Origin of the sequence: Haloechinothrix aidingensis (genome assembly GCF_013450155.1) — a bacterium.
Taxonomy (GTDB): Bacteria; Actinomycetota; Actinomycetes; order Mycobacteriales; family Pseudonocardiaceae; genus Haloechinothrix; species Haloechinothrix aidingensis.
The window spans coordinates 115,344-230,686 of sequence record NZ_JACCKD010000009.1 but is presented as its reverse complement, the minus strand read 5'-3'; the positions used below and the strand labels follow the sequence as shown (position 1 = coordinate 230,686).

Annotated in this window: 97 protein-coding genes (2 of these 97 cut by a window edge); 45 read left to right on the top strand and 52 right to left on the bottom strand. The window is 70.4% G+C overall.

The genetic code is table 11. The features are described 5' to 3' along the window. The 6 genes in view from H0B56_RS21385 to H0B56_RS21360 are tightly spaced (at most 30 nt apart) and all read left to right on the top strand, a layout consistent with a single transcriptional unit that may run on beyond the window. Positions 1-223: the final stretch of a BMP family lipoprotein gene (locus H0B56_RS21385; RefSeq protein WP_180894887.1), read on the top strand. 869 nt of this gene lie to the left of the window's left edge; only the last 223 of its 1,092 coding nucleotides appear in the window; its start codon lies off the left edge, out of view; the stop codon is at positions 221-223. A 19-nt stretch (positions 224-242) separates the two neighbouring features. Continuing rightward, entirely contained in the window at positions 243-1,826 is a 1,584-nt protein-coding gene (locus H0B56_RS21380) for an ATP-binding cassette domain-containing protein (protein ID WP_180894886.1), read from the top strand. Further along, positions 1,823-3,070, top strand: a complete 1,248-nt coding sequence (locus H0B56_RS21375) for an ABC transporter permease (RefSeq protein WP_219632994.1) — start codon at positions 1,823-1,825, stop codon at positions 3,068-3,070. Before H0B56_RS21380 ends, H0B56_RS21375 begins: the two co-directional genes overlap by 4 nt. After that, the gene (locus H0B56_RS21370) at positions 3,067-4,347 is read left to right on the top strand and encodes an ABC transporter permease (protein WP_219632993.1); all 1,281 of its coding nucleotides are present in this window, start codon (positions 3,067-3,069) and stop codon (positions 4,345-4,347) included. The genes H0B56_RS21375 and H0B56_RS21370 overlap by 4 nt, the downstream gene beginning before the upstream one ends. Positions 4,348-4,377: 30 nt before the next feature. Beyond that, positions 4,378-4,767: a cytidine deaminase gene (locus H0B56_RS21365; RefSeq protein WP_425484568.1), complete on the top strand. Its 390-nt coding sequence runs from the start codon at positions 4,378-4,380 to the stop codon at positions 4,765-4,767. A gap of 12 nt (positions 4,768-4,779) precedes the next feature. Then, positions 4,780-6,075 (top strand): thymidine phosphorylase, encoded by a 1,296-nt coding sequence (locus H0B56_RS21360; protein WP_180894885.1) that lies wholly within the window; start codon positions 4,780-4,782, stop codon positions 6,073-6,075. A 20-nt stretch (positions 6,076-6,095) separates the two neighbouring features. Here H0B56_RS21360 and H0B56_RS21355 read toward each other — a convergent pair whose 3' ends face one another. From H0B56_RS21355 to H0B56_RS21345, 3 genes are all read right to left on the bottom strand, one after another. After that, positions 6,096-6,422, bottom strand: coding sequence for a hypothetical protein (locus tag H0B56_RS21355; protein ID WP_180894884.1), 327 nt, complete (start codon positions 6,420-6,422; stop codon positions 6,096-6,098). 240 nt (positions 6,423-6,662) lie between these two features. Continuing rightward, the gene (locus tag H0B56_RS21350) at positions 6,663-7,787 is read right to left on the bottom strand and encodes a PA containing protein (protein ID WP_246361386.1); all 1,125 of its coding nucleotides are present in this window, start codon (positions 7,785-7,787) and stop codon (positions 6,663-6,665) included. A 337-nt stretch (positions 7,788-8,124) separates the two neighbouring features. Next, complete coding sequence (locus tag H0B56_RS21345) at positions 8,125-9,354, bottom strand: primosomal protein (RefSeq protein WP_180894883.1); 1,230 nt, start codon at positions 9,352-9,354, stop codon at positions 8,125-8,127. 112 nt (positions 9,355-9,466) lie between these two features. Here H0B56_RS21345 and H0B56_RS21340 point away from each other — a divergent pair, with 112 nt between their 5' ends. Next, positions 9,467-12,010: a DEAD/DEAH box helicase gene (locus H0B56_RS21340; RefSeq protein WP_180894882.1), complete on the top strand. Its 2,544-nt coding sequence runs from the start codon at positions 9,467-9,469 to the stop codon at positions 12,008-12,010. A gap of 66 nt (positions 12,011-12,076) precedes the next feature. Here the strand turns inward: H0B56_RS21340 and H0B56_RS21335 are convergent, their stop codons facing one another. Beyond that, entirely contained in the window at positions 12,077-13,444 is a 1,368-nt protein-coding gene (locus H0B56_RS21335; protein ID WP_180894881.1) for a GntP family permease, read from the bottom strand. A gap of 100 nt (positions 13,445-13,544) precedes the next feature. Beyond that, positions 13,545-14,036, bottom strand: coding sequence for a gluconokinase (locus H0B56_RS21330; RefSeq protein WP_246361412.1), 492 nt, complete (start codon positions 14,034-14,036; stop codon positions 13,545-13,547). Between the two features lie 180 nt (positions 14,037-14,216). Here H0B56_RS21330 and H0B56_RS21325 point away from each other — a divergent pair, with 180 nt between their 5' ends. After that, the gene (locus H0B56_RS21325) at positions 14,217-14,939 is read left to right on the top strand and encodes an FCD domain-containing protein (RefSeq protein WP_180894879.1); all 723 of its coding nucleotides are present in this window, start codon (positions 14,217-14,219) and stop codon (positions 14,937-14,939) included. Between the two features lie 68 nt (positions 14,940-15,007). Here H0B56_RS21325 and H0B56_RS21320 read toward each other — a convergent pair whose 3' ends face one another. The 3 genes from H0B56_RS21320 to deoC are packed head-to-tail and all read right to left on the bottom strand — an operon-like array spanning position 15,008 to position 18,300. Further along, positions 15,008-15,880: an aldehyde dehydrogenase family protein gene (locus H0B56_RS21320; RefSeq protein WP_180894878.1), complete on the bottom strand. Its 873-nt coding sequence runs from the start codon at positions 15,878-15,880 to the stop codon at positions 15,008-15,010. Further along, positions 15,873-17,336 (bottom strand): aldehyde dehydrogenase family protein, encoded by a 1,464-nt coding sequence (locus H0B56_RS21315; RefSeq protein WP_180894877.1) that lies wholly within the window; start codon positions 17,334-17,336, stop codon positions 15,873-15,875. Before H0B56_RS21315 ends, H0B56_RS21320 begins: the two co-directional genes overlap by 8 nt. A 4-nt stretch (positions 17,337-17,340) precedes the next feature. Next, positions 17,341-18,300, bottom strand: coding sequence for a deoxyribose-phosphate aldolase (gene deoC / locus H0B56_RS21310; RefSeq protein ID WP_180894876.1), 960 nt, complete (start codon positions 18,298-18,300; stop codon positions 17,341-17,343). Between the two features lie 247 nt (positions 18,301-18,547). On the opposite strand from deoC, the gene H0B56_RS21305 reads away from it, so the two are divergent. The 3 genes from H0B56_RS21305 to pgfA all read left to right on the top strand — a co-directional run bounded on the left by H0B56_RS21305 (position 18,548) and on the right by pgfA (position 22,000). After that, entirely contained in the window at positions 18,548-19,363 is an 816-nt protein-coding gene (locus H0B56_RS21305) for a glycosyltransferase (RefSeq protein ID WP_180894875.1), read from the top strand. A gap of 1 nt (position 19,364) precedes the next feature. Further along, positions 19,365-20,798, top strand: a complete 1,434-nt coding sequence (locus tag H0B56_RS21300) for a glycosyltransferase family 4 protein (RefSeq protein WP_180894874.1) — start codon at positions 19,365-19,367, stop codon at positions 20,796-20,798. Positions 20,799-20,926: 128 nt separating this feature from the next. After that, complete coding sequence (pgfA, locus tag H0B56_RS21295) at positions 20,927-22,000, top strand: cell envelope lipid trafficking protein PgfA (RefSeq protein ID WP_180894873.1); 1,074 nt, start codon at positions 20,927-20,929, stop codon at positions 21,998-22,000. 25 nt (positions 22,001-22,025) lie between these two features. Here pgfA and H0B56_RS21290 read toward each other — a convergent pair whose 3' ends face one another. The 4 genes from H0B56_RS21290 to H0B56_RS21275 all read right to left on the bottom strand — a co-directional run bounded on the left by H0B56_RS21290 (position 22,026) and on the right by H0B56_RS21275 (position 25,743). Next, complete coding sequence (locus tag H0B56_RS21290; protein ID WP_180894872.1) at positions 22,026-22,721, bottom strand: class I SAM-dependent methyltransferase; 696 nt, start codon at positions 22,719-22,721, stop codon at positions 22,026-22,028. Positions 22,722-22,803: 82 nt separating this feature from the next. Next, a complete protein-coding gene (locus tag H0B56_RS21285; protein ID WP_180894871.1) occupies positions 22,804-23,865 on the bottom strand; it encodes a hypothetical protein in 1,062 nt (353 codons plus the stop codon). A gap of 18 nt (positions 23,866-23,883) precedes the next feature. Next, positions 23,884-24,048, bottom strand: a complete 165-nt coding sequence (locus H0B56_RS21280; RefSeq protein WP_180894870.1) for a hypothetical protein — start codon at positions 24,046-24,048, stop codon at positions 23,884-23,886. Positions 24,049-24,084: 36 nt separating this feature from the next. Continuing rightward, positions 24,085-25,743: an MmpA family trehalose lipid delivery protein gene (locus tag H0B56_RS21275; protein ID WP_180894869.1), complete on the bottom strand. Its 1,659-nt coding sequence runs from the start codon at positions 25,741-25,743 to the stop codon at positions 24,085-24,087. Positions 25,744-25,859: 116 nt separating this feature from the next. Here H0B56_RS21275 and H0B56_RS21270 point away from each other — a divergent pair, with 116 nt between their 5' ends. Next, on the top strand, positions 25,860-27,137 hold the full coding sequence (locus tag H0B56_RS21270) for a lipopolysaccharide biosynthesis protein (protein ID WP_180894868.1): 1,278 nt from the start codon (positions 25,860-25,862) through the stop codon (positions 27,135-27,137). Here H0B56_RS21270 and H0B56_RS21265 read toward each other — a convergent pair. Genes H0B56_RS21265 through H0B56_RS21255 form a run of 3 tightly spaced genes read right to left on the bottom strand, consistent with a single transcriptional unit; the run spans position 27,134 to position 34,676 of the window. Beyond that, complete coding sequence (locus tag H0B56_RS21265; protein ID WP_343063992.1) at positions 27,134-31,204, bottom strand: alpha-(1->3)-arabinofuranosyltransferase domain-containing protein; 4,071 nt, start codon at positions 31,202-31,204, stop codon at positions 27,134-27,136. The genes H0B56_RS21270 and H0B56_RS21265 overlap by 4 nt on opposite strands. Then, on the bottom strand, positions 31,205-32,974 hold the full coding sequence (locus H0B56_RS21260) for a hypothetical protein (RefSeq protein ID WP_180894867.1): 1,770 nt from the start codon (positions 32,972-32,974) through the stop codon (positions 31,205-31,207). It abuts the gene before it with no gap. A 7-nt stretch (positions 32,975-32,981) separates the two neighbouring features. Further along, positions 32,982-34,676 (bottom strand): substrate-binding and VWA domain-containing protein, encoded by a 1,695-nt coding sequence (locus tag H0B56_RS21255; protein WP_180894866.1) that lies wholly within the window; start codon positions 34,674-34,676, stop codon positions 32,982-32,984. Positions 34,677-34,904: 228 nt separating this feature from the next. Between H0B56_RS21255 and upp the strand changes: the two genes are divergently transcribed. Further along, positions 34,905-35,528 carry a uracil phosphoribosyltransferase gene (gene upp / locus H0B56_RS21250; RefSeq protein WP_180894865.1) on the top strand — a complete coding sequence of 208 codons (624 nt, stop codon included), beginning with the start codon at positions 34,905-34,907 and terminating at the stop codon, positions 35,526-35,528. A gap of 84 nt (positions 35,529-35,612) precedes the next feature. Here the strand turns inward: upp and hisS are convergent, their stop codons facing one another. The 8 genes from hisS to H0B56_RS21210 all read right to left on the bottom strand — a co-directional run bounded on the left by hisS (position 35,613) and on the right by H0B56_RS21210 (position 46,178). Then, positions 35,613-36,911 carry a histidine--tRNA ligase gene (hisS, locus tag H0B56_RS21245; RefSeq protein ID WP_180894864.1) on the bottom strand — a complete coding sequence of 433 codons (1,299 nt, stop codon included), beginning with the start codon at positions 36,909-36,911 and terminating at the stop codon, positions 35,613-35,615. A 194-nt stretch (positions 36,912-37,105) separates the two neighbouring features. After that, complete coding sequence (locus H0B56_RS21240; RefSeq protein WP_180894863.1) at positions 37,106-38,707, bottom strand: MFS transporter; 1,602 nt, start codon at positions 38,705-38,707, stop codon at positions 37,106-37,108. After that, positions 38,704-39,414, bottom strand: a complete 711-nt coding sequence (locus tag H0B56_RS21235; RefSeq protein ID WP_180894862.1) for an LppX_LprAFG lipoprotein — start codon at positions 39,412-39,414, stop codon at positions 38,704-38,706. Before H0B56_RS21235 ends, H0B56_RS21240 begins: the two co-directional genes overlap by 4 nt. 21 nt (positions 39,415-39,435) lie before the next feature. Next, the gene (locus H0B56_RS21230) at positions 39,436-39,888 is read right to left on the bottom strand and encodes a flavodoxin family protein (protein WP_180894861.1); all 453 of its coding nucleotides are present in this window, start codon (positions 39,886-39,888) and stop codon (positions 39,436-39,438) included. A 90-nt stretch (positions 39,889-39,978) separates the two neighbouring features. Then, a complete protein-coding gene (locus tag H0B56_RS21225; RefSeq protein ID WP_180894952.1) occupies positions 39,979-41,661 on the bottom strand; it encodes a phospho-sugar mutase in 1,683 nt (560 codons plus the stop codon). Continuing rightward, complete coding sequence (locus H0B56_RS21220) at positions 41,661-42,458, bottom strand: purine-nucleoside phosphorylase (RefSeq protein WP_180894860.1); 798 nt, start codon at positions 42,456-42,458, stop codon at positions 41,661-41,663. Before H0B56_RS21220 ends, H0B56_RS21225 begins: the two co-directional genes overlap by 1 nt. Positions 42,459-42,546: 88 nt before the next feature. Next, the gene (locus tag H0B56_RS21215; protein WP_180894859.1) at positions 42,547-44,265 is read right to left on the bottom strand and encodes a substrate-binding domain-containing protein; all 1,719 of its coding nucleotides are present in this window, start codon (positions 44,263-44,265) and stop codon (positions 42,547-42,549) included. 149 nt (positions 44,266-44,414) lie between these two features. Further along, positions 44,415-46,178: a protein kinase domain-containing protein gene (locus H0B56_RS21210; protein WP_180894858.1), complete on the bottom strand. Its 1,764-nt coding sequence runs from the start codon at positions 46,176-46,178 to the stop codon at positions 44,415-44,417. Between the two features lie 137 nt (positions 46,179-46,315). Between H0B56_RS21210 and H0B56_RS21205 the strand changes: the two genes are divergently transcribed. The 6 genes from H0B56_RS21205 (at position 46,316) to H0B56_RS21180 (ending at position 54,671) form a co-directional block, all read left to right on the top strand. After that, on the top strand, positions 46,316-48,220 hold the full coding sequence (locus H0B56_RS21205) for a methylmalonyl-CoA mutase family protein (protein ID WP_180894857.1): 1,905 nt from the start codon (positions 46,316-46,318) through the stop codon (positions 48,218-48,220). Continuing rightward, positions 48,217-50,445 (top strand): methylmalonyl-CoA mutase, encoded by a 2,229-nt coding sequence (gene scpA / locus H0B56_RS21200; protein WP_180894856.1) that lies wholly within the window; start codon positions 48,217-48,219, stop codon positions 50,443-50,445. The genes H0B56_RS21205 and scpA overlap by 4 nt, the downstream gene beginning before the upstream one ends. Positions 50,446-50,546: 101 nt before the next feature. Beyond that, the gene (meaB, locus tag H0B56_RS21195; RefSeq protein WP_180894855.1) at positions 50,547-51,557 is read left to right on the top strand and encodes a methylmalonyl Co-A mutase-associated GTPase MeaB; all 1,011 of its coding nucleotides are present in this window, start codon (positions 50,547-50,549) and stop codon (positions 51,555-51,557) included. Between the two features lie 140 nt (positions 51,558-51,697). Then, a complete protein-coding gene (locus H0B56_RS21190; protein WP_180894854.1) occupies positions 51,698-52,099 on the top strand; it encodes a hypothetical protein in 402 nt (133 codons plus the stop codon). Positions 52,100-52,323: 224 nt separating this feature from the next. Continuing rightward, complete coding sequence (locus H0B56_RS21185; protein ID WP_180894853.1) at positions 52,324-53,616, top strand: amidohydrolase; 1,293 nt, start codon at positions 52,324-52,326, stop codon at positions 53,614-53,616. 158 nt (positions 53,617-53,774) lie between these two features. Beyond that, positions 53,775-54,671, top strand: a complete 897-nt coding sequence (locus H0B56_RS21180; RefSeq protein ID WP_343063991.1) for a DUF559 domain-containing protein — start codon at positions 53,775-53,777, stop codon at positions 54,669-54,671. Positions 54,672-54,735: 64 nt separating this feature from the next. Here H0B56_RS21180 and H0B56_RS21175 read toward each other — a convergent pair whose 3' ends face one another. Beyond that, positions 54,736-55,188 (bottom strand): gamma-glutamylcyclotransferase family protein, encoded by a 453-nt coding sequence (locus H0B56_RS21175; protein WP_089300223.1) that lies wholly within the window; start codon positions 55,186-55,188, stop codon positions 54,736-54,738. A gap of 140 nt (positions 55,189-55,328) precedes the next feature. Between H0B56_RS21175 and H0B56_RS21170 the strand changes: the two genes are divergently transcribed. Together H0B56_RS21170 and H0B56_RS21165 are read left to right on the top strand one after the other, a co-directional pair. Then, positions 55,329-56,732 carry an NAD(P)H-quinone dehydrogenase gene (locus H0B56_RS21170; protein WP_180894852.1) on the top strand — a complete coding sequence of 468 codons (1,404 nt, stop codon included), beginning with the start codon at positions 55,329-55,331 and terminating at the stop codon, positions 56,730-56,732. A 176-nt stretch (positions 56,733-56,908) separates the two neighbouring features. Next, entirely contained in the window at positions 56,909-58,663 is a 1,755-nt protein-coding gene (locus H0B56_RS21165) for a glycerol-3-phosphate dehydrogenase/oxidase (RefSeq protein WP_343063990.1), read from the top strand. Positions 58,664-58,685: 22 nt separating this feature from the next. On the opposite strand, the gene H0B56_RS21160 is transcribed toward H0B56_RS21165, so the two are convergent. The 3 genes from H0B56_RS21160 to H0B56_RS21150 form a co-directional block, all read right to left on the bottom strand. Next, on the bottom strand, positions 58,686-59,231 hold the full coding sequence (locus H0B56_RS21160) for a GNAT family N-acetyltransferase (protein WP_180894851.1): 546 nt from the start codon (positions 59,229-59,231) through the stop codon (positions 58,686-58,688). Positions 59,232-59,274: 43 nt separating this feature from the next. Then, on the bottom strand, positions 59,275-59,703 hold the full coding sequence (locus H0B56_RS21155; protein WP_180894850.1) for a DUF1707 domain-containing protein: 429 nt from the start codon (positions 59,701-59,703) through the stop codon (positions 59,275-59,277). An 83-nt stretch (positions 59,704-59,786) separates the two neighbouring features. Next, the gene (locus H0B56_RS21150; RefSeq protein WP_180894849.1) at positions 59,787-61,586 is read right to left on the bottom strand and encodes an ATP-binding protein; all 1,800 of its coding nucleotides are present in this window, start codon (positions 61,584-61,586) and stop codon (positions 59,787-59,789) included. A 350-nt stretch (positions 61,587-61,936) separates the two neighbouring features. Between H0B56_RS21150 and H0B56_RS21145 the strand changes: the two genes are divergently transcribed. After that, positions 61,937-62,350 (top strand): hypothetical protein, encoded by a 414-nt coding sequence (locus tag H0B56_RS21145; RefSeq protein WP_180894848.1) that lies wholly within the window; start codon positions 61,937-61,939, stop codon positions 62,348-62,350. Positions 62,351-62,459: 109 nt separating this feature from the next. Here the strand turns inward: H0B56_RS21145 and H0B56_RS21140 are convergent, their stop codons facing one another. The 8 genes from H0B56_RS21140 to H0B56_RS21105 form a co-directional block, all read right to left on the bottom strand. Further along, a complete protein-coding gene (locus H0B56_RS21140; protein ID WP_180894847.1) occupies positions 62,460-63,437 on the bottom strand; it encodes a hypothetical protein in 978 nt (325 codons plus the stop codon). Beyond that, positions 63,424-64,671: a WXG100 family type VII secretion target gene (locus H0B56_RS21135; protein ID WP_180894846.1), complete on the bottom strand. Its 1,248-nt coding sequence runs from the start codon at positions 64,669-64,671 to the stop codon at positions 63,424-63,426. Before H0B56_RS21135 ends, H0B56_RS21140 begins: the two co-directional genes overlap by 14 nt. Next, complete coding sequence (locus H0B56_RS21130; protein ID WP_180894845.1) at positions 64,671-64,961, bottom strand: hypothetical protein; 291 nt, start codon at positions 64,959-64,961, stop codon at positions 64,671-64,673. Before H0B56_RS21130 ends, H0B56_RS21135 begins: the two co-directional genes overlap by 1 nt. Continuing rightward, positions 64,958-65,278, bottom strand: coding sequence for an SAV_915 family protein (locus H0B56_RS21125; protein WP_245818556.1), 321 nt, complete (start codon positions 65,276-65,278; stop codon positions 64,958-64,960). The genes H0B56_RS21130 and H0B56_RS21125 overlap by 4 nt, the downstream gene beginning before the upstream one ends. A 107-nt stretch (positions 65,279-65,385) precedes the next feature. Beyond that, the gene (locus H0B56_RS21120) at positions 65,386-66,018 is read right to left on the bottom strand and encodes a Maf family nucleotide pyrophosphatase (protein WP_180894844.1); all 633 of its coding nucleotides are present in this window, start codon (positions 66,016-66,018) and stop codon (positions 65,386-65,388) included. Between the two features lie 28 nt (positions 66,019-66,046). After that, positions 66,047-66,562 (bottom strand): DinB family protein, encoded by a 516-nt coding sequence (locus tag H0B56_RS21115; protein ID WP_180894843.1) that lies wholly within the window; start codon positions 66,560-66,562, stop codon positions 66,047-66,049. A 129-nt stretch (positions 66,563-66,691) separates the two neighbouring features. Beyond that, the gene (locus H0B56_RS21110) at positions 66,692-66,937 is read right to left on the bottom strand and encodes an acyl-CoA carboxylase subunit epsilon (RefSeq protein WP_180894842.1); all 246 of its coding nucleotides are present in this window, start codon (positions 66,935-66,937) and stop codon (positions 66,692-66,694) included. Positions 66,938-66,959: 22 nt separating this feature from the next. Then, positions 66,960-68,609: an acyl-CoA carboxylase subunit beta gene (locus H0B56_RS21105; protein WP_180894841.1), complete on the bottom strand. Its 1,650-nt coding sequence runs from the start codon at positions 68,607-68,609 to the stop codon at positions 66,960-66,962. 81 nt (positions 68,610-68,690) lie between these two features. On the opposite strand from H0B56_RS21105, the gene H0B56_RS21100 reads away from it, so the two are divergent. The 7 genes from H0B56_RS21100 to H0B56_RS21070 all read left to right on the top strand — a co-directional run bounded on the left by H0B56_RS21100 (position 68,691) and on the right by H0B56_RS21070 (position 74,605). Then, on the top strand, positions 68,691-69,536 hold the full coding sequence (locus H0B56_RS21100) for a biotin--[acetyl-CoA-carboxylase] ligase (RefSeq protein ID WP_180894840.1): 846 nt from the start codon (positions 68,691-68,693) through the stop codon (positions 69,534-69,536). A gap of 181 nt (positions 69,537-69,717) precedes the next feature. After that, the gene (locus H0B56_RS21095) at positions 69,718-70,236 is read left to right on the top strand and encodes a PH domain-containing protein (protein ID WP_180894839.1); all 519 of its coding nucleotides are present in this window, start codon (positions 69,718-69,720) and stop codon (positions 70,234-70,236) included. A 48-nt stretch (positions 70,237-70,284) separates the two neighbouring features. Further along, complete coding sequence (locus H0B56_RS21090) at positions 70,285-71,226, top strand: hydroxymethylglutaryl-CoA lyase (protein WP_180894838.1); 942 nt, start codon at positions 70,285-70,287, stop codon at positions 71,224-71,226. Between the two features lie 121 nt (positions 71,227-71,347). Then, on the top strand, positions 71,348-71,857 hold the full coding sequence (locus tag H0B56_RS22640; protein ID WP_219632989.1) for a YbaB/EbfC family nucleoid-associated protein: 510 nt from the start codon (positions 71,348-71,350) through the stop codon (positions 71,855-71,857). After that, on the top strand, positions 71,854-72,183 hold the full coding sequence (locus H0B56_RS21080) for a WXG100 family type VII secretion target (RefSeq protein ID WP_180894837.1): 330 nt from the start codon (positions 71,854-71,856) through the stop codon (positions 72,181-72,183). The genes H0B56_RS22640 and H0B56_RS21080 overlap by 4 nt, the downstream gene beginning before the upstream one ends. 11 nt (positions 72,184-72,194) lie before the next feature. Continuing rightward, positions 72,195-74,294 (top strand): TNT domain-containing protein, encoded by a 2,100-nt coding sequence (locus H0B56_RS23350; RefSeq protein ID WP_180894836.1) that lies wholly within the window; start codon positions 72,195-72,197, stop codon positions 74,292-74,294. Beyond that, complete coding sequence (locus H0B56_RS21070) at positions 74,291-74,605, top strand: hypothetical protein (RefSeq protein WP_180894835.1); 315 nt, start codon at positions 74,291-74,293, stop codon at positions 74,603-74,605. Before H0B56_RS23350 ends, H0B56_RS21070 begins: the two co-directional genes overlap by 4 nt. A 79-nt stretch (positions 74,606-74,684) precedes the next feature. Here H0B56_RS21070 and hisN read toward each other — a convergent pair whose 3' ends face one another. Beyond that, on the bottom strand, positions 74,685-75,449 hold the full coding sequence (hisN, locus tag H0B56_RS21065) for a histidinol-phosphatase (RefSeq protein ID WP_180894949.1): 765 nt from the start codon (positions 75,447-75,449) through the stop codon (positions 74,685-74,687). Positions 75,450-75,527: 78 nt separating this feature from the next. Between hisN and H0B56_RS21060 the strand changes: the two genes are divergently transcribed. Both H0B56_RS21060 and H0B56_RS21055 read left to right on the top strand, forming a co-directional pair. After that, a complete protein-coding gene (locus H0B56_RS21060) occupies positions 75,528-76,238 on the top strand; it encodes a response regulator (protein WP_180894834.1) in 711 nt (236 codons plus the stop codon). Between the two features lie 9 nt (positions 76,239-76,247). Then, on the top strand, positions 76,248-77,531 hold the full coding sequence (locus H0B56_RS21055) for an ATP-binding protein (protein WP_180894833.1): 1,284 nt from the start codon (positions 76,248-76,250) through the stop codon (positions 77,529-77,531). Between the two features lie 33 nt (positions 77,532-77,564). Here the strand turns inward: H0B56_RS21055 and H0B56_RS21050 are convergent, their stop codons facing one another. Together H0B56_RS21050 and H0B56_RS23345 are read right to left on the bottom strand one after the other, a co-directional pair. Next, positions 77,565-78,110, bottom strand: coding sequence for a GtrA family protein (locus tag H0B56_RS21050; protein WP_180894832.1), 546 nt, complete (start codon positions 78,108-78,110; stop codon positions 77,565-77,567). A gap of 33 nt (positions 78,111-78,143) precedes the next feature. After that, positions 78,144-80,540, bottom strand: coding sequence for a sigma-70 family RNA polymerase sigma factor (locus H0B56_RS23345; RefSeq protein ID WP_180894831.1), 2,397 nt, complete (start codon positions 80,538-80,540; stop codon positions 78,144-78,146). A 287-nt stretch (positions 80,541-80,827) separates the two neighbouring features. Here H0B56_RS23345 and H0B56_RS21040 point away from each other — a divergent pair, with 287 nt between their 5' ends. The 3 genes from H0B56_RS21040 (at position 80,828) to H0B56_RS21030 (ending at position 85,322) form a co-directional block, all read left to right on the top strand. After that, complete coding sequence (locus H0B56_RS21040; RefSeq protein WP_425484566.1) at positions 80,828-81,706, top strand: GGDEF domain-containing protein; 879 nt, start codon at positions 80,828-80,830, stop codon at positions 81,704-81,706. A 476-nt stretch (positions 81,707-82,182) separates the two neighbouring features. Further along, positions 82,183-84,339 (top strand): glycosyl hydrolase family 18 protein, encoded by a 2,157-nt coding sequence (locus H0B56_RS21035; RefSeq protein ID WP_180894830.1) that lies wholly within the window; start codon positions 82,183-82,185, stop codon positions 84,337-84,339. Between the two features lie 179 nt (positions 84,340-84,518). Beyond that, on the top strand, positions 84,519-85,322 hold the full coding sequence (locus H0B56_RS21030; RefSeq protein WP_180894829.1) for a lytic polysaccharide monooxygenase: 804 nt from the start codon (positions 84,519-84,521) through the stop codon (positions 85,320-85,322). 29 nt (positions 85,323-85,351) lie between these two features. On the opposite strand, the gene H0B56_RS21025 is transcribed toward H0B56_RS21030, so the two are convergent. The 4 genes from H0B56_RS21025 to H0B56_RS21010 are packed head-to-tail and all read right to left on the bottom strand — an operon-like array spanning position 85,352 to position 89,917. Beyond that, entirely contained in the window at positions 85,352-86,803 is a 1,452-nt protein-coding gene (locus H0B56_RS21025) for a glycoside hydrolase family 3 protein (RefSeq protein ID WP_180894828.1), read from the bottom strand. Next, the gene (locus tag H0B56_RS21020) at positions 86,800-87,651 is read right to left on the bottom strand and encodes a carbohydrate ABC transporter permease (protein WP_180894827.1); all 852 of its coding nucleotides are present in this window, start codon (positions 87,649-87,651) and stop codon (positions 86,800-86,802) included. The genes H0B56_RS21025 and H0B56_RS21020 overlap by 4 nt, the downstream gene beginning before the upstream one ends. Beyond that, a complete protein-coding gene (locus H0B56_RS23090; protein ID WP_219632988.1) occupies positions 87,648-88,646 on the bottom strand; it encodes a carbohydrate ABC transporter permease in 999 nt (332 codons plus the stop codon). Before H0B56_RS23090 ends, H0B56_RS21020 begins: the two co-directional genes overlap by 4 nt. Continuing rightward, the gene (locus H0B56_RS21010) at positions 88,643-89,917 is read right to left on the bottom strand and encodes an extracellular solute-binding protein (protein ID WP_180894826.1); all 1,275 of its coding nucleotides are present in this window, start codon (positions 89,915-89,917) and stop codon (positions 88,643-88,645) included. The genes H0B56_RS23090 and H0B56_RS21010 overlap by 4 nt, the downstream gene beginning before the upstream one ends. 137 nt (positions 89,918-90,054) lie before the next feature. On the opposite strand from H0B56_RS21010, the gene H0B56_RS21005 reads away from it, so the two are divergent. The 5 genes from H0B56_RS21005 to H0B56_RS20985 all read left to right on the top strand — a co-directional run bounded on the left by H0B56_RS21005 (position 90,055) and on the right by H0B56_RS20985 (position 95,521). After that, positions 90,055-91,245, top strand: a complete 1,191-nt coding sequence (locus tag H0B56_RS21005; protein WP_180894825.1) for an ROK family transcriptional regulator — start codon at positions 90,055-90,057, stop codon at positions 91,243-91,245. A gap of 308 nt (positions 91,246-91,553) precedes the next feature. Continuing rightward, positions 91,554-92,741 (top strand): 5-(carboxyamino)imidazole ribonucleotide synthase, encoded by a 1,188-nt coding sequence (locus H0B56_RS21000; RefSeq protein WP_180894824.1) that lies wholly within the window; start codon positions 91,554-91,556, stop codon positions 92,739-92,741. Between the two features lie 160 nt (positions 92,742-92,901). Beyond that, positions 92,902-93,417, top strand: a complete 516-nt coding sequence (gene purE / locus H0B56_RS20995) for a 5-(carboxyamino)imidazole ribonucleotide mutase (RefSeq protein ID WP_180894946.1) — start codon at positions 92,902-92,904, stop codon at positions 93,415-93,417. Between the two features lie 321 nt (positions 93,418-93,738). Beyond that, positions 93,739-94,878: an acyl-CoA dehydrogenase family protein gene (locus H0B56_RS20990; protein ID WP_343063997.1), complete on the top strand. Its 1,140-nt coding sequence runs from the start codon at positions 93,739-93,741 to the stop codon at positions 94,876-94,878. Positions 94,879-95,053: 175 nt separating this feature from the next. Further along, positions 95,054-95,521 carry a DoxX family protein gene (locus H0B56_RS20985; protein ID WP_180894822.1) on the top strand — a complete coding sequence of 156 codons (468 nt, stop codon included), beginning with the start codon at positions 95,054-95,056 and terminating at the stop codon, positions 95,519-95,521. A 4-nt stretch (positions 95,522-95,525) separates the two neighbouring features. Here H0B56_RS20985 and H0B56_RS20980 read toward each other — a convergent pair whose 3' ends face one another. From H0B56_RS20980 to H0B56_RS20970, 3 genes are all read right to left on the bottom strand, one after another. Next, positions 95,526-96,248: a TIGR03089 family protein gene (locus tag H0B56_RS20980; RefSeq protein ID WP_180894821.1), complete on the bottom strand. Its 723-nt coding sequence runs from the start codon at positions 96,246-96,248 to the stop codon at positions 95,526-95,528. Positions 96,249-96,300: 52 nt separating this feature from the next. After that, a complete protein-coding gene (locus H0B56_RS20975) occupies positions 96,301-99,522 on the bottom strand; it encodes a UvrD-helicase domain-containing protein (protein WP_180894820.1) in 3,222 nt (1,073 codons plus the stop codon). A gap of 78 nt (positions 99,523-99,600) precedes the next feature. Beyond that, a complete protein-coding gene (locus H0B56_RS20970) occupies positions 99,601-100,815 on the bottom strand; it encodes an LCP family protein (protein ID WP_180894819.1) in 1,215 nt (404 codons plus the stop codon). A 184-nt stretch (positions 100,816-100,999) separates the two neighbouring features. Between H0B56_RS20970 and rfbB the strand changes: the two genes are divergently transcribed. Both rfbB and rfbD read left to right on the top strand, forming a co-directional pair. After that, positions 101,000-102,031, top strand: a complete 1,032-nt coding sequence (rfbB, locus tag H0B56_RS20965; RefSeq protein ID WP_180894818.1) for a dTDP-glucose 4,6-dehydratase — start codon at positions 101,000-101,002, stop codon at positions 102,029-102,031. Beyond that, positions 102,028-102,951 carry a dTDP-4-dehydrorhamnose reductase gene (gene rfbD / locus H0B56_RS20960; RefSeq protein WP_180894817.1) on the top strand — a complete coding sequence of 308 codons (924 nt, stop codon included), beginning with the start codon at positions 102,028-102,030 and terminating at the stop codon, positions 102,949-102,951. The genes rfbB and rfbD overlap by 4 nt, the downstream gene beginning before the upstream one ends. A gap of 52 nt (positions 102,952-103,003) precedes the next feature. Here the strand turns inward: rfbD and H0B56_RS20955 are convergent, their stop codons facing one another. From H0B56_RS20955 to H0B56_RS20945, 3 genes are all read right to left on the bottom strand, one after another. Beyond that, positions 103,004-104,086 (bottom strand): glycosyltransferase family 4 protein, encoded by a 1,083-nt coding sequence (locus H0B56_RS20955; RefSeq protein WP_180894816.1) that lies wholly within the window; start codon positions 104,084-104,086, stop codon positions 103,004-103,006. Then, positions 104,079-106,667, bottom strand: coding sequence for a glycosyltransferase (locus tag H0B56_RS20950; protein WP_343063988.1), 2,589 nt, complete (start codon positions 106,665-106,667; stop codon positions 104,079-104,081). The genes H0B56_RS20955 and H0B56_RS20950 overlap by 8 nt, the downstream gene beginning before the upstream one ends. Positions 106,668-106,778: 111 nt before the next feature. After that, complete coding sequence (locus H0B56_RS20945) at positions 106,779-107,738, bottom strand: glycosyltransferase family 2 protein (RefSeq protein ID WP_343063987.1); 960 nt, start codon at positions 107,736-107,738, stop codon at positions 106,779-106,781. Positions 107,739-107,757: 19 nt separating this feature from the next. Between H0B56_RS20945 and H0B56_RS20940 the strand changes: the two genes are divergently transcribed. From H0B56_RS20940 to H0B56_RS20930, 3 genes are all read left to right on the top strand, one after another. Continuing rightward, positions 107,758-108,918 carry a glycosyltransferase gene (locus tag H0B56_RS20940; RefSeq protein WP_180894815.1) on the top strand — a complete coding sequence of 387 codons (1,161 nt, stop codon included), beginning with the start codon at positions 107,758-107,760 and terminating at the stop codon, positions 108,916-108,918. 104 nt (positions 108,919-109,022) lie between these two features. Then, a complete protein-coding gene (locus H0B56_RS20935; protein WP_180894814.1) occupies positions 109,023-110,162 on the top strand; it encodes a glycosyltransferase in 1,140 nt (379 codons plus the stop codon). A gap of 5 nt (positions 110,163-110,167) precedes the next feature. Next, a complete protein-coding gene (locus tag H0B56_RS20930) occupies positions 110,168-111,082 on the top strand; it encodes a glycosyltransferase family 2 protein (RefSeq protein ID WP_343063986.1) in 915 nt (304 codons plus the stop codon). 6 nt (positions 111,083-111,088) lie between these two features. Here H0B56_RS20930 and H0B56_RS20925 read toward each other — a convergent pair whose 3' ends face one another. Next, positions 111,089-111,565: a hypothetical protein gene (locus H0B56_RS20925; RefSeq protein WP_246361385.1), complete on the bottom strand. Its 477-nt coding sequence runs from the start codon at positions 111,563-111,565 to the stop codon at positions 111,089-111,091. Positions 111,566-111,736: 171 nt separating this feature from the next. On the opposite strand from H0B56_RS20925, the gene manB reads away from it, so the two are divergent. Further along, positions 111,737-112,822 (top strand): mannose-1-phosphate guanylyltransferase, encoded by a 1,086-nt coding sequence (gene manB / locus H0B56_RS20920; RefSeq protein WP_180894813.1) that lies wholly within the window; start codon positions 111,737-111,739, stop codon positions 112,820-112,822. A 39-nt stretch (positions 112,823-112,861) separates the two neighbouring features. On the opposite strand, the gene H0B56_RS20915 is transcribed toward manB, so the two are convergent. The 3 genes in view from H0B56_RS20915 to cofD are tightly spaced (at most 26 nt apart) and all read right to left on the bottom strand, a layout consistent with a single transcriptional unit that may run on beyond the window. Continuing rightward, on the bottom strand, positions 112,862-113,365 hold the full coding sequence (locus H0B56_RS20915; RefSeq protein WP_180894941.1) for an NUDIX hydrolase: 504 nt from the start codon (positions 113,363-113,365) through the stop codon (positions 112,862-112,864). Between the two features lie 26 nt (positions 113,366-113,391). After that, positions 113,392-114,852 carry a coenzyme F420-0:L-glutamate ligase gene (locus H0B56_RS20910; RefSeq protein ID WP_281373710.1) on the bottom strand — a complete coding sequence of 487 codons (1,461 nt, stop codon included), beginning with the start codon at positions 114,850-114,852 and terminating at the stop codon, positions 113,392-113,394. Then, on the bottom strand, positions 114,845-115,343 hold the final stretch of the coding sequence (gene cofD / locus H0B56_RS20905) for a 2-phospho-L-lactate transferase (protein ID WP_180894811.1). The gene runs 503 nt beyond the window's last position; 499 of the gene's 1,002 nt are visible here — the last part of the coding sequence; the start codon falls outside the window, past its right edge; its stop codon occupies positions 114,845-114,847. Before cofD ends, H0B56_RS20910 begins: the two co-directional genes overlap by 8 nt.

The following is a 115,343-nucleotide window of genomic DNA, read 5'->3' as shown; positions in this document are numbered from 1 at the left end:
CAAGGGGATGGACACGGCGGTGCAGGAAGCCGTCGAGGCGACAGCCGACGGTGAGTTCTCCCCGGAGCCGTTCGTCGGGACGCTGGACAACGAGGGTGTATCCATCGCGCCGTACCACGACTTCTCCGATGAGATCGACGAGGAGCTCGCCGACGAGGTCGCCGAGCTCGAGCAGCAGATCATCGACGGGGATCTCGAGGTGCAGTCCGACGCCGCGTTCTGACCCCCGATAAGGGCTGCCGGTGAAACTCGAGCTCCGCGGCATCACCAAGCGCTTCGGTTCGCTTGTCGCCAACGACGACATCAGCCTCACCGTCGAACCCGGTGAGGTGCACTGCCTCCTCGGGGAGAACGGTGCTGGCAAGTCCACGTTGATGAACGTGCTCTACGGGCTCAGCGCGGCCGATGCCGGTGAGATCGTTGTCGACGACGAGCCGGTCGCGTTCTCCGGGCCCGCGGACGCGATGGCAGCGGGGATCGGCATGGTGCACCAGCACTTCATGCTCGTCCCGGTGTTCACCGTCGCGGAGAACGTGATGCTCGGTGCCGAGCCGACGCGTGGCGCCGGTCTGCTCGATGTCGAGGCGACCCGGGCGCGGATCCGGGAGATCTCCGAGCAGTACGGCTTCGACGTCGACCCGGATGCCGTTGTCGAACACCTGCCCGTCGGCGTGCAGCAGCGAGTGGAGATCATCAAGGCGCTGGTGCGCGACGCGCGCGTGCTCATCCTCGACGAGCCGACCGCGGTGCTGACCCCGCAGGAGACCGACGAGCTGATGGGCATCATGCGGCAGCTGACCGCGGACGGCACGTCCATCGTGTTCATCACGCACAAGCTCCGGGAGGTCAGGGCGATCGCCGACCGCATCACGGTGATGCGGCTGGGACGCGTCGTCGGCCAGGCACACCCCGAGTCGACCGAGAGCGAGCTGGCCTCGCTGATGGTCGGCCGCCCGGTCAGCCTGGTGGTCGATGCCGGTACCTCCGACCCGGCAGAGGTCGTGCTCGCGGTGCGCGGGCTCACCGTGGTCGACGATCGGGACCAGCTGGTCGTCGACGACGTCTCGTTCGACGTGCGCGCCGGCGAGATACTGGTCGTCGCGGGGGTGCAGGGCAACGGCCAGACGGAGCTGACAGAGGCACTGCTCGGGCTGGGCGGCAGGGTGCGCGGCTCGGTCCGGTTGGCCGGTACGGAGCTGCTCGGCCGCTCGGTGCGCGAGGTGCTGCGCGCCGGGGTGGGGTTCGTCCCCGAGGACCGCAGGACCGACGGGCTGGTCGGCCAGTTCACGGTCGCCGAGAACCTCGTTCTCGACCTGTACGACCGCTCGCCGTTCGCGAGGGGGCCGATGCTCAGGCACGCCCGGATCAGGAGCAACGCAGCCGAGCGGGTCGGCGAGTTCGACATCCGTGCCGGCAGTATCGACACCCTGGCCAGCACGCTGTCCGGGGGTAACCAGCAGAAGGTCGTGCTGGCACGGGAGCTGTCCCGGCCGTTGAAGCTGCTGGTGGCGACCCAACCCACGCGCGGGCTGGACGTGGGGTCGATCGAGTTCGTGCACCGGCGCATCATCGCCGAGCGGGACAACCGGACGCCGGTGCTGATCGTGTCGACCGAGCTGGACGAGGCCAGCGCGCTCGCCGACCGGATCCTGGTGATGTACCGCGGGTCGGTGGTCGGCATCGTGCCCGGCGACACCGAGCGCGATGTCCTCGGCCTGATGACCGCGGGGTACGCACCCGAGCAGGCCTTCGAGCGAGCCGCGGCGCACCCCACGCGTACCGGGCATCCGGAGTACGGCGGTGACGGGGACGAGGGGGAGCCGTGAGCGAGCAGGAGCGCGGCACGACCGCGACGCCGGGCGGCGAGCAGCCCCCGCAGGAGCCGTCGGTATCCCACCGGCTGTGGCGCGAGCTGACCACCGGAAACGCGATGCTGACAGTGCTGTCGGTTGTACTGGCGCTCGCGATCGGCGGGTTATTGATCATCCTGTCCGACCCCAGGGTGCAGCAGGCCGCCGGGTACTTCGCCGACCGGCCGTCGGACACCTTCGCCACCGCGTGGCAGTCGGTGAGTTCGGCGTACGCGGCGATGTTCCGGGGCTCGCTCGTCGACTTCGGCGAGTACTCCGTGGTCCGTGCCGTACGGCCGCTCGCCGCGACGCTGACCAATGCCACACCGCTGATCGCCGCGGGGCTCGCGGTGGCGATCGCGTTCCGGACCGGGCTGCTCAACATCGGCGCGGAGGGGCAGATCATCCTCGGTGCCATCGGTGCCGGCTACATCGGGTTCACCATGGACCTCCCGGTCGTGGTGCACCTCGTGGTCGCCGTGCTCGGTGGTGTTCTCGCAGGTGCCGTCTGGGGTGGTATAGCCGGGTTCCTCAAGGCACGTACCGGTGCCCACGAGGTGATCGTGACGATCATGCTCAACTACATCGCCCGGTTCCTGCTCGCCTACCTGCTGACCATCGCCGCGTTCCGGAGGGCGGGCAGGTCGGATCCGATCAGCCCCTATGTCGCCGAGTCGGCCCAGCTACCGCGCTTGTTCGAAGGTGCCCGGCTGCACCTGGGGTTCCTGCTGGCGCTGCTGGCCGCCGCGGTCGTGTGGTGGCTGCTCACCCGCAGCACCATCGGTTTCCGGCTGCGTGCCGTCGGGTTCAACCCGCACGCGGCGACCACCGCGGGAATGTCCGTCGCGCGCTCGTACACGCTTGCCATGTGCATCGCAGGCGGATTGGCCGGGCTGGCAGGCGCGAGCCAGGTGCTGGGGACCGAACGGTTCCTCTCCTCGGGGATCTCGGGTGGACTGGGGTTCGACGCCATCACCGTGGCGCTGCTCGGGCGCGCGAACCCCTGGGGCACCGTGGCCGCAGGCCTGCTGTTCGGGGCGCTTCGCGCGGGTGCTGTGACCATGCAGGCGGAGACGGGAACGCCGATCGACATCGTGCTCGTCGTGCAGTCGCTCATCGTGCTGTTCATCGCCGCACCCCCGCTGGTGCGGGCCATCTTCCGGATCAGGGTTCGCTCGCGCGGGCTCGGCGCGCCGGAAGCGAAGGGGTGGGAAGCGTGAGCACACGAGAGACCGGCGACACGGGCTCGCGAGCCGAGCGGGTACTGCGCCGCCGCTGGCGAGCGCCGGTGATGTTCACGGTTCTCGGGCTGGGCGCGCTTGTGCTGTTCGGCCTGCTCGCCCCGGGGGGCGAGCGCAGCACCTTCGGGATCTCCACGGCGGGCGACATCGTGGAGATCGATCCGCTCGGTGTGCCGTCCAGGCAGGCGGCGATCCTGCTCGCGCTGCTGTGCCTGGCTGTCGCGGGATACGCGTTCCTGCTCACCGCCCGCGCGGAGCCCGTACCGCTGTGGCTGTCGGTGCTGTTCGGAACGGCATTCGTGCTGTCCTTTCTGACCTGGGCTGTCGCGGGGGAGACGATCTCGCTGACCGGTGCGCTGCAGGGCTCGCTCGCGCTGTCCGTACCGCTGATCTTCGGAGCGCTGTGCGGGATGCTCGGGGAGCGGACCGGCGTGATCAATATCGCGATCGAGGGGCAGCTCCTCGCGGGCGCCTTCCTGTCCGGGGTCGTGGCGTCCCTGCTCGGCAACCTGTGGGTCGGCCTGATCGCGGCCCCCCTGGCCGGGTTGCTCGTGGCCTACCTGCTCGCGGTGTTCTCGATCAGGTACCTGGTCAACCAGATCATCGTCGGGGTGGTGCTCAACGTCCTGGTGCTGGGGCTGACGAACTTCCTGTACGGCAGGCTGCTCAGCCCGCAGGCCGGGACGTGGAACTCACCTGGCCGCTTCCCCCGCTGGAAGATCCCGGTGCTCGGCGACATTCCCGTGATCGGGCCGGTGCTGTTCGACCAGACCGTCATCGTGTACTGCATGTACCTCGCGGTGATCGTGGTGCACGTCGCGCTGTTCCACACCCGCTGGGGACTGCGCGTGCGGGCCGTCGGGGAGCACCCCGAGGCCGCCGACACCGCGGGTATCGCGGTCAACGCGGTCCGGTTCCGCAACGTGCTCATCGGCGGCGCGGTCGCGGGCTTCGGGGGTGCCTACTTCACTCTCGGGGCGATCGGGGTGTTCAGCAGGGAGATGACCGCCGGAGCCGGTTTCATCGCGCTCGCCGCGATGATCCTCGGCCGGTGGAAGCCGATGGGGGCGGTCTTCGCGGCACTGCTGTTCGGTTTCGCCAACAACCTGCAGAGCGTGCTCGGGATCATCGGCTCGCCGATTCCCAGCGAGTTCATGCTCATGGCACCGTACGTGCTGACGATCTTCGCGGTGGCGGGGCTGGTGGGCCGGATCCGCCCGCCTGCCGCGAACGGCCAGCCGTACATCAAGTCGTGACGGCCCGGCTGATGGATACGGAGGTGTAGCGTGTCGGCGGTGGACCCGGTTCCGATCGACTGGACGGAGCTGCGTGCCGAGGCGACCGCGGTTGCGCGGAACGCGTACTGCCCGTACTCGGGCCTGCGGGTCGGTGCGGCCGGCCTGACCGAGGACGGCCGTCTGGTGCGCGGGTGCAATGTGGAGAACGCATCTTACGGCCTGACGTTGTGTGCCGAGTGCGTGCTCGCGGGCCAGCTCCACCTGTCCGGCGGTGGCACGCTCCGCGCGGTCGCCTGCCGCAGCGGTACGGGGGAGCTGCTGCTGCCGTGCGGGCGATGCCGGCAGGTACTCCTCGAGTTCGGCGGGGACGGCTGTCTCGTCGATGCCGGGGACGGACCGGCGCCGCTGTCCGCCCTCCTGCCAGAGGCGTTCCGCTGACGAGGTGTGCACATGGGACAGGAACCGTTCGCCGCGGTCGACGTCATCCGCGCCAAGCGGGATGCCGAGCCGCTCAGCGATGCCCAGATCGACTGGATCGTCGACGCGTACACCCGCGGGGTGGTCGCCGAGGAGCAGATGGCCGCGCTCGCCATGGCCGTGTGCCTGCGCGGGATGGACGAGCGGGAGACCGCCCGGCTGACCGCGGCGATGATCTCCTCTGGCGAGCGGCTCGAGCTGCGCTCGGAACGGCCCACTGTGGACAAGCACTCCACGGGCGGGGTGGGCGACAAGATCACGCTCGTGCTCGCGCCGCTGGTGGCCGCCTGCGGGGCGGCAGTACCCCAGCTCTCCGGCCGGGGCCTCGGGCACACCGGCGGTACGCTCGACAAGCTGGAGTCGATCCCCGGCTGGCAAGCCGATATGTCGACGTCGCGAATCGCCGGCCAGCTGGCCGAGGTCGGTGCCGTGGTCGCGGCGGCGACCGAGGGCATCGCCCCTGCCGACCGCAAGCTGTACGCGTTGCGGGACGTGACGGGGACGGTGGAGTCCGTGCCGCTCATCGCGAGCTCGATCATGAGTAAGAAGATCGCCGAAGGCGCGGCGGGCCTGCTGCTCGACGTCAAGGTCGGGTCGGGTGCGTTCATGAAGACGCGCCCCCAGGCCGCCGAGCTCGCGGATGCGCTGGTGCGGATCGGGCGGGCACACGGCGTGCGCACCACGGCGGTGCTGTCCGACATGTCGACCCCGCTGGGGCGTGCGGTCGGCAACGCCGTCGAGGTCGCCGAAGCCGTGGACGTGTTGCGCGGCGGCGGGCCGCCGGACGTCGCCGAGCTGACCGTCGTGCTGGCCAGGGAGATGCTGTCGCTGGCAGGCATCGACGGCCCGGACGCACCCGACCCGGCAGCCGTGCTGTCCTCCGGTGCGGCCCACGCGGTGTGGCAGGACATGATCCGTGCGCAGGGCGGTGACCCGGACGCCGAGCTGCCGCGCGCGCGGGAAGTACACCTGGTCGAAGCCGAACGCAGTGGGGTCGTCGCGGAGCTGGACGCGTTCGCGGTGGGGGTAGCCGCCTGGCGGCTCGGCGCCGGGCGCGCCAGGCGCGAGGATCCGGTCGCGCACGCCGCCGGCGTCCGCTGCCTCGCGCGGCGCGGGGAGCGCGTGCAGCGGGGTCAGCCGATACTGGAGCTGCATACCGACAACCCGGAGTCGCTACCGTCCGCGCTGGACGCGCTGGCAGGCGCGGTGAGCGTCGGTGCTGCCGAGCCCGACCGTCAGCCGCTCGTGCTCGACATCCGCCGCGGCTGACCGGGGCTGCTCGCCGGGCGTTACTCGCTCTTGCCTCGAACGGTCCGCAGCTCGGGCCGCTCGCACGGGCACCTGTCCTCGGGGATGGGCACGGCGATGATGGTCGGCCCACCCCGCAAGCCCGTCGCGATCTGTTCCTTCGAGCCGACCAGCTGCTTCCACAGCTCCGACTCGTCGGACAGCTCCATGTCCGGGTTACCCGCAGCCTCGCGGAGCTGGGTCGCCAGCCAGTTGATGACCTCCGCACTGCCGTCCAGGGCGCTGTGGAAGTTGGCACGCTGCGGTTCGGCCTGCGACATCCGGGCGTCGTCGATATGGGCGTGGTAGTGGGTCTGCTTCCTCGCCATCGTCCGTCCCTCGTCCTGGTTCGCCGCCGTGGCGGTCCGGTAGGTCCGTGCGCCCGCGTCACCGTGCCGGGCTGTCCGGTCACGCGCGGTGCTACCCGGAACACGGTACTACCCCGGTACGGTCCCGTATACGCGTGCACAGCTCCCCGCTTTCCGGCGCCCTACGCACGAGAGCCCCGCGTCGCGGGGCTCTCGCTGATGGTGTCTTCGCGCCGCAGTGCGGCAGGGCTGCGGGTTCTCTCAGCCCTCGCCGGAGGACTCGGCCGCCGGCGTCTCTTCCTTCTTCGTGCCGTTGCGCGCGCGGTTGGAGCCGCCGTTGCGGGACCGCCGCGTCTGCCGCGGCGCGGGTGGCGGTTGCACGCTCTGCTGCGCAGGCTGCCCACCGCCGAGCATCAGCTCGGCGAAGGTGGCCATCGCCTCGTCGAGCTGCCCGCCGATCCGCCGCTCGGACTCCTCGTTGCTCTTGCGCACCAGCGAGCCGAGCGAGTCGGAGTCGGGCCGCTCGGAGATCGCGCCCTCCACGGTCGCGAGCCTGGCCTTCAAGGTGCCGTCCAGGTCCCCGACACGGGTGGCGAGGTCGTCCTCGACCTTGCTGATCCGGTTGGTCACCTCGTCGATCCTGCCGGAGACCTCGTTGAGCTTCTCGGTGATGGCGTCGATGCGCTCGCCCGCGTCGATCGCACTCGTCGCTTCGAGGATGTCGGAGTTGATCGACTTGGCCGTGGAGCTCAGCTGCTCCTTCGTCGAGGTGTCGATCTCGTCGATGCGCTGCCGGAACTCGGCGTCGGTGGTATCCATCCGCTCCCGGAGCGCGGACTCGGCGGCCTCGATACGCTCGCGCACCGGGCCGTGTACCGCGTTGGGCACCGACTCCAGCTTGCTGTCCTGCTTGTCCAGGTGGACGTCCAGCTCATCGAGCCTGCGGTGGATGTTCTGCAGCTTGTCCTCGAGGCCGTCCATGCGCCCGGCGACGCCCTCGAACTTGCCGGCGACGCCATCCAGGCGGCCGTCGAGCTGCGCGAAGGGCTTGGCCAGCTTGTCGACGATGCCTTCGACGGCCCTGCTGACCGAGGCGATGGCCTTGTCCTGGGCCTCGAGGCGGGACATGGTCTCGTCGAGCCGCTCGGCCAGCACGCTGACCTCGGTGCGATCCGGCAACTCGGACAGTCGCTTACGAATGGCACCGATCGACTCGACCGGGGCGATCCGGGCATAGATGTCGTCAAGGGCGTCAAAGATCTGTTGTTGCTCGCTCTCCCGCACCTCCGCGGCGCGCACGAGCATGTTGCGCATCCTGTCGAAGGAGGGGGCGAAGTTCGATTCCTGCGTCACGGCTTTGACCTTCGTCGGCACGGGCAGTGTCATGTTCCTGCGTAGGGCTTATGCACGAGGACTGCGGACAGTCTCGCGGTCTCGTTCCCCGCCCCAGCGAGCAGTACCGCTCATTCCAGACGCTGAAGCGGCCCCGCCAGCTGGAAGCGAACAACCCTCGGGGGATGGGTGTGAGCTTATCCATACGACAGGCGCGTCTTGTAACGCCCCCGCGGATTCCCCGCTACCCCAGGTCAGCCGGATGGCGCAACGTGGAATCTCGTCAGCAACCATATGGTGTGAACCTGGAGTAGACGGTGAGGGTTATACGTCCGTTTCACTTCGCCGTCGTCGGTCCGGCGGCGCTGACGGCGAGTGTAGTCCTTCGCGATCAGTGCGGGCTCAAACGGTCTTCGAAGGAGTTGACCAGCTTGCGCCATTCGGCGACCTCCTCGTCGAACGGCGGGCTCGGCTTCAATCGAGTCGGGTCCGGGTTGACGATGAACGACACCAGCCACCCCAGGCGCTGGGTGGCGGCCAGCGCATCGTTCGCGCTGTCGTCGCCTGCCCAGTCCGCCACATCGGTGAGCAGCTCCACCGCGAGGTCGAGCTGAACCGGGTCAACGTACTCGATCCCGTCGGCGATGTCGGCGTCCAGGCCGGCAAGCACGTAGGTGTTCTCCTCGGTGGCCTCGACTTCGAGATCACCCGTCGTGGCCTTGGTGACGACCTGGTCCCAGGTCGCGACGTCGGCGAGGTCGTTGGTGCCGAGCTCGTTCGGGTTGGCGAGCTGGCGCGCCAGCAGGCGTTCCGAGCGAAACACCTGGATCTCCCCGTCCGAGCCGAGGAAGATCGGTTCGTCGTCCAGGTAGCAGCGCAACGTGACGTACTCGTCGGTGCCGGTGACTATCTTGATCGGGTCGATACCGACCTGGGTCCAGAAGTCGGAGGCTTCCTCGCCCGACTCGCCGGAGTACGTGCCGTCGGCGCTGACGCCCGCGCCCGCCTCGGCCGACTCCTCGTGGAAGGCGGCGAGTTCCTCGGCGGTCTCGTCCAGCGTGGCCTCGTCGACGGTGGGCACGGTCACCAGCTGGTCGATGGCGTCGAGCACGGTGTCCCACTTCTCGGAGACGGCCCCGACCAGGTCGTTCCACAGGCGGGTGCCCTCCCGCCCTCCCGCGGGAAACTTGCCTTGTTCGAGCAGGCTGAATCCCTCGTGGGCGTCGAGGACGTCGTGCACGTCGTCCAGCTCGCAGACATCGGCGATGGAACGCACCATGCTGACCACCTCGGCGAGCTCGCCGAGCGTCCAGGAGTCCGGCTCCTCGGCCACCAGCTCGGGGACCCCGACGAGGTCGTAGGAGTGCTCGTCATCCGGGATCAGCTCGGGGACGTGCAGCTGCGGCACCGAGTGCCAGGCCGGGTGGTCGACAAGGTCGTGCTGCTCGGCCGTGCGGATGAACGCGGCGAGGTGCGCGGAATCGGGGAAGCCGTACAGATCGTCCTCGTCGCCGAGGAACGCCTCCCATTCCTCACCGTCCTCGCGCCAGCGAGGAGCCCACAGGGTAACGAGATCACCCTGGGGGAGCCCAAGCTCGATCGGGACGATGTCGGTTGCCATTACATCCTCCGATGCTGGTTACGCGCTCTGGCGTGGATGTGCTCCGCGTGCGCAGCCTACGGGGTTCGGCTCGGCGACGCGATCGACCCTACCTGGGTAGGCTCGACGGGACATGACTGCAACCAGCACCTCCCTGCGCGAGAAGATCCCTTCCGACCCTGACCCGGACGCCCTGTACGACGCGTTCTCCACCTGGGCGCTCGAGCAGGGGTACACGCTCTACCCAGCGCAGGAGGAGGCGCTGATCGAGATCGTGTCCGGGTCCAACGTGATCTTGTCCACGCCCACGGGCTCGGGCAAGAGCCTGGTGGCCACGGCCGCGCACTTCGTCGCGCTGGCGCACGGGCGGCGCACGTACTACACGGCGCCGATCAAGGCGCTGGTCTCGGAGAAGTTCTTCGCCCTCGTCGATGCGTTCGGTCCGGACGCGGTCGGCATGATGACCGGCGACTCCGCGGTCAACCCCGCAGCGCCGATCGTCTGCTGCACCTCCGAGATCCTCGCGAACATCGCGCTACGCGAGGGTGAGCGGGCCGACATCGGCCAGGTGGTGGCCGACGAGTTCCACTTCTACTCCGAACCGGACAGGGGATGGGCATGGCAGGTACCGCTGCTCGAGCTGACCGGAGCGCAGTTCCTGCTGATGTCGGCCACACTCGGCGATGTCTCGTCCTTCTGCACCGACCTCACCCGCCGGACGGGCAGGACGACCACGCCGGTGACCTCGGCACAGCGCCCGGTTCCGCTGACCTACAGGTACGCGATGACTCCCCTGCACGAGACCGTCGACGAGCTGTTGCACGGTGGGCAGGCCCCGGTCTACGTGGTGCATTTCTCCCAGGCCGCAGCCGCCGAACGCGCGCAGTCGCTGACGAGTATCAACGTATGCACCAAGGCGGAGAAGGCGGCGATCGCCGAGCACATCGGGGGATTCCGGTTCACGGCCGGTTTCGGCAAGACGCTCTCGCGGCTCGTGCGGCACGGTATCGGCGTGCACCACGCCGGTATGCTGCCGCGCTATCGCAGGCTCGTCGAGCAGCTCGCCCAGGCCGGCCTGCTGAAGGTGATCTGCGGCACCGACACTCTTGGTGTGGGGATCAACGTGCCCATCAGGACGGTGGTGTTCACCGCACTGACCAAGTTCGACGGTGTGCGGCAGCGGCACCTGAAGGCGCGGGAGTTCCATCAGATCGCGGGCAGGGCGGGCCGGGCCGGGTTCGACACCGACGGCTACGTCGTGGTGCAGGCGCCCGAGCACGTCATCGAGAACGCCAAGGCGCTGGCCAAGGCAGGTGATGACGCGAAGAAGAGGCGTAAGGTCGTGCGCAAGAAGGCGCCGGAGGGGTTCGTCAACTGGACCGAGTCCACGTTCGAACGGCTGACCCAGTCCGAGCCCGAGCCGCTGGTGTCGAGCTTCACGGTGAGTCACGCGATGCTGCTCAACGTCATCGCTCGGCCCGGTAGGGCGTTCACGGCGATGCGTCGCCTGCTCGAGGACAACCACGAGCCGCGGCACCTGCAGCGCAAGCACATCCTGCGCGCGATCGCGATCTATCGCGCGCTGCGTGCCGCCGGGGTGGTCGAGGAGCTCGACGAGCCCGACGAGTACGGGCGGACCGTGCGCCTGACCGTGGACCTGCAGTTCGACTTCGCGCTCAACCAGCCCTTGTCGCCGTTCGCGCTGGCCGCGATCGAGTTGCTGGACCGTCAGTCGGCGAGCTACCCGCTCGACGTGGTCTCCCTCGTGGAGTCCACCGTGGAGGACCCGCGCCCGGTGCTGGCCCAGCAGCGGTTCCTGGCCCGTAACGAGGCGATCGCCGAGATGAAGGCGGAGGGCATCGAGTACAACGAGCGCATGGAGCTGCTCGAGGACATCGATCACCCGAAGCCGCTCGAGGAGCTGATCGAGGCGGCGTTCGAGACCTACCGGCGCGGGCACCCGTGGGTCGCCGACAACGAACCGTCACCGAAGTCTGTGGTCCGTGACATGTACGAACGGGCGATGAACTTCACCGAGTACGTACGTTTCTACGGGATCGCGCGCTCGGAAGGTCTGTTGCTGCGATACCTGTCCGATGTGTATGACGCGCTGCGGCACACGGTGCCGGACGAGGCCAAGACCGAGGAGCTGGGCGATCTGATCGAGTGGCTCGGCGAGCTGGTCCGCCAGGTCGACTCCAGCCTGCTCGACGAGTGGGAGCAACTCCGCGACCCGGATCTGACCGCCGGTGGTGCCGCGGACAGGGCATCCGGTGATCAGGTGCGTCCACCGAGCACCCCGAGCGCTGTCACCGGGAACGAACGGGCGTTCCGGGTTCTGGTGCGCAACGAGCTGTTCCGGCGAGTGGAGCTGGCCGCTCGCCGGAACTACGACGCGCTCGGCGAGCTCGACGCCGAGTCCGGATGGGACTCGCAGGCATGGGAGCACGCGCTCGAGGAGTACTTCGCGGAGTACGACACGATCGGTACGGGCGCCGACGCGCGCGGACCTGCCTTCTTCCAGGTCGAGACCGGACCCGGCCGGTGGCGCGTCCGGCAGACGCTGGACGACCCAGGCGGTAACCGGGACTGGGCGATCACCGCCGAGGTCGATCTCGCCGCGTCGGACGAGGCCGGGCACGCGGTGGTCCGCGTTCTCGACGTGGGTGAGCTCTAGGGAATGGCCGGCCCCGCGCACCCGCCGCGCGGGGCCGGCCCGTCGCCGCGCGGCGGGTGCGTCACGCTAGGCCACCGCGTAGATCCCGGACGCGATCGCGAAACCCATCAGCCCGATCGTGGTCTGCATGACCGTCCACGTCTTGAGGGTCGTCTTGACGTCCATCTCCATGAACCGGCCGACGAGCCAGAACCCCGAGTCGTTCACGTGGCTCGCGGTGACCGAGCCCGCGGCGAGGGCGAGCACGATCGCGGCGAGCTCGACACCGTTGAACGCGCCGGACTGCACCACAGGCTGAACCAGCCCCGCGGCGGTGATCAGGGCGACGGTCGCCGATCCCTGCGCGATGCGCAGCGCGGTAGCGATGACGTATGCGGCGACGATCACGGGAAGGCCGATACCGTCCAGCGCGTCGGAGAGGGCGTCGCCGATGCCGCTCGCCCTGAGCACCGCGCCGAACATCCCACCAGCCCCGGTGATGAGGATGATCGCGCACACCGGGCCGAGCGCCGAGTCGAGCAGCCGTTCGATGAGGTCCTTGCCACGACCGCGGCGGGTACCCAGCACGTACGAGGCGACGAAGACGGTGATCAGCAGAGCGACCGGTGTCGCGCCGAGCGTGCGGGCCACGTCGTATCCGGCGGCCTGCTCGTCCAGCCATCCGGCGGCACGGGCCGTGTCCAGACCGGTGTTGGCGAAGATCAGCACAAGGGGAAGCAGCAGGATGCCGACTACCGTGGCCGGGCGTGGCGGGTTCGGATCGTGCTCGGCCTGCGGGCCACCGAGGATCTCCGGCACGGGAAGGACGATGCGCTTGCCGACCCAGAGGCCGTACAGGTAGCTGGTGACCAGCCAGGTGGGGATCGCGACGACCAGTGCCAGCACGAGCACGAGCCCGACATCCGCGCCGAGCAGCTCGGTGGAGGCGACCGGGCCGGGGTGCGGCGGGGCGAAGATGTGCATCACCGAGAACGCGCCGGCCACCGGCAGGCCGTAGCGGAGGACGCCGCCGCCGACGCGCCGCGCGACGGTGAACACGATCGGCAGCATGACCACGAGCCCGGCATCGAAGAAGATGGGGAACCCGAACAGCAGCGAGGCCGTCCCCAGTGCCAGCGGTGCGCGATGCTCGCCGAACCGGGACACCAAGGCGTCGGCCAGTGCCTGCGCACCGCCGCTGACCTCGACGAGCCTGCCGAGCATCGCGCCGAGCCCCACGAGCAGGGCCACGGCCCCGAGCGTCTCGCCGAACCCGCCCGTTACGGTGTCGATGACCTCGCCCGCCGGGATCCGCGCGGCGAAGGCCGTGGCGATGCTCACCGCGATCAGAGCGAGGAACGCGTGCACACGTAGCTTGATGATCAGGAAGAGGAGCACGGCGATGGCTCCCGCCGCGATACCGAGGAGGGGGCCCGTTCCGAGTGTCTGGGTCATGAGAAGCTCCGTTGCTTGTCCGGGACGGCAGGGGGCGAGTAATGGTCGGGGCGAGCCGTGCGCGGTGGGTGGTCCGGCATGCACCGGCCTGCCCCGCGGGTCAGGTCTGTGGCCCGATGGCGAGCGTTGCCAGGGCCGTGTGGACGATCCGCTCGGGCGTCGCGGTCGAGTCGACCGTGATCCCGTCCTCGTCGGGGGCCAGCGGTTCCAGGTCCGCCAGCTGGGACCGCAACAACTCCGGCGGCATGAAATGGCCGGTGCGGTGCAGCAGCCGTTCGGAGACCGTGGCCGTGTCCCCTGTGAGGTGGACGAAGCGCACCCTCGCCCGCGCCCTGCGGAGGAGATCGCGGTACGAGCGTTTGAGAGCCGAGCAGGTCAGCACCAGGTTCTGTCCGGTACCGGCCTGCTCGTCGATCCGGCCGCGGATGGCACGGAGCCACGGAATGCGGTCCGCGTCGGTCAGCGGTGTGCCCGCGGTCATCTTGCGGATGTTGTTCTCGGGGTGGAACTGATCGGCCTCGGCCATGGTCCAGCCGAGCTCCCCGGCGAGCAGGCGGGCGACGGTGCTCTTGCCGACCCCGGAGACCCCCATCACCACGATGACCGTCGGGGCGCTCGATCCGGCGTGTGACACGGTGCCTTCCCTCACATGTTGCGTGGGTGTGCGCTCATCCGTAGCCGTGTACGGATCAATTCGTAGTACCATTGGCGCTAAAACATAGCACCATTACGTCACCCGGGGAAGGGGTGCGAAGCGAGATATCCTCGGCTGGTGAGCTCAGGCAGCCCGAAGGACGAGGTCAGCAGCGGCGCGCTGCACAGCACCGTGCTGGATACGATCGGTAGGCAGATCGTCTCCGGAACGCTCGCCGAGGGGCACGTGCTGCGTCTGGAACAGGTACAGCAGCAAGCGGGTGTATCCCGCACGGTGGCCCGCGAGACGGTGCGCGTGCTGGAGTCGATGGGACTGGTGCGCTCGCGCCGCAGGGTGGGCATCATCGTGCAGCCACGCTCGTCGTGGAACGTCTTCGACCCGTTGGTGATCTGGTGGCGGCTGGCCGGGCCCGGCAGGGACATCCAGCTGCGCTCGCTGACGGAGCTGCGCATCGCCGTGGAGCCGCTCGCGGCGGCGGCCGCGGCGAGCAACGCCTCGGCGCAGGATCGCGAGCGGCTGGTCCGCCTCGCCACCTCGATGCGTGGCCACGGGGAAGCAGGCGAGCTCGAGGAGTTCCTCGAGCTCGACATCGAGTTCCACACGCTGATGCTGACCTCGAGCGGCAACGAGATGTTCGCCGCGCTCACCGACGTCGTCGCCGTGGTGCTGCGCGGCAGGACCACGCTGGGACTCATGCCGCGGCACCCGGTCGCCGAGGCACTGGACCTGCACGAGGAGGTGGCTCACGCGGTCGCGGCGCGGCGTGCTGCCGACGCGGAGACTGCCATGCGCGAGCTGCTCGGCGAGGTGCGGGACGCTGTCGTACCGCACGGCGTGTGACCTGCCGGCCGCGAGCGCCGGAAGGCCTGCCCGGGTCCGCGCGCCTGCGGCTTCGCGCGGGCCGGGAGCTACGTGCCGACGGGGTGCCAGACCGTCTTGTACTCGAGGCAGCCGCGCAGGCGGTCGATGCCGGGGGTGACGGTCCAGTCCGGCTCGGTGGCCGGCACGCGCAGGACCCGTTTCACGGAACCGGCCGCTGACCGCTCGAGGGCACCCCGCTGCTCGGCGGGTACCCCGGTGAGGTCCAGCGCGTTGACGTCGGCGTGCGAGGCCAGATGCGGGGCGAGCTCGTCGGCGCTGCCGGTCAGGATGTTGGCGGCACCCGCGGGTACATCGGAGGTCTCCAGGATCTCGGCGAGGGTGATCGCGGGGACGGGCCGGTCGGTGCTGGCGACGACGACGGCCGTGCAGCCGGTTGCCAGCACCGGGGCCAGCACGCTGACCAGCCCGAGCAGCGAGGACTCCTGTGGCGCGAGCGTGCCGACCACACCGGTCGGCTCGACGACGGTGAACGAGAAGTAGGGGCCCGCGACCGGGTTCGCGGAGCCGAGTACCGGCGTGAGCTTGTCCGTCCAGCCCGCGTACCAGACCCACCTGTCGATCGCGGTGTCCACGATGGATCGAGCTGTGTCCTCCGGCGTCCCCTCACCCCTCGCGACCGCCTCGGCGAGTTGCTCCCGCCTGCCCTCGGCCACCTCGGCGACGCGGTAGAGCACCTGCCCCCTGTTGTACGCGGAGGCGGCCGACCAGCCGGGGAAAGCCTTGCGTGCGGCGGAGACGGCGTCCCGCAGGTCCTTGCGCGAAGCCTGCGCGACGTTGGCGAGGAACCGCCCCCTGGCATCGCCCGCCGCGTACGAACGGCCCGACTCGGAACGCGGGAACGCACCGCCGATGTAGAGCTTGTGCGTCTTGGCGACGGGCAGGCGTGCGTCTTCAGACATCGAGGTAAGCCTCCAGGCCGGCACGGCCGCCTTCCCGGCCGAATCCGGACTCCTTGTAGCCGCCGAAGGACGCCGTAGGGTCGAACCGGTTGAACGTGTTCGCCCACACCACGCCCGCGCGCACCTGCTCGGCCGCCCACAGGATGCGGGAGCCCTTCTCGGTCCAGATGCCCGCGGAGAGGCCGTACGGCGTGTTGTTCGCCTTGCGCACCGCCTCTTCCGGGGTGCGGAACGTCAGCACGGACAGGACGGGTCCGAAGACCTCCTCCCTGGCGATACGCATGGACTGGTGCACTCCGGAGAACACGGTCGGCGCGAAGAACAGACCCTTGTCCGGTAGCGCACACGGGCTGGTCCATCGCTGGGCGCCCTCGGATTCACCGGAGGCGACCAGCTCGCGGATCTTGGCGAGCTGTTCGGGCGAGTTGATCGCGCCGAGATCGGTGTTCTTGTCGAGGGGATCACCCACGCGCAGCGTGGTGATGCGGCCACGCAGCCGCTCGAGCACGGCCTCGGCGACCGACTCCTGCACGAGGAGTCGCGAGCCCGCGCAGCACACGTGCCCCTGGTTGAAGAAGACCCCGTTCACGATGCCCTCGACGGCCTGGTCCAGCGGGGCGTCGTCGAAGACGATGTTCGCGGCCTTGCCGCCGAGCTCCAGCGTTAGCTTCGTCGGCGTGCCGGCCAGCCTGCTCTGGATGAGCTTGCCGACCTCGGTCGACCCGGTGAAGGCCACCTTGTCGACACCGGGGTGGGCGACAAGGGTGGAGCCGGTGTCGCCCCCGCCGGGAAGGATGTTGACGACGCCGGGGGGTAGCTGGGCCTGCTGGCAGATCTCGGCGAAGGCCAGCGCCGTGAGCGGGGTGGTCTCGGCCGGTTTGAGCACCACGGTATTGCCGGTCGCCAGCGCGGGCGCGATCTTCCACGCGAGCATGAGCAGGGGGAAGTTCCACGGGATGACCTGGCCCGCGACACCGAGTGGCCGGGGCAGCGGACCGAACCCCGCGTAGTCCAGCTTGTCCGCCCACCCCGCGTGGTGGAAGAAGTGCGCCGCGACCGCGGGAAGGTCGGCGTCCCGGGACTCCTTGATCGGCTTACCGTTGTCCAGGGTCTCGAGTACGGCAAGCTCCCGGGAACGCTCCTGGATCAGCCGCGCGATGCGGAACAGGTACTTGGCTCGTTCGGTGCCCGGCATCGTCGACCAGGTCCGCTCGAACGCCGCACGCGCCGCGGTCACCGCCGTGCCGACGTCGGCGTCCGCCGCTGTGCCGACCTCCGCGAGCGTTTCCCCGGTCGCGGGGTTGCTCGTTTTCAGCGGCTCACCGGTGCCGTCGACGAACGCGCCGTCGATGAACGGGCGGTAGTGCGCCCGGAGGTTCGCGAGCTCCGCGCGCTCTGGGGCGGGGTCGTAGTCCCACGCGCCCGTGCCGGGTGCGTTCTCCGCTGTGTCCGCCATATCGTCAGCTCACCGCAATGTAGTCGGGCCCGCTGTAGTGGCCGTCCAGTTGTGTCCGCCGTTGCATGAGCAGGTCGTCGAGCAGGCTGGACGCGCCGAAGCGGAACAGTGCCGGGGTCAGCCATCGCTCACCGGCGACCTCCCGCACGGCCACCAGGTAGCGGATCGCGTCCTTGGTCGTGCGGATCCCGCCCGCGGGCTTGACGCCGCGTGCCACGCCGGTCACCGCCTGCCAGTCCCGCACAGCCTGCAACAGTACGTGCGTGACGGGAAGGGTCGCCGCGGGCGAGACCTTGCCGGTCGACGTCTTCACGAAGTCCGCGCCGGAGAGCAGGGCGAGCCAGCTCGCCCTGCGGATGTTGTCGTAGGTGGCCAGCTCACCGGTCTCCAGGATCACTTTCAGGTGCGCGCTCCCGCAGGCCTGTTTGACCGCGACGATCTCGTCGGCGACGTCGCCGTACCGGCCGCTCAGGAACGCCCCGCGGTCGATCACCATGTCGATCTCGGCCGCACCCGCGGCCACGGCCATTCCCACCTCGGCGAGCTTGACCTCCCTGCTCGAGCGTCCGGAGGGGAATGCGGTGGCCACGCTGGCCACCGCGACCCCGCTCCCGGACAGTGCCGTGGCGGCGGTCCCGGCGAGGTCGGGGTAGACGCATACCGCCGCGACGGGAGGAACCCCGGGGCGGTCCGGGTCGGGGCGCCGCGCCCTCGCGCACAACGCGTGCACCGTGCCCGCGGTGTCGGCTCCCTCCAGCGTGGTCAGGTCCACCATGCCGATCGCGGTGTCGATGGCGCGCAGCTTCGCCGATTTCTTGATGCTGCGCGTGGCCAGGTCGGCCGCGCGCTGCTCGAGGCCCACCCGATCAACCCCGGGCAGGCCGTGCAGGAACCGGCGCAGACGCGCCTCGTCACGGGTGGCGTCCTCCGGATCGAAGGGCACGTCCGCTGCGGTGTGCGGCATGCCCCGAGTCTAGTACGGCACCCGGCCCCGCCGGTCTCGAACGCCGTCGCCGCTGAGCTCGGCAGTCACCGCGGCCGCATCGCGGGACGGGCGGCGCGCCGTGTCTCGCCCATTCAGCTCAACCCGGATCGGACAGAAAGCGTGTTTTGTTTGTCCCGGTCACCTTCACCTATTAGTGTGAAAGCGCCGTGTGCGACGTGAGTCACATTCGGGTTTCGATCCGCGTTTCGGCTACTGGGAGGGACCTGTGCCAGCGATCTCGCCACCGGCGCTATCGATCATCGTCCCCGTCTACAACGAGCAGGGACGGCTGCCCGCTACGCTCGACGGTCTGTCCGAAGTGCTCAGCGACCTGTCATGGACCGCCGAGGTGGTCGTCGTCGACAACGGCAGCACCGACCGCAGCGCCGACATCGTACGCGCGCACCCGTCCGGACCGGTTCCGATCCACCTGATGTCCTGCGCGACCCGCGGCAAGGGGGCTGCGGTCCGGGCGGGGGTGCTGGCCACCACCAGCCGCTACGTCGGGTTCTGTGACGCAGACCTGGCGACCGACCTCGCCGCGCTGTCCCCGGCGCTCGCGCAGCTCGGCGCGGGAGTCAACGTGGTCGTCGGTTCACGGGCCCATCCCGAGTCGGACGTGCAGGCGCGTCACAACGTGGCGCGCAGGACAGGGGCGTCGCTGTTCCGGTGGTCGACGCGGCAGCTCGTGCCGGGTATCGCCGACACGCAGTGCGGGTTCAAGTTCTTCGACAGGGCGACGGCCGACGCCGCGTTCCGGCCGCTGCGCACGCTCGGCTTCGCCTTCGACGTCGAGGTGCTCGCGCGCACCCAGCGATCCGGAGCCGTGATCGCGGAGATCCCGGTGGCCTGGACCGATGTGGCCGGCTCGACGTTCGACCCGCTGCACGACGGCTGGCAGACCTTCGCCGCGCTCGCCGGCATCCGCGCGACCCTCGCGAACGAGCAGACCGGGACACGGGCACAGCGCGCGGCGAGGTCGCAGGCGTTCCTCGACATGCCTGCCGGCGATGTCGCGCGAGGTGCGTTGCGGGGTGTCTGACATGGGGGCGAACTCCACCGGAACCGGACAGGTGCCACCGCTGAGCGGGGTCGGGATCGCGTTGCTCAACTGGCGTGATCGCGGGCACGAGCACGCGGGTGGCGCCGAGGAGTACGCGGCGCGCATCGCGGCGGCGCTCGCCGGTGCGGGAGCGGACGTCACGTTCGTCACGGCCCGCGGCGCCGGGCAGTCCCGGCACGGCACCGACGGGGTGCCGGTGGTGCGACGCGGTGGTCGCTGGACCGTGTACCCCGCGGTCCTTACCTGGCTGTTCCGTCACCGCAGGGAAATCGATGTGGTGATCGACTGCCAGAACGGCATCCCGTTCTTCAGCCCGCTCGTGACGCGTCCCGGCACCAGGGTCGTACAGGTGGTGCATCACGTTCACGCGGACCAGTTCCGGGTGCACTTCCCACCGTGGCTCGCGCGCATCGGCGCCTGGCTGGAGGGTCGCGCGGCACGCTACGTGTACCGCAAGGCCGTCACGGTGGCCGTGTCGCCATCGACCGTCCGCGCCATGCGAGCACGGCTGGGATGGTCCGGCTCGGTGTTCGTCGTCCCGAACGGCATGGACCGTCCCCTGCAGTACGAGGTGTCGCGGTCGGAGGAACCGTCCCTGGTCTGCCTCGGCAGGCTGGTCACGCACAAGCGGGTCGGCGAGCTCATCGAACCGGTGCTCGCGCTGCGGCAGCGCTGGCCGGACCTGCGCCTGCACGTGGTGGGGCGCGGCCCGCTGGAGCAGGAGCTGCGTGCCGCGACGGCGGACCTGGACGGAGCCGTCGTCGTGCACGGATACCTCGATGACGAGGCCAAGTCCCGGTTGCTGCAGTCATGCTGGCTCAACGTCACGCTCTCCGACGGCGAGGGCTGGGGGCTGGCCGCGGTCGAAGCGGCGACCCACGGGTTGCCCACGGTGTGCCGGGACGTCGACGGCCTGTGCGACTCGGTGCGCCACGGCGAGACCGGCTGGCTGCTCACTGACGGCGACGACCTCGTCTCGGTACTCGACCAGCTGCTCGGCAAGCTCCGCGATCCTGCAGCCGCGGATGCCGTCGCACGGGCGTGCCGGCAGTGGGCGGGCCACTTCGACTGGGCCACATCCGGCCGCCGCTTCACCTCGCTGGTATCCGGCCTGTTGCACACCGGTGTGGCCTCGGGCTGGCGGCAGGGTCAGCACGAAGCCCTCGTCGCGGAGTTCCGGCCGCCTGCCGACGAGCAGCGGCTCAAGTGGGCGGTGGCCCGGGTGGGGGTCGGAGCCACCTTCGGCATCACCGGCGAGAGCGGATGGCTGCTCGCCGAGCAGCACGCGGCGGGCGACCTGGTCACCGTGCTGCACGAGGCAGGGGCCACCGACGTCGCCGTCCGTCCCGCGGAGGACATCGAACGGCTGCTCGGCCGGGCACGGCGCACACCGATGGAGGTGCGCCGTGCGTGAAGGCGCCGCCCCAGGGAGGAGCCGCTCCGTTCCGGCGTGCCACTGGCGTGGCTCCGCGACACGCCGTGTACCGCTCACTGCGATCGCGCGTCCGCCGAGGCCGGGATCCGAATTCCAAGGAGGATGAGTTGCGACGTGCACTGTCCTACGTCCTGCTCGGGCTGGGTGTTTTCGCGCTGGCTCTCGGCCTGTTGCTGCGTTTCTACACCTATCCCCAGCTGGCGAAGGTACCGCTGGATCCGGACAGGACGACCGTGGCCGAGGGTGACGACATCACGGCCATGGTGTTCGTCGATACCGGTGACCGCGACGTCCCGGAGATCAGGGACGGCCTCAGCCTCACATCGACCACGTACGTCAGCGGGGACCTGAGGGCCCCGGAGGTCCGCGAGGGCGGGGATGTCGCGGTGTGGAGCGAGGCGACGCGCGTGCTGGCGGACAACGCGCCCGACGTCCAGCCGGTATCCGGCAGCATCCGTAAGCTGTGCCTCGACCGGCACACCGGGCAGGCGCGCGTGCCGTGCGAGGACCAGTACATCAGGGTGGAGCACGACCGGGACCCGGCGGAGCGGGCCGACGACATCATCGAGGGCGAGCGTGATCGTGTCCAGCAGCCCGGCTACAACTTCAAGCTCCCGTTCGGCACCGAGCAGCGCACCTACCCGTGGTACGTGCTGGAGATCCGGGACACCGTCGACCTGGGTTTCGAGGCCGAGGACACCGTGAAGGGGCTCGACGTGTACCGGTTCTCGTACCAGGTCGAGCCGACCGTTGTGGAGAGCGACATGACCGTGCCGGGCCGGCTCGTCGACGACGAGGACGAGGATACGGTCGAGGTGGACCGCTACTTCGAGGCTGAACGCACCATGTGGATCGACCCGGTGACGGGGGCGGTCATCGCGCTGGAGCAGTCGGTGAAGCAGGAGCTCGTGCGGGACGGCCAGGACTACGGTGCGGGAACCACCGTGTTCGACGGCACCCTGGCGCTGAACGACGAGACGGTCGAGACCCACGTCGCCGAGGCCGAGCAGAACGGGTCGAAGCTGTGGTTCCTGACCACGCTGCCGACCATACTGTGGGTCGCCGGGACCGTCCTGATCGTCGTCGCCGGTCTCCTGTTGCTCGGGCGTGCGCGCGAGGACGACCAGCCGCGAGGCAGGCAAGGGCGGTCCCGTGCGAGCCACAGCGCGCGGGTCGGCTGACACGAGCCGGTGCGGCCGAGCCCGCTCACCGTTTCCGGAGCACCAGAGCCAGGTTCCAGGAGGCGATTTCCCGCACCAGCGGAATGCGGACGATCCAGGTCGCCCACCACGGATGGTAGCGCGGTAGTGCGTGTACCAGCGTGACTTCTTCACAATTGCGGGCCCACCGAAGTGCCGGTCCGACGCCGACCGGAAAGAGGCTTTCGCCGAAACGGTTCTTCGGTTCGGCGCCGTGCCGCCGCAGGTAGCGATTCCTTGCGTAGTGGCCACCGAGGAAATGCCATGGTGACGTCTCGTGCCCGCCCCAGGGGGACCACCACGGCGTGAACGACACGAACACCGTGCCGCCCCGTTTGGTCACCCGCACCATCTCCGCCAGCATCCTCCAGGGCCGATCGACGTGCTCGAGCACGTTCGAGGAGAAGCAGATGTCCACCGATCCGGTGCTGACCGGCAAGTCCGTACCGCTTGCGAGGATCATCCGCTCGTCACGCGTGCCCCGCGCGGACAGCTCGCGCCTGTCGCGATCGAGCCCGAGGTAGGTAGCTCCCGCCGCGCTGAACGCCTCCGAGAAGTACCCGGGACCGCCACCGACGTCGAGCACCGTGGCTCCGGCGAGCGGGGCGTACGAGGCAACCTGCCGTGCCGAGTCGTCCGCGAGAATGCGGTAGAACCGGTCGCGGTCGGACTGTTCCCCGCGGAAGGCGCGGAACAGCCGCATGGTGCGGCCTATCGTCGATTTTCCTTGCTGCATGACACTCGAATCTCGCTGTCTCCGGCGGAACCGTTGTGATTATGTCGTATCAGCCGTGCGGCTGGACAGGTAATTGCCGAAACAGTTCCGACAGGATATCCCGCGCGGTGTCCTCGCCGAGATGCCTGTGGCGTGCCCGGATCGTGACCGTGGTGGTGTCGCCGACCGTGGCGGCACCGAACGCGACGCCCGAACGCCCGCCCGCGATCGGGAAGAACGCCAGCTCCGAGACCGTGCCCCCCGCGTCAACGGCACCCAGGTTGGAGACCAGGTAGGTGGCACCGACCCGGTCGGCGAGCGCCCCGCGCAACCACCGGACCACCCTGCCGGTCAACGCGGTCCCCGCAGGCGGTGCCGGCTCCGGGCCGTGCGCGGTGAGCGTGGACGTGACGGTCGAGCTGTCCGTCGTGGACGCGATGGGCAGCAGGAAGTACGCGCTCTCGTCCCGCGGTTCGGGCCGGTCACCCCCGCTGCGGGAGACACCGACCGCGGCGACGATGCGGTCGTGCCCCGCGCGCCGTGCGGCATGGCGAGCGACGGCCCGGCCCGCGGCGACGACGAGGTCAGCGGTGCTCAGCTTCATCACGCGGGCGCGCAGGGTGACGAGCAGGTCCCCGGGCCTGTCGCATCCCGTCGGCACTGTCCGCGCAGGCGGGTGCCGGAACGCGCCGGAGATCCGCCGCAGCGCGGCGGCACCGAAGGAACGGCGGGGCAGGCGGGGCCCGATACCGGACGCGCTGCTCGAGACCGGGTGGCCGATCGCGCTGCCGAGCAGCGCGAGGAGACCGAGGCCGTCTACGGCACTGTGGTGCGCGGCAAGCACCATCGTCGATCGCTCCGGGGTCAGGGCCACCCTGACGAGGGGGTCACCCCGGACGTAGGGCCGCGTCGCGAACGACTCCCGCAGCTCGGCCAGCTCCGCGCCGTCCACAGTGGTGACAGCAGGAGCGGGACCGAGGTGCGGGTACTCGGCGGAGGTGGCCGCGAGGCGCCTGGCAACCTGCCGCGCCCCGACCGCCTCCCGCAGGCGTGCCTGCACCAGCACGCTCCACGACACGGTCGTGTCGCCGGCATGGGGGATCATGCCCTGTGCCGTGTCCGCGGCAGGCACGTCCCCGTCCCGTGCCGGTCAGCGGTTGCCGTAACGGACGTCGTTCGGATCGTTCGCCACCGGCGGGTTGGAGAAGTCGACAGCCTCGTCGGGCCCGCTGACGGCGGACAGCCCGAAACCGACACCGGTTGCGAGTAGGAGTCCGGTGAGTACGGACGCGATGACACCCACGAGCTTGCCCACGTGAATACTCCTCGCCTTCGCGGTTGCGCGGACAATCTACCGTCTGGGCAGCACGAGCCACAATAGGGTGAGGGCGATCGCGACGACGGCGCTGCCGGCGGCGACGTACACCGGTGCCGCGGGAGGTGTGAGACCGTCCGGTCCGGTGAAGTCACTACCGTCACCCGGCACGCGGTACAGGCTCAGCCATCGGCCGCGGTGCTCGGGGTGGAGCCGGTCGAGGTCTGCGCCGTCGACCCGCCCCGGGGTGCCGTGCTCGGCAAGGACCCAGCCGATACCGATATCGGCGAGGGCCCCGGCGTCGGCGCCGTCCTCGACGACCGCGCGAGCAGCCGCGGCGCGCGGATCCTCGCCCTCGATCGTCGTCCCGCTCACGGTGACCCGGTCGTCGATGACCGTCGTCCGAGGCAGGTACCTCGGTGCCGGGTCGTGTACCGGGCGGTGGTCGTTCCACGCGAAGCTCCGGAACGCTCGCATCGGCACGGTGAGCACGTCGCCACGGCGGTCATCCTCGGCGAGGTGCTCGGCGACCGCCTGCCAGTCGGCCGGGTACTGTACCGGCTCCAGCCGTCCCGCCGCGCCCCATGCCAGATCCGGCAGCATGACGACGGGAGCGGCAGCGGCGCAGGCGAGCACGGCGATGCGCGCGCCGCGCGTGCGGAGGTACCGTGCTCCGGCCTCGACGGCCAGCGCGAAGCCGAGTGCCAGCGGCAGGGCCCAGAGCGCGACCCACTTCTGCCCGTCACGCAACAGGCCGGCTCCCGGCACGCCTGCCACGAGCCAGCGCAGTACCGCCTGCCCGACGGGCAGCGCGCCGAGTACCGCGAGCAGCACCCCGGAAGCGCCGAGCAGGAGCAACGAGCGCGCCGGGGCGGCGCCCCAGCGCGCGGCGAGTGTGCGCTGGCCGAGCAGGGCGAGCACCACGAGGGCGAGCACCAGCACGGGCACCAGCACGGCCGTGCGGCTGGCCGGCACGACGTCGGCGTTCCAGAACCCGCCGAGCCCGAGCACGCTGACCACGGCACCTGCCCAGTTCTCACCGCGGGCGGCGAAGGCCTCGACGGCCGCCGGGTCCGAGAGTGCGCTCCCGGGACGCAGCACGGCGGGCGCCAGCCACGGCGCGTTCAGCAGCACGGCGAACGCGCCGACCGCCGGTGCCCGCCGGTACCCGGCGGCGACCAGTGCGGTCAGCGTCGCGATGAGCCCGCCTGCAGGCGTCAGCACGGCGGGTACGCAGGCGAGTACCAGCTTCGGGATCGCTCGCGGCTCGCCGCGCCGCGCCGCGAGCCCGAACCGGACGATCCACGGCAGGCACGCGTACGCGAGAAGGTACGGCCAGTGCCCCATGACGAGGCGCTCCGCGATGTACGGGGTCCAGCCGTACCCGACGGCGGCGATCACCCTGATCACTGTGGACGACGTCGGCACCAGCCTGCCCGCGCCGAGCGGGCCCGCTACGAGCGCGCCGAGCAGGATGAGTTTCTGCAGCACGTCACCGGGCACGATCGTGGTCGCCAGCGCGAGAACGGCGTCGGCCGGAACGGAGCGCGGCAGGCTGGAGCCGATACCCACGCTGTCGGGCAGCAGTGGTTGCCGCGGGGTGAAGACCATGTCGTAGGTCAGCACGTAGCCGCGCCGCAACAGGGGAGCGAGTATCGCCAGTGCCACGGCGAGCGACACCGCGGGCACCGTCATTCGGCGCAGCAGGTCTACGCCGAATGACCTCCATTCGGTCACGTGGCTTGCCTCCGTCGGTGTCGCGATTACAGTTTCACGGGACTACCTCCGATATACAACCGAGGTCCATCCCCATGACGCGAGCTGATGCGGCGACTCGTGGCTCGGGCAGGAGTGCCCAGCTCGACACCGTGATCGTCGCGATCGCCTTCGGGATCAGCAACCTCGGCGCCTACCTGCTCAACGTCATCGCGCCCCGGTTGCTCACGCCGCCCGAGTGGGGCGAGTTCGGGGCGCTGCTCGCGATCGTGGTCGTGGGTGCGGTGGCCGCGCTCGGCGTGCAGACCGTGGCGGCGTTGCGGGTGGCCGCGCTGCGCGCCGAGCGGCAAGCCGCCGGAGGGCTGGACCGCTCCGACACGGGCCCGCTGGTCTCGCTCGCCCTCACCACCGCGGCGGTCGTCACCGGTGTCGTCGTGCTGGCGACACCGGTGCTGGTGACGTTGTTGCATTTCGGTTCACCGTGGCCGACGCTGTGCGTCGCGTTCGCGCTCGCGCTGATCACATGCAACGGGCTCTTCCTCGGCATCCTGCAGGGCTCGCAGCGGTTCGGCGCCCTGGCGCGCCTGATCGCGATCGACGGCCTCGGCCGCACCGGCTCGGCGCTGATCGGGCTGCTGCTGTTCCGCACACCCGCCGGAGCGCTGGCGATGATGGTGGTCGGAACCCTCCTCGTCGTGCTGACCGGGTGGCTGATGTGCGGGCGACCGCTGCCTGCCAGGCACGACAGGAGCGATCTCGGCGAGGTCTTCCACACCGCGCAGGCGCTGCTCGGTCTGGTGCTGCTCGTCAACCTCGACCTGATGCTCGCCCGCCACCACCTGTCCGAGGCCGGCAGCGGCGAGTATGCCGTCGGCTGGGTGATGACGCGGCTGGCGTACTGGTTGCCCTACGCCATCGCGGTGGTAGCACTGCCGAAACTGGCCGACGCCGAGCAGCGGCGCCGGGTGATCCCGATCGCCCTGGGGCTGTGTGCGGCGATCAACGGGATGGTGTTGCTGGGCTCCGTACTGTTCGGACCCACCATCGTGGGGCTGCTCGGCGGACAGGGCTACGCCGACGGCGGGATCCCGATCTGGGCATTCGCGCTGGTGGGGTCGCTGCTGTCGCTCGTGCAGATCCTGCTCTACTCGCGTATCGCCAGCGGTGACCGCCGCTCGACGCTGCTGGTATGGATCGCGGTGCTCGCGGAGGTCTCCGTTGTGGGATTCTGGCTGCACGGGACGCTGCTCGAGATCGTCTCCGCGGCCGTGCTCACCACGGCGGCGCTGGTCGGCGCAAGCGCCCTCATCGAGCTCCGGCTCGCCCGCGCTGCGCGCGGCACCGCGCGGCAACGGACCAGACACCGCAGCTAGGTGTCGGCCGCGCCGTCCGGCCCGGTCGGCAGGAACCAGTCGATGAATGCCGCGACGACCGCCGCGAGGGTGACAAGCAGCGCCGACTGCGCCAGCCAGCCGTAGGCCCACTCCTGCCCGTGCCCGAGCAAGCGGCCTGCGACGGCTGTGGCGAGCGCCGTCGATGCCCCTGCGGCGACGATTACCTTCGGCGACGGGGTCCACAGTGTCCGCGCCAACAGGCATGCCAGCAGCGCCACGACCGCCGGCATCCCGCCGAGCACGACGAGCAGTGCCGCCAGCGCGATCGGGACCCACCGGCTGCCGCCCCGCGCCGCGTTGATCGTGGGCTCGCGCCGTACGGGCAGCGCCGTGAGCACGATCAGCACAGCGACGGCGACCGCTCCGGCCAGCAACCCACGCCGGTACTCGGTATCCGGGGCGAACTCGAGCTCCACCGTGGCCGCCTCGCCTTCGGGGAGCTGCCATCCCTGCTGCCATCCGTCGACACGAACCGGTTCCAGCCGCTGGCCCCCCGCCGTAGCCACCCATCCCTCGTTGGCGTTCTCCGGGACCGTCAGTACAGCGGAGTCGCCTGCGGCGACGTGCAGCCGCCGGTTCGCCACGCCCCATTCCTCCACACTGACCTCTCGCGACCGCACGCCGTCGCGCGGCGCCTCGGACGGGCGCAGCCACAGGTCCTGCACCACGAACGTGTCGGATCCCCCGGTACGCACCTCGTGCGCGCCCGGTGGGAGGTCCACGCCACCTTCGGTATCGGAACAGGTACCGAGCTCGAGCGGGCGGTGCTGGTTGACGTCCGCGACCGTGCCGGACACCGATGTCGCGTAGTCGAGACCGTCGATGGTCACGGTCGGGCCCGACCCGCACGGGATGGTGAACCGGGTATCCGGTTCGATCGGCTCGACCGGCTCATCCGCCCCCGGCAGCTCCAGGCTGGTGACCCCCGCCGGGCCGGACGTCGGTTGCTGGCCGTCCGGCTGCTCGCCCCCGTGCCGCGCGACGTCGGTGATCTCGATATCGAGCTGGTCGGTCTCCATGTCGATATCGGCCCTGCCCGACTCGTCGAGGGGGACGGTTCTGGTCGTGGACGGCGTGCGCAGTTCCACCTCGGTGGGCTGTGACGCACCGGACGCCGGGTCGGTCGCCAGCCGCAGCTCGCTCAGCGTGCGGCTGTCCGGCCACCGCAGCCGGAGGGTCGGGCGCCGGTCGGTCGGATCGGCGATCCATGTCGTCGTCCCGTCACCGTCGATCGCGGACAGAGCGGCTGCCGCGGGGTCCCCCGCGAGGACGGTCGATGCCGCCACCTCGATGCCGTCGACCTGGACCGGGTGGCTGCCGCTCACCGCTGGCAGTGCCGTTCCCCCGATGAGGAACGTCTCACCGGCCCCTGTGCGGAACAGCCTGTGGATACCGCCGGGGTCCTCGCCGAACCGGGTGAGCAAGGCGTCGCATCGCTGCGTGCCTGCCTCGGTGATGCAGGCGTAGCGCGGCAGCGGTCCCCGGCTGAACGAGAAGCTCGGCTGCCGCCCGTCCCCCGGGTCGACGTCGCCGGGTACCCGTAGGGCGCGCTGCGGCGTCACTCCCGGGATCGACAGTTCGGCGATGCCGGCCTCTCCTGTCTGCCTGCTCGACGCGACATCGAGCACGGTCACCCGGACGCTGCCGGTGATGCCCTCCGCGACGGAGAACTGTTGCGGCTCGGACCCGCTTGCGATCTCACGGACCACCGAACCCGCGTCCGTGGTGATCCGGACGTGCGTCACCGGCCAGCCGACCCTGCGGTCGTCGAGCATCCGCAGGGTGACCTCCGAAACCTCCCGTGGCGTGTCGAGCTGCACCTCGAGCCACTCGCCCTGCGGTCCGTGCAGGGACGACGACTGCCAGGCCGTTACCGGGTCGCCGTCGATGGCGGCGTACGGCTGCGACGAGGGGTCGGACGCGTGCACGGCGTCCGCGTAGCCCGCGGCCGACGATGCCCGGACACCGCGGATGCCGCGGTAGACGGCGAGCGTCTTGTGGCGCAGCCCCTCGAACGGCAGTATGTCCATGCTGGGCCGGTCCTGGCGTGGTTGCTCGTCCACGGTCATGGTCTGGCTGAGGTTGTTCCTGACCCTGCCGACGTTGCGTTCCCGGTGCCGCAGGCCGTCGGTCGCCAGCCAGCGCGAGGTCTCCAGGTTCTCGGTGTCCCCGGTCAGGACCGCGGGTTCGGCCCGGCTCAGCAGGCCGGAGTCGAGCAGCTGCAGCAGGGTCTCCGGCCCGCCGCTGACCTTCGCGATATCGGATTTCTCGACCGCGGTAGCGGACCGTACCGGCCGTTGCACCTCGTAGACCTCGATCGCGCGCATCGCGGGCGCACCCACATCGATCCCGCTGGCCCCCGGTTGCTCGCCGGGACTGATCTCGGGACCGAAGCCCGCCACGCGCTCGATGCCCGGCGAGCGTGCCAGCGACGCGTGCAGTGCCGTCACGGGCGGTGCGGAGGTGGCCTCCCGGTCGATGTCGTTGCGCAGCATCAGGAAGCGGTGCCCCGACCTGGCGAGGAAGTCGGCGAGCCCCGGGTTACCGCGGCCGTTCGCGAGCGCGTTCTCGACCGCGTCCATCAACCTGATGTTGCCCTCGGAACCGAGAGGGATCTGGCTCCGCAGGGCCCACGGTGAGGACGCCAGTGGCTGCGCGGGCTCGTCGACGGTCTTTCCCCAGGTGTACTCGCCGAATCCGGTGCCGGGCAGCAGCATCGTGCGACCGCCTGCGCTGTGCTCGCCGACCCAGTCCATGGCAGAGCTCCAGTACCCGGGTACGGCGTCCCAGCCGGGACCCGGTCGCAGTGTGCCGAGCAATGCCGGGGTCGCCACCGCGCCGACCAGCACGAACCCGGTGGCCAGGCGTAGCCGGTTCTCCCACACCGCGGGTATCCACCGCGCCAGGCCGGGGACGACTCCGGTGAGGGCGTGCGTGAATGCCAGCATCAGGGCAAGGCGCAGGCCTGGCTCGAACTTGTGCACGTTGCGCAGCGGGGCGAGTGGCCCGTCGAGGAGGTCACGAACCGTCCCGGACAGCGGGCTGTCCAGCGCGCCGACGTGCCCGATAGCCAGCAGCGTCACGCAGGCCAGCACGCCGAGCGCCAGGAACCGGCGTTCCGGCAGCCCCGCTCGCACCAGGCCGAGCAGCGCGACCGCCGCCAGCAGGCCGGTAGCCAGCATCAACGCAGGGTTGTCCACGAGCATGAACCCGGACGGCCACCACGCCTTGCCCTCCACGACATAGGCAACCCACTGGTTGGTGCCGCGCAACACCTGGAACAACGAGGCGGGGGCGGTCGTGTTGGCCGCGGACTCCACGTAGTCGACGAACGGCAGGCTGTACTCGCCGAGTAGCGTCAGCGGCAGGAACCACCACAGCACGGCCAGTGTCACGGCACCGAACCACCAGGCAACCAGCCGCACGTGCTCGCGGGTCCACGCGCGGGTGAGCAGCCATATCCCGGGCAACACCAGCGACATGATCACCATCGCGCCGTTGATGCCACCCATACCCAGCACGGCGAGGGCCGACAGGCAGGCAGCGCGCCGCGGGGAGCCGATCCGGTCGACGTTGACCAGTGGCAGCACCACCCACGGCAGCATCGCGGCAGGCATCATCTCGGCGGAGAGCGGCCCGATCTCCGTCAGCATCCGGGGAGCGAGGGCGTAGCCGAGCGCGCCCGCATAGCGGGCGGGCTCGGACCCGATCCGCAACGCGCGCGCGAGCGCGAGCGCGCCGCGGAAGGCGAGGCACAGCAGCAGCGCGGCCCAGAGGCGCTGCACGATCCAGGGAGGCACCCCGAGCACGTCGCCCGCGGCGAAGAACGGGCCCATCGGGAACAGGTAGCCGTACGCCTGGTTCTGCAGCTCCCCGCCGGAGGCATCCGGGTTCCACAGGTGCAGGGCGCGGTCGAGGAACGAGACCGGGTCCACGACGAGGTCGAGCTTGGTGTCGAAGGTGGTCTTGCCAGGCAGCTGCAGGAACGAGACCAGGGTCAGCGCCACCATGACCCAGACCGCGCGGTTTCGCCACAGGTTCCGCACTCACACCACCGGTGTCCCGACGGCGACATGGTCGACGCACACCACCTCGGCGGTGCCGGTGCGCGCGATCTCGATGCTGTCGTAGGCACCGCCGGTGACCACGTGCAGCACGTGCAGGCCGCTGTCGAGCTCGACATCGACCGTCGAGCCGCCCGCGGTGACGGTCGCGGCACCTCCTGTACTGGTGAAGTAGTGCACGCGCAGCAGGTTCCTGCCTGCGACGGGGGCCTCGAGCGGGATCGATGCCCGGTCGTCGCCGACCGCGTAGCCGCAGCCTTCCGCGGGCCCCGGACGGCTCCGGACCGGGTGGGCGAGCTCCGTGACCCGGCGCGGACGGCCCCCGGAGTCCAGCAGGTACATCTCCTCGGCCGGCACATCGAACCGGGGTGGGTCGGGCAGCTGGCCGAGCACGCGGGAGGCCGTGCCCTCCGTGCCGAACCAGCCCACCATGACCTCCTCGGGGACCGGGCCGTCGTAGAGCACGATGCCGGGTCGTTCACTCACGGCGGCACGCGCCGTCGTCACGAAGTCGCGGGACGTCGGGAACTGCATGCCCGGTGCCAGCCGTGCCGCGCTCACCGTCGTCCCGATCGCGACCAGAACCACGGCCGCGGTGGCGAGCGCGGGCACTGCCCGCCGGGACTGCCGCGGCGGGGGAGCCTCGACGCGCGTGTCGCGCGGCGTCAGGAAGGCGAACGCGGCGCACAGCACCATCACCAGTACGGCGTCGGCGATGTAGCGCAGGTCCGTGCCGATCACCGGCCCGATCATCGGTAACCGGGTCACGGCAACGAGAGCGATGTCGATCATCAGGAACGCGCCGAGCAGTGCCCAGGCACGTGCCGCGCGACGCCGCCCGGCGACCAGGCCCGCCGCGACGATGGCCGCGCCCAGCAGCACGGCCGGTACCTGGAACGCGACGGGCGGCGTGGCGAGCTGCGGTACGCCTTCGCCCGACACGCTCTCGACCGGCAGGCCGAACGACGGCACGAGCAGGACGTCGACGAGCATACGCTTCGCGAGCTCGGGCACAGTGGACAGCGGGATGTCGGAAGCGGCGGGCCCGGACGTCGCGGTGAAGTACACCCCTGCGTAGCAGGCCAGTACCGCTCCGTACGCGAGCCACAGCCGCCGGTGGGTACCGATGGCCCGGGACAGCGGAGCGTGCGTCCCGCGCGGTGCGAAAAGCGCGGTCACCCCCAGCAGCAGCAACGGGATCAGCGCGGCCTTCTCGTAGAACGCGAATCCCACGACGGTCCACAGCAGACCCGCGATGGCGCCTGCTGCTCGCCCGTCACGCAGGTACCCGACGTGCGCGAACAGCGCGCAGACCGTGGCAAGCAGCGTGGGCAGCAGCTGGACACCGTAGGCCCACCACAACGTCGGCGTCAGGATCACCGGTGAGCAGGTGAACACGACGAACGGTACGATGATCGCCCACCGCGCACCGAAGCTGCGCACGAGCAGCATCCACAGCACGACTGTCGTCGCCGCCTGGACCAGCAGCAGCGGCAGTACCGCAACCGCGAAGTTCAGGGGCGCGAGTGCGGTGACCGCCCATGCCACTGCGAACACCCCGGGCGCGACATGGTCGTTGTACTCCCCGAACAGGTACTCGACCCCGAAGGCCTGGCTGGCTGCCCGGTAGGTGATCAGGAAGTCGTCGTGGGCGAAGTAGCCGTGCACCGCGAACCACGCGTGGATGCCCAGCGGTACGGCGCCCGCGAGCAGCGCGGCGACCAGCAGTCCGGGTGGGGTCCGTACGGTCATGCCGCCGTCAGCGCCCGGCATCCGGCTTGCACGCGGGCGGCTGGCACAGGAGCTCGGACAGCGCCGCGTGGAACACCTCGTTGATCTTCGCGGGGTCCTCCGTCGTATAGGCCTCGCCCCCCGTGGCCTCGGCGATCTCGGACAGCTCGGCCTCGTCGACATCCGGTCCGATCCCGATGCCGATGACCTGGAGCGGCCGCCGCGGGTCGACAAGTTTGTTCAGCTCGGCGAGCAGCTCGTCCCTGGTGATACCTGCCGGGTAGGCGTTCTTCCCGTCGGTGAGCACGACGACGATGTTGATCCTTCCCGCCTCCCAGTTCTCGGTCGCGTCCCGGTACGCCGCGAGCACGCTGTCGTAGAGGCCGGTGTTGCCGCCGATCTGGTTCGCGACGCCGCGCAGCACCTGAACGCTGTCGCGCGACAGGTGCTCGCTGACCGGTCGCACGGATAGTAGCTCCCGGTACGGCTTGCTGCCGTCGAGGTTGGTGGAGAACAGCCAGACGCCGATCTCGGTTGTCGGCTTGAACAGGTTGAGGCCCGTCTCTGCGGCGTCGAGAGTCACCGCCATCCGGGACTTCCCGGCGCCGGGCACGTGCTGCGCCATGGAGCCCGACACGTCGAGCAGTACCTGTACGCGCGCGCTCAGATTGACCCCGGCCCACTCGTTGAGCAGTTGCCGCACGTCATCCGGCCGGGGGACGGTGCCCCGCGGTACGGCCTCCGCGGTCGTGCGGTCGAGCTGTGCGCGGTCACGCAACGCCTCGCCCTCGGGGGTGCGCAGTCCGGCCGCGGAGAAGTTCTCCGCGAACCCCGGCGCGCGGAGCCGGTCGAGGAAGTCCTTCGCGGCCGTCCGGTGCTGGCCGGTCGTCCCCGGCAGTACGGTGTACGGGAAGTCGAGTGAGGGGACCGTCTCGTCCGGGTAACTCGCGACGAGGTTGGCCGTCCTCGCCTCCAGGTTGTACCGCAGCAGGGCCAGCTCGGTCGTCGGGAACGCGTCGAGCGTCTCGTCGGTGGTGCCCTGGCCCGGGACCTTGCCGAACAGCTCGGCCGGGTCTTGCACCGTATTGGGTGAGAGCCTGCGCAGCAGTGAGGTATACGCACGCCCCGGGTCCGAACGCGACTCTGCGAGATTCTTGATGCCGATGAGCGCGGACAGGCTCGCCGGGTCACGGACCGGATCGGTGAAGCCGATGTCGAAGTTCTCCTCGTCCGCGTCGATCACTTGTGACCAGGACGGCGTCTCGTCCGGCCAGCCGAGCGACCCCGCGGTGTCGTCGGTGACCGCGAGCACGACCGGGGTGCTCGCGATCGACGTGCCGGAGACCGGCACGTCCCATGCCCCCTTGTTCTGGGCGTGTTGCAGCCACATCGTCGATTCCGGGATCCACACGTCGGGCGGTTCGCCGCCATCGGAGAGCACGAGCGACTCGGCCGTGCTCTCCGAGTCACGCCCGGTGACGTTGACGTGGTAGCAGCCTTCCCCTTCGGCTTCGGAAGCCTGTGTGGCCGCTTTCTCGATCACCCCGGCGACGTCGGGGGCAGCTGTCACATTGATCGACAACCCGGAGTCACACCCGGAGGCACGTAGCTGGTCGGCGAGGAAGTCGAAGGAGAGCCAGCCCGCGATGGCGAGTACCAGCAACGTGCTCAGCAGCACGATCGAGCCGCGGGATCGCTCGGACGAGGAAGCATGTCGCCCCATCGACGTTCCCTCCTTCGTGTGACCTTCCGCCGCAGCGTTTAGGGTAGAGGTACTTTCGGTCAGCACGCTACGAAGTGGACGGATCGTTTTTGCTGGTCGGATCGTCCATTTGGACCAATACCACTACAACTCGTCACATCCGTACCCGGGAGTGCGGGGAACGTTCCGCCCGCGGATCCGCAGGTCCGCGTGAGCGCGGGCGGTGCTGGCCGCTACGGTCTGGGAATCATGGACCTCACAGTCATCGACCACCCGCTCGCCAAGGTGCGCCTGTCCGTCATGCGTGAAGCCGGTACCGGCAATGCGGCGTTTCGTGCCGCGCTGGACGACCTCACCATGATGCTGGTGTACGAGGCGGTGCGCGGTACGCCGCTACGCACCGAGCGCATCCGGACCCCGCTCGTCGAGACGGACGGGCACCGCCTCGCGCTGCCCCCGCTGCTGGTGCCGGTGCTGCGCGCCGGACTGGGTATGGCCGATCGCGCGCATCAGCTCATCCCGGAGGCGCAGATGGGTTTCGTCGGGCTCGCGCGCGACGAGGAGACCCTGCGACCCGAGCCCTACATGGAGTCGCTTCCGGGGGACCTGTCCGGGCAGCCGGTGTTCGTGCTGGATCCGATGCTGGCCACGGGCGGGTCGATGGAGTACACGGTGGGGCTGCTGGCCGCACGCGGCGCGGAGGAGATCACCGTGGTGTGCGCGCTGGCCGCGCCCGAGGGGGTGGCGCGGCTGCGCGCGTCCGACCTGCCGACCCGGGTGGTCACCGCCAGCGTCGACGAGCGGCTGGACGACGCCGGGTTCATCGTTCCCGGCCTTGGGGACGCCGGCGACCGGCAGTACGGACCCCGGTAGCGCCCGGACGAGGTCGAGCCGAAGGGGCCCTCGGGTACAGCATGTGTACCGAAGGAGTCCCTCGGCTCGCCACCACGCCGGGTATCAGCGGTCGGTGCCGAGCAGCGTGCTGATCGTCTCGGCTGCTTCCTCGTGCGGCACCTGTCGCTGGTTGCCCGAGCCGAGGTCGCGTACGGTCACGGTGCCGTCCTGCCACTCCTCGGCCCCGACGATGACGACTGCGCGCGCGCCGGCCCGGTCCGCGCGGGTGATCTCCTTGCCGAGCTTGCGTGGTTCCAGTGGGACCGACGTGCGCAGACCGGCCGTGCGCAGGGTGCGCGCGACCGTCCGCGCCGCGTCGTCCAGCTCGGCTGTCACCGGGATGACCACGACGTCGACCTCGCTGCGGGGAGCGGGGGAGAGGCCGTGGGTGTCGAGGAAGTCGAAGAGCGTGACATCACCCATGCCGAACCCGATACCCGGGATCTGCTTCGGGGTGAACAGGCCGGCAAGGTCCGCGTAGCGCCCGCCGCCGAACAGGGCGCGGTTGTTCTCGCCCGAGGTGTCGAAGACCTCGAACACGGTGGAGGTGTAGTAGGCGAGACCTCGCACGATGTGCGGGTCGAAGCGGATGAGGCCGGCGGAGCTGCTACGCAGGGCGCGCACCACGTTGGAGTTGCCGGTTACCTCGGCCGGCAGCTCGTCGAGCAGCGACGTTCCGGCCGCGAGGACATCGGTGAGCCCGGCGAACTGCTTGTCGTCCAGCCCGATCTCGGCGGCGTCGGCGGCCAGGCGCTCGCTGTCGTACTTCTCCCAGCGGTCCACGAGGGCGAAGACCTCGCCGAGCTGGTCGGTCCGCACCCCGACGAGCTCGGTCAGGGCCGCGGACAGTACCTGGCGGTCGTTGACGCGGATGACGAACGTGTCCTCGTCGGCGCCGAGCGAGCGCATCATGCTGTCGATCAGCTCGAACATCTCGATCTCGCAGCTAGCCGCTTCCGAACCGAAGATGTCGACGTTGATCTGCCAGTGCTCCCGCACCCTGCCGCGCTGCGGGCGCTCGTAGCGGTGACAGTTCGGGTGGCTGTACCAGCGCACGGGGAACTGCAGCGAACCGGCGTTACCGGCGACCATGCGCGCGGCGGACGGGGTCATCTCCGGACGCAGCGCGAGCCTGCGCCCGCCCTGGTCGGTCAGCGTGTACAGCTGCTGGTTGGCGATCTCCTCGCCGGACTTGGCCTCGTAGATCTCCGCGGGCTCCAGCTGGGGCCCGTCGTAGCGCCGGAAGCCGAAGCGCTCGATGACGTCGTAGAGCCGGTGGAATACCTGGGTTCGCACGGACATCTCGTCGGGCAGGAAATCGCGCGTCCCCCGGTAGGGTGCGGTCGGCTGGTACTCGGTCACCGGGAATTCCTCGGCCAGTTCTCGTCGGGTGCGGTACCCGTCGAGGATATCGGCTCGCGCGCACACGCCGTGTCGGGCACTGCGAAAGCCCGTGTCGGGCTCGCCGACAGTCCGTATTGGGATCCGTGCGCCTGTGGGCCCGACACGGGGTGCCGGCGCGCCCGACACGGGGTGCCGGCGCGGCCGACACGGGGTCAGCCGGAGCGGTCGCTCCCGCGGGACGAACCGACGAGCAGCGCGAGCGCGCCGCCCGCGACGCAGATCACCGCGGTGAGGGCGAAGGTCTCGCCGTACTGGGTCAGCAACGCCTCCCGTACCGCCGCGGTATAGGCGGCCTCAGCCGCCTCGTAGGCCTCCTGCGAGGGATACAGCGGCCGGACGGGGACGTCGAGATCGGCCGTGAGGCTGTGGAACCGGTGCAGCCCCCACGCCGACAGCGTGGCCAGGCCGAGCAGCATGCCGGTCATGCGCGCCACGACCACCGCGGCGGAGGCGATGCCGTGCTGCAGCGGTGGAACCACCCGGAGCACGGCCGCCGAGACGGGCGCGATGACGACCCCGAGGCCGAGACCGACCAGGGCGAGGTCCGTGTCCAGGCGGGGTAGGGCGATACCGGCGAGCTCGTGGCGCGCCGCGAGTACCTCGGCGGGCCAGCCGGACATCAGCCAGAACCCGCAGGCGGCGATCAGCATGCCGGCCGTTGCCACCCATCGCTCACCGAGCCGGGAGCTGAGCAGGCCCCCGACGAGGGCGCCCGCGGGAAGCGCGAGCAGGAACCTGAGCAGGAGCATGATCGCCCCCGTGTCGTCCTTGCCGAGCAGCGACTGGGCGAACAGGTCGACGTTGACCAGCGTGACCATCAGAGCGGTGCCCGCTGCGGCGCTGACCACGAGACCGGACAGGAACGGCCGCATCGTCACGCCGGTGGTATCGACCAGCTTGGTGCGTGCGCGGATCTCCCACAGCACCAGCGCGACCAGGGCCACTCCCGCGCAGGCCAGCAGCGGAACTCCCCGCTCGGGCAGGACCCGCTCCCCGGGTTCGGGGTTGTACAGCCCGATCACAAGCAGACCGAGCAGCACGGCGAGAAGCCCGCCGCCGACCACGTCGACACGCGGCCTGCCCGCGGCCACCGACCGGTCCCTGCCTTGCGGCGCGGGCAGCGCGTAGTGCACGGCCACGATCGCGAGGATCGCCAGCGGGATGTTCATCCAGAACACGCTGCGCCACCCGGCCAGCGCGGCGAGCGCGACTCCGTACACCGGTCCCAGGACCGCGCCCAGCTCCTGCGCCGCCCCGATACCGCCGAGCACGCCCGCGCGGCCGCGCCTGCTCCACAGGTCAGCGGCGAGCGCCATGGTGACCGGCAGCAGCGCGCCGCTGGCTACCCCCTGCACCACGCGCCCGGCCACCAGCACCGGCACCGTGGGGGCCACAGCGGTGAGCGTCGAGCCCGCGAGGAAGGCTGCGAGGCAGATCTGCAGGACGCGCTTGCGGCCGTAGCGGTCGGAGGCCTGACCGAGCAGCGGCATGGCGGCCACGTAACCGAGCAGGAAACCGGTCACGACCGGGGTGAGGCGTTCCAACCTGTTCAGCGGGATCCGCAGGTCCGCCATGATCTCGTTGAACAGGCCGATCACCACGTAGGTGTCCAGCGCACCGAGAAGCACGACCATGCCGCCCGCACCGATCGCGACCGAGCGCGCGCGGCGTGATCCCGGTACGGGCGGAGCCGTGTCGCCCTCCGGAGCGGTCAGCGTGGCCCCGTCGTGTTCGTTGCCTCGCGGCCGGCTCATCCGGGCGGGCTCACCGTGACCGGTTCGTTGACCTCGGACAGCGTGACGTCGACGGTCGGCGTCTCGTCGCCGCCCGCTTCCGGGAAGGACAGCGTGACCTTGACGGGTAGGTGGTCCCGTTCCTCGTCCAGCCACAACGTGATCTCCGCGTCGGACTCGACACCGGGGATGAGCTCGTCGATGACCTGGTGTTCCACGGTACCCGTCACCTCGTGGGTCTCGGTGCCGTCGACCGTGTCGGTTCCGGTGGTCTCCGCGTCCCGCACCTGGCCGAGCAGGTGGGCCACGCCGCGCTCCGGGTCGAGCACGGCGGAGGGGTCGTAGATCGAGGTGATCCGGTCGGCAGGGATCTCCTGGAAGCCCCCGGTGGGGCCTTTCAGGAAGAGGGACTCCTCGTGCAGTACGAACTCCGACTCCACGAGCTGACCACCCATCGACACGGTGGCGACGCCCTGCGCGGCCCCGTACGGCCCGCCGTCGGTCGTCAGGTCCCCCTCGACCATCTGCACGGTCAGTCCGGGCACCTCACCGTTGGCCTGCAACGCGAAGTGCGCGCTCGTGACCTCACCTGCGGATTCGGCGGCGGCGTCCAGCAGTGTGCCCGCGGCAGGCAGGTCCTCGCCGTCCGATGTGCACGCCCCCACGGCCAGCGCGGTCGCGGCGACCAGGCATGCCGTGCGGCGGCCACGTTGTTGGTGCAGCAGCATTCCCGCATGGTAGACGGCGCGCTACGGCATGACGTTCGCGGCCAGCGTGGCGCCCAGTTCCCAGCACGCCTCGAGGTCCTCCTTGCCGGGTTCGCCGGTGATGGTCACCGTCTCGGCCGCCTTCTCCCACCCGAGCCCGGTGACGATGCTCTCGATGCCGCGGGTGGTGCCCGAGGTGTCGCTGCCCCCGTGCACGTAGTAGCTGAACGGCCTGCCCCTCGTGGCGTCCAGGCAGGGGTAGTAGATCTGGTCGAAGAAGTGCTTGAGCGCCCCGGCCATGTAGCCGAGGTTCGCGGTCGTGCCGAGCAGGTAACCGTCGGCCTCGAGCACATCGGAGGCCGTCGCGGCGAGGGCCGGCTTGCGTACGACCGTCACGCCCTCGATCTCGTCGGTGGTCGCGCCGTCCACGACGGCGTCGAACATCGCCTGCACGTTCGGTGAGGGGGTGTGGTGCACGATCAACAAGGTGGACATGACCTCACTGTGCACCACGCCGCTGCCGCGCGGAGCGCGGCCCGCGCACCCCGGCACGCCTGCGGCGGGTGGTCCGGTCGCTCGTCTCGTTCAGCCCTCGAGCAGCGCGCGGGTGTCCGCGCGCAGGGCCGAGAGGGTGCCGGCCGCCGAATCCCGTACCTGTTCCAGGGCCGCGGGTGAGGGTTGCTCAGGGGGCTGCTCGACCACCTCGAGATAGGTCTTGATCTTGGGCTCGGTGCCGGACGGGCGTACGACGACGCGGATGCCCGCGCCGGTCAAGCGCAGCGTGTCGGAGCCGGGAAGCAGGTCGTCGAGCGTGACCGTACGACCGGCGAGCTGTCGCGGCGGGTCCGCCCGGATCCGCCGCATGATCTCCGGAAGCTCCCGCGACGAGCGCACCCGTACCGTGACGGGGGCGGTCAGGTACACGCCGTGCTCGGTGGCCAGCTCGTCGAGCATCTGCCCGATCGACGAGCCTGCCGCTTTCCGGGTCGCGGCGAGGTCGGCCGCGAGTACCGCGGCGGTGATGCCGTCCTTGTCCCGCACAGCGGCGGGGTCCGCGCACACCCCGAGGGCCTCCTCGTAGGCGTAGACCAACCTGTCGCCGTCGGCGGCGCGCACCAGCCACTTGAACCCGGTCAGCGTCTCGGCGTAGCTCACCCGGTGGGCACGTGCGAGCGTGGCCAGCGCCGAGGAGGACACGATCGTCGTCGCCACGACCGGGTCCGGATGCCGCCCTCGATCCAGCGAGGCGAGCACGTGCTCGCCGAGTAGCGTCCCGGTCTCGTCCCCGGTCAGCATGCGAAAGCCGGGGGAGGCGTCGTGCGCGGCGTGCCGGGTCGGGATGCCGACGGCGCAGCGATCGGCGTCCGGGTCGAGGGCGACGGCGAGATCGGCCCGGCAGGACGCGGCGAGGTCGAGCAACCGGTCGCAGGCTCCGGGCTCCTCGGGGTTGGGGTAGGGCACGGTCGGGAAGTCGGGGTCCGGCTCGGCCTGCTCGGGCACCACGACCACGTCGTCGAACCCGGCGCGGTGCAGCGCGGCGACAGCGGTGGCAGCGCCGACGCCGTGCAGCGGCGTGAGCGCGACACGTATCCCGCGTGCCCTTCCGCGAGGCATCGTGGCGGCACGCGCGAGGTAGCGGTCGACCACGGCCGGGTCGGGGCGGTCCCAGTCGCACGACCGGGGCAGGGCCGTGGCTTCCGGCACCGTCTCGATCGCCGCGGAGATCTCCGCGTCGGCGGGCGGGGCGATCTGGGCGCCGGAGGCGTCGTAGAGCTTGTAGCCGTTGTCGCCCGCGGGGTTGTGCGAGGCGGTGATCTGGATTCCCGCGGCCGCGCCGAGGTCGCCGACGGCGAAGGCAAGCACGGGCGTGGGGACCGGTTCGTCGAACACGCTGACGGTCAGGCCCGCCCCGGAGAGCACGCTCGAGGCCTCGGTGGCCAGCTCCGCGGAACCGTGCCGTGCGTCCCTGCCGACGAGCACCATCCCGCCGGTGTGCCCGTGCTCCTCCAGCCACCTGGCGACGCCCGCTGTGGTGCGGGCCACCACGGCCCTGTTCATGCCGTTCGGGCCCGCGCGGAGCGGGCCGCGCAGACCGGCCGTGCCGAACGTCAGCGGCCCGGACATCCGGTCATCGAGCTCCGCGGCGGCATCGGCGTCCCCGGAGGCGGCCCGGTCGATCAGGTCGTGCAGCTCGGCGCGGCAGCGCTCATCGACGTCGCCTGCCGCCCACCTGCGGGCCGCCTCGAGCACGCCGGGGTCCGGTGCCATCACGTCCCCGAGATCAGCTCGCCGAGCAGCTCACCCATCCGCCGGGCGGATGCCTGCCCGGCCGCGAGTACCTCCTCGTGGTCGAGCGGCTGCCCGGTGATCCCGGCCGCGGCGTTGGTCACGAGGGACAGCCCGAACACCTCGATTCCGGCGGCTCGGCAGGCGATGGCCTCGAGCACGGTGGACATGCCCACCAGGTCGGCGCCCATCGTGCGGAGCATCCGGATCTCCGCGGGAGTCTCGAAGTGCGGGCCGGGAAGGCCCGCGTAGACGCCCTCGCGCAGCGTGGGGTCGATCCGCCTGGCGTGCTCACGCAGGCGAGGTGAGTAGAGGTCGGTGAGGTCCACGAACGACGCACCCGTCAGCGGGGATCGCGCGGTGAGGTTGAGGTGGTCGCTGATCAGGACCGGCTGGCCGACCGCGTGGTCCTCATCCAGCCCGCCTGCCGCGTTGGTGAGCAACACGGTGCCGACGCCGGTGGCCGCGGCCGTACGCACCCCATGGACCACCGGTTCGACGCCCTTGCCCTCGTAGAGGTGGGTGCGGCCGAGCAACACGAGGACGCGTCGCCCGCCGATCCGGAGTGAGCGAAGCGTCCCCGCGTGCCCGACGGCTCCCGGCTTGGCGAAACCCGTGAGGTCGCCCAGATCGAGCTCGGTGTCGGGTTCACCGAGCACGTCGGCGGCGGGGCGCCAGCCTGAGCCGAGCACGACGGCCACGTCGTGCGCCTGCCTACCGGTCCGTTCCGCGATCTCACTTGCCGCGCTCGCCGCCCGCCGGGCGGGGTCCTCGTGCACGCGCTCCTCGCTGATAGCAGACTCCTTCCGCTTCTCGCCCGTACCGGCAGCCGTACCGGTCGCTGCCTGTCGGTGCCGACCGTTGCCGTCAGCACCCAGGAGTATCGCAGGCGAGGGCGGACAGCGAGTCGAAGAAGATCTCCTCGAGGTCGCCGATCTGCTCCGAGAGGAACACCTCACCGCCGGTGATCTCGGATATGTCCGTCAGCTCCGCGGGGTCGACATCGGTTCCGAGGCCGATGAACACGACCGGCACCGCCTTACCGGAGCCGGTGTGCGAGTCGAGCTCGGCGAGGAGCTCCTCCCGCGAGATGCCGTCCGGGTTCTCGTCCGCGCCGTCGGTGAAGATGATGATCACGCTGAGCTGTTCCTCGTCGCGGGCGTCGAGCATCTCCTCGTAGGCGGCGAGCGTCGTGTCGTACAGGGCGGTGGAGCCGCCCGGCTCGGACACCTTCTCGTCGAGCTTCTGCGGCAGGCCTTCGGCGAGGTGCGCGCTCACCTCCTGCCACGGGGACAGTTTCCTGTGATGCTTGTCACCATCGAGCTCGTGCCCGAACTCCCAGTGAGAGACATCGGTGTTCGGCCGGAGCAGGTGCATGCCCTGCGCGACAGCGTCCACGGTGGCTTCCATGCGGGTGACCTCGGTGCCCGGGACGGTGGCGTTCATGGAACCGGACACGTCGAGTACCACCAGCATCCTGCCCTCCTTGGACACCGTGGCCCACTTCTCCAGCGCCGACTCGGCGCGGTCGGTGCTCGGTGGTGGCCCAACTGGGCCCGCGTCGGTGCGCACCGCCCGGTTCTCTGCGGCGCCGGACTCCCCGTGCCCCGTGGCTGTCTCCAGGGCACTCCCGGCGAGCACGCCGTCCACGTCGCGGAACCCGTGCGCGGCAAGCCGCTCGGCGGCGGCCTCGCTGAACAACGCGTCGCGGAACTGTTCGGCGGCCTCGCGCCGCTCGTCATTGCCCTCGGCGAGCACGACCGCCGGGTAGTCCAGCCACGGCGTGGGTACCTCGGGGTAGGCCGCCACGATCGGCGCCGGGCTGTCCTGCTCCTCCTGCGCACCCGGAATCAGCTGCTGTTCGGCTGTGGGGAAGGCGTCGATGGTGGGTTCCGTTCCTCCGCCGGGAAGCCGGTTGAACGGGTTGTCCGACGGCGCGATCGAGTGCTTGGCCATCGACTGCACGATGCGTGTACGGGTTCCGTCGTCCCAGTCGTGCGCGCCGATGCTCATCACCGCGAGCAGCGAGGCGGCGCTGGAGTTCGGGTCGACCGCACCGGCCACGGCGTCCTCGTGGAGTACCCGGGACCAGGTGAGCTGCTCATCCGGCCACCCGGCGTCGCTCGCGTGCTCGTCGGTGGTGGCCAGCACGACCGGGCTGGTCGCTATCGAGGAGCCGTGCTCGGGTACGGACTCGTCCTCGGCGTGGGTTCGTTTGAGCCAGAGCGTGGAGTCGGGGATCCACAGGGCGGTGCCGTCCTCCTCGGTGTGGTCCGGGCTCCCGTTGTCCGCGTGGTAGGACCCGGCCACCGACGCCGGCTCGGTGGCACGGATCTCGGGGTCGAGGCAGGCTGCCTCCCCGTCCGCGTTCGGGAGGTCCTCTTCGGCGAACTCGGTGAGAGCGGGCGCGATGCTCGGGGCCGCGTCCACGATGAACGGCTCGCCGCCGCCGCAGCCCGGCCCGTCGAAAACTCCCCAGACCAGCCCCGCGGCCGCGACGAGAACCGCGACGAGTCCGGAGACTGCCGCCGCGATCGTCCCGGTACGCCGCTTCGCGCGCGGGCCGGAGCGATGTCGTCCACTCACGGTGGGTGCCCCCGTATCGTTCTATCGATCACTCAGTCAGGTGATTTTTCGCTATTGTGCTACGGAGTGCAAGGTCTCCCGGTCACAGGCTGTCGAGCGCGGCTACCGGCGCACGCGGGCGGGCGCCGGTAGCGTGCGGTCGCCGCGCGTCACCCGAGCACGGTGAAGCCCGGCGCGACCCGTTCGGTCAGTATCCGGTGCCCGGCGTCCTCATCGCGGGTGGGCACGGTCACGCCGACCAGCCACATCTCGGTGCCGGACCGTGCGAGGTGGGCGGTCGTGGTGCGCCTCGGCACGTGCGCTTCGTGGTCGCCGCCCGCCGGCACGCGGTAGCGTACGGCCGTCGCCGCTTCGGTGCCCTCGGGCGGATCCACGCCCTCCCGCGTACCGAGCTCGATGCCACCCCGGTGCACCTCCGTATCGAGCTCGTCGAGGTAGTCGTCGAGCTCGTAGTGGTCGAAGTAGTCCGGGAAACGTTCGACCGTGATGACGGCCACTCCGTCGCCGGAGACGTACTCGGTCCGGGTGCTTGCCGGTAGCTCGCGGAAGTCGTGCCGGCTCACGAAGGTGGTCCACCCCTGCGGGACCGGGACGGTGAACGGCGCCGCGCCGGCCCCGCTCGTGCTGCCCGCGTTTCCGGTGCGGCTGCCGTACCGGTAGGCGTACTCGCCGGTGGAACCGTCATCGGCCCCGCCGCCGAGCACGGTGGCAGGCACGATCTCGGCGCCCGCTGCCCAGCGTGTGGCCGCGGTGCCTGCCGAGGCGGACAGGCAGAACAGCAGCACGGCCGTCACGGCGAGCGCGATCGAGGTCGCCGGACCGCCGGTGCGCACCGTGTCCCGCCCGCCGAACGGCAACGGCCCGGGGTCGGCGGCCAGCGGCGCCGCGCGCTCGGGAGCTGCCACCGCCTCCTGCTGGAAGTCCGGAGTGGCACCTGCGTGGGCCCCGCCTGCGGGGCGCGCATCGCCGGGCACATCGCCGGGCGGCTCGGCACTCTCCGGGGCACCGTCGGGGGCGACTCCCGTGCGGGGAAACAGCGACTCCGGGAACAGCTGCGCGCCGGGCGCGGCGCGGTGGGCGGCGAGTGCCTGCCGAACCTCGGGCGGGCCCGGCCGGAGCCCGGGGTCCTTCCGCATCAGCGCGGTCACGATGTCGGAGAGAGGGCCGTCCGGGAGGCGGGGCACGGGGTCGTGCGCAACCGCGCGGACCGTCGCCATGGCGTCGTCTGCCTCGTCGTACGGCGGGTGGCCGGACAGCGCGGCGAACATGGTCGCGCCGAGTCCCCACAGGTCGGCCTCCGGTCCCGCGCCATGGCCGGATGCGACCTCGGGAGCCATGTACGCGGGGGAGCCGAGCAGGAGGTGCCCGCTGTCCCGCGTGGCGTCGGTGGCGTGTGCGGCGATCCCGAAGTCGGTGAGCTTGGCCCTGCCGTCCCGGCAGACCAACACGTTGCCGGGTTTGACGTCGCGGTGAGTGACTCCGGCGGCCTCCGCCGCCTCCAGCGCAGCCGCGACCGCGTCGGCGACCGTGGCGACCTGCGGCACCGATAGTGGCCCGAGGTCGGCGATGAGACCGGCGAGGTTGCGTGCCGGCAGCAGCTCCATCACGATGCACGGCTCGCCGTCGGAGGTGACCACGTCGTGCAGGGTGATCACGTTGGGGTGGCTGATCCCCGCGACGGCGCGGGCCTCGCGCAGCGTGCGCTGCCGCATCCGCTCAGCCGTCTCGGCAGGCAGGGCGTGCTCGAGGTAGACGAGCTTGACGGCTACCCATCGACGCAGGAAGTCGTCGAAGGCCGACCACACGGTGCCCATCGCCCCCGTGCCGAGCGGGACGTGCAGGCGGTAGCGGTCCGCGACGACGAGCGGCTCGCCGGTGTTCCCGTCAGCGGGACCTGAATCGTGCGATGCCACACACGTATTGTGTCGGACGCAGCCCGCTGTGTCCGAGCTGACGAGGTCGAATGCACCGGAACGTGGTCCGATCGAGTCGCGCGAGGGCGACCCGCGTCACATCGTGTCGCGTGCGTTTGGCTTTAGCATGACGAGTTATGACAACGTCGTCGTCCGCGCCCGAGGAACTCACCCTTGGCGGCGAGTTCCCGGCCCCGACCCGTCAGCAGTGGCGTGAACAGGTGGCTGCCGCGCTCCGCAAGACCGGCATGCTCGACGCGGAGTCCGCACCGGCCGAACCGGAACGCCTGCTGATCAGCACCACCTACGACGGCATCGCCAGGGACCCGCTGTACACGGCGGAGGACGTTCCGGCGAGCGCCGGCGAGCCCGGGCTACCGGGGCTGCCGCCGTACATCCGGGGCGACCAGCCCGAAGGCCGGGTGATGACCGGGTGGGACACCCGGGTCCGGCATGCAGATCCGGACGTCGCCGCGACCAACCGCGCCATACTGGCCGACCTGGAGAACGGGGCCAACTCGATCTGGCTGCGGACCGGAACGGCAGGCGGTGACGCCGTCCCGCTCGACTCCCTCGCCGACGCGCTGGCCGGTGTGCATATCGACCTTGCCCCAGTGGCCCTCGACGCGGGTGCCGACTACCCGGCGGCCGCAGATGCCCTGCTCGAGCTCTTCGCCGATCAGGACATCCCGGCGAGCAGGGCGGTCGGCACGCTCGGTGCCGACCCGGTGGGGTTGCGCGCCCGCACGGGCCGGGAACACGACATCTCCCAGGCCGTGGAGCTGGCGTTGCGCGTGTCCGGCAGCTACGAACACGTGCACGCGATCACGGTGGACGCGCTGCCGTACCACGAGGCCGGGGGTTCCGACGCCCAGGAGCTCGGTGCGTCGATGGCGGGCGCCGTCGCGTACCTGCGCGCCCTCACCGCTGCGGGGTTGTCCCCGGATGCCGCCGCGGCCCAGCTCGAGTTCCGCTACGCGGCCAGTACCGACCAGTTCCTGACCATCGCCAAGCTGCGCGCCGCGCGTCGGATGTGGGCGCGGGTGTGCCAGGTCTGCGGCGTGACCTCGTCCGCGGCCGCCCAGCGCCAGCATGCCGTGACGTCCCCGGCGTCGCTGACCACCCGCGACCCGTGGGTGAACATGCTGCGCGGGACCGTGGCCTGCTTCGCGGCCGCTGTCGGCGGCGCCGACGCGATCACCGTGCAGCCCTTCGACGCCGCCATCGGCAAGCCGGACGGCTTCGCGCGGCGGATCGCGCGCAACACGAGCTCGATCCTGCTCGCCGAGTCCAAACTGGCCGGTGTCACCGACCCGGCGGGCGGTTCCTGGTACGTGGAGAGCCTGACCGACGCGCTCGCGCATGCGGCGTGGCAGGAGTTCCAGGCGATCGAGGCAGCAGGCGGTATCGAGGCCGCACTGGACTCCGGCTTCGTGGCCGAGCGGCTCGAGCGAACCTGGCAGCAGCGGTCCGCGCGGCTGGCTACGCGGGACGACCCGATTACCGGGGTGAGCGAGTACCCGCTGCTCGGTGAGGAGCCGGTGCGGCGCGAGCCGTGGGCGGAAAGCGGGGACTCCTCGGGCGGGCTGCCGAGGCGCCGGTACGCGCAGGCCTACGAGGAGCTGCGGGACCGTTCGGACGCGCACCTGGCCACGCACGGCAGGCGTCCGAGGGTCTTCCTCGCGACGCTCGGCCCGCTCGCCGCGCACACCGCGCGGGCGACGTTCGCCGCCAACCTCCTCGAGGCGGGCGGCATCGAGGCGGTCAATCCCGGGGAGACAGCGACGATCGAGGAGCTGGTCGCCGCCTACACCGCCAGCGAGACGACGGCGGTGTGCCTGTGCGGGACCGACTCCGCCTACCGCGAGCAGGCGGGTGCGGTGGTCGAGGCACTGCGCACGGCGGGGGCCGAAGCTGTGCTGCTCGCCGGTAAACCGGACGAGCAGCACCGGAGCGCGGGGGTGACCGGGTTCGTGCATATCGGCTGTGACGCGCTGGGCATCCTCACCGCGACCCTGGACACGTTGGGAGTGGCCCGATGAGTGAGACCGAAGCCGGCGCCGGCGACGCCAGGCGCGTCCCCGACTTCAGCGAGATCCCCCTCGGCACGCCGGAACGCGCGGATGCCGGCGACTGGGCGGCCGCGGTACAGGCCAACACCGGTAAGGACGCCGACGCGCGCGTGTGGGAGACGCCGGAAGGTATCTCGATCAAGCCGGTGTACGACGAGCAGGACACCGCGGACCTGGACTTCCTGGACGGCTATCCCGGTATCGCGCCGTTCGTGCGCGGCCCCTACCCGACGATGTATGTCAACCAGCCGTGGACGGTGCGGCAGTACGCGGGATTCTCTACAGCCGAGGAGTCCAACGCGTTCTACCGGCGCAACCTCGCGGCCGGGCAGAAGGGGCTCTCGGTGGCGTTCGACCTGGCCACCCACCGCGGGTACGACTCCGACCACCCCCGGGTGTCCGGGGACGTGGGTATGGCGGGCGTGGCCATCGACTCGATCTACGACATGCGCCAGCTCTTCGACGGCATCCCGCTCGACAGGATGAGCGTGTCGATGACGATGAACGGCGCGGTGCTGCCGGTGATGGCGCTGTACGTGGTGGCGGCCGAGGAGCAGGGTGTGGCTCCCGAGCAGCTCGCGGGCACGATCCAGAACGACATCCTCAAAGAATTCATGGTCCGCAACACCTACATCTACCCGCCCCAGGCGTCGATGCGGATCATCTCGGACATCTTCGCCTACACCTCGCAGCGCATGCCGCGCTTCAACTCGATCTCCATCTCCGGGTACCACATGCAGGAAGCCGGGGCGACCGCTGATCTGGAGCTGGCCTACACCCTGGCCGACGGTGTCGAGTACATCCGCGCGGGACGCGATGCCGGGCTGGACATCGACTCGTTCGCGCCCCGGCTGTCGTTCTTCTGGGCGATCGGGATGAACTTCTTCACCGAGGTCGCCAAGATGCGGGCCGCGCGGCTGCTGTGGGCCAAGCTCGTCAAGCGGTTCGGCCCTTCCTCGGAGAAGTCGCTGAGCCTGCGCACGCACAGCCAGACCTCCGGCTGGTCACTGACCGCACAGGACGTGTTCAACAACGTCACGCGTACCTGTGTCGAGGCGATGGCCGCCACGCAGGGACATACCCAGTCGCTGCACACCAACGCCCTGGACGAGGCGCTGGCACTGCCGACGGACTTCTCGGCACGTATCGCGCGCAACACCCAGCTGCTCCTGCAGCACGAGTCCGGTACGACGAACGTGGTCGACCCGTGGGGCGGCAGCCACTTCGTCGAGCGGCTCACCTACGACCTCGCCCGCCGTGCGTGGGCGCATATCGAGGAGGTCGAGGCCGCGGGAGGCATGGCCAAGGCGATCGAGGCCGGTATCCCCAAGATGCGTATCGAGGAGGCGGCCGCGCGCACGCAGGCGCGGATCGACTCCGGCAGGCAGCCGGTGATCGGCGTGAACACCTACCCGGTGCCGGAGGGGGAGGACTCCGAGCAGATCGACGTGCGCCAGGTCGACAACGCGGAGGTACGCGCGCAGCAGCTGGACAAGCTGCACAGGCTGCGCGCGGAGCGGGACGACGATGCCGTCGGCGAGGCGCTGCGCGCGCTGACCGCCGCGGGGGAGGCGTCCGCGGACTCCACGGACATGTCGACGAACCTGCTCGCCAGGGCCATCGACGCGGCGCGTGCCAAGGCCACCGTCGGTGAGATCTCCGAGGCGCTGGAGCGGATCTGGGGTAGGCACTCCGGGCAGATTCGTACGATATCCGGTGTGTATCGCGACGAGGTCGGCTCGTCTCCGCACGTGGAGGCGGCCAGGAACAAGGTGGAGGCCTTCGCCGAGGAGGAGGGCAGGCGCCCGCGCATCCTGGTGGCGAAGATGGGGCAGGATGGTCACGATCGGGGCCAGAAGGTGATCGCCACAGCCTTCGCGGACATCGGCTTCGATGTCGACGTCGGCCCCCTGTTCTCCACCCCTGCCGAGGTGGCGCGCCAGGCTGTGGAAGCCGACGTGCACGTGATCGGGGTGTCCTCGCTCGCGGCCGGGCACCTCACGCTCGTTCCCGCGCTACGTGCCGAGCTCGCGGAGCTGGACCGCGCGGACATACAGGTCGTCGTGGGCGGCGTGGTTCCACCGCAGGACTTCGACGCGTTGCGGGAGGCAGGGGCCGCCGCGATCTTCCCGCCCGGGACAGTGATCGCCGATGCCGCCATCGACCTGCTGGACAAGCTGCACGGTGAGCACTGAGTGGTGGCCACGGCGTTGTGGGTGGGGGCGCGTGTGGCGGGCAACCCACCCGCCTGACGTAGCGACGACCCGCGAGGAACCCTGCGAGGAATACTGACCCCATGCCGCCCAAGAAGATCGACGTGGCCTCGTACGCCGAGGGAGTCCTGGCAGGCGACCGGGGCACGCTCTCCCGGGCGATCACGCTGGTCGAGTCCAGCCGTGCCGAGCATCGCGCGCAGGCACAGGAGCTGCTGACGCGGCTCCTGCCGCACGCGGGGCGGTCGATGCGAGTGGGCATCACCGGGGTCCCCGGCGTCGGCAAGTCGACGTTCATCGACGGGCTCGGAAGCATGTTGCTCGAGAAGGGTCACCGACTGGCCGTGCTCGCCGTCGACCCCTCGTCGACACGTTCCGGCGGCAGCATTCTCGGGGACAAGACGCGCATGGCACGGCTGGCCGTTGAGCCGGGCGCGTTCATCCGGCCCTCGCCGACGTCGGGCACGTTGGGTGGGGTGGCCCGGGCGACGCGGGAGACCATCGTGCTGATGGAGGCGGCGGGACACGACATCGTGTTCGTCGAGACCGTCGGCGTCGGCCAGTCCGAGGTCACCGTGGCGAACATGGTGGACTCCTTTTTGTTCCTGACGCTGGCCCGCACCGGTGACCAGCTGCAGGGCATCAAGAAGGGCGTGCTCGAGCTCGCCGACGTCATCGCGGTGAACAAGGCCGATGGCGAGTACCAGCAGCAGGCGCGTAAGGCCGCACGGGAGCTGCAGGGCGCGCTCCGCCTGCTCTACGGCCCGGATGCCGACTGGACGCCACCGGTACTGACCTGCAGCGGCCTCAGCGGTACGGGCCTGGACACTGTCTGGGAGCGGCTCGTCACCCATCACGAGTCGCTGGAGTCGTCCGGGTCTCTCGCGGAGAAGCGCAGGCAGCAGCAGGTGGACTGGACCTGGTCGATGGTGCGGGACGAGCTGCTCTCGCGGCTGGAGCGGCACCCGGGTGTCCGTGACCTCGTACCGGACGTCGAGCAGGCGGTGCGGGACGGGGAGCTCACCCCGGCGCTGGCCGCGCACCGGATACTGAGCGCCTTCTCGCACGACGGGCCCAGCAGCGAGCTCCAGTAGCGGGTCCTGGTAACACCGCGCGGTCAGCGTGCCGAGATGACACACCGTGGTCGAACCGGCACACTGTCAAGGGCGATGTCGTTCCCGGGCCTGCTCGCGGGGCGATCGCGGGCTCGTACGGGGGCCGTACGAGGGGCCGGATGTGGGCTACGGAAACCGGACCGGAAGGCAGCGTGATGACGAAGGTGCGCGGCGTGGCGTTCACGCTACTGCTCGTCGGAGTGATCGCCGCGCTGGTGCCGACGCTCGGGCTGGCAGGCCCGGAGGAGCATACCGTGCCGGGCACGCCGAGCGCGGCCAGCGATCCGGAGGTCGTGGCCGAGCAGGCCCAAGAGCAGGCCCAAGAGCAGGAGCAGGAGCAGGACCAGGACGGGGACGGTTCCGGCGAGGAGGGCAGTCCGAGAGAGGGGCCGCGCCTCGATCCTGACGCGAAGGACAGCGACGACAAGCTCATCGTCGGGGGAGCCGCGGTGCTGCTGCTCGGCATCGTCCTCTGGGGTCGGCACGTGCGCTCCAAACGCCGGAACCCGTCGAGCGGCTGATCACCGTCGGGCTGCGGTCCTGCGTTACCGCCCGGGCGAACTCTGTGTAACCATTCGCCGCATTCGAGCGACCGGCTGTCTCGTCGCTACGTGAATCGGCGCACAACTCGCTCCGGCATCATGCACAATGAGTGGCAAATGCGTACCACCATGACTGCCCCACGATCTGCGTTGCCTCCGCAGACTTCGCGCGCCGTCGTCGGTTCCCGCTGTGGAGGTGGCCAATGACAGTTGTGTTCTCGCGGCCAGAGGTGCCCGGTGATCGTGGCGACCAGCGGGCCATCACCGATGCCTCGCTCGACTGTGCGATCACGGCGAGCGGTGTCAGCGTGGCGTCCGTACCGGATCTCGCCGCCGGGCGCGGACCGGAGTGGCTGGAGCAGAGCTTGACGCGCAGTGTGTCCGATGTCGTGGCCTGGCGCAGGCATATCCACGCCAATCCGGAGTTGTCGAACCGGGAGTACGGCACCACCGAGCTCGTCGAGTCGGTGCTGCGTTCGCTCGGCCTGCGGCCGACCGTGCTCTCCTGCGGGACCGGTGTCGTCTGTGACATCGGTAGCGGGGACACCTGCGTCGCGCTGCGGGCCGATATGGACGCGCTCCCGATCACCGAGGCCACCGGTCTCCCGTTCGCCTCGTCCGTGGACGGTGTCGCGCATGCCTGCGGGCACGACGCGCACACGGCGATCCTGATGGCCACGGCCATGGCGCTGACCGCTGCCCCCGAGCTGCCGGTGAAGGTGCGTCTGATCTTCCAGCCCGCGGAGGAGGTCATGCACGGCGGCGCGCTGGACGTGATCTCGGAGGGCTGGCTCGACGGCGTCGACCGGATCTTCGCCCTGCACTGTGCCCCGCACCTTCCGGTCGGCACGATCGGGACCCGTACCGGTGCGGTCACCTCGGCGGCCGATCTCGTCTCGCTGCGACTGAGCTCGCCTGGAGGGCACACCGCGCGCCCGCACCTGACGGCCGATCTGGTGCACGCGCTGGGCACGGTGGTCACGGGATTGCCCGGTGTGCTGTCCAGGCGCGTCGACCCTCGCTCCGGCACGGTGCTGACGTGGGGTTCGGTGCATGCCGGGGATGCGCCGAACACGGTGCCCGAGCACGGCTCGCTGCTCGGCACGTTGCGTACGGCGGACCGAGAGGTCTGGCGTGAGCTGGAGCCGCTCGTGGCCTCCGCGGTCGAGGCGCTGGTCGCGCCGACGGGGGTGGAGCTCGACTTCGACTACCGGCGCGGCGTCCCGCCCGTTGTCTGTGACGAGGACAGTACCGCGCAGCTGCGCGTGGGTGCGGCGGCTGCACTGGGCTCGGACGCGCTCGTCGACATCGAACAGTCCTCCGGAGGGGAGGACTTCGGCTGGTACCTCGAACATGTTCCGGGGGCTTTCGCCCGTCTGGGAGTCTGGCCGGGCCACGGTCCGGTGCGGGACATCCACCAGGGGACCTTCGAGCTGGATGAGCGCGCACTGCTGGTGGGTGCCCGCACCCTCGTACACACGGTCCTCGCCTCCTGACCGCGCCGGGCGCCCCGGCACTCCGTGTCGACCGTTCCGGCACCCCGAGTTGGGCAATTCAGCCGCCACGATGGCGCGGTTGTCCACAACCGATCGGTTTTCCACGGATGTCCGTCCGATGCTCCCGGCCGACGCGCTGCGCGGGCAGGTTGGGGTGCGTGGACGACCTCGTTGCCGACGCCCTGCACGGTGCCTGTACTCGAGCGGTGGCGCTGGAGCGTGCGGGCCGCTACGCGGTCCGGTCGGGGCTGCGTGATGGGCGGCTCATCGCGCTGTGGCCCGGAGTCCTGGTCGACAGGTCGCGCCTGACCGAGCCATGGACTCGCTCCGCCGCCGCGGTGCTCTCGATCGGTGAGGGTGCTGTGCTTGCCGACCGGACGGCGCTGTACCTGCACGGTTGCGATGCCGCCGAACCGGCACCCGTACACGTACAGGTGCCCTACGACCGGTGGCCCGCCCGCCGCCCGGGTGTCGTGCTGCATCACGGGCCCACCGAGCCGGGGGATGTCGTCGAGCTGTCGGGTCTACCGGTGCACGCGGTGGACAGGGCCCTGACCGACCTGCTGTGCGGGCGTTCGAGGAGGACGGCTCTGGCTTGTTGTGACCAGGCGCTGGCCACGGTCGAGCCCGCGCGGCGGGAGGCGGTCAAGGAGGGGCTGCGGCGCCGCCTCCTGGCGCGTCCCGACCGCAGGGGACGGCGCAAAGCCGAGCAGGTGCTCGAGCTCGCCACGGGTCTGCCCGAATCGCCTGCGGAGAGCTCCGTCCTGCTCGTGGTCGTCGACGGCGGGTTCCCACCGCCGGCTTCGCAGTACGTCGTTCGCTCGGTCGCCGGGTGCGAGATCTATCGCCTGGACTTCGCGTGGGAGCAGGCCCGCATCGCGTTGGAGTACGACGGGTATGCGGCACACGCGGATCGCCGCGCGGCGGACGCGGCGCGGGAGGAGGACCTGCGGCGTCGCGGATGGCTCGTGGTGAGGGCCACGGCAGCCGACCTCGCCGAGCCGGCACGCCTGCTGGCCGAGCTGCGGGCGGCGTTCCGGCACCGAGGGCTGTAGCCGCACCCGACACGGGGTGCCGGAACGCCCGACACGGGGTGCCGACGTGCCCGACACGGTGGGTTCAGGGGCCGATCCCGATACACGGCCGGGTACGTAGGTTGGCCACGTAGTCGGCGGGGGCGCCCGCGGCTTCGGCCGCGTCCGCCAGCATGCCGAGGTAGCGTGCCGACGGCAGGCCGCCCTCGTAGGCGTCCAGCACGTAGAACCAGGCGAGCACGTCGCCTTCCATCGTCTGTACGCGCAACCGGATCTTGTTGTGCAGGAACAGCTCCCCGCCTTCCCAGCGGTCCAGCCTGTCCTCGTCGAACGTGCTCACGTCGTAGAGCACGACGAACACCCGGGACTCGGGATCCTCGACGATCGTGGCGAGGGCCCCTTCCCACCCGACGTCCTCTCCTCCGAACGTCAGTCGCCACCCCTCGAGCCAGCCGGTGCCGGCGAGGGGAGACAAGGGTGCGCGCTCCATCATCTGCGCGGGATCCATGTTGGATCCATAAGCGGCGTAAAGAGGCACGGTCGACAGCCTAGTAGCTCGTTGATCATCGGCGTGCGGGAACTGTGCGTTCACGGTAGCAGCGCCTCGGGTGCTGAGCACGTTCAGGCAGTCGCCACGTACGGTGGCAGTGGCTCAGACTGTCGAGCGGAGGAGGCCGCGTGACCAGGATCGTGATCATGGGTGGTGGGCCCGCAGGCTACGAGTCGGCGCTGGTCGCCGCCCAGCATGGTGCTGACGTGACCGTGATCGACCAGAACGCCCTCGGCGGCGGTTGTGTCCTCTACGACTGTGTGCCGTCGAAGACACTCATCGCCACGTCGGGCGCGCGAGCCGGGCTACACGGTATGGGTGAGCTGGGGGTGTCGCTGGACCTGGACAACGTCACGGTCGACAACCACGTCGTGCACGGCCGGGTCAAGGGCCTCGCGCTCGCCCAGTCGGCCGACATCAAGGCGCGGGTCCAGCGTGAAGGCGTGCGGGTGCTCACCGGCACCGCCCGGCTGTGTGATGCCGAACCGGGCCTGGCCGTCCACGAGGTCGAGGTGACTGTCGATGGCGGCGAGACCGAGAGACTCACCGCGGACTTCGTACTCATCGCCACCGGTGCGACCCCGCGCGTGCTGCCGGGTGCGGTTCCCGACGGGGAGCGGATACTGGACTGGCGCCAGCTCTACGACCTCGACGAGATGCCGGAGCATCTGATCGTGGTCGGCTCCGGCGTGACCGGCGCGGAGTTCGCCTCGGCCTATACCGAGATGGGGGTGCGCGTCACGGTGGTCTCGAGCAGGGACCGCATCATGCCGCACGAGGACGCCGACGCCGCGGCCGTGATCGAGGAGGTGTTCAGCCAGCGGGGTGCCACGCTGGCCAAGCACGCCCGCGCGGAGAAGGTCGAACGCGCCGGGGACGGGGTGGTCGTACACCTCAGCGACGGTCGCACGATCGAGGGCAGCCACGCGCTGATGACCGTCGGCTCGGTTCCGAACACCACCGGCATCGGACTGGAGACGGTCGGGATCGAGACGGACTCGCGCGGCTTCGTCCCGGTCGACCGGGTCTCCCGTACCGGCGCCTCGGGTATCTATGCCGCCGGTGACTGCACGGGGCTGCTCATGCTGGCCTCGGTCGCCAGCATGCAGGGTCGGATCGCGATGTGGCACGCGCTCGGTGAGGGCGTGTCCCCGATCAAGCTCAAGACGGTGGCCGCGAACGTGTTCACCCACCCTGAGCTGGCCACGGTGGGCATCAGCCAGCAGGCGATCGACGCGGGCGAGGTACCGGCTCGCACGATCATGCTGCCGCTCGCGACGAATCCGCGCGCGAAGATGGAAGGGCTCCGGCACGGGTTCGTGAAGCTGTTCTGCCGGCCCGCCACCGGAGTGGTCATCGGGGGTGTCGTGGTGGCCCCGATGGCCAGCGAGCAGATCCTGCCCATCGCCCTTGCCGTGCAGAACCAGCTCACCGCACACGACCTCGCGCTGACCTTCGCGGTGTACCCCTCGCTGTCCGGCTCGCTGACCGAGGCCGGGCGGCAACTCATGCGGCACGACGACCTGGACTAGCAGTCGGACCGATCGCCGTTCGCCTGCCGCCGACGGGACCGGAGCGTGCCGTGTACCGGCGAGCTGGCGTGGGTAGTCCGAACCGGACGTGTCATAACCGTGCGCGGGCCGATCCGGGCACACGCGTGCGCGCAGGGTTACCGTGACACCATCGTTGACGTCGAGAGGAGCGCGCGGTGGGCAGGCAAGCGCGTACGGCCAGCTGGTCGGGAATCGGTCGCCTGGGTGTCGTGGACCGGGAGGACGCGTGGCAGCGACTGGGTAAGGAGTCCTTCGATCTCGTCGTGATCGGTGGTGGCGTGGTCGGTGCGGGGACAGCGCTGGACGCGGCCACGAGGGGGCTGCGGGTCGCGCTGGTGGAGGCGCGCGATCTCGCGTCGGGAACGTCGAGCCGCTCGAGCAAGCTGGTGCACGGGGGTCTGCGGTACCTGGAGCAGCTGGAGTTCTCCCTGGTGCGCGAAGCGCTCGCCGAGCGGGAGCTGATGCTCACCAAGCTGGCTCCGCATCTGGTCAGGCCCGTCAGCTTCCTGTACCCGCTGACGCACAGGGTGTGGGAGCGCCCCTACACCGCGGCGGGGCTGTTCCTGTACGACACGATGGGCGGAGCCCGCTCGGTACCCGGACAGAAACACCTGACCCGAGCGGGTGCGCTGCGGATGGTCCCCGCGCTGCGACGGGACTCGCTGGTCGGGGGCATCCGCTACTACGACGCGCAGGTCGATGACTCGCGGTACACGATGATGCTGGCACGGACGGCCGCCCGGTACGGAGCCGTGGTACGCACCTCGACCCAGGTCGTCGACTTCCTGCACGAGGCCGACCGGGTCTCCGGCGTGCGCGTCCGGGATGTCGAGGACGGCCGGGAAGTGGAGGTCCCGGCGGGTGCGGTCGTCAACTGCACCGGGGTGTGGACCGACGAGCTGCAGCAGCTCTCGGGTAGCCGAGGCCGCTTCAGGGTGCGGGCCAGCAAGGGCGTGCACGTGGTGGTCCCGCGCGACCGGATCGTCTCCGAGTCGGGCATGATCCTGCGCACCGAGTCGTCGGTGCTGTTCGTGATCCCGTGGGGCAATCACTGGATCCTCGGCACGACGGACAGCGACTGGCGACTGGACCTCGCGCACCCCGCGGCCACCAAGCAGGACATCGACTACATCCTCGGTGAGATCAACGCGGTACTCGCCACGCCGCTGACGCACGACGACATCGAGGGCGTCTATGCCGGGTTGCGCCCGTTGCTCGCCGGGGAGAGCGAGGAGACATCCAAGCTCTCCCGCGAGCACGCCGTCGCGCGGGTGGCTCCAGGCCTGGTCGCGATCGCTGGTGGCAAGTACACGACCTACCGGGTGATGGCCGCCGACGCGGTCAACGCCGCCGCGATCGATCTGCCGACGAGGGTGCAGCCCTCGATCACCGACAAGGTGCAGCTGCTGGGGGCGGACGGGTATCACGCGCTGGTCAACCAGGCCGACCGGCTGGCAGCGCAGTACGGTCTGCACCCGTACCGGTTGCGTCACCTGCTGAACCGGTACGGGGCGCTGGTGCACGAGCTGCTGGCCCTTGCCGAGAACGAGCCGGAATGGCTGCGCCCCCTGGAGCACGCACCGGACTACCTGCGTGTCGAGGTGGCGTACGCGGTCAGTCACGAGGGCGCGCTGCACCTGGAGGACGTCCTCGCGCGGCGCACACGGATCGCGATCGAGTACCCGCACAGGGGTGTGGACTGCGCGCGCCAGGTCGCCGAGATCATGGCTGGGATACTCGGATGGTCCGGCAAGACCACCGAGAGCGAGGTGGATACCTATGTCGCGCGGGTGGCTGCCGAGCGTGACTCGCAGTCCCAGCCCGACGACGAGGCCGCGGACGCCAGCAGGCGGGCCGCCCCGGACGTGCGCCCGCACCTGGACGCGCTCGACCTGGGCAAGCAGCGCTGACCCGGCGGGCAGGCGCCGGTGCTCAGCCGTCGGTGGACAGCCGGGACCAGACGAGCAGGTCCTCTGGCTTGTCGTCGATGACGATGGCTTCGCGAAGGGTGCCGTCCAGCGTGAAGCCGCACTTCTCGGCAACTCGCCGCGAGACCAGGTTGCTCGCCGCGTGCTGGTACGAGATGTGGTGCAGCCCGAGCCCGCCGAAGGCGAACCGCAGCACGGCCTGGATCGCGGGTGTGATGATGCCCTTCCCGCGGTGCGCGGGAAGGGTCCAGCAGCTGAGCTCGGCTGTCCGGTCCACGGGGTCGATGTTCTTGAGATCCACCTCGCCGAGCAGGGCTCCGGTGGTCTGGTCGGCTACCACCCAGGTGTAGCGCTCGTCACTGGCCCACTCCCGCTCGCGGGTGCGGATGTAGTCCGTAGCGGTGTCCAGGTCAGCGATGCGAGAGCTGCGATACCGCTGTGTCTCGAGGTCCGCGAAGGCTTCGAGCAGGGCGGGACGGTCGTCGATCCGGTCGTCCGCGCGTAGCTGCCGTAGGTAGTACGTTCCGGCGTTGATCTCAACGGGCTCCACGGGTCCGACGCTACTCGCTGCCCGCGGCGGGTGTGCGCGCCGGTCAGCGCGCGTCCGGCCGGCCGCGCCCGTTCGCCGCGCCGACCAGCAGGGCCACCACGACGGGGATCAGGAATACCAGGAACATGCCCCGGGCGATGGTGAAGTACAAGACGATGGCCAGGATCGCCGAGAGCGGCACGGCGCTGGACGCCAGCCACGTGCCGGGGGAGCGGGCCGGGCGCGTGGCGGGAGCGTTCTCGGCCGGTTCCCGGCGTCGTGCGGGACGATCCAGCACGGCTGGTCGGGGCCGGGGCAGGTCGACGAAGATCTCGGCGAGCTCGCCGAGCGTCTTGATCGTGGTGACCCGAGCCGATCGCTCACCGTACTCGTCGATGTCCAGCCGCCCGTCGCGGACGTGCTCGCTCAGCGCGTCCAGCGCTTCCTGCCGGTCAGCATCACTGATCCGGAACTCGGGTAGGTCCGGGTCCACACCGCGATCCTACGGGTGCTGAATGACGCTTTCAGTCCACTTGCGGGACTGAAAGCGTCATTCAGCACAACACCGCTGGGTCGTCAGTCCTGGATCTCGCAGAGCACGGTGCCCTGGTTGACGGACTCGCCGATCTCGAGCGACAGGCCCGTGACCGTACCGGACTTGTGCGCGTTCACCGGGTTCTCCATCTTCATGGCCTCGAGCACCACCACGAGCTCGCCTGCCTCCACCTGCTGGCCTTCGGAGACGGGAAGCTTCACGATCGTGCCCTGCATCGGCGCGGTCACTGCGTCGCCGGATACCGACGTCGCCTTGCCGGTGGAACGCTTACGTGGCTTGGTCTTTGTCGCGGCCCCGTTGCCGCTGCTGGACGAGCCGCCGAAGTCGCCGGGCAACGAGACCTCGAGCCTGCGCCCGCCGACCTCGACGACGATGTTCCTGCGGGACTCTTCGTCGGGCTCGCCTGCGTCGGCCGCACCGGCCTCGAACGGCTCGATCACGTTGTCGAACTCGGACTCGATCCACCGGGTGTGCACGGTGAAACCGTCCTCCCCGACGAACGCCGGGTCGCGCACGACGGTGCGGTGGAACGGCACGACGGTGGCCATCCCCTCCGCGACGATCTCGTCGAGGGCTCTGCGGCTGCGCTCGAGGGCGTTCTGCCGGTCGGAACCGGTCACGATCAGCTTGGCCAGCAACGAGTCGAACTGCCCGCCGATCACAGTGCCCGACTCGACCCCGGCATCGACGCGGACGCCCGGGCCGTCCGGCGGCACGAACCGCGTGACGGTGCCCGGTGCCGGGAGGAAGTTCCGGCCAGCGTCCTCGCCGTTGATCCGGAACTCGATCGAATGGCCGCGAGGCTCGGGGTCGGCCGTGAAGCGCAGCGGCTCACCGGCCGCGATGCGGAACTGCTCGCGAACGAGGTCGATGCCCGTGGTCTCCTCCGTGACCGGATGCTCCACCTGCAGCCTTGTGTTGACCTCCAGGAAGGAGATGGTGCCGTCCTCGCCGACGAGGTACTCGACCGTCCCCGCGCCCCAGTAGGCGGCTTCCTTACAGATCGCCTTGGCGGACTCGTGGATGCTGTCCCGCTGCTTGTCGGTCAAGAACGGCGCGGGTGCTTCCTCGACGAGCTTCTGGTGCCTCCGCTGCAGCGAGCAGTCGCGGGTGCCTGCCACGATCACGTTCCCGTGCTTGTCCGCGAGGACCTGCGCCTCCACGTGCCGGGGCTTGTCCAGGTAACGCTCCACGAAGCACTCGCCCCTGCCGAACGCCGCGACGGCCTCCCGGGTGGCCGAGTCGAACATCTCGGGGATCTCCTCGATGCTGCGCGCCACCTTGAGCCCGCGGCCACCACCACCGTAGGCGGCCTTGATGGCCACCGGCAGGCCGTACTTCTCGGCGAAGCTCACGACCTCGTCCGCGGACGCCGCCGGGTCCTTGGTGCCGGGCACCAGCGGCGCGTTCGCGCGATCGGCGATGTGCCTGGCGGTTACCTTGTCACCGAGGTCCCTGATGGCCTGCGGGGACGGCCCGATCCAGGTCAGCCCGGCGTCGATCACGGCCTGAGCGAAGTCGGCGTTCTCGGAGAGGAACCCGTACCCGGGGTGGACGGCGTCGGCACCGGAGCGCTTGGCCGCGTCAAGGAGCTTGTCGAAGACGAGGTAGCTGTCCGCCGCCGTCGAGCCACCCAGCGCGAAGGCGTCGTCAGCCAATCGGACGAACGGTGCGTCCCGGTCGGGGTCGGCGTAGACTGCCACGCTGCCCAGGCCCGCGTCTTTCGCCGCCCGGATGACCCGAACGGCGATCTCGCCACGGTTGGCGACGAGAACCTTGGTCACTGGCTGTTTGCCGTGCTCCGGGGCTGTCTCGGGCACGCCCTAACCTCCTCTGTCACGAGCTGTTCATACTCTCTGCAACGAGTCGCCCGTACCGTCTGTGACGAGCCGCTCACACCTGACGTGTATACACATATGTACGTAAGGTCTTGGGGGGAGTTTACGGACTCGTGGCGATTCGTGGATCGAGAGTCTGCTCACGTTCGGCGTGAGACGGACCATCCGGACCACGCAGCGTGCCCGTTCACGCTGGTTCGAGCATCGAACGGCCAGCGCCGTCCCGGTACGCTTCTCGTCCCGTACCCGGACGTGGGCCGGGGTCGATCTCAGGGGGAGCCGGGGGCGTTACCGGATACCGTGCTCGCCGCTGCTGGACGAGTGTCGTGGTTATGGCCGATATCAAGAACGTGCGGTGGGCGCTCGTACTCGGGCTGGGCGCGTTCGCCCTGATCCGTCCGGTGCTGAGCATGACCGGAGGTATGGATGCGTTGGGGACGCCCCTCGGTCCGGTCCTGGTGACGGCGGTCATCTCGGTGGTGTGGATCGCCGCCGTCGTGCTCGCGCGGGTCGCCGAGCCCGTGCTGACCCTCGTTCTCACCGGGCTCGCCTACGGTGTCTTCGCCATCGTCCTCAGCGCCGCCCTGTCGCCGATCGTCAGCGGAGAGCTGCAAGGCCCGCTGGCGACATCGTTCGGGTTCGCCGTCGTCCCCGTACTTCTCGTCAACGCGCTGTGGGGAGCCGTTACCGGAGCCATCGCTCTGGTGATCACCGGGCGCAGGCGTGAGCAGGGGCAGCTGCGGTGACAGTGCGCGTTCCACCGTTGACGCCTGTGCAGCTCGGCGTCGGGTGCGTTGCTCGGTCGTCGTTCACCAGCCGGGGCCGCGAGCGCGGGTGCACGATCAGCGGACCGCCTTACGACGAATGCCGCCGCTGCCGGATGTGTTGTTCGGCCTCCCGCGCCGACATGCCCAGGATGCCGCCCCACCATTCCCATGAACCCGTAGCGGAGCCGAAGTTGGCCGAGCGTGCCCGCTGGAGCGCAGCTTCCGTGCCGAGCTCGTCCCGCGCGCCCGGGTTCCGAGCATAGAACAGCAGAATGGACAGGACGAGTGCGGGGTTCGCATCCAGGTTCTCTCCCGGGATGAATATCGTGGGTGACACAGGACGCTTGGTTTGGTCGGTCATCACCGGGTACTGCCGGAGCCGCCAGAGGCGGTTTACTTGAACCCGTTCGAAAGAGTGAAACTCCACGGCGCCGAGGGAGATGGTCGCGCCGGTCCCGCTTAGAGCTCCGATACGGGTGATCCCGGACTCCTCGTCGGCGGATTCGATCCACGGCAGGACGGTGCGGAACGACGAGTCGAAATGGATGACGCTGTCCGGAGTGACCAGTACGTGGCCGTTCGGTAGTTTCCCGGTGTACTTCAGTACGAAGTAGAGTGCCGCTAGAAACGCGAACATTCCCGATATTATCGGAGCAATCGCGGGTTCTCCTGCCCGGATCAGGGCGACCGTCGCGGCGACCAGGACTATCGCATAGTAGGCTGCCAGCGCCATTTTCCCATGATGCCGGCGAAGCGAATAAGGGATCTTGAGTCCGCGTGTTCCGGATTCCGTGGTTGTGATCGCGAGAGCATCCGACCCGCGTTTGTGAAGCTGGAAAGTAGACTCGTATAAGTGCCAGAATGCCGTCAGGATCGGTGCCCCCAGCAGCGCGAAGAACATCGACTCCGCGATATCGCCGGTGCGCCACACGTGCGCGGCGATCCATCCCACCAGTGCGACTGAAGTGGCGGAGAAGACCACCATGACTGCTTTGAAAGCTATAGCGCCGGGATTGGCAAGCAGGCGCCAGGTCGCCGGCCACCCGATATGATCAGAAGACGGCATTCCAGGCATCCTTTACTCCTCCAGTGACAGCGCCACCGACGTCACTGGCAACATCTGCTGCTGCCTCGCCGGCATTCATGACCCCGGTCCCGATCGCTTGTCCGGTCTCGGCAACCGCCTTACCGCCATCAACGATGGCATCGCCGACGTTGCCCACCCCGTTCTCCCAGAGAGAGTCGACCATGCCCGAGGTGAACACCCCGACTCCGGCGCCGACGACCGTCCCGACGGCGGTTCCGACCGGTCCACCGATCGCGGTGCCGACCGCGGCACCTGCCCCTACGGAGGCCGCGAACCCGATCCCGTTGGACGCGCTGGCCTGTTGCCAGCTCTTGCCCTGATGGATGTCGTACGCTATAGCTCCCAGCGTAAACGCTGGCCCGGACATCCTGCCGATGCCACGCCATGCACGCTCAGCGCTCGCGGCTTTGGTCGTGGCTGTGCTTCCCGCGCGACTGCTGGCCCCGACGCGCTGGCGTAGGTAGTCCTGGTGCTCGTAAAAGGCGGCACGATTGGTGACGTGTTCCGGAGTTGAGTGCCGCAGGTGCTGCATGGCTTGCTTCGCGTCGTCGAAGTAGAACTGGGCGCGGTTCAACAGGCGGGAACTGTGCACCTGGCCTGCGACTGACACGGCGTTCTTGACCGCGATGTCCGCCACCGTGAACCAGGCCTTCGTGCTCGTTTCCTTGGACGTGTCGTTGAGCTCGTCAACGGCCTGCTGCCAGGTCCGCCGGACGTCTTCGGCGTCCCGCTCGGCCTTCTCGTACGCCTCGACCCTGGCCGCGTGCGCTTCGTGCGCCGCGACGGCGTCCTGATGGTCGCGTCGTTGCTGCTGGGTCACGCCGTTTCCGGACGGTGCCGGGCCGGGATCCGGCGGGGCCGAACCGGGTGGCTGGATGGTCTGCCCGTCGACGGTCAGACCGGCCGAGGCCGCCCTGGTGCGGATATCTGCCATATCGTCCTGAGCGCGCTTGAGCGCACCGCCGATGTCCTCGAACTTCCGTGCCATCTCGCGGGCTGCCTCGGCGAAGTCATCGGCCTTGCGCCCGCCGTCGGTCATCTGGTCACGGAAGTTCTCCGAGGCAGGCCCTTCCCAACCGGAGTCGGCGTCGTTACGTGCGGACAGGATCTTGTCGGCGCTGCCTTCGATCCCGTCGGCCAGTGAGTCACGCACCCAGTCGGCTACATTCCAGATGCTTTCCGGGTCGCCGTCGATCTTCGTGTCGATCCCCATTACTCCCCCTCGGTCGCGGCGCCTTCCAGTTCCTCGGCGGCGCGGACCTCGTAGTCGGCGTAGTCCACGCCGGCCTCGGCGATGGCCTCGCCCATCGCCTTCAGCCCGAGGACGAGCTGCCCGGCGTTGTCGACGAGCTGGGACACGATGCCGGCGATCGCGGGACCCGCCTCGCCCGCGTCCGGTGGGTCCGGCGCCGACCGGCCGATCTCGTCGAGGTCACCCCCGGCTGCCTGCAACGTGGCGGCGATGCCGTCCAGCACACCGTCCTCGACACCGTGCCCGCTCATGCCGAAACACTCCCGTGCCGGTGCTCCTCGGGAATGATGACGTCGAGCAGGACCAGGTCGAACGGTTGCACCTGCTGGATGTTGTCCAGGTACGCCGTCGGCAGGACCATCCAGGGCTGCTGCTCGCCGCAGCAGTACTTCAGGCGGTCCATCGCCGAGTAGGCCATCAGCGCCATCCGGCCGTCCCTGGTCCGCCGCAGCTCGACCACGGCCTCCTCCGGGTTCTCGGTGTGCTCGGCCAGCGGCAGGTAGACCACCGGAGGGAACTCCGGCGGGATCGGCGTGTTGCCCGCCTGCTCATCCGGTGAATCGGTCACGGTGACCCCCTCGAGACGGCGACGTCGGTACCGCGGTTCGCGGGTAGTGCAGCACGGGCGAGGCCGGCGCGGCAACCGGAACCAGCTGACGGTGGGACGCGCCGTGGCTACTCCTGGTTCCGTGGCCGCCACAGGTCGACCACGCTCACGCCGACCTCGGCAAGCAGCGAGCGGGTCAGCGGCAGGCTGATGCCGATCACGCTGGAGGGGTCACCGTCGACGCCGTCGACGAACCAGCCGCCGAGCCCGTCGAGGGTGAACCCGCCCGCGACGGACAGCGGCTCGCCGGTGCCGACGTACGCCTCGATCTCGGCTCCGCTCGGCGCGGAGAAGCGAACGGTCGTCGTCCGGGACGCCACGGCGTCCTTGGTGCGCGCGCCGCCGTCCAGCCGCACAACGGCGTGCCCGGTCAGCAGCTCACCACTGTGCCCTGCCATGCGCTTCCAGCGTTCCAGGGCGACCCGCGGGTCGTTCGGCTTGCCGATCATCTCCCCGTGCAGCGAGAGCATGGAGTCGCACCCGATCACGACGGCGTCCGGGTGTTCGGTGGCGACCTCGGCGGCCACGGCATCGGCCTTGGCGGTGGCAAGTGCCGTCACGAGACGCTCGGGGGTGGGGTCGGCCAGGCCCGCGGCCACGGCGTCCTCATCGACGCCTGATACCCGCACGACGGGCTCGATACCGGCATCGCGCAGCACCCCGAGCCGTGCGGGGGAGGCGGAGGCAAGGACGAAACGCACGCGACGAGTGTAGTTCCGGCGGCCCGCGTCAGTCGCCGGTGGTGCCGTCGATCTGCTCGCGCAGGATGTCCGCGTGCCCGGCATGGCGCGCGGTCTCCTCGAGCATGTGGACGTAGATCCACCGCAGCGAGACCTCGCCGAGCCTGCGGTTCGGCACGGTGTGCGACAGCTCGTACCGCGCGGCGATCTCCCGGGATCGCGCGCACTGGCGCTGGTACCGCTCGATCAGGCCGGCTACCGACTCCTCCGGCCCCACCCGGAAGTCCGCGTCCGGGTCGTCCTTGCTCCAGGGCGGCCGCGGTAGCTCGGATCGCGGTGTCTGCGCGAGGACAGCCTCGAACCAGCTGAACTCCACCCAGCACAGATGGTTGAGCAGGCCCGCGAGCGTCGTCGCCGACGGCACGAGGCTACGCCGGGCGTCTTCCCCGGAGACGCCGTGGACCTTGCGCGTGACCGCATCCCGGTAGTGGTCGAGGAAGGTCTCCAGGGTCGTCCGCTCGTCGGCCGTGGCCGCTCGCTCGGCGGTGTCGAGAACATGTGCCATGGCCAGACCCTAGCGACCGGGCCGGATCCCTGGGTACATCAGCGGCCTGCCTGCCGGACGATCTGCGCGTCATCCGGCAGGCAGGCCGCCTGCCAGCGGGTGGGTATCCGGGAGGGTGGGCGCGTGTGGTTACTGCGGCCGTGCCGAGGCGCGCCAGGCACCGGGCCCTGGCCGCAGCGGGCGGCGCAGCCGCGCAGCGGGGTCGGCCCAGCGGGACCACCCGCCGCGCGCGGGTCCGGGTTCCTCCCGTGCGCCTGCCCCGCTCAGCGCCACGGTCAGCGCGGCCAGCTCGTGATCGTCCGGCCTGCCGCGCACGACTCGCAGGTGCGGTCGCCGCGCCTCACCCTCGGTGGTTTCGTTGCCTTCCTCGCTCATGACGTCCTCCGGCTGGTGTGCCCTACAGCGGGATGTTGCCGTGCTTCTTCGGAGGTAGCGATTCGCGCTTCTCGTTGAGGATCGTCAACGAACGCGAGACGTAGCCGCGAGTGTAGGAGGGCGGGATCACCGAGTCCACGTACCCGCGCTCCGCCGCCACGTACGGGTTGCACAGCGTGTCCTCGTACTCCTGGATGAGCTCGCTGCGCAGCGCCTCGACGTCGCGCCCTTCCTGCTCGGCCTCGGCCAGCGTCTTGCGGTAGACGATGTTGGCGGCGCCCTGGGCACCCATCACGGCGATCTGCGCCGTCGGCCACGCCAGGTTCATGTCCCCACCGAGGTGCTTGGACCCCATCACGTCGTAGGCGCCACCGTAGGCCTTCCGGGTGATCACCGTGATCTTCGGGACGGAGGCCTCGCAGTAGGCGTAGATCAGTTTGGCCCCGCGCCGGATGATGCCGTCCCACTCCTGGTCGGTGCCGGGCAGGAAGCCGGGCACGTCCACGAACGTCAGCACCGGGATGTTGAACGCGTCACAGGTGCGCACGAACCGCGCTGCCTTCTCGGACGCGTCGATGTCCAGGCAGCCCGCGAGCTGTGTCGGCTGGTTCGCCACGATGCCGACGCTCTGGCCGTCCACCCGGCCGAACCCGACGAGGATGTTGGGTGCGAACAGCGCGTGCACCTCGAGGAACTCGCCGTCGTCGACGACACGCCTGATGACCTCGTGCATGTCGTAGGGCTGGTTCGGCGAGTCGGGCACGAGGGTGTCCAGCTCGCTGTCCTCGTCGGTGATGCCGTCGGCGATGGCCTCGCCCTGCGGGTTCGGCGCGTCGAACACCGGCGGTTCCGCCATGTTGTTCGACGGGAGGAAGGACAGCAGCTCCTGGACGTAGGAGATCGCGTCGTCCTCGTCGGCGCCGAGGTAGTGCGCGTTGCCCGACTTGGTGTTGTGGGTCCGGCCACCCCCCAGGTCCTCGAAGGTCACTTCCTCACCGGTGACCGTCTTGATCACGTCGGGGCCGGTGATGAACATCTGGGAGGTCTGGTCGACCATCACCACGAAGTCCGTCAGCGCGGGCGAGTACACGTGCCCGCCCGCGTTGGCGCCCATGATCAGCGAGATCTGCGGTACCACGCCCGAGGCCTTGGTGTTACGCATGAATATCTCGCCGTAGAGTCCGAGGGAGGCCACGCCCTCCTGGATGCGAGCCCCGCCGCCCTCGTTGATGCCGATGATCGGCCTGCCCGTCTTGATGGCGAGATCCATGACCTTGACGATCTTCTCGCCGTAGACCTCGCCGAGCGAGCCGCCGAACACGGTGACGTCCTGGCTGAACACGCACACGGGACGGCCGTCGACCGTGCCGTAGCCGGTCACGACGCCGTCGCCGTAGGGGCGTGACTTCTCCTGCCCGAAGTTGGTCGACCTGTGCCTGGCCAGCTCGTCGAGTTCGACGAACGAACCGGGGTCGAGCAACATGTCGATGCGTTCGCGTGCGGTCTTCTTGCCCTTGGCGTGCTGGCGCTCCACCGCGCGCTCTGACCCTGCGTGGACGGCTTCGTGGTTACGCTGGTACAGGTCGGCGAGCTTGCCGGCCGTGGTGTGAATATCGGCTTCCTCACCGCCCTCCGGCGACGGCGGTCCGATCGGCTCCGTTGCGCTGCTCATAGCCCGCGAGCTTAACCGCGAGCGACGCCACGCGCGGGTGAGAGGTCAGCAATATCACGGAACTCGTCCTACGCTGAGACCATGACGGCACCAGACACGGCACTCGACGGCGAGCGGTTGCGCACGCAACTGGCTTCCCCGAACGGCCCCTATGCCGCTGTCGAGGTGGTGGACAGTACGGGCTCGACGAACGCCGACCTGCGGGAGGCGGCCGCGCGCGGCGCAGCGGACCTGACCGTGCGCATCGCCGGGGAACAGACCGCGGGTGCCGGCAGGCACTCGCGCACCTGGACCTCGCCTGCCGGGTGCGGTGTCTACCTGAGCGTGCTGCTACGCCCGGCCGGGGTTCCCGTGCGCAACCTCAGCTCGATCGCGCTCGTGGCCGGGCTGGCTGTGCTGGATGTGGCTCGCGAAGCCGGCGTGTCGGCGCACCTGAAATGGCCGAACGACGTCCTCGTCGGCAACGCGGAGGCCGAGGGCAAGTGTGCGGGGATCCTCTCCGAGATGGTTCCCGAAGCAGACCCGGCACATCCGGCCGTGGTGCTCGGCATCGGCGTCAACGTGCACCCGGTCCCCGATGTGGCGCCCGGTCCGGGCGCGCTGCCCGCGACCTCGCTCGACGAGCACGGTGCGCGCGTCACCGGCCGGACGGATGTGGCGATCACGTTGCTGCGGGCGCTGGCGGACCGGGAGCGGCGGTGGCGCGTCTCGTCAGGGGACATCGACGATGCCGGTATGCATTCCGAGTACCGGATGCACTGCCGCACGCTGGGAGAACCCGTGGAGGTCACGCTGCCGGACGGTGCGGTGCTGTCCGGCCGCGCCGGAGACGTGGACCCGATCGGACAGCTCCTTGTGGACTCCGCCGACGGCACCCGGCACACCGTGGTCGCAGGCGACGTCGTCCACCTGCGCAGGCGCACCTGATCGGGCGATACGCAGCACGGTTCACACGCTCGTGGCGTGCGCCCATCTGGCGTAACCTGTGCACGACCTCGGCACGAAGCCGCGCGCGCGGAACGTCAGGACACCATGTCGACGCCGGCCGGCGCGTGGCGTGACCGGCCGGGATCCGAGCGGACACGGACAGATACGGGAGTGTGCGAGCGTGGGCTACCCGAAGGGCATCGTCAGCGAGTCGGAGAAGGTCGTCGAGCACAAGCATCCGCACGTCAAGATGCTTTTCATGCCGATCCTGACCGGACTCGTCGTACTCGGGGGCGGGGGGTGGCTCGCCGTGCTCGCCCGTGATCTGGACGAGCCGTGGGACATGGTGGCGCTGATCGCCATCGGTGCCGTGGGGCTGATCGCGCTGATCTGGCTGGTCATCGCACCCATCGCGCGGTGGCGGACCACGCATTTCATCGTCACGACCGAACGGGTGATCTCCCGGGAGGGAGTCTTCAAGCGCACCGGTATCGACATCCCGATGAACCGGATCAACAGCGTGCGGTTCGAGCACTCACTGGCCGACCGCATCCTCGGCTGCGGCTCACTGATCATCGAGTCCGCCTCCGAGCAGGCTCTCGAGTACGACGACATCCCCTCGGTGGAGCAGGTTCACTCCGCGATCTACTTCCAGGTCAGCGAGAACGAGTACGCCAACGAGTCGACGGAGGATGCCTGAGCCGATTGGGCCGGAACCGCAGCCGTATCGACGGTACTGTCGTGGGTCATGGGTACACGGGAACTGGGACTGCCGGACCGCTTCCCCGCGGACGGCGTCGTCGAGCGCGTGACGATCTGGGAGGTCGGTGCGCGCGACGGTCTGCAGAACGAGCAGTCGATCGTTCCGCTCGAGGTGAAGGTGGAGTTCCTGCGCCGCCTCGCCGAGGCGGGGCTGACCACGCTCGAGGCGACGAGCTTCGTCCATCCGGACTGGGTTCCCCAGCTCGCCGACGCCGAGCAGCTGCTTGCCGGGCTCGATCGCCGCGACGGGGTGCGGTACCCGGTGCTCGTGCCGAACGAGCGGGGCCTTGACCGGGCGCTGGCTTCCGGAGTGACGCACATCGCGGTGTTCGCCAGCGCTACGGAGGAGTTCGCGCGCCGCAACCTCAACTCCGACCTGGCAGGGCAGTTCGAGATGTTCGCCCCTGTTGTCGAGCGGGCCCGCGCCGCCGGACTCGACGTGCGCGGCTACCTGTCGATGTGCTTCGGCGACCCGTGGGAGGGCGGGGTGCCGCCGGAGCAGGTCGCGGACGTCGCGGCCCGGCTCAGGGAGTTGGGGTGTTCCCAGCTCTCGCTTGGCGACACCATCGGGGTGGCCACCCCGGGACACGTCGAGCGGGTGCTCGCGGCGGTGTCCGCGCAGGGCGTGCCCACCGATGCGGTAGCCGTGCACTTCCACGACACCTACGGCCAGGCACTGGCGAACACCTTGGCCGCGCTTCGCGCCGGGGTGTCCACCGTCGACGCCTCGGCAGGCGGGCTCGGCGGCTGCCCCTACGCGGCCTCGGCCACCGGCAATCTCGCCACCGAGGATCTGGTGTGGATGCTCGACGGGCTCGGTGTCGAGCACGGCGTGGACCTCGACAAGCTCGTGGCGGCGAGCCGCTGGATGGCTGAACAGCTCGGCAGGCCCGCGCCCTCCCGGGTCGTCCGCGCGCTCAGCGGGTGAGCCGGTCCGGTGCGTGAGATTCCCGATGCCGGGGAACCACGCCTGCCGGTCGCGCGTCCAATGCTGACCGTCGCCCCGGAAGGGCCCAGAGGATTCGCAGGACAGCGGAACGGAGCGCACCGTGGTGGATCACAGCGCCAGGGTCGAGGAGTTGCTGGGTGAGTACCGCAGGAACCGGGAGCGCCTGGCGGCGAAGCAGCGGGAGCTTGCCGAGATCCGGGCCTCGGCCGGCGCGCGCGACGGCACGGTGACCGCCACCGTCGGACCCCGCGGCACGCTGGTGGACCTGCACATCAGCCAGGAGGCCTACCACCGCTACCGGCCGGAGGAGTTGGCCGCCGAGATCCTGCGGGCGACCGCCGCAGCGCGTGACGACGCGTTGAGCAGGGCGGCGGATGCGCTTGACGAGGTGCTGCCGGCAGGATACGACCCCCAGGCATTGCTGCACGGGGCGACCGGGCTCAGCGGCGCGGACGCGCCCGTGAGCGCCGAGCGCTACGGCCGCGCGGCCTTCCGCCCGGATGCGGCAGTGCGCCCGAGCGGCCGGCGGGTAACCGAGGAGGCCGGGGAGGACGAGGAGGACTTCGAGCATCGCGACTGGGTGACCGGAGGGAGGCGGGGTCCGCGATGAGCGAGGGATTCTTCGCCGAGGCCGACCGCATCGCCGCACGGTCCGGGGATTTCGAGGTCTATGCCGAGCGCACACGGGCCATCGCGCGGTCGCTGGAGTCCCGGCTGCGGGCGACCGGAGCCGCATGGGGCAGCGACGAGATCGGTACGCGCTTCGCCGCGGCGCATGTCGAGCGCGCTGACCGCGCTTTCGAGCGGATCGCCTGGCTGGAACACGAGCTGCGCGAGGTCGGCACACGGTTCGCCGACGCGGCAGCGGGCTACCGTTCCGTCGAGCGGGATGCACGAGACCGGATCGATGATGTGTCCGGGCGCCTCGAGGGCTGAACGGACGGCTCATGGGTATCGAACTTCCCCAGGAGCTCGGCGAGATCGCTGAGCGGACCGGCCTGGCGTGGCCGGAGGCCGACGAGGACGCCATGCGGCAACAGGCGGGCGCGTGGCGCGAGGCCGCCGAGCAGTTGCGGGTTGTCGAGCGCGACGCGGACTCGTCGGCGTGCGAGGCACTCGACGGGATGGAGGGCGAGGCGGGGGATGCCGCCAGGCAGATGTGGTCGGGGTTCGTCCACCCGGACAGCGGCACCCTCGTCTCGCCCGCACGTGAGGCGACGGCGGCCGCGGACCGGCTGGAGCACGCCGCCGAGCGGGTCGCCGTGACGAAAGTGGAGATGATCGAGCGCCTGACGCGCGCGGCGGCCACGGCCGATGCCGCGGATGCCGCCGCGCGGGCCGGTCATCCCGAGGCGTTGCTCGGGCTGGACACCGAGATCAGCGGCGCGGCAAGCGATCTCGCAGCGGCAGGCGAGGATCTCGCCGCCGCGGTCGGGGAGGTTCCGCCGGAAGGCGTGCCCGGGACCCGGGAACGGGCTCCGGGGGTGCCGGACGAGGCGCAGGGGATCGCGCGGGACGCAGCAGGGGCGCCGCTGACGGAGCCGCCGGGCGTGACGGAGGTGCCGGAGCGGGGGACGCAGGTGCGGGCGACCCTCCACGGCCGACCTGCACGGCTGGACGACATCCCACCGTCGGGTGAGGCCGTGCGTGAGATGCCCACCCCGAGCCAGGGCGTACCGGCGTCACCCGGCGCTGGGACGGCGATGCCGCCGGGCGGCGGGGACAGCGTCGCCACGCCGCCTGCCGGGATCCCGGCCGGGCATGCCACCGCGGCGGGAGTGGACCCCGGCGCCGCGACGCCGCCTGCCGTCCGGGTCCAGCCGGAGCCGGGCCAGCAGGCGCAGCAGGCACCGCCCGGTGCCGTGCCGCCGTCGTACCGGGGTGTGCCGGGGCAGACATCGCTGGCGGGATTCGCCGATGTGCCTGCCGGTCCCGCGGGTGCGGGCGGGCCGGGTCCGGCCGCGCCGCCCGCCGGCCCGCCCGGTGCCGGTGCTCCGCCCGGTGTCGCTCAACCGGGACCGGCTCAACCGGGAGCCGCCCAGCCGGGAGGCGCCCAGCCGGGAGGCGCCCAACCGGGTCAGAGCCAGCCGGGTCAGGGCCAGCCGGGTGGCGGGCACGCAGGCGGTGGGGCCGGGCGTGGCGCGCAGCATGCGGTTCCTCGCCCGCAGGCAGGACCCGCCGCCGGCGGGCAACACGCACCGGGGGCACTGCAGCGGCCGGTTCCTGCGCACGGCAGTGCGGCAGGCACGGGTCGGCCCCCGGGCCGGCACGGTGACCTCGCGCTGTTCCTGGTGCACATGTTCCCCATCGGGCACCTCCCGGTGGCTTCCGACCGGCCCGCGCGGCAGGTTCCCCCGCCCGCCGCGGAGGTCGACGTCGCGGCGGGACTGCGGTTCCCCCCGCACGACCACCCGGAGTCGGGACGTATCGACACCTCCGCGCCGGTCACCGCCGGTGAGCCGGATCCCGGTGCCGAACGTGCGCGGCCGGCCGGGGGTGCGGGTAGGGAGCACCCCGCGGTATCGCGGCAGCTCGACGGCTACGACCCGCTCGGCGGCATGCACGAGCGTGACTGGGACAGGCGGTATGTCGTCAAACCGGCCGAGGACAGGCCGGAGTTCGCCTGGCCGCCGTGCGAGCGGTACCCCGAGGGCGGTCGTGAGTGGGGTGAAGCGGTGACCGTGCCCGCCGGGACGGTGCTCGACCGTTTCGGCTCCGAGTTCGGGCGCGTGTTCGCGCCGGACGGCACCGCGTTCGCGCGGCGCTCGCTGCCGCCCGCGCATCTCGACTCGGGGTACTTCCGGTACCGGGTGCTGTGTGCGCTGCCCGCCTGGCGAGCCGTCTCGGCCGCGTGGTTCGGGCAGCCGGGCGGCGGTCTGCGTTACCGCACCGTGTACTCGGCGGGCGAGCTCGTCGCTCTCGGGTATCTGGAGGACATCACCGGCGAGGCACTCGCGGCACCCGGGACCGTCGACGCCGGCGACGACGATGATGGATCGAGCGACAGCCACCCCGAGCGGGGCCAGGCGGAACCGGGGAGCGGATGAACAGCGAGTCGATCACCAAGTGGCTCACGGCGATCGGGGTGCCTGCCGATGTCGTCTCGATCGGTGCGGAAGCCGACGGCGCGTGGTGCCTGATCCGCACCGAACACGCGCCCGCCACGCAGGAGACGGGCGTTGCGCAGGCAGAAGACGCCCCGCGCGAGGTCTGGGAGGTGTTCTGGCGCGAGCAGGGTAACCGCTACGACTGGGCAAGCTTCACCAACGAGCAGGTCGCGTCCCACTACCTGTTCGGGCGCCTCGCCTGGGCCCAGGTCGTGCGCGGCGCCATCGGGACGCCCCCGGCTTCCGGCTGACACCGCACCGGGAGCGAGCCGAGGGACCCCCTCGGTACACCACAGGTATCCGAGGGGCCCTTCGGCTCGCCCTGTCCGGTCAGTGGGCGCGCCCGGCCTCGAGGATCGTCAGGGCTTCGGCGTGCAGCCTGCCGTTCGAGGACAACGCGTTCCCGCCGTCCAGCCGGGCGACACCGGACAGGTCGGTCAGCTGTCCGCCCGCCTCGCTGAGCAGGATCGCGAACGGGGCGATGTCCCACGGGTTGACGATCGGCTCGGCAGCGAGGTCGATGGCACCCTCCGCGACGAGGCAGTGGTGCCAGAAGTCCCCGAAGGCGCGGTTCTCCCAGCATGCGTCGACCAGCGCTTCGTACGCCGCACGCGAGTGGTACTCGCCCCAGGTGGCCAGGTTCGTGGTGGAAAGGAACGCATCGGAAAGCGACCGGACCCCCGAGACGGCGATCGGCCGCGGACCGTGCCCGTCGTCGGTGTAGGCGCCGCTGCCGGTATGCGCCCACCAGCGCCGGCCAAGCGCCGGTGCGCTGACCATGCCGGATGTCACCGTGCCGTCGTCGACCAGTGCGATCAGCGTGGCCCACACCGGCAAGCCACGCAGGAAGCCCTTCGTGCCGTCGATGGGGTCGATCACCCACACACGCTTGCCTGCCAGCGCGTCCAGGTCGCCTCCCCGTTCCTCGCCTGCGACGAGGTCCTCGGGCCTGTGCTCGGCGAGCAGTGCCCGGATGGCGTCCTCCACAGCCAGGTCGGCGTCGGTCACGGGTGTGCGGTCCGGTTTGCGGTCCACGGCGAGGTCGTTGGCGCGGAACCGGTCCAGCGTGACGGAGTCGGCCGCGGCGGCCAGCATAGTCGTGAGTTCGGAATCTGTGCGGTGATCGGCCACGGTCACGATAGTTTCACGAGGGTACGTCGTAGAGTGAGTCAGGTGAGCAAGGTACTACTTGGTGAGGACGATCCGGCGATCGCCGAGCCGCTGTCCCGCGCGCTGCTCAGGGAGGGGTACGAAGTCGAGGTTCTCGAGGACGGCCCCGGCATTCTCGAGGCGGCCAAGCAGTACCCGACGGACCTCCTCGTGCTCGACCTCGGGCTGCCGAAGATGGACGGGCTGGAGGTGTGCAGGCGGTTGCGCGCCTGCGGTTCGGATGTCCCCGTGCTCATGTTGACGGCGCGAACCGACGAGGTCGACTTCGTCGTGGGGCTCGACGCGGGCGCCGACGACTACGTCGCCAAGCCGTTCCGCCTCGCGGAGCTGCTCGCGCGGATTCGGGCGCTGCTGCGCCGCCGGTCCCCGGAGGTGCTGGAAGCCGGAGGCGTGCGGATGGATCTGGGTGCGCGGGTCGTCACCGTGCACGGCACCGAGATGCAACTCGCGAACAAGGAGTTCGAGCTGCTCAGGGTCCTGATGAAACGGGCAGGGCAGGTGGTCTCCCGTGAGGAGATCCTCTCCGAGGTCTGGAACGATCTGGACACCAAGACGACCAAGACGTTGGACATGCACATCTCGTGGCTGCGGCGCAAACTGGCGATCGCCAGTGGCGAGATCGACGGCCGGGGTGACCACACGATGAGTCAGGCGGACCTGGAGAGACGCATCGCCACGGTGCGGGGCCTCGGGTTCCGTTTCGACACCACCTGAGGGCCGGTAGTGCGCAGGCGCATTCTGCTCGCGATCCTGCTCGCGGTCACGGTGACCGCGGCGGCACTGGGCATACCGCTCGGCGTGACCGCGTGGGAGCTGGTGCACAACATCACCCGCGACGACCTGAGCTCGCGTGCCGAACGGATCGCCGCGAGCCTGAACGACCGCGTGGAGCAGGGCGAGAATCTTGATCTCAGCCGGGTGCGACTCGCCGTGCGCGACGACGAGTCGCTCACGGTGCGCCTACCGGGCAGGCCGGACCTGACCTACGGCGCCGAGCACGACGGTGAGCAGATCGTCGAACGCGTCGAGCTGCTCGACAGCGCCTCCCTGGAGCTCGCGGCCCCGGTCGGGCCCCTCCGCGCGCGCCAGACGCAGGTCACGATCGCGGTGCTGCTGCTCGCGGTGCTGTCCGTGGGGACGGGAACCGTGGTCGCCGGGGTGACCGCCAGGAGGCTGGTGCGACCGTTGCACCATGTCGCCGAGCGTGCGGCCCTGCTGGGCGCGGGGGACTTCCGGCCGGACCCGCAGCGCTACGACGTGCCGGAGCTCGATCAGGTCGCCGAGACGCTGGACAGCTCGGCCAGCGCGCTGGCCAGCCTGGTACACCGGGAACGCCAGCTCGTCGGGGACGTCTCCCATCAGCTACGCAGCCGCCTGACAGCCGTGCAGCTGCGCCTCGACTCGCTGACCATGCACTCCGACGCCGAGGTGGTCGAGGACGCGGGGGCGGCCCAGGAGCAGGCCGACCAGCTGGCGCAGGTCCTGGACGAGTTGCTCGCGGCAGCCCGGGCCGCGCGCGAGTCGGGCGCGGAGCCCCTCCCGCTGTCGACCACCCTTCCGCGGATCGCCGAGGAGTGGCGCGCGGTCCTGCAGGCGGACGGCCGGACGTTGAAGCTGCGCATCGCGCCCGGGCTGATGGTGCGGGCGACCCCGGCTCGGCTGCGGGAGGTCATCGGGGTACTGCTGGACAATGCCAAGCGGCACGGGGCGGGCCCGGTCACGCTGTCCGCGCGGCCACGTGATCGCGACGACACCGTGGTGATCCAGGTGTCCGACACCGGCCCGGGCATTCCCGACGCCCTGGTGCCGCATATGTTCGACCGGGGAGTGTCCGGCGCAGGATCCACCGGGGTCGGCCTGGCCCTGGCCCGGGCGCTGGTCGAAGCGGACGGCGGGCGGCTCGAGCTGTCCGCGCAGCGTCCCGCGACGTTCAGTGTCTTCCTGCGGGTGCCGAAGTCCACCGAGATCGCCGGGGTGGACTGGCCGGAGCAGAGCTCCCCGCGCTGACCGGCAGGGCATCTCCGCCCCGCGGCGGGTCACTCACGGGACGTGGCTGGTGGCGCTGCCGCCTGCCACCGGCAGCGGGGCGTCGTCGTCCGGGGAGTACCCGCGGGGGAACACCCACCGCCGGAAGCCCCAGAACCGGAACGCCATCGCCAGCAGCATCCCGATCACCGAGCCCGCCGTGAAGTCGGCGACCTCCTGCACGAACAGCGACACGTGCGGGACCCCGAGGTCGAGTACGTAGCGGGAGATCAGGAGCGGGATCAGGTTGATGACGATCGCTACACCGCTGATCAGGAAGAACAACGCCGCCTCGTGGTGCCGTTCCCGCCCCCCTCTGGTCCGGAAGGACCACTCACGGTTGAGGACGTAGGACACGATCGTGGCCACGAGGATCGCGATGGCCTTGGCTGTGGTGGGCTTCTCGGTGAGGACCGTGAGCTTGAGCAGGTACCAGACGCCGTTGTCGACGAGGAACGCGGTACCGCCGACGAACCCGAACTTCACCAGCTCCTTGTGCCGGATGAGGACCGGGCGCAGCACGGGCGGTACATGCGGCAGGAGCGCGTCACCAACAGTCACCCGAGGCAGTCTACGAGGTCGCGCAGGCACGAGTCAGCGTGTTCGGGGTGGCGAGTGCGGGTGCGGGCTGTCACTGCCCGGTGCGCTGGGCATCCCCGGTGATCCTGACGGCACGAGACCCGGTCCGGTCGGGAAACTCGACCAGCTGGGCGGCAGCGGCCAGGTCGGTGGGCCCTGCCACGGCGAGGTCTCCGGGGTGGCAGGCGTGGTGCCGGCCGTGGGCGGCACGTCCGGCGGCGAGCCGGAGGGTGGCGCGCTCGGCGGGGTCGGCAGGGCCGGTGGTGTCGTCGCCTGCGTATCCGGTGTCGGCGGGACCGGCGGTGACGACGGCGTGGTCGGTTCGTCCGGTGGCGTGCTCGGTGGGACGTCGCACGGCCACCACGAGCCGACCGTGACGGTGTCGCTGTCCTCGGCGATCCCGATGCGGCCGGTCACCGTGACGGTGTCGTTCGCGCACGGGTCGTACCGGTTCTGCACCAGCGTCCAGACGCGTACCGTGTCGTCGGGCTCGAGGGCGTCCTGCGTCTTGCAGCGTGTCTCCTCCGCGGTGGAGGTGCAGGTCATACGCCATGGTGTCTGCCAGCTGAACACGGTCGCGGGGGCATCGATGTGCAGCGACGCGCGCTTGGTGGTCTCGCCGGTGTTCGTCACCGTGATGTGCGAGAGCCTGCCGCTACCGGAGCCGGACACGCCGTGCCCGAACGGCCGCGCCGTGACCGCGACCCCGTCCGCAGGGGGGTCCAGCCGGACGGCGATGGTGATGCGCACCGTTGCCAGGTCGCCGCTGTCCACGGTCCCGGTGATCTCGCCGGGCTCGGCGCCGGCATCGGCGGACAGGCGGAACAGCAGGGTCACCGACTCGCCGGGGTCGAGCCCTTCCTCGGTGCCGCAGGAGACGGTGCCCGTGCCGCCGGGGCACCGGATCACGGAGCCGCCGGTGTCCTGCCGCTGGGTGCGCGCGCCCGTGTGCGGTGCCGTGGCCGGCCGGGCAGCCGAGGCACCCATCGGCTGGCTGCCGCCGTTCGGATGCGATTCGGCGACGACCCCCTCGGGCAGCGTGAGCGTGACCGTGGCGGGCTCGGACGGCGACTCCCCGTCGTTGCGCACGGTGATGGGCACATCCGTGGGTTCGCCCCCAGGGGTGAGCTCGACGCCGCCCGGCGGGCCTGCCACGTCCAGCTGCGCGGGTGCGGGGGCGGGTTCGGGTGCCGGTTCCGGTTCCGGGGCGGGCGGTGGAGGAAGGTCCGGAGGCTCCGGGTCGTCCACCTCCGGCGGGTCCTCTGGAGGATCCTCCGGAGGTGGTGCATCCGGCGAGTCCGGTTCGTCCGGGGGCGGCGGCGGTGGTTGGGGGTCCTCCTCCTGCGGCTGTTGCTCCTGCTGCTGGGGAGCCGGTTGCTGTGCCTCCGGGATGCTCTGGTCGCCGCCTGCGACCATGCCGACGGCGACAGCCGCCGCCACCGCGGTCGCCGACGCGGCGACGCCGATGAACTGGCGCGGCGCTCCCGCGGCCGCACCGGCCCCACCGGCCGCACCGGCCCCGCCCGAGGCTCCCGACGCGGCTCCGGCAGCCGTGGTGGCAGCGGCTGTCCCGGCCGCCCCGGCCGCCGCCGAGGCCTTGGCGGCTCCGGCGGTCGCGAGGTAACCGAGTACGGCCCCACCGAGCACGATCGGTGCGATGACGGCACGCAGGGCCCCGTTGATGTCGGCGAGCTCCGCGGCGAGCGCGCGGCAGCTGTCGCACTCGTCCAGGTGGGCCTCCACCTGCGTGCGTTCCCGCTTGGACAACCCGTCACGGGTCCACGCGCCGAGCCGGTCGGCGGTGGCCCTGCAGCGGTCTTCCGATGTCTGGGAGAGATGGACCTGCAGGTATGCCTGCCGCAACCCTTCGCGAGCGCGGTAGGCGAGCGCGGACACGCCGTTGGCTGTCAGGCCGAGCAGGGGCGCGATCTCGGCGGGGGACTGTTGCTCGATCTCGGTGTGCCACAGCACGGCCTGCCAGCGTTCCGGGAGGCGGGCGAAGGCCTGCGCGGCCATGCTGCGTTCGAGCCCTGCCACCGCGGTGTCGGAGAACGGCACCGTCAGCGCGTTGCCGACCTCGCCGGTGGCCGAGCTCATGTCCTCGTTGAGATCCACCCTGCGGTCTCGCCTGGTCTTGTCGTATGCGGAGTGACGCAGCGTGGTGAGCAGGTAGGCGCGGAACGCGGAGTCGGGCCCCTTGCCGGCCCGCAACGTGTCCAGCATCTTGGCGAAGGCGTCCGCCACCAGATCGTCCGCCTCGGTCGAGGACCTGGCCAGTTGCCGTGCCAGGTTGTTCGCCGCCGAGACGTGGCGCTCGTAGAGCGTGCCGTACGCGGAGAGGTCACCCTCGCGGACGGAGGCGATCAGCTCGGCATCGCTCGCGCCGGCTGGCTCTGCTGGAACCGTCGACACTGGCCTCCTCCTGGCATGACGTTCGCGGGCCGGTCCCGCGCCGGCGCGTACGGTGCTGTTACCGGTGCTGGGATAGTGCTGTCGTGGGTGGTCCTGTCGTGGGCCACCCGATGGGACGGGTTGCCATCCTCAGTCTGACGGAGCGCCGGGCGAGCGTCGCGTTCCGGGTCCACCGAACGGCCCAGGGCCGGCGGGGCGGTGCGAATTCGTATCGCGGTCTCCCGTCACGACGAGAATGTGATTTCGTCTCCCTTCACGAACGCATCATCACTGTGGAGGTACAGGCTGTGGCTGACAGGTCTGCCTCGGGAGCGTACTCGGGCGGTGAGGACGCTGCATCCGACACGACGGCCGAGGTCGACGAGGAGTCGCGGGAACACGAGGCCGGAGCGCTTCGCGCGTTGCGCGCTCGCTGGCGCACCGCCAGCCTCGCGTCCGGGTGGCGCTTCCCCAGTGACTGGGCGCTGCCCGAGGTCGACACGGTGTGCGCCACGGTGATGCGCGAGGGCGTGACGGACAGGGCGTTGTCCGGCCTCGGCAGGGCACGTGCGGCCTCGGGCGCCGGGCTGGAGGAGACCCTGGCCGACCTCGCCGCACTGCACGCGGTACTCGACACGGACCGGTCCCCGGGCGGGTTCGCCGACCCGGACATCGATGCCACCCCCGCGCGGTTCGTGCGTGTCACCGCGGTGGCGTGGGCCGACGTCGCGTTGGATCAGCTGGCCCACACCGAGGTCACGGACTCGTTGACCGGGCTGCCTACGGCGGCGTACCTGCGGACCCGGCTGGCCGAGGTCTACGGCCGCGCCGCGCGGGACGGCCGTTCGGTGCCGGAGGACCACGTGCTGCTCACGGTGTCGGTCGATCTGACCGATGTCACCGGGTGGCCCAGGTTGACCGGCATGATCCTGATCGCCGACGTACTCAGGTCGGTGTTCGACGCAGGCGAGAGCATCGCGGTGCTCGGCCCGTCCACGATCGCGGTGCTCGCCGACCGATCGACCGGGCCGGCCGACCGCGCGGTGGCGGTGCGCCGTGAGGCGAACCAGCGATTCCTCGCCGACCCCGAGCTCAGCGGCCTTGCCGGTGCGCGGATCCGGGTGAGCAGGCTGTGCTCGACCTACGCCGATACCTGTGCCTTGCTCCAGGAACTCAGCCAGGGCTGACCCGGTTCGGGTGCGCTCGACGGTGCGCCGCTGAACGGTTACCCGACCTTCGGCCCTACTCGTATGCCTTGACACGGGCGACGTGCGTGCGTGACGATAATCACTCTTTTAGGAAACTTTCCTAAAAGATTTGACCGGGCCGGGTGGAACGAGCCGAACCCGAGGGAGGTGCCAACCGCAGGATGCGACGTTAATTGTAAAGAAAGTTAACTATTTGGTCGGCACGTCGCGGGCACCAAGCTCGCGTGTGGCGGCACGGCGCGGGCGGCCGTGCGGTGCGGGTGCACTCGCCACCCCGAGCACGGCCGATCTCCTGCGCCGGACAGGCGGTATCAGGGAGTTGAGCGCAGCCGGAACCGATCCGATCCGGTTCGGTTCCGGCGCTGACCACCGGGCATCCCGCGAAGCGCCCGCGCGGCGCGACGCGGCAGTGGCGTGCGCGGTGCGCTCGTGACGACAGGTCTGTAAGGAAGCTCATGAGCAGAGATATCTCTAATCGGCTGGCTGTTCTCTGGCGACGACGGCGGCCGGCTCGCAGGGCGAGCTCGTTCGCCGCAGCGGTCACCGCGATCGTGGTGCCGTTGAGTGTGGTCGCCCCGGTGGCACAGGGGGCCGATACGACCGAGACGCAGGTCCCGGTACGTGTGAACGCGAACGGTGCCGACTACGACGATGCCGACGGCAGGCAGTGGTCGGCCGACCGGGCTTACCGGCAGGGGGAATGGGGGTTCGGCACGGTGTACGGGTCGGGCTCGACCGGCGAGTCCATCGCCGGTACCGATGATGATGCGCTGTACCAGAGCTACAACTACTTCGACGGCGGGTCGGGCTACACCTTCGACGTGCCGGACGGCTCGTACGAGGTCACGCTGAAGATGGTCGAGGACTGGGCGACGGCCGCCGGGCAACGGGTGTTCGATGTGCACAGCGGCTCGGAGACGGTCCTGACCGGGGTGGACATCCATGCCGAGTGCGGTGCGCTGACCGCGTGCGACCGTTCGTTCATCACGACCGTCTCGGACGGCCGGCTCTCGGTGGGTTTCACGATGAATGGTGGGGCGAGCTACGCCACGCTCTCGGCGATCAGCGTCGTACCGGCTGACGGAAGCCCCGATCCGGACCCCGACCCCGACCCGGAGCCACCGGCGGCGCCGGAGGACGTGTCGGCGACCGCGTCCGGTCCGAGCCAGGTCGACGTGACCTGGGCGGACAACGAGGAGCCCGACGTGGACGGTTACAAGGTCTACCGGTCGACCGAGCCGGGATTCGAGGTCGGAGCCGGCACCCTCGTGGCCGAGGACATCGCCGTCTCCTCCTACTCGGACTCGGGACGCTCACCCGAGACGACGTACTACTACCGGGTCAGCGCGGTGGACGACACCGGAGCGGAGTCCGCTCCGTCCGGCGAGGTCAGCGCGACGACCCCGGGACGGGACGACGATCCTCCGGACGGGCACACCCGAGTGGCCTACTTCACGCAGTGGGGAATCTACGACCGTGACTTCCTGGTCAAGGACGTGGACGTCTCTGGAGCGGCCGGGCAGCTCACGCACATCAACTACGCCTTCGCCGACGTCGACCAGAACCTGGAGTGCGCGACCGGGGATGCCTACGCCGACTACAACAAGGCGTTCTCCGCGGCGGAGAGCGTCGACGGCGAGGCGGACTCCTGGGACCAGCCGTTGCGTGGCAACTTCAACCAGCTCGCCGAGCTCAAGGAGAAGCACCCGGACCTGAAGGTCATGCTCTCCCTCGGCGGGTGGACGTGGTCGGGGAACTTCTCCGACGCCGCGCTGACACAGGAGTCCCGTGAGCACTTCGTCGAGTCCTGTGTCGACCGTTTCATCGAAGGCAACGTGCCCGGCCTGCCCGATGGCGCGGCCGCGGGCGTCTTCGACGGTATCGACGTGGACTGGGAGTGGCCGGGCTCGGAAGGCGCGCCGGGCAACGTCATCAGGCCGGAGGACAAGCAGAACTACACGCTCCTGCTCGAGGAGTTCCGGCGGCAGCTGGACGAGCTCGGCGCCGAGACCGGCGAGCACTACGAGCTGACGGCGTTCCTGCCTGCCGCTCCGGAGAAGATCGAGGCAGGCATCGAGATCGGCGGGGTGTTCGACGCGCTCGACTACGCGACCGTGCAAGGCTACGACTTCCACGGCGCGTGGGACGACGAGACGAACCACCAGGCACAACTGTTCTCCCCGCCGGGCGATCCGACGCCGCAGCGGTGGAGCGCGGACCTGGCCGTGACCACCTACCTGGACGGGGGTGCCGATCCGGGCGAGATCGTCCTCGGGGTGCCTGCCTTCGGGCGGGGCTGGTCCGGCGTGCCGGGCACCAACGACGGTCTGTACCAGGACGCGGCCGGACCGGCGGACGGCACCTACGAGCAGGGTATCGAGGACTACCACGTGCTCAAGGACAAGCCGGGGCAGCGTTTCCGCGACGACGAGAACGGTGCGCTGTGGCTCTACGACGGTGACGAGTGGTGGAGCTACGACGATCCGGCCATGCTCGAGCGCAAGGCCGAGTACATCACCGATCGCGGTCTCGGCGGGTCGATGATGTGGTCGCTCGACGGTGACGACGCGAACGCGACGTTGACCTCGACGCTCGCCGACGCACTGCCCTAGGGCGCTGAACCACGGGTGTTGTCCGGGCACGTGCCGCGCGGTCTCGCCGGCACGTGCCCACCTGTGGCGCTACTGCCAGACACAGGGGCGGTTCCCCGGTTCGTACCCGGGAACCGCCCCGGCCCGCCCGGTCGTCTGCAGCCCGACTTCCGCACAAGCACCGAGGGAAAGGAACCGTCATGACTCACTCAACCGCCGCGCGCGTGGGGGTCGCGATGTTCACGGGTGCGGCCACCACCGTCGCGCTCGGACTCGTGGGTGCCGCGCCCGCCGCAGCGCACGGCTATACCGACAGCCCGACGAGCCGGCAGCTGCACTGCGCCGACGGCACCGTGACCGGCTGTGGCCAGATCCGGTACGAGCCCCAGAGCGTGGAGGGCCCGGACGGGTTCCCGGAGACCGGCCCCGCGGACGGCCGGATCTGCTCGGCGGGCAACGAGTCGTTCGCCGCGCTCGACGACCCGCGCGACGGGCAGTGGCCGACCGAGCAGCTCACAGCCGGAGCCGAGCACGAGTTCAGCTGGTCGTTCACCGCGGCGCATTCCACGGAGAAGTTCGAGTACTTCGTCACCAACGACAGCTACGACCCGGCGCGGCCACTCACCCGGGACATGCTGGAGCCCACGCCCTTCCTCACGGTCCCGTTCAGCGGGCAGCCGCCGTTCGAGTACTCGCACACCGGCACCCTGCCGAACGACAAGGAGGGCCAGCACCTCATCCTGGCCGTCTGGACCGTCGCGGACACCGCGAACGCCTTCTACGCCTGCCACGACGTGGTGTTCGGAGACGACGGATCCGATCCCGGTGACCCGCCGGACCCGGATCCCGGGCCCGCGGAGTGGGACGAGTCCACCGTGTACTACGCGGGTGACGAGGTGAGCCATCAGGGCGTGGTGTACCGCGCGCAGTGGTGGACTCGCGGGGACGAGCCCGGAACGGGTGGTCCGTGGGGAGTCTGGCAGCGCGTCGACTCCGGCGGCTGACGAACCGTTCCCGCGATGCCGGACAGGCCCTACCGGGCGGCGGTGGTGAGAAGCTCGGCAGCTGCCTTGCCGTTCACCGCCGCCGCCCCGTACGTGGCGACGTAGGCGGTGCACGGGGGCTGCCATGTCGGCAGCCCCATCTCCACGACCGTCGCGTCCGGCCGGGCGGCGAGCAGGGTCGACATCAGGTCCTGGGCTTGCTTGTGGCGGTGCGCGTCGCGCACCGCGATGATCAGTGACCGGTCCCGCGCGCTCTCCAGCAAGGTGTGCGGCGTGCACCGGGACGGCTCCACACGGGCGGCGTCGGACCCGGGAAGCCAGGCCGCGATACCCCAGGGAAGGCTCCCGGACGCCATCGAGTTCGGCGTCTGGATCTCCACGACGAGCGGCTCCCGCAGCGGGGCAGGCTCACCGGTCACCCGTACCGCCTGCCGCGCGGCCGTGAGCCCGATGGAGCCGTCGAACGCGGCTCGCCCGGCCGTGGTTCGCCAGGCATGCAGCCGCCGTACCCGGGAGGCCGCTTCCTCGAGCCGCCCGGCCCGCAGCCGCCCGCTCCGTACCGCGTCCACGATGGCCTGTGTTGTCGCCCGGATCACGTCGGGGCCCTGCACCGCGCCAAGGCAGAGGAGGTCCGCCCCGGCGAGCAGGCTCCGCACGGCCCCCTCGCACACCCCGACGGTGTCACTGATCGCCTGCATCTCGAGTGCGTCGCTGACGATGAGGCCGTCGTAGCCCATGCGCTCACGCAACAGGCCGTCCAGCGCGGCGGGCGACAGCGTCGCGGGGTCCGCACCGGTCAGCGCGGGTACCCGCACGTGCGCGGTCATGATCGCCTGGGCTCCCTGGGTGACCGCTGCGCGGAAGGGGGCGAGCTCGCGGTTGGTCAGCATGTCCATGGAGATGTCGATGGTGGGAAGCTCGTGGTGCGAGTCCTGCCGGGTGGCCCCGTGCCCGGGGAAGTGCTTCACACACGCGGCGACTCCCGCCTCCTGCAACCCGCGCACCGCCGCGCCGGTGTGCCTGCTCACCAGCGCGGCGTCCGAACCGAAGGAGCGGGTGCCGATCACGGGGTTGTCCGTCGCGGTGTTGACGTCCCCGCTGGGAGCCAGGTTGAGGTTGATCCCGACGTCGTCGAGCTCGGCACCGAGCGAGCGGTGTACCGCTCGGGTGAGCTCGGTGTCGTCGATGGCGCCGAGCGCGGCGTTGCCGGGGTAGGGGCTGCCGGTCGCGTGAGCGAGCCGGGTGACGTCGCCGCCTTCCTCGTCGATGGCGATGACCGGCTGCCCGTACGAGTTCAGGGTCGTCGACAGGGACGTCAGCTGCTCGGTGTCGGTGACGTTGCCGTTGATGGCGAACAGGCAGACACCACCGAGGCCGTCCGCGATCGCCTCGCGCAACCAGCCCGGTGCGTTCGGGCCTGCGAACGGGGCGAGCAGCGTGGTAGCGGCCATCCGGTGCAGGGTGGGGTCGGCGGGCGTCATCCTTTCACCGCCCCGGCGACCAGGCCGGACACCATGCGCCGTTGCACGAAAAGGAAGAAAATGATCACGGGGATGGTCATGACGGTGGATGTCGCCATGACACCGCCCCAGTCGATGCCTTCCCGGGCGATGAACCAGCGTAATGCGACAGGCATGGTGTAACCGCTTTCGTCTGCCATGAGTGTGAACGCGAAGATGAACTCGTTCCAGACGGTGATGAACGAGAAGATGCTCGTCGCCACCAGGCCCGGAGCGACCAGTGGGAACAGGATCGAGATGAACGTGCGGAACCGGGAGGCGCCGTCGATCTCCGCGGCCTCCTCGAGCTCCCGTGGCACGGCCGCCACGAAGGTGCGCAGCATCCAGATCGCGAAGGGCAGCGTGAATGCCACGTTGATGATGACCAGGCCGAGTAGCCGGTTGGTCAGTCCCGCCTCGCGTGCCATCACGAACAGCGGGATGAGCAGTGCCTCGTGCGGAACCATCTGGACGATGAGCAGCATGATGAGGAAGGAGGCCCGGAACCGGAAGCGGAACCGGGCCACCGCTGTCGCGCCCAGTAGCGCAGCGGCCGAGCCGAACAGTACGGCGCCGAGCGCGACGACGGTGCTGTTGCGCAGGTAGATCCACAGGGATGTGTTGCCGATTCCCTCCGTGAAGATCTCCCGGAAGTGCGTCCAGGTCACGCTGGTCGGCACAAGCACGATGTCGGTGGTGAAGATGTCCTCGTTGGTCTTCAACGCCGTCGAGACCATCCAGAACACCGGGAAGACGGAGAAGACGATGACGGCGACGGCGGCGGCGTTGAGGGCGACGCGGTTGGTCCGCTTTCCTGCCATTGGCTTCATCGGACATCCTCCTGCCGCACGATCTGCCGCACGTAGAACACGGTGATGACGAGGAGGATCACGGCGAGCACGATCGCGATCGCCGAACCGAGACCCATCCGGGGTGGGGATCGGAACGCTTCCGCGTAGGCGTACAGCGACAGGTTGTAGGTAGCCGGGTTACCGATACCGCCGGCCAGCACGTGCAACTGGGTGAACACCTTGAAGTCCCAGATGATCGACAGCACGAGCAGCACCGCGAAGACCGGCTTGAGTAGCGGGAAGGTGACCTGCCAGAAGCTTCGCCACGGACCCGCTCCGTCCACTCGCGCGGCCTCGAACAGTTCGCCAGGGATGCTCTTCAGACCCGCGAGGACCGACACGGCGATGAACGGGAACGACTGCCACACCACTGCCAGGGTCAGTACGAAGTAGAGCGGTAGTGGGTCGAGGAACCAGGAGTAGCCGCTCCAGTCGGCGCGCCCGAACAGCGCACCGGTCAGCCAGTTCGGTGCCTGGTTGAGCAGCCAGTTGGCCACCCCGCCGTGTTCGTCGAACAGCCAGCGCCACACCGTCGCCACCGACATGTGCGGCATCGACCAGGCCAGCATCGTCGAGATGACCACGGTTGTGGACATCACCCGGCCCAGCCGGTGGATGAGCAGGCCCACCAGCGTGCCAAGCACCAGTGTCGCGGTGACGGCGACCGCGGCGAAGGCCACGGTGTTGCGTAACGCCTGCCAGAAGACCTCCGAGGTGAGGATCTCTCGGAAGTTGGCCACCCCGACCGACTCGGCAGGTTCGCCGCGGATCTCACGGAGACCGACGTCCTGGGTGGACATCACCAGCATCCGGTACAGCGGATACAGCAGCAGGCCCGCGATGACCACGAGGGTGGGGCCAAGGAGCAGGTACGGCGTGAGCTGGGTCCGCGGCCCGCTGGGTCGCGGACCGCCGCGGGCCGGGGCGGTGCCCCGGCCGCGACGGGTCCCGGATCGTAGTGCTGTGCCGGTCACCGGTCGAGAATCTCGTCCATCTGCTCGGCCGCGGCGTCCGTGGCTTCCTCGACGGACTTCTCGCCGCGGACGATGTCACTCAGCATCTGCTGCACGACCGAGTCCTCGACCTGGACCCAGTTCTCGTCCACAGCGTAGGCCTTGCCCAGTGGCATGGCCGAGGCGAACGGGCCGAGCCAGTCGTCCTCCTCGTAGGTGTCGTCGGCCAGCAGCTCCGGGTAGGCGGGCAGCAGGCCCGCGATCGGCGCGTACTCGGTGACCTTCTCCTTCGAAGCCAGCAGCTTGATGTAGTCGAAAGCCACATCCTGGTGCGGGCTGTCTGCCCATACCGCGAGGTCGTTGCCTCCCGCGAACTGCGGGGCAGCGCCGCCGTGCCGCGCCGGTAGCTCGAAGGCACCGATCGCGTCGTCGGTGAGGTCCTCGGCCGTGTCGGTGATCACGCTCTTGGCCCACGAGCCGTCGACGAACATGCCGACCTTGTCGTTGGCGAACAACCGGGAGATCTCCACCGAGTCGCGGGTCACGGCAGCCTCGGACGACACCCCTTGCTCGACCAGGTCGGTGTACCAGGCGATGGCGTCCCTCGCGGCGGGCTCGTCGAGCCGTGATGCCCACCCGTCGCCGTCCCGCTCGACGATCTCGCCGTCATTGCCCCAGATGAACGGGGCGAGGGCGTGCATGGCGTCGGACCCGCCGTTGATCTCGAAACCGCTCACGCCCTCCTTGGCCGAGGAGATCGTCTCGGCGGCGGCGCGCAGCTCCTCCCAGTCCGTGGGGATGTCGATGTCGAGCTCGTCGAACCAGTCCGCGCGGTAGATGACAGCACGAACGCCACCGAGCCACGGCACCGCATGGATCGAGCCGTCGAGGGTCTCGTTCTCCCACAGGTTCTCCGGGATGGCTTGCCCTTCCTCCCAGTCGTCGACCTGCGCGGTGATGTCGGCGAGTACGCCCTGGTTGGCCCATGTCACCACCTGGGTGTTGCCGATCTCGGTGACGTCGGGCCCCTCGCCGCCCGCTGCCGCCGCCTGGAACTTGGTGTCGACGTCGGGCCAGGGGATCCACTCGACCTCGACCGCGATGCCGTGCTGCTCCTCGAACTCCTCGTTGACCTCGGCCATGAACGAGTTGTGATCTTCGTCCGGAGGGCCGAGCCGCCACACTGTGATCTCCTCAGGGGCCTCGGCCTGGTCGTCGGCTGCTCCGTCGCCACATGCCGCGGCGATGAGAGCGACCCCGGCCGACAGGGCCACGATCTTCGCTGTCTTCACTAGGGCTCTCCTTGTCCGTCCGTACTCCCCGCGTCCTGTGTGAGTCTCCCGACCGTGGAAAAACTAACAGGAAACTTTACTAAAAAATAGAGTATGGTTGGGTCGTTAACGGATCGAGATGGAAGGGGTCGACACGGATGCCAGCCCGACCGGGCACCCCCACGCTGCTGCGCGAGATCAACGACCGTACGGCGTTGGAGCTGCTGTTGAGCTCAGGTCCGCTCACCCGTGCCGAGTTGGGCGAGCGTACCGGGTTGTCCAAGGTGACCGCGTCGCAGCTGCTTGCCAGGCTCGAGTCCCGCGGGCTGGTGGAGGTCGTCGGCACCCGGCCGGGAGGCCGCGGCCCGAATGCCTCGGTGTACGGGGTGGTGCCGTCCTGTGCCTACGTCACCGGGCTGGAGATCGGCCCGGACAGCGTCACGGCGGGCATCGCCGACATCACCGGTCACATCGTGTCGGAACTGACCGTCGACCCGAACGGCTCGGAAGAACCGGCCCGGGTGGTCCACGAGGTCGTGGACAAGGCCGCGCGCTCTGCCGATGTGCCGTTCTCCCGGATACGGGCGTTCGCCATCGGAACACCGGGCATGGTGGACCCGCGCACCGGCGACGTGCGGTTCTCCTTCGACCTGCCACGCTGGCACGGCGGGGTACTCGAGTCGTTGCGGCGCGACCTGCGCCGTCCGGTGATCATCGAGAACGACGTCAACCTCGCCGCGATCGCCGAACGCGCCGGGGGCGCGGCGGCCGAGACGAACGACTTCGCGTTGCTGTGGCTGAGCGTCGGGCTCGGGCTCGGGGTCGTCATCGACGGTGAGCTCTACCGTGGACGGTCCGGCGCCGCCGGGGAGATCGGGTGGCTACCGGTACCCGGTGCTCCGATGCCCGCCACGGTGGCCACGCCACGCAGCGGCACGCTTCCCACGATCGGTGGTGCGTTCCAGACGCTCGCCGGGGGCGAGACGGTCCTCGAGCTCGCAGCGGAGAGCGGGTACGTGGCGCGCACGCCTGCCGAGGCCGTCGAGATGGCCGTCACGGCAGGGGACGCGGCAGCTCCCCTGCTCGACGAGCTGGCCGGCCGCCTCGCTGTCGGCGTCGCCTCGATCTGCGTGCTGCTCGACCCGGGCCTTGTGGTGCTGGCAGGCGATGTCGGTCGGGCGGGCGGTGAGCAGCTTGCGACGCGGGTGCAGCGGCACGCAGCCGCGATGTGCCCCAATCCCCCGACGATCGCGGTCAGCCGGGTGGACGACAACCCCGTGCTGCGCGGTGCGGTGCTGGCAGCGGTCGACAGGGCGCGAGCGGACGTGTTCACTCCGGGCCGGGACTGACATCGCAGACCGCGCGCTGCCCGCCGTGCCGGGCGGCGACGGCGCGGAGTCGCACCGGAGAGTGCCGTGACCCACTCTCGTTGGCGTGTACCCGCTCGTGCCGGTACCGCTCGGCGCTACGCTACCCACGAGGGGCGGCGACCCCTGCGATACCGCTCGCGATGTCGCCCACGTCGCACCGCGGACCGTCGGGTAGGCGCGCGCCCGAACCGGGTGGATAGGGTGGTACGCCGCCACGAAGGAGGCGTGGGTGGTACCCGACCTGCGAGAAAGGCCCTCGGCGCACGGAAGAAGGAACGTTCGGTCACATGGATATGCAAACCGGTCTCCCCGTAGTCGGCATGGTCGGTGGCGGCCAGCTCGCCCGGATGACCCACCAGGCATCGATCGCGCTCGGCCAGTCGTTGAGCGTGCTGGCCGCGGGGGAACGGGAGTCAGCCGGGCTGGTGGCGGGAAAGGTCGTCGCGGGTAGTCACACCGACCTGGCCGCGCTGCGCTCGTTCGCCGGGTCCGTCGACGTGCTGACCTTCGATCACGAGCTCGTGCCCAACGAGTTCGTGCGGACGCTGTGCGAGGAGGGCGTCGTGGTGCGTCCGGGGCCGGAGGCGCTGCTGCATGCCCAGGACAAGCTGACGATGCGCACCAAGCTGGCCGAGCTCGGATGCCCGACACCGGCGTTCGCCACGGTCGCCCGGGTCGCCGACGCCGTCGACTTCGCGGCGGCGCACGGGTGGCCGGTCGTGCTCAAGGCCGCGCGTGGCGGCTACGACGGCAAGGGCGTGTGGATGCTCGACTCCGAGGAGCAGGCGCACTCGCTCGTCACCGAGCTGCTGGAAGCCGGGATGACGCTGCTTGTCGAGCGGAAGGTCCCGATGCGCAGGGAGCTGTCCGCGCTCATCGCCCGGTCGCCGTTCGGTCAGGGCGCCGCGTGGCCGGTGGTGGAGACGGTGCAGCGGGACGGCATCAACACGGAGGTGCTCGCGCCTGCTCCGGGGCTGGCCGAGGACGTCGCGCACCAGGCCAAGTCGCTGGCCCTGCGCATCGCGGACGAGCTCGGGGTGGTCGGCGTGCTCGCGGTGGAGCTGTTCGAGACCGAGGAAGGCGTGCTGGTCAACGAGCTGGCCATGCGCCCGCACAATTCCGGGCACTGGACGATGAACGGCGCGGTGACCTCGCAGTTCGAGCAGCACCTGCGCGCGGTGCTGGACTACCCGCTCGGTACGACCGAAGCACTGGCACCGGCGTGTGTGATGGCGAACGTGCTCGGCGCGGCCGAGTCGCCTGCGATGGGGATCGACGAGCGGTTGCACCACCTGTTCGCGCGGTTCCCGGACGCGCATGTACACCTGTACGGCAAGCAGGAGCGGCCGGGGCGCAAGCTCGGGCACGTGAACGTGCTGGGACGCAGCTTCGCCGAGCTGACCGAGCGGGCCAGGCTGGCCGCGCACTGGCTCGCCAACGGGTACTGGCAGGACGGCTACCAGGTGCACGGCTGACCCGGCTCCGGTCGCCGGCAGCCGAGCCCGGCGTCGCATCGTGCCGGACGTGCGGCGGGCGCCCGTCAGCGTGTGGCCACACGACTGGCCGTGCGCGCGGGGCGGCCGGACAATGATCCGACGTATGCAGAAGACACCGTGACGGAAGGTGAGCGTGCAGATGGCGGTGGGCAGTAACGCACCCCAGGTCGGCCTGATCATGGGCAGTGACTCGGACTGGTCGGTGCTGGAGGCGGCGGCCGACGCGCTCGCGGAGTTCGACGTGCCTTTCGAGGTAGGGGTGTACTCGGCTCACCGCACCCCGCAGCGCATGCTGGACTACGCCCAGAGCGCGGCGGGCCGGGGTCTGCGGGCGATCATCGCCGGAGCCGGAGGTGCCGCGCACCTGCCCGGCATGGTCGCCTCGGCGACGACGCTGCCCGTGATCGGTGTACCGGTACCGTTGCGGTACCTCGATGGGCTGGACTCGTTGCTGTCGATCGTGCAGATGCCCGCTGGTGTGCCGGTCGCGACGGTCTCGGTGGGTGGCGCGCGCAATGCCGGCCTGCTTGCCGTGCGCATGCTGGCGGCGAACGACCCGGAGCTGCGTGAGCGCATGGCTGGATTCCAGGCCGATCTCGAACGCACGGTGCTCGACAAGGACGCCGCCCTTCAGGAACGGGTGCGGCGTGAGTGAGCTGGGTACGGGCCGGACTGTGACGAAACGCAACCCCCGCAGGCAGTGAACGAGCGATAACATGCCTGGGAGGATGCGTGTGGGTCGTTCCGCGCGTGATCGCGAGCCCTCGATACTCGCGTCGGTGGGGAGGGCGGCATGGTCCACGACGGTGGCGTCGGCGAGGACGAGCGGAACGATCCACGACGGTGGCGTCGGCGAGGACGAGCGGAACGATCCACGACGGTGGCGTCGGCGAGGACGAGCGGAACGATCCACGACGGTGGCGTCGGCGAGGACGAGAATGGCGATGAGGTGGCGCAGGTGAGTGACGACGTGAATGTGTACCAGCTTGCCGAGGAGCACGAGCAGCTACGGGAAGCTGTCCGGGACTTGGCCGAGAACGAGATCGCGCCGTACGCCGCCGATGTCGACGAGCAGGAACGGTACCCGACCGAGGCCGTGGAGGCGTTGACCAAGACCGGGTTCAACGCGGTGCATATCCCGGAAGCCTACGGGGGACAGGGCGCCGACGCGGTGGCGGGCGACATCGTCGTCGAGGAGATCGCGCGGGTGTGCGCGTCGTCGTCGCTGATCCCGGCGGTGAACAAGCTGGGTACGATGAACGTGATCCTGGGGGCCTCCGAGGACCTGAAGCAGCGGGTGCTGGGTGACGTGGCATCGGGTGCGATGGCGTCCTACGCGCTGTCCGAGCGGGAAGCGGGGTCCGATCCGTCCGCGATGCGCACCAGGGCCGTGCCCGATGGTGATCACTGGGTGTTGAACGGCACGAAGTGCTGGATCACGAATGCGGGGGAGTCGACCTGGTACACGGTCATGGCTGTCAGCGATCCGCAGGCGTCGAGTCCGGTCAACGGGATCTCGGCTTTCGCGGTGCGCTACGACGACGCGGGTTTCTCGGTCGGTCCCAAGGAGCGCAAGCTCGGGATCAAGGGCTCGCCGACGCGGGAGATCTACTTCGAGGACTGCGCGATCCCTGCCGACCGGATCATCGGTGAGCCGGGCCACGGGTTGCGGCTGGCCTTCACGACGCTCGATCACACGCGGCACACCATCGGGGCGCAGGCGCTGGGTATCGCGCAGGGCGCCCTGGACGCTGCGGTGTCCTACGTGAAGGAGCGACAGCAGTTCGGTAAGGCGATCGCCGATTTCCAGGGCGTGCAGTTCATGCTCGCCGATATGGCGATGAAGGTCGAAGCGGCAAGGCACATGGTCTACAGCGCGGCAGCCAAGGTGGAGCGTGGCGAGCCCGACGCGTCGTTCGCCTCCAGCGCGGCCAAGACGTTCGCCTCGGACACCGCCATGGAGGTCACTGTGGACACGGTCCAGCTGTTCGGCGGCGCGGGTTACACGCGTGACTTCCCCGCGGAGCGGATGATGCGTGACGCCAAGATCACCCAGATCTACGAGGGAACCAACCAGATCCAGCGCATGGTGATGGCCAAGCAACTGCTCAAGTAGGCGCTTCCCGGGCCTTCGTCCGCGCTTGCGCGGCACTGTTGCGATGGGGTGACGTCCCGCTGGAACTGTGGAACACTTTCGGCGGACAGGGCACCATCGTGGACCGATCGCCTTGATGCGGTGCGGTACGGTGCGTGCATCTTCGTCCACGCCAATCCTGTGAAGGAGGCGCACGATGTACGGACGCATCCAGGATCTCGCTGCGCTGATCGGCCGAGTGGGGATCGCTGTCGTGTTCCTCGCCTACGGCATCGACAAGTGGGAAGCCGGTGTCAGCGCCACGGCCGAGATGATGGAAGGTAGCGGCGTCCCCCTGCCGACCGCTGCCGCGGTGTTCGTGATGATCGTCGAAGTCGTCGGTTCGATCGCGTTCGTCATCGGCCTGTTCCTGCCGCTCGTGGGGATCGGCTATGCGGTGATCGGGCTCGGCGCCATCTACTACGTACAGCTCGACGCGGGCCTGGTGGACGGCTACGCGCTGGAGCTGGCGCTGGCACTCGCGGCTCTGGCCATCGGGTTCAACGGTGGCAGGTTCTCCGTCGATCACCTGGTGTTCGGGCGTATCCGTGCCAACCGGAAGGCACGGAAGCACGCGGCCGCGCACACGGCGGCGACGAGCGAAGCCGAGTCGGCGCCGGAGTGAGGTGTCAGCCGGGTGCCGGGATGTCGACCGTGACGTGTTCGGTCTTCCGGCGCCCGGCCACCGTGTCGGCGGTGCCACCGGTGATCTGCACCAGTGACGCGCCCGCCGCGAGGGGTGCCAGTACGGCACTGAGCACACCGTCCGGAAGCGACCAGTCGCGTGTGGACAACACGCGGTCCCCCTTGCCGATGCCGTAGGAGGCAGCGAGCTCGGCGGCGCGAGCGAGAACCTGCTCGGTGGTCATCGACTGCAGGGCCGGTGAGTCCGCACCGACGGGAAGCACCGGCGTGTACTCGTCCCCGGCGAGCTTGGCCTCGGTCAGGTAGTCGAACGCGCCCGGCGCTGGAGGTTCGGCCAAGCCCATGCCCATCGGGTCGAGGCCGACGACGGCCGTCGCCTCGGCAGCCGCCACGGCGTCCTCGCCGCCCGGCGCGGCGAAGGCCACACGAGCACCCTGCGGGTCAGCCACCACATGGCCGCCGCACCACCACGCACCGAGCAGGACACCGGCGGTCTGCCAGTGGGCGGGCAGCCGTACGCACACCGGGTCGCCCGGTTCGATGTCGAACTCCTCGGTCAACCAGTTGGCGGTCTTGGCCGCCCAGTTCGCCACCGTGGTCACGGACAGCTCGATCCTGCTACCCAGGTCCTCGTCGTAGTGCGTGACAAGGGGCCGGGCCGCCGAAGACGACAGCAGCGGGGACAGAACGCGCTCGGTGATGCTCACGCCCGCATTGTGTCAGGCGCCGTGTCGCCGGGCGGTCCCGCGTCCGCGAGCACTACAGCAGCCGGAGCTGCGTCTCGCGCCGTTTCCTGCGCGGTGCCGGGTCGCCGATCCACTCGCTGGTGCTCGCGTCGAGCTCGGCGAGAAACGGTGACCTCTCCCCGCTGCCGCCTGCCCCGTTCGCGGCACTGCCCGTGGCGTGGCTGAGGTAGAGGTACCGTTGTGCCCGGGTCATGCCGACGAACAGCAGGCGCCGCTCCTCGCGCCTGGACTCCTCGTCGTCGCCGTCACCCGGCCAGCGCAGCGGGAGCAGGCCGTCCGCGCAGCCGACGACGAACACGGCGGGAAACTCCAAACCCTTGGCGGCATGCAGGGTCAGCAGCGAGATCCGGTCGGCGCGCGGGTCCCAGGTGTCCACCTCGACCCCGAGGGACAGCTCGGTGAACAGCTGCTCCGGATCACCGTCGCACCGCTCGGCGAGTGGCAGCAGCAGGTCGACCGCGGTGTGCAGCTCAGCCGTCGTAGCCTGGTCGGCCCCGGGCAGCCTGTCGACCGCGGCCCGTGCCGCGCGCCGCAGACGGTCGGCGAGGCCGCTCCCGCCATCGTGCGGGTCACCGCAGGCGGGTACGTACCGGAGCTCGGCGAGCAGCTCCGCCACACCGGGACGGTCGGCGAGCCGGTCGTGCGAGCGCTTCTGGAACGGCAAGCCGGCGCGCGTCAGCGCCTCTGCGATCGCGGCCGCCTGCCGGTCGGTGCGGTAGAGGACGGCGAAGTCCGACAGGCCGAGTGCCTGGTCGCCCTCATCCTCGACGTGTCCGCTGTCCAGGGCATGGAACGACGCACCGCCGAGCAGCCGCTCGATGCCGCGTGCCACGAATGCCGCTTCGTCCGCGGTGCCGGACGCCCGGTGCAGGCCGATGCGCGCGCCGTCGCTGCCGTGCACGGCCCGTAACGCCCGGTCCGGCACCAGGCTGTCCGGCGTGATGACCTGCTGCGCACCGTCGAGGATGGCGGTGCTCGACCGGTAGTTGCGTGTCAGGTGCACGGTCCGCGCGCCGGGGAAGTCCCGCTGGAAGCGCAGGAAGAAACCGACGTCGGCACCACGGAACCGGTAGATGGACTGGTCGGGGTCACCGATCGCGGTGAGGTTGCCCGCGGGCTCGCCGGTGGGCTCCGCCGCGAGCTGCCACAGCAGCCGGTACTGCTGGGCGTCCACGTCCTGGTACTCGTCGACCGAGATCCAACGGTACCGGTCCCGGTAGAGCCCAGCCAGCTGCTGATCGGTCTCCAGCAGCGTGACCGGCAGCTCGATCAGCTCGTCGAAGTCGACCAGGTCCCGCTCCCGCAGCTTCGCGCGGTAGCGCTGCGCACCGTCCGGCAGCGGCTGCTGCGGATCGCCGCCCGCGCGGCGCGCACGGGACAGCTGCTTCAGCAGATCGCGTCCCCGCCTGTCATCGCCTGCGACCTCGGTCGCCACGGCGAGCTGCGTAGCGTGGTCGGCGATGCCGAACCGGGAGCCGAGCCCCACTCGCGCGTGTTGCTCGCGCAGGATGCGCGCGCCGAGGGAGTGGAACGTATCCACCGTCACCTCGCCCGCGTGCCGGGGCGCGAGCCCGAGCAGCCGCTGGGTCATCTCGGTGGCGGCGCGCCGGGTGAACGTCACGGCAAGGCAGTCACCCGGCGGCACACCGCACTCGGTGACCAGGTGTGCGATGCGATGCGTTACAGTGCGCGTCTTACCGGTGCCCGGCCCGGCCACGATCAGCAGCGGTGCGTCGACGATCCCGGCGGCCGCGCGCTGCTCGGCGTCGAGCCCGTCCAGCACCGAGCCCGTCGAGGACGGCTCGCCCGGCCGTGGTGCTGTCGCCCGCTGCGCACGCGGCTCCGGAGCGGCCGCCGACGGCCGCTCCGGCTGTCCGGTCCCGTCCTGCCCGGGGAGCACCCCGGTGGTCGGCTCCGCAGCGTGCGTCCCGGCCGCGCCGGGAACGTCGTCGAACAACGCCTGCGCCATCGCGGCGGACCGCCTCCGCACCTCACCCGGTTCGAAGACGGTGATGGTGCCGTACTCCCCGTCGTAACCGGGTTGCCTGCGTACCTCGCCGCGCCGGAGCCGGGCCACGGCCTCGGCAAGCAGCTCCGAGCGCGACTCGAGGTCGCCGATGGGAACGTCCTGCAGGATCGCCAGCTCCGGGCCGAACGCGGCCGTCAACCTGTCGACCTCGGTGAGCACCTTCTTGCTCTTGGGGCCGGTGCCGAGGATCTCGCTGAGCACCTCGGGCAACGGCACGAGGCAGCGAAAGCCCGCGGCACCGTCCGGCCGGTACCCCTCGGCCCGGTCGGCGAGCTCCGTGACGCGGTTGAGTACCCCGACGGTCAGCGCCTTCCCGCACTCCGGGCAGCTGCCGCCGTGCGCACGGGTCCGCTCCGGCGTCATGCGCACGCCGCACTTGCGGTGCCCGTCGACGTGGTACTTGCCTTCCTCCGGGAAGAACTCGATCGTGCCTGCCAGGCCGTCCCCGGTGTCGAGCGCCCGGCGTACGGCGAAGTAGTCCAGCTCGGTGTCGAACACCGTGGCCTCGCGGCCGAGCATCGGAGGTGAGTGCGCGTCCGAGTTGCTCACCAGCCGGTAGCGGTCCAGCCCGGAGATCCGCCAGTTCATCTCCGGGTCGCTGGACAGCCCGGTCTCCAGGGCCCCGATGTGCGGGGCGAGATCGGCATAGCAGTCCTCCACGGCATTGAAGCCGGACTTCGACCCCAGCACGGAGAACCAGGGAGTCCAGATGTGTGCGGGCACCACGTAGGCACCGTCGCCGGACTCCAGGGTGATCTCGAGCAGGTCCCGCGAGTCCAGGCCGAGGATGGGCCTGCCGTCCGAACCGAGGTTGCCGATCTTGCCGAGCCGCCTGTTGAACTCGGCGGCCGCGTCGAAGCCGGGTACGTAGACGAGGTGATGGATCTTGCGCGTGAGCCCGTCACGCTTGTAGATCGTGGCGATCTCGACGGAGAGCATGAACCGCACGTCGTGCGCGCCGACGGCGGGCGGCAGGGTCCGGGTGATCTCCCGGTCGCGGTCGGGGCGCAGCCGGAACAGGCCGGGTTCGGCCGGTTCGAGGCTCTCGGTGAGGTGCTCGAACCACGCCGGGTGGGTGAAGTCGCCCGTCCCGACAAGGGTGATGCCCTTACGCCTTGCCCACCAGCTCAGGTGGTCGATGTCGCAGTCCTTGCTGCACGCTCGCGAGTACTTGGAGTGGATGTGCAGATCGGCATGGAAACGCACCCGGGTGATCCTGCCATACGCCGGTCGGCGCCCGGTGCCTGCTGGTGCCACCGCGGCAGGCGCGGGTGTGAGGGGCAGTCAGTCGACGCAGGCGACCCCGTCCGCACTGATCGGTTCGTCGCCCGGCTCGCCCGACGGCGCGGGTGCGGCCGAGCCGCCGCCGCGCGGTTCGGCTCCGCCGTCGCCGGCCTCGCTTCCCGGGTCGGACCCGGACCCCGCGGCAGCGAGCTCGGCGACGAAGCTGCGTACCTCCTCGACATCCACCTCGACGATGCTCTCCCCACCGGGTCCGCTGGCGGCGATGTCCAGCACGGGTATGGTCACGAAGTCGACCCGCCCGGAGGCGAACGCGCGCAGCTGTTCGGCGAACTCGAGGAGGTCGAGGTCGGGATCCAGCACGACCGAACGTCGCGCGGCTTCGGCGAGTTCGTCGAGCCTGTCCCGGTTCGTCAACGTCCCCGTCGAGAACGCTTCGTCGAGCGCGGAGGCGAGGAAGGCCTGCTGCCGGGCGATGCGATCGAGGTCGCCGCGCGGGAGGTTCTTCCGTTGCCGGACGAACGACAGCGCATCGCCTCCCTTGACGACCTGACGTCCCGCGGCGAAGTCGGCGGCGGCGTCCGGGTCGCTCGTTGCGCTGTTCAGGCACACCTCGACACCCCCGAGCGCCTCGGTGAGCAGGTAGAACCCGAGCATGCTCACCTCGACGTAGTGGTCGATCCGCACCTCGGTGAGATCCTCGACGGCCTGGACGAGCGCCCTGCGGCCCGCCTGGTCCGACTCCTGCTCGAGCTCGGCGCCGCCGGTGACCCCGTCGGCGAGCAGGTTCTCCTTCTCGGCCTGCTTGGCCGCACCGAAGACCGAGTTGATCTTGCCTTTGTCCCCGCCGGGCGTATCGACCCAGATGTCCCGCGGGATGGAGACGGCGTGTGCCTCGCCGCCGTCCTCCGGTAACCGGAGGATGATCAGGGTGTCCGTCTTGACCCCGTCCTTGTGCTCGGTGCCCAGCTCACGCAACATGTCCTCGGACAGGGGGTTGCCCTGCATATCCGTGCGTGCGTCCGTGCCGACGATCAGGACGTCGACCATGTCCTCCTCGGCCGGAGCCTCGTGGTGCTCGCCCGCGCGGGGTTCGAGCGCGCCGGCCTGGCCGATGTCGCCGCGCAACCGGTCGTAGGTGATGTGGGCATACCCGGTGCCGACCAGGGTGACGATCGCCAGCAGGGCCACGGCGACCCGTCCGGTGGTGCGGACGACCCGACCGCTCGAGCGCAGTCGTGTACCGGATCGCGTCATGATTACCCGAAGCCGCCCCTCCGCACGCTCGCATGCCACGCCAGGCGGACCCAGGCTACGTCATGGGCACACGACTTGTGCATTCGCGGCTGTCACGAGCGCGCATGATCCCTAGACTCCGTTGGGACACGGCTCGTGGTTCCACGGAGCGGGCACCTGGGGACGGACAGAAGGTAGGTACGAAATGCGGGTACTGGTCACGGGTGGAGCGGGGTTCATCGGGTCGCACTACGTTCGGCAGGCGCTCGCGGGTGACTACGAGTCGCTCGCCGACGCGGAGATCGTGGTGCTCGACAGCCTGACCTACGCGGGTAACGAGGCCAACCTCGCCACTGTCGCCGGGCACGAGCGGCTGACCTTCGTGCACGGCGATATCCGCGACGCCGAGCTCGTCCAGCGCTGCATGCGGGACGTCGACCTCGTCGTGCACTTCGCGGCCGAGTCGCATGTCGACCGGTCCATCGCCGGTGCGAGCGAGTTCGTCAGTACCAACGTGCTCGGCACCCAGGTCCTGCTGCACGCCGCGGCGGACGCGGAGGTCGGCAAGTTCGTGCACGTGTCCACCGACGAGGTATACGGCACGATCGAACAAGGCGCCTGGCCGGAGACGCACCCGCTGCAACCCAACTCGCCCTACGCCGCCTCGAAGGCCTCCGCCGACCTGATGGCGCGCGCGTTCCACCGCACGTACGGCGTGCCGGTGTGCATCACCCGGTGTTCGAACAACTACGGTCCCTACCAGTATCCGGAGAAGGTCATCCCGCTGTTCGTCACCAACCTTCTCGACGGTGAGCATGTCCCGCTGTACGGTGACGGCCTCAACGTGCGCGACTGGCTGCATGTCGGTGACCATTGCCGGGGCATTCAACTGGTCGCCGACGCCGGGGTGCCCGGCGAGATATACAACATTGGCGGAGGAACCGAGTTGACGAACAAGGAGCTCACCGCACAGCTGCTTGACGCGGTCGGGGTCGGATGGGACATGGTCACGCCCGTCCCGGACCGCCTTGGCCACGACCGGAGGTACTCGGTGGACACCAGCAAGATCCGGGCAGAGCTCGGATACCGGCCTGCCGTGCCGTTCTCCAGCGGGCTCGCCGACACGGTCCGGTGGTATGCGCGGAACCGGCAGTGGTGGGAACCGCTCAAGAAGCGGTCGTTCGTGCCCCCGGCGACGGTACACGGGCGCGGTGACGCGGGTAGTGGTACCGGATGACGCGGCTGGCGATCCTGGTACCCGGCGGCAGCGGGCAGCTCGGTCGTGACCTCGCCGCGCTGGCACGCTCGTCCAACGCGGTCCACGTCGACGTGACGGCGCCGTCCTCTGCCGAGCTCGACATCACGCATGCCGGTGCGGTCGTCGACGCGGTGCGCGCGCTTTCGGCGAGGGCGGTCGCGGACGACCTGCGGCCCGTGGTCATCAACGCTGCCGGTTACACAGCCGTGGACGACGCCGAGAGCGACGAGCAGCGTGCCTTCGCCGTCAACGCGGACGGTCCACGGATCCTCGCCGCGGCCTGCGCGTCGCAGAACGTGCCGCTGGTGCATACCTCGACGGACTACGTCTTCTCCGGCGACGCCGAGCGGCCGTACGAGCCGGACGACGCGCTCGGCCCCCTCAACGCCTACGGGCGGACCAAGGCGGCCGGGGAGAGCGCGGTACTCGGTTCGGGCGCCGCCGCGTGGGTGGTGCGGACGTCCTGGCTGTACGGGGCAACCGGGTGCAACTTCGTGCGGACCATGCTCGAGCTCGAGCGGGAACGCGACACGGTCACCGTGGTCGAGGACCAGTACGGAGCACCGACCTGGAGCGCGGATCTCGCTTCCGGCCTGCTCGAGCTCGTCGCCATGGTCACCAACGGACGTGGCCCCGCGCGGCACACCCTGCACTGCACCGGCGGCGGGCAGGCATCCTGGTACGAGTTCGCCAGGGCGATCTTCGCCGAGCTCGGGGCGGACGAGGATCGGGTGCGCCCGTGCGGCACGGCCGAGTACCCGCGACCGGCCGCCCGGCCTGCGCGCGCCGTCCTGTCGGGTGACTCGTGGCGCGGCGCGGGCCTGACGCCGCTGCGCGACTGGCGGGAGGCTCTCGCGGCGTTCGTCGCCAGGCACCGCACCGAGCTCGCGGGCCACTAGCGAGTGTCCGGCGAACCCGCGCGGTGCGTGGCGGCTCCCTCCTGCCGAGTGCCTAGCCCACCGCGAACTGGTAGGCGTCGACGGTGGACTCGGCGCACCGGTGCCACGTGAAGCTCGCGGCGTGCGCGCGCCGTGCCTTCGAGTTCGACGGCGCGTCCCGCTCGTCCACGGCGGCACCGAGGGACTGGGCGAGGGCATCGGTATCCCCGTACGGGACCAGGTGCGCGAACGAGCCCGCGACCTCACGCAGTGACGGCACATCGCTGCACACCACGGGCACGTCACAGGCCATGGCTTCCAACACAGGCAGGCCGAACCCCTCATCGCGGGACGGCAGGACCAGCGCTGACGCACCGGCGACCACGCTGCGCAGATCTACGTCGGAGACGTACCCGGCGTCCTGTGACCTGTCGTTGACCATGAACGGGCCGGGCCCGATGTAGACGAGAGGCGGAAGGTCGGGGGCGGTCTTGTGCGCCTCGTTGAGCCAGTCGAGGCCCTTGCGCGGCCCGGAGGTACCGACGAACAGCAGGTACTCCGAGGGCAGGCCGAACCGGGAGCGCAGGTCGTTGTTCGGCGGCATGGCCGTGAACCACGCCGGGTCCACCCCGAGGGGCGTCACGATGATCTTCTCGCGGTCCACGTCCAGGCGCTCGGCGACGGCGTCACCGACGGCGGCGGTCGGGGTGCAGATCGCATCCGCCCTGCGCGCGCCGCTACGGATCAGCTCGGGAAGCAGGGCGTCGCTCGGGGACAGCTCCTCGGGGGCGTCCAGGAACGACAGGTCGTGAATGGTCAGCACCCCCGCCGCGCGCACCGTGCCCGGTAGCACGAAGTTCGTGCCGTGCACCACGTCCGTCGGTCCCGCGAACAGCTCGACCTGGGGGAACGAGCCACGGAGCCAGAACTGGCGTACCGCACGGGCCGAGACCGGCATCCCGCGGGCGCGAACCCCGTGCGGCAGTACCGTGCGGAGCCTGCGCCAGCCGCGTAACGTGAATGCCACCGCGCGGGTGTCCACCTTGGGCATCGAGGCCAGTTCCTCTGCCAGTGACGCCGTGTACCTGCCGATGCCGGTGCGTTCGCCGAGCAACGGAGTCCCGTCGAGCAGTACCCTGAGCGCGCGATTAGCCATCGCCCTGTCTCCCGGAACGCGACGTGCGAGTCATTCGCTCACCAATCATCCTGCGCAACCTCCCGGTAGCTCGTCGAGCGAGCTCGCCGGGACCACCATCCGCGAGGTACGAGCGTACGAGTGCCAGATCGCGGCGTACGAGCGCGGTCCCGCTGGGCCGTGCGGTGCGGGTCAGTCCGCCCGCACCTGCGAGGCGGTCCGCGGCCGGACGCGGGTCGCGGCAGAAGCGCACGAGTGGTTCGAGCACGCGCGGCCAGGTGTACCGCCGGGCGACGTCGGCGATCCGTGCGGAGCACCGCGCGGCGAACTCCTCGTCGTACAGCACCTTCTCCAGCGCGCCCGCGAGGGCATGCGGATCGGCTGCCGGGACGGTGAGACCGAGCCCCTCGGCGCGTACCAGGTCGGCGAACGCGTCCCCGTCGGTGGTCACGATCGGCAGGCCCGCCCACAGGTAGTCGAGCACGCGGGTGCGGAACGCGAACGTGGTCTCGACATGCTCGAGATGCGTGGTCACGCCGCAGTCGGCATCGAGTAGCCAGTTCTGGCGTTGCTCGTAGGGCACCCAGTGCTCGTTGAAGAACACGTGCTTGTCGGAGATGCCCAGCGAGTCGGCCAGCCGTACAGCCTCCGCGCCGATGCCGGTGTCGGTCACCTCGGGGTTGGGGTGCCGCATGCCGAGGAAGACCAGACGGACCTCGGGCCTGCCGTGCCGGAGCTCGTCGACGGCGCGGATCAGGGTGAGGGGGTCGAACCAGCTGTACACACCCCCGGCCCAGAGGATGACCCGATCGGTGTCGTCGATGCCGTCGATCACCGAGCGCGGCCCGGGACCGGTGCGCTCGGGCGGCTCGGCGGGCAGCCCGAACGGCACGACCGACAGCAGTGACCGGGTCGTCGGGTCGGCGTCGTAGAGCTGGGGTGACAACCTGCCGAGGGCGGCGAGGTGGCCGAGCCAGAGGTGCCGCTGCCGCTCGGAGGCGCAGAGGAAGAAGTCACCCCGCTCGAGCTGCGTGTTCAGCACCCTGGTGACCCCGGCGAGATCGGCTGCCCGCGCGTCGTCCGCCGCGCTCTTGGACTGTTCGAGGACCTCGAGGTGCATCGGGTCGTACAGGTCGCAGATCACGATCTTGTGTGCGTACTCGGTGCGCAGTGCGGGTGCCATCTCGAGCACGTGCCCCTGCAGGATGACGATGTCGGCCCATTCGACGGGCTCGGCGAGGTCCCGGCGCCGCGCCGTGCCGACCCGGAACGGCGCGGCCGGGGGGTCGCAGCGGCTGTTGACGGTGACGAGCCGGACCTCGTGCTCGGCGGCCAGCGTCGCCGAGATGTTCCAGGCCCGGATCGCGGGCCCCGCCATGCGAGCGGTCAGCGCGTCGCCGGTGAGTACCAGGACCTTGCGGGGCCTGCTGAAGGTGTCGCCGACCGGGAAGGCGCGGGTGAGGATCTCGTGGGCGGTGAGGTAGCGGGGTAGCGGGAACGCTGGTTCCAGCGCGTCGCGGACCAGCGGGGCGAGGTCGGTGTCGGAACGTACCCGCCGGGCCTGTACCTCCTCGCGCGCCGGTGCCAGCTCCGGCAGCTGCTCGACGAACTGGTCGATCGCCAGCACTCCGGCGAGTGCCTGGCGCGATACCGGTACGGGGGTGGAGTCCGGCGGTGCCGTGCCGTGCTGCAGGTCGAGTTGCGTCGGGTCGATCTCGCCGCGCGCGGTGGACCTGCGTACCGCGAGGCCGAGCGCGGCCGGCAGTGCCGCTGCCAGCGACGAGTCGGCGAGGTTCTTGTACAGCGCGGCGAGCGCGTTACGTTCCAGCAGGAACGTCTCGCGCCCCGACTCGGCGGTGTCGATCGCGTCCATCGTGCCGTGATGCCGGTGATAAGCGAGCGAGCCGGGCACGTAGCGTACGCGCCAGCCGTACAGGTTCAACCGCCAGCCGAGGTCGACGTCCTCGTAGAACATGAAGAAGCGCTCGTCGAACCCCCCGAGCTCGGCGTAGACGGCCGCGCGTACGAACATCGCCGCTCCGGTCGCGAACAGCACGTCCTTGGCGCGCTCGTGCTCGGCGGGGTCCAGCTCGGCGAGGGGGGTCTCGGCGTGGCGCTTGTAGCCCATACCGAACCAGGTGAGACCGGCGTCGACGAAGTCGGCGGTCTCGCCGTCCCAGCCGACGACCTTGCTGGCCACCGCCGCCACCGTGGGGTCGGCGGTGAGCGCGGCCACGGCGGCGCTCACCCACGCGGGGTCCGGCCTCGCGTCGTTGTTGAGGAACGCGAGAACGGAGCCGCGAGCGTGCTCGGCGCCCAGGTTGCAGCCACCCGCGAAACCGAGGTTGCGCTCGGCGACGACCAGCTCGACGGCGCAGCCGGTCAGCTCGGCCGTTGCGGAGCGAATGATCTCGGCGTCCGGGCCTTCCGAGGCGTTGTCCACGCAGATGACCTCGAAGTGCGGGTAGTCCAGCACCTCGGCGAGCGAGCGTAGGCAGCGCACGGTCTCGTGGGCGCCGCGGTAGTTGACGACGATCACCGACACCAGCGGTAGCTCCCGCGGCCGCGCACGCGTGCCGGCAGCGATGTCCCCCGCGACCACGGCCCCTCCTTCAGCCCTCGAGTCACCGGTCCTTGCGCACACTAGCCCTCCAGGGTCACGGGGACGAAACGGCGGTAGGCGATCGTGCACGCGGTGCCGTCGCGCGGGCGATCAGCGACCGGCCCACCGTGCCCAGAGCGCTGCGCGGCGCTGCCGGCCGCCCGCGCGGAGCCTGGCGCGTACCGCCGCCGGCAGCCGGACGACGGCGCCTGCGAGCGCGCGCGACCGCGGCCGGACACGGAAGTTCGCCGTGCCGGGAACGGAACTCGGGACGCGTAGCCTGCGCCACGGCAGCACGAGGGTGAGGCAGGCGAAACGCACCCACTGCCGGGCCGCGACCCGTGCCGGGGCGCACCGCGCCAGGGTGAGCAGCCGGTTGCGTTCGTTCCACAGGTGGAACCGGACGGAGCCGAGGCCCGTGCTCGCGGCGTGCAGGTGACGTACGCCTGCGGCGGGGACCGCGAGCACCCGCCAGCCGGCCAGGCGCAGTCGCCATGCCGTGTCGGTGTCCTCGTAGTAGCAGAAGAACTCGCCGGGGACCCCGCCCGCGGAGCGCAGGGCCGCGGCGCGCAGCAGCGCGGCACCACCACAGAACGCGAACACCTCGAACGGCTCCGAGCCGGATCGTTCCGCCGGGCGCCCTGCGATGTCGGCGCCGTGACCGTCCGCGGTCAGCCGCACGCCGAGGGACTGCACGGACCCGTCCTGGCGGCGCAGGCACGGGCTCACCGCCGCCGCGGTGGGATCGGCGAGCAGCGCGTCCTCCAGCTCGGCGAGCCAGCGCCGGTCGGGGCGGGCGTCGTCGTTGAGCCAGGCGACGAGGGGAGTGTCGACCAGCCGCAGTGCGGCCGCGAGGCCGCCCGCGTACCCGGTGTTGGTGCGCAGCCGCAATACCCGTGGCGAGCTGGGGTGCCGCGCTACAACGGCGGACGTGCCGTCGGTCGAGCCGTTGTCCACCACGATAGTCTTATGTGGACGGGCCTGGTCGGCGACGGCGTCGAGGCACTCGGTCAGCCGGGAACGGCCCTGCCAGGTGACGATCACGACGCTGGTGAGCGGGCTACTTGGCACACCAAGCACAATAGGGGTTGTGCCGGAACTCGTCGTGCTCGCCGACCAGTTGTTCGCTCCGGTGCCGGGCGGCACCGGTCGCTACACCGCGGAACTGCTGCGCGCGCTCGCGGAGACCACACCGCCCGGCTGGACCGTCACCAGCGTCGTCTCCCGGCGTGACGAGGCCGAGAAGGCGGAGATTCCCGGGGTGAACGGGCCGCGCATCCTGCCGGTGCCGCGCCGCGCGCTGATCGCCATGTGGCAGGCGGGGATGCCGTACTGGCCGGGTGGTGACGCCGTGCACGCACCCACGCCGCTCGCTCCGCCCCGCAAACCGGCGTTCGGCAGGCATCGCGGGGCCTCGCTGGCTGTGACGGTGCACGACACCGTGCCGTGGACGCACCCGCATACGCTCACCGCGCGCGGGGTCGCCTGGCACAGGTCGATGGTCTCGCGTGCGATGCGGCGGGCCGACTTCGTCGTCGTACCGACCCGCTCGGTGGCCGATGAGCTACGGGCATACGTGCCGGGCGACTCGCGCCTCGAAGTGATCCCGCACGGCACGACGGAGGTCTTCACCGCTGCCGAAGGCGTGGACCTGCCTGTCGACGTCGGGCATCTCGACCTGCCCGACCGCTACATCCTGAGCGTGGGGACGCTGGAGCCGCGCAAGGGGCTGGACGTGCTGATCGAGGCGGTCGCGCGCATGCACGGCGTGGACCCGCGCGCACCGGACCTGCTGTTGATCGGGCAGCAGGGCTGGGGTGGTGTCGACCCGGTGAGCCACGCGGAGGGCTGCGGTCTGCCACCGGGGACGGTGCGCGTGCTCGGCCGGCTGTCGGACCTCGAGCTGGCTGCCGTGCTGCGCCGGGCGACGGTGCTCGCCGCGCCGAGCCATGCCGAGGGGTTCGGGCTTCCGGTGCTGGAGGCGATGGCGGCAGGGGTGCCGGTGGTGCACTCCGATGTCCCCGCGCTGATCGAGGTCGCGGGTGGGGCGGGCGTGACCGTGCCGCGCGGTGAGGTCCGTGCGCTGAGCGAGTCGCTGCTGGAAGTGGTGCACGACTCGGTGTGGGCGGCGCAGCTGGCCGCGCAGGGGCGCAGGCGGGCGGAGGAGTTCTCGTGGCGCGGTGCGGCCAGAGCGGTCTGGGCCCTGCACAGGGACGGTTACCGCGATTCGCAACCGGCCGTCCCCTCCTGAGCCGGCCTGCCCGCCCCGCCCGCGCACCCCGGGCCGTCGGTGGGGTTCGGCCCGGCCCGAGTGTTCGTACCCGCGTGCCCGGCCGGGAGTCGTAGGCTGCACACGTGCCACGAACCGAACCGCAGGTACTGATCGACGCGACAGCGATCCCCGCCGACCGGGGAGGGGTGGGCCGGTATGTCGACTCGCTCGTCGCGGCCCTCGACGCCGACGGCGCCCGTGTCAGTGTGGTGTGCCAGCCGCGGGACGGTGAGCGCTACGGCACGATCGCCCCAGGAGCGCGGGTGGTGCCCACCGCGGACTCGGTCGCGTCCCGAACGGCGCGGCTGACCTGGGAACAGACCTCGCTGCCCGTGCTGGCCCGCAGGCTGGGCGTGGATGTCGTACATTCCCCGCACTACACGATGCCGCTCGGCAGCCGGGCCGCGACGGTGGTGACGTTGCACGACGCGACGTTCTTCACCGAGCCCGCGCTGCACTCCACCGTCAAGGCGCACTTCTTCCGGAACTGGAGCAGGCTGGCGCTGCGCAGCGCGGCTCGCTGCGTCGTGCCGAGCGAGGCGACTGCCACCGAGCTCGCCGCGGTGACCAGGGTGCGGCCGGGCTCCCTCGACGTCATCCCGCACGGGGTCGACGCCACTCGGTTCCGCGTACCGGTGCAGCGGGACGTGCGCCGTGCCCGCGAGCACATCGGGCTCGGCGCGGAGCCCTACCTGGCGTTCCTCGGTGCTCTCGAACCGCGTAAGAACGTCCCCGCGCTGATCCGCGGCTTCGCGCGCGCCGTGGCGGGGCGGGCGGACAGGCCCGCGCTGGTGCTGGCCGGGCAACCCGGGTGGGACGGGGAGGTGGCGCGCGCCCTGGACGAGGTCCCGCACCGGATCCGCGTGATCCGCGCAGGCTACCTCCCCTACGAGATGCTCCCCGGGCTCCTCGGCGGAGCGGAGGTGGTCGCGTACCCGAGCCTCGGTGAAGGGTTCGGGCTGCCGGTGCTGGAAGCCATGGCGTGCGGTGCGTGCGTGCTGACCTCGGCAAGGCTCGCGCTGCCCGAGGTCGGTGGCGACGCGGTGGCCTACTGCGGGGTGGGGCAGGACGACATCGCCGAGAGCGTGACCGAGCTGCTCGACGACCCCGGGCGGCGTGCGATGTTGGCCGCGGCTGCCGAACGCCGAGCCAAGGAGTTCACCTGGGCATTCTCGGCTGAACGGCACCGCGAATCGTACGACCGCGCGTGGCGGGGAGAATGACCGCCGTGACCAAAACGACCGGATCGGGCACGTACGGTGACGGCGTCGCTGTCGTCACGGTGACCTACTCGCCGGGCAGGACTCTGGAGAGGTTCATCGAGACCCTGGCGAAGTCCACGACGCGCCAGCTGCGTGTGGTCCTGGCCGACAACGGATCGACGGACGGTACTCCCGAGCTGGCCGCCGAACGCGATGGTGTCGTCCTGGTGCGCATGGGCGAGAACCTGGGTTACGGCGCCGCGGCGAACAAGGTCGTCTTCGGCCTGGACGACTCCGTCGGGTGGGTCGTGGTCGCCAATCCCGACCTGGAATGGGGCTCGGACGCGCTGGACCGGCTCCTGGAGGCCACCGAGCGGTGGCCGGCAGCGGCGACGTTCGGGCCGCTGATCACCGACCCGCACGGGGCCGTGTACCCGTCGGCGCGATCGCTGCCCACACTCGCCAGCGGTATCGGGCACGCCCTCTTCGCGAGGCTGTGGCCTGCCAACCCGTGGACCCGTGCCTACCGGCAGGAGGACGTCGCGCCCGCGGAGCGGGCAACCGGGTGGTTGTCGGGTTCGTGCCTGCTGCTGCGCAGGGAAGCGTTCGAGGCCGTGCAGGGGTTCGACCCCCGCTACTTCATGTACTTCGAGGACGTCGACCTCGGCGACCGGCTGGGTCGTGCCGGATGGCTCAACGTGTACGTCCCGTCAGCGCAGGTCATGCACGTCGGTGGTCACGCGACGACCAGGGTCTCGCGGCGCATGCTGGCCACCCACCACGCCAGTGCCTATCGCTACCTCACCGATCGCTACCCCCGGGCGTACTGGAAACCGATCCTGGCTGCCGTGCGGCTCGGTCTCGCCATACGGCTACGGATGGCCAGCCGGGCGCCGTACCCGCATACCACGACCTCGGTCGCGCGGGACGTCGTCGAGTGACACACCCTAGGCTCCGTCGAGCCTGCGGGTGACGCTGGATCGACGGGTTCGCGTCACGGTGGGGACGAGCTCGTCGTTCTGCTCGTGCTCGACGACGTCCTCGGCGGGCCGCTGCTGCACGGTACCGCCCTCGGTCAGATCGGGCATGGGAAAGCCGCGCGGGGGTGTGTCGGCGTCCGGGTCGGGCAGCGGCACGGTCGGGGTGGGGTCCGTGAGGTGGTGCTGCTTGGTGTCCTGCGCCCGGATCTGCGCGCGGGGAACCACAGCGGTGGCGTCCGGGTCGTCGGTGCCCGCGGTGTCGGAGTCGGCGACGACGGCCCTGCTGATCTGTACCGTCCTGGACGCGTCCATCGGGGACAGGGCGGTGTCGGGTGTGACGACGAAGGTGTCTCGGTCACGGGCCCGAGACAGCATGGCGTCGGCCTTGTCGAGTGGATCCATCGTGCTCCCGCCCTTCTCACCCAGCGCACCTGACGACGTCATGCCTGCCCCACCGCCGCGGCCCTGCCGGCCCGTGGCGGATGCGGGGTCGTTGACTAGGGTATGCCTTCGTGGCGCGTGGCGTCAGTTGGTCGGACGGTCTGTCGCCCAAGTCGTGATCTTCGGCGCGCCCTGGCAGGGTGCGGCGGGTGCCATCGGAAAGGGGACCGGGATATGGCTGCAGTGCAGCGCCAGGACGCGGATGCTGTCGTGCTTGTCGGGGGCAAGGGCACCCGGCTGAGACCGTTGACGCTGTCCGCGCCGAAGCCGATGCTGCCGACCGCGGGGGTGCCGTTCCTGACACACCTGCTCTCCCGGATCAGGGATGCGGGTATCACCCACGTCGTGCTCGGGACGTCGTACAAGTCCGAGGTATTCACCGAGTACTTCGGTGACGGGTCGCGGCTCGGCCTCGAGCTCGAGTACGTCGTCGAGGACGAGCCGCTGGACACCGGCGGAGCGATCCGCAACGTCGCTGGCGCGTTACGCGCCGACGACGTCATCGTGTTCAACGGCGATATCCTTTCCGGAGCCGACCCGGCGCACCTGCTGACCACGCACCGCAAGGAACAAGCCGACGTCACCCTGCACCTGGTGACCGTGGACGACCCGAGCGGGTTCGGCTGCGTGCCGACCGATCCGGACGGACGGGTCACCGGGTTCGTGGAGAAATCCCCCGACCCGCCGACGGACCAGGTCAACGCCGGCTGCTACGTGTTCCGGCGCGAGATCATCGACAGTATCCCGCACGGCACGCCCGTCTCGGTCGAGCGGGAGACGTTTCCCGACCTGCTCGCCGCGGGCGCACACCTGCACGGGGCTGTGGACAGTACCTACTGGCTGGACGTGGGCACTCCGGCCGCGTTCGTCAAGGGATCCGCCGACCTGGTGCGAGGTATCGCGCCATCGGGGGCACTTCCCGGGGAGACCGGTGAGTCGCTCGTGCTCAGCGGTGCGGACGTGGCAGGAAGCGCCGTGGTCGACGGCGGATCGGCGATCGGGGTGGGCGCCTCGGTCGCGGCGGGTGCCCGGGTGGAAGGCTCCGTGCTGTTCGACGGGGCGGTGGTCGCCGACGGTGCTGTGGTGCGTGACTGCGTGCTCGGCGCGCGGGCGCGGGTCGGTGCCGGCTCGGTGCTCGACGGCGCCGTGCTCGGCGATGACGCGGCCGTGGGGGCGGGCTGCGAGCTGGTTACCGGGGCGCGCCTGTGGCCGGGCGTGACCGTTCCGGACGGCGGCATCCGGTTCTCCTCCGACGTGTGAGAGCCAACGGGCCGGCCCGCGGCCGGATCACCGGCAGGTTCATCGCAGCGCCGCGGTGATCAGTGGCCCGAGGTCGTCCGCGCCGTCCGGTGGCTCACGCACCGGCCACCAGCGCAGGTCCAGCGACTCGCCGCTCGTCGCGGGTTCGGCCCCCGGCCGGGCGTGCGCGCGGAACCGCACGTCGAAGTGCCGCGTCGGCACCCCGAGCGAGCAGGTGACCGGGTGCACATCGAGATGCACCGGGGTGGGGTCGACCACCGGATCCGTGATGCCGGACTCCTCGACGGCCTCGCGCAACGCCGCCCCGGCGAGCGAACCGTCCCCGCCTTCGCAGTGCCCACCGAGCTGGACCCAGCGGCCGATACGGGGATGCAGGGTGAGCAGCATGTACTCCCCCGAATGATCGAGCAGCAGCGTCGACGCGGTGAGGTGCCCCGGTACGCACGCCCGCTCGCACGCGTCCGGGCGCGCGGACAGGAACGCCAGGAACGAGTGGCGAAGCGCGTCCTGTTCGGGCGCAGCCGGTCGCCAGTCCCGCAGCATCGCGGCAGCCGCGGCGTGCAGCTCGTTCACAGCTCGACGAGCCCGTCGCCTGGGTCGGCCACCTCGCGGGGTTCGGGTGCTCCGGAAGCCGGGTGCCCGATGGCGATCGCGCCGAGCGGCTCCCACTCCTCGTCCAGCTGTAACGCCTCGCGAACGGCACCGGGGGCGAAGATCGTCGACCCGACCCAGCACGACCCGAGCCGTTCCGCGGCGAGCGCGACGAGCAACGACTGTACGGCGGCGCCCCCGGCTACGGTGAACATGGTGTGTTCGGCCTCGGCGCGCCTGCTGTCCGGGTAGCTGTGCGCGCCGTGCGGGACGAGGAACGGGATGACCAGTTCCGGTGCCTCGTAGAGGAGGTCGCCGCGGCGCAGACGCCGCTCGACGCGCTCGCTGTCGAGACCGTCGCCCGTGAGGTCGGCTCGCCAGGCGGCGCGCATCGCGTCCAGCATTCGCATGCGCAGTTCGCGGCGCCGGAGCCACACGAAACGCACCGGCTTGGTGTGGTGCGGCGCGGGCGCGGTCAGCGCGGTGGCGACGGCCCTGCGCACGGCATCGGGCGCGACCTCGTCGGTGGCGAACTCCCGCACCGACCGGCGCAGCAGCACGGCCTCGCTGTGCCCGAGCTCCCTCGCTTCCTGCGTGCCGAGCCGGAACAGGTCCTCGTCGTGCGGCCGGATGAGGTCGCGCGCCAGGGAGGTCGTGCCGGACGCGTCGTCCTCGAACGACAGGCCCCGCAGCACCGCTACCGGTGTCTCGGCGATCTTGCCCTTGACGAGATCGGCCGCGGCTGCGATCTCGTCCGCGATCGCCACCTCCGTGACCGCGAGCTCGTTGCCCATGCTGTCGGTGGCGCCCGCGTAGGAGTGCGTGACCGTCAGCCCGCTCGCCCCGATCGCGGCGTCGGTCTGCCCGATGCGCCACGCTCGCCCCATCGTGTCGGTCACGAGCACGGCGGTGTCCACGCCGAGCCGCTCGCGCAGGGCGGTACGGAGCGCGGCCGCTGAGGCGTCCGGGTCGGTCGGGAGGAGCGCGACCTCGTCCTGGGCGACGTTGGACGCGTCGACACCCGAGGCAGCCTGCACCAGCCCCAGCCGGTTCTCGGTGATCAGCGTGCGGCCGAACCGCGCCAGTACCCGAACCGTCTCGGCGTCGATCAGCTCGCGGCGAGCGGTGTCGCGCTGCTCGGGATCCTGGGGGACGTGTACCAGCCTTCCCTCGGCCTTGGACACGACCTTGCTCGTGACCACGACGATGTCCCCGGAACGCAGCCACGGCGCCGCACTGGCGATGGCCTCCCCGAGGTCGTCTCCCGGCCGGATCTCCGGGATGCCCTCGACGGCGAACAGCTCGATACTCGTCGCAGCGTGCTCGGTCCGCGGCTCGGCGACCGGTGCGGTCTCCTGCGTGGCTCCCTCGGTGGGTAACGGCCCGTCGGCGGGATCAGCGGTGGGATCCGCAGGGGATCCGGTGGCGTGCTCAGTCAATGTCGCACCCGGCCAGTTCGAACGCCGCCTTGGCCATCTCGGCCGTGGCATCGATGTCGGTCATCATCAGCGGAGTGTCTCGCACGGTCACGCCGGGAACCTCCGCGGACTCACCCTCGGCGATCAGCCAGCCGTCGAGTATGCCGGTATCGGTGCCGGTCCGCGAGCCGTAGTGCTTGGCGACGGCCTCGGCCGAGGTCTCGACGCCGATCGCCGTGAGGCACGCGTCGGCCATTCCGCGCACCGGCTTGCCTCCGATGATCGGCGAGAGCCCGACGACGGGTGCCGGAGCCGCTCGTAGCGCGTCCCGCACCCCCGGCACGGCGAGGACGCTGCCCACCGAGACGACGGGATTGGACGGCGCCAGCACGACGAGGTCGGCCTCGCCGATCGCCTCGAGCACCCCATCCGCCGGGGCCGACTCCTCGGCGCCGACGGGCACGATGGAGTGCGCGGGCAGCGCGGCCCGGTAGCGCGCCCACCATTCCTGG

What these genes read in the sequence shown, in the direction of transcription:
- H0B56_RS21360 (WP_180894885.1), top strand. Translation starts at nt 4,780, where the DNA reads ATGGGACAGGAACCGTTCGCCGCGGTCGACGTCATCCGCGCCAAGCGG.
- H0B56_RS21355 (WP_180894884.1), bottom strand. Translation starts at nt 6,422, where the DNA reads ATGGCGAGGAAGCAGACCCACTACCACGCCCATATCGACGACGCCCGG.
- H0B56_RS21350 (WP_246361386.1), bottom strand. Translation starts at nt 7,787, where the DNA reads ATGACACTGCCCGTGCCGACGAAGGTCAAAGCCGTGACGCAGGAATCG.
- H0B56_RS21345 (WP_180894883.1), bottom strand. Translation starts at nt 9,354, where the DNA reads ATGGCAACCGACATCGTCCCGATCGAGCTTGGGCTCCCCCAGGGTGAT.
- H0B56_RS21340 (WP_180894882.1), top strand. Translation starts at nt 9,467, where the DNA reads ATGACTGCAACCAGCACCTCCCTGCGCGAGAAGATCCCTTCCGACCCT.
- H0B56_RS21335 (WP_180894881.1), bottom strand. Translation starts at nt 13,444, where the DNA reads ATGACCCAGACACTCGGAACGGGCCCCCTCCTCGGTATCGCGGCGGGA.
- H0B56_RS21330 (WP_246361412.1), bottom strand. Translation starts at nt 14,036, where the DNA reads ATGGGGGTCTCCGGGGTCGGCAAGAGCACCGTCGCCCGCCTGCTCGCC.
- H0B56_RS21320 (WP_180894878.1), bottom strand. Translation starts at nt 15,880, where the DNA reads ATGTCTGAAGACGCACGCCTGCCCGTCGCCAAGACGCACAAGCTCTAC.
- H0B56_RS21315 (WP_180894877.1), bottom strand. Translation starts at nt 17,336, where the DNA reads ATGGCGGACACAGCGGAGAACGCACCCGGCACGGGCGCGTGGGACTAC.
- deoC (WP_180894876.1), bottom strand. Translation starts at nt 18,300, where the DNA reads ATGCCGCACACCGCAGCGGACGTGCCCTTCGATCCGGAGGACGCCACC.
- H0B56_RS21300 (WP_180894874.1), top strand. Translation starts at nt 19,365, where the DNA reads ATGGGGGCGAACTCCACCGGAACCGGACAGGTGCCACCGCTGAGCGGG.
- H0B56_RS21290 (WP_180894872.1), bottom strand. Translation starts at nt 22,721, where the DNA reads ATGCGGCTGTTCCGCGCCTTCCGCGGGGAACAGTCCGACCGCGACCGG.
- H0B56_RS21275 (WP_180894869.1), bottom strand. Translation starts at nt 25,743, where the DNA reads ATGACGGTGCCCGCGGTGTCGCTCGCCGTGGCACTGGCGATACTCGCT.
- H0B56_RS21270 (WP_180894868.1), top strand. Translation starts at nt 25,860, where the DNA reads ATGACGCGAGCTGATGCGGCGACTCGTGGCTCGGGCAGGAGTGCCCAG.
- H0B56_RS21260 (WP_180894867.1), bottom strand. Translation starts at nt 32,974, where the DNA reads ATGACCGTACGGACCCCACCCGGACTGCTGGTCGCCGCGCTGCTCGCG.
- H0B56_RS21255 (WP_180894866.1), bottom strand. Translation starts at nt 34,676, where the DNA reads ATGGGGCGACATGCTTCCTCGTCCGAGCGATCCCGCGGCTCGATCGTG.
- upp (WP_180894865.1), top strand. Translation starts at nt 34,905, where the DNA reads ATGGACCTCACAGTCATCGACCACCCGCTCGCCAAGGTGCGCCTGTCC.
- H0B56_RS21240 (WP_180894863.1), bottom strand. Translation starts at nt 38,707, where the DNA reads ATGAGCCGGCCGCGAGGCAACGAACACGACGGGGCCACGCTGACCGCT.
- H0B56_RS21235 (WP_180894862.1), bottom strand. Translation starts at nt 39,414, where the DNA reads ATGCTGCTGCACCAACAACGTGGCCGCCGCACGGCATGCCTGGTCGCC.
- H0B56_RS21230 (WP_180894861.1), bottom strand. Translation starts at nt 39,888, where the DNA reads ATGTCCACCTTGTTGATCGTGCACCACACCCCCTCACCGAACGTGCAG.
- H0B56_RS21225 (WP_180894952.1), bottom strand. Translation starts at nt 41,661, where the DNA reads ATGGCACCGGACCCCGGCGTGCTCGAGGCGGCCCGCAGGTGGGCGGCA.
- H0B56_RS21205 (WP_180894857.1), top strand. Translation starts at nt 46,316, where the DNA reads ATGACAACGTCGTCGTCCGCGCCCGAGGAACTCACCCTTGGCGGCGAG.
- scpA (WP_180894856.1), top strand. Translation starts at nt 48,217, where the DNA reads ATGAGTGAGACCGAAGCCGGCGCCGGCGACGCCAGGCGCGTCCCCGAC.
- meaB (WP_180894855.1), top strand. Translation starts at nt 50,547, where the DNA reads ATGCCGCCCAAGAAGATCGACGTGGCCTCGTACGCCGAGGGAGTCCTG.
- H0B56_RS21190 (WP_180894854.1), top strand. Translation starts at nt 51,698, where the DNA reads ATGTGGGCTACGGAAACCGGACCGGAAGGCAGCGTGATGACGAAGGTG.
- H0B56_RS21185 (WP_180894853.1), top strand. Translation starts at nt 52,324, where the DNA reads ATGACAGTTGTGTTCTCGCGGCCAGAGGTGCCCGGTGATCGTGGCGAC.
- H0B56_RS21145 (WP_180894848.1), top strand. Translation starts at nt 61,937, where the DNA reads ATGGCCGATATCAAGAACGTGCGGTGGGCGCTCGTACTCGGGCTGGGC.
- H0B56_RS21140 (WP_180894847.1), bottom strand. Translation starts at nt 63,437, where the DNA reads ATGCCGTCTTCTGATCATATCGGGTGGCCGGCGACCTGGCGCCTGCTT.
- H0B56_RS21135 (WP_180894846.1), bottom strand. Translation starts at nt 64,671, where the DNA reads ATGGGGATCGACACGAAGATCGACGGCGACCCGGAAAGCATCTGGAAT.
- H0B56_RS21130 (WP_180894845.1), bottom strand. Translation starts at nt 64,961, where the DNA reads ATGAGCGGGCACGGTGTCGAGGACGGTGTGCTGGACGGCATCGCCGCC.
- H0B56_RS21115 (WP_180894843.1), bottom strand. Translation starts at nt 66,562, where the DNA reads ATGGCACATGTTCTCGACACCGCCGAGCGAGCGGCCACGGCCGACGAG.
- H0B56_RS21110 (WP_180894842.1), bottom strand. Translation starts at nt 66,937, where the DNA reads ATGAGCGAGGAAGGCAACGAAACCACCGAGGGTGAGGCGCGGCGACCG.
- H0B56_RS21105 (WP_180894841.1), bottom strand. Translation starts at nt 68,609, where the DNA reads ATGAGCAGCGCAACGGAGCCGATCGGACCGCCGTCGCCGGAGGGCGGT.
- H0B56_RS21100 (WP_180894840.1), top strand. Translation starts at nt 68,691, where the DNA reads ATGACGGCACCAGACACGGCACTCGACGGCGAGCGGTTGCGCACGCAA.
- H0B56_RS21090 (WP_180894838.1), top strand. Translation starts at nt 70,285, where the DNA reads ATGGGTACACGGGAACTGGGACTGCCGGACCGCTTCCCCGCGGACGGC.
- H0B56_RS21080 (WP_180894837.1), top strand. Translation starts at nt 71,854, where the DNA reads ATGAGCGAGGGATTCTTCGCCGAGGCCGACCGCATCGCCGCACGGTCC.
- H0B56_RS23350 (WP_180894836.1), top strand. Translation starts at nt 72,195, where the DNA reads ATGGGTATCGAACTTCCCCAGGAGCTCGGCGAGATCGCTGAGCGGACC.
- H0B56_RS21070 (WP_180894835.1), top strand. Translation starts at nt 74,291, where the DNA reads ATGAACAGCGAGTCGATCACCAAGTGGCTCACGGCGATCGGGGTGCCT.
- hisN (WP_180894949.1), bottom strand. Translation starts at nt 75,449, where the DNA reads ATGCTGGCCGCCGCGGCCGACTCCGTCACGCTGGACCGGTTCCGCGCC.
- H0B56_RS21035 (WP_180894830.1), top strand. Translation starts at nt 82,183, where the DNA reads ATGAGCAGAGATATCTCTAATCGGCTGGCTGTTCTCTGGCGACGACGG.
- H0B56_RS21030 (WP_180894829.1), top strand. Translation starts at nt 84,519, where the DNA reads ATGACTCACTCAACCGCCGCGCGCGTGGGGGTCGCGATGTTCACGGGT.
- H0B56_RS21025 (WP_180894828.1), bottom strand. Translation starts at nt 86,803, where the DNA reads ATGACGCCCGCCGACCCCACCCTGCACCGGATGGCCGCTACCACGCTG.
- H0B56_RS21020 (WP_180894827.1), bottom strand. Translation starts at nt 87,651, where the DNA reads ATGAAGCCAATGGCAGGAAAGCGGACCAACCGCGTCGCCCTCAACGCC.
- H0B56_RS21005 (WP_180894825.1), top strand. Translation starts at nt 90,055, where the DNA reads ATGCCAGCCCGACCGGGCACCCCCACGCTGCTGCGCGAGATCAACGAC.
- H0B56_RS21000 (WP_180894824.1), top strand. Translation starts at nt 91,554, where the DNA reads ATGGATATGCAAACCGGTCTCCCCGTAGTCGGCATGGTCGGTGGCGGC.
- purE (WP_180894946.1), top strand. Translation starts at nt 92,902, where the DNA reads ATGGCGGTGGGCAGTAACGCACCCCAGGTCGGCCTGATCATGGGCAGT.
- H0B56_RS20985 (WP_180894822.1), top strand. Translation starts at nt 95,054, where the DNA reads ATGTACGGACGCATCCAGGATCTCGCTGCGCTGATCGGCCGAGTGGGG.
- H0B56_RS20970 (WP_180894819.1), bottom strand. Translation starts at nt 100,815, where the DNA reads ATGACGCGATCCGGTACACGACTGCGCTCGAGCGGTCGGGTCGTCCGC.
- rfbB (WP_180894818.1), top strand. Translation starts at nt 101,000, where the DNA reads ATGCGGGTACTGGTCACGGGTGGAGCGGGGTTCATCGGGTCGCACTAC.
- rfbD (WP_180894817.1), top strand. Translation starts at nt 102,028, where the DNA reads ATGACGCGGCTGGCGATCCTGGTACCCGGCGGCAGCGGGCAGCTCGGT.
- H0B56_RS20955 (WP_180894816.1), bottom strand. Translation starts at nt 104,086, where the DNA reads ATGGCTAATCGCGCGCTCAGGGTACTGCTCGACGGGACTCCGTTGCTC.
- H0B56_RS20925 (WP_246361385.1), bottom strand. Translation starts at nt 111,565, where the DNA reads ATGACGTCGTCAGGTGCGCTGGGTGAGAAGGGCGGGAGCACGATGGAT.
- manB (WP_180894813.1), top strand. Translation starts at nt 111,737, where the DNA reads ATGGCTGCAGTGCAGCGCCAGGACGCGGATGCTGTCGTGCTTGTCGGG.
- H0B56_RS20915 (WP_180894941.1), bottom strand. Translation starts at nt 113,365, where the DNA reads ATGCTGCGGGACTGGCGACCGGCTGCGCCCGAACAGGACGCGCTTCGC.